The sequence below is a fragment of the Campylobacter showae genome (assembly GCF_004803815.1).
Classification (GTDB): Bacteria; Campylobacterota; Campylobacteria; order Campylobacterales; family Campylobacteraceae; genus Campylobacter_A; species Campylobacter_A showae.
In genome coordinates this window covers 1897424-2012766 of the sequence record NZ_CP012544.1, presented here as the reverse complement: position 1 = coordinate 2012766, position 115343 = coordinate 1897424, and the positions used below count along the sequence as shown (strand labels likewise).

The 115343-nt window shown below is 47.1% G+C and carries 107 protein-coding genes, 3 tRNA genes and 3 rRNA genes (2 of these 113 running past the window's edge); 65 read left to right on the top strand and 48 right to left on the bottom strand.

Going from position 1 to position 115343, the window contains the following annotated elements:
- The 16 genes from CSHOW_RS09825 to CSHOW_RS09750 all read left to right on the top strand — a co-directional run.
- Window positions 1-683: the 3' portion of a DNA-directed RNA polymerase subunit alpha gene (locus tag CSHOW_RS09825; protein WP_039895110.1), read on the top strand. Its footprint begins 331 nt before the window's first position; the window shows 683 of its 1014 coding nt (coding positions 332-1014); its start codon lies beyond the left edge, outside the window; the stop codon is at window positions 681-683.
- A gap of 11 nt (window positions 684-694) precedes the next feature.
- Window positions 695-1051 carry a 50S ribosomal protein L17 gene (gene rplQ / locus CSHOW_RS09820; RefSeq protein ID WP_002947086.1) on the top strand — a complete coding sequence of 119 codons (357 nt, stop codon included), beginning with the start codon at window positions 695-697 and terminating at the stop codon, window positions 1049-1051.
- 499 nt (window positions 1052-1550) lie between these two features.
- Window positions 1551-1820 (top strand): NifU family protein, encoded by a 270-nt coding sequence (locus CSHOW_RS09815; protein ID WP_002947081.1) that lies wholly within the window; start codon window positions 1551-1553, stop codon window positions 1818-1820.
- The gene (locus CSHOW_RS09810) at window positions 1813-2358 is read left to right on the top strand and encodes a hypothetical protein (protein WP_002947079.1); all 546 of its coding nucleotides are present in this window, start codon (window positions 1813-1815) and stop codon (window positions 2356-2358) included. The genes CSHOW_RS09815 and CSHOW_RS09810 overlap by 8 nt, the downstream gene beginning before the upstream one ends.
- Complete coding sequence (locus CSHOW_RS09805; RefSeq protein WP_002947077.1) at window positions 2342-3634, top strand: UDP-N-acetylmuramoyl-L-alanyl-D-glutamate--2,6-diaminopimelate ligase; 1293 nt, start codon at window positions 2342-2344, stop codon at window positions 3632-3634. Before CSHOW_RS09810 ends, CSHOW_RS09805 begins: the two co-directional genes overlap by 17 nt.
- 235 nt (window positions 3635-3869) lie before the next feature.
- The gene (gene panD, locus CSHOW_RS09800; RefSeq protein ID WP_002947073.1) at window positions 3870-4217 is read left to right on the top strand and encodes an aspartate 1-decarboxylase; all 348 of its coding nucleotides are present in this window, start codon (window positions 3870-3872) and stop codon (window positions 4215-4217) included.
- Window positions 4218-4462: 245 nt separating this feature from the next.
- On the top strand, window positions 4463-5239 hold the full coding sequence (locus CSHOW_RS09795) for an EFR1 family ferrodoxin (RefSeq protein WP_039895116.1): 777 nt from the start codon (window positions 4463-4465) through the stop codon (window positions 5237-5239).
- Between the two features lie 436 nt (window positions 5240-5675).
- On the top strand, window positions 5676-5993 hold the full coding sequence (locus CSHOW_RS09790) for a YbaB/EbfC family nucleoid-associated protein (RefSeq protein ID WP_002947064.1): 318 nt from the start codon (window positions 5676-5678) through the stop codon (window positions 5991-5993).
- A complete protein-coding gene (locus CSHOW_RS09785; protein ID WP_002947057.1) occupies window positions 5990-7213 on the top strand; it encodes a DUF7488 domain-containing protein in 1224 nt (407 codons plus the stop codon). The genes CSHOW_RS09790 and CSHOW_RS09785 overlap by 4 nt, the downstream gene beginning before the upstream one ends.
- 416 nt (window positions 7214-7629) lie before the next feature.
- A complete protein-coding gene (locus CSHOW_RS09780; RefSeq protein ID WP_039895115.1) occupies window positions 7630-8469 on the top strand; it encodes a polyprenyl synthetase family protein in 840 nt (279 codons plus the stop codon).
- 207 nt (window positions 8470-8676) lie between these two features.
- Window positions 8677-9927, top strand: a complete 1251-nt coding sequence (locus tag CSHOW_RS09775; RefSeq protein ID WP_039895109.1) for a hypothetical protein — start codon at window positions 8677-8679, stop codon at window positions 9925-9927.
- Window positions 9928-10109: 182 nt separating this feature from the next.
- Entirely contained in the window at window positions 10110-11381 is a 1272-nt protein-coding gene (locus CSHOW_RS09770; RefSeq protein ID WP_050770746.1) for a hypothetical protein, read from the top strand.
- 119 nt (window positions 11382-11500) lie between these two features.
- Window positions 11501-12379, top strand: a complete 879-nt coding sequence (locus CSHOW_RS09765; protein WP_002947052.1) for a hypothetical protein — start codon at window positions 11501-11503, stop codon at window positions 12377-12379.
- Window positions 12380-12427: 48 nt separating this feature from the next.
- Complete coding sequence (gene tkt / locus CSHOW_RS09760) at window positions 12428-14341, top strand: transketolase (RefSeq protein ID WP_002947051.1); 1914 nt, start codon at window positions 12428-12430, stop codon at window positions 14339-14341.
- Between the two features lie 130 nt (window positions 14342-14471).
- Window positions 14472-14648 carry a hypothetical protein gene (locus tag CSHOW_RS09755; RefSeq protein ID WP_232501991.1) on the top strand — a complete coding sequence of 59 codons (177 nt, stop codon included), beginning with the start codon at window positions 14472-14474 and terminating at the stop codon, window positions 14646-14648.
- On the top strand, window positions 14648-15442 hold the full coding sequence (locus CSHOW_RS09750; RefSeq protein WP_002947048.1) for an undecaprenyl-diphosphate phosphatase: 795 nt from the start codon (window positions 14648-14650) through the stop codon (window positions 15440-15442). Before CSHOW_RS09755 ends, CSHOW_RS09750 begins: the two co-directional genes overlap by 1 nt.
- Before the next feature lie 74 nt (window positions 15443-15516).
- Here the strand turns inward: CSHOW_RS09750 and CSHOW_RS09745 are convergent, their stop codons facing one another.
- The 4 genes from CSHOW_RS09745 to CSHOW_RS09730 form a co-directional block, all read right to left on the bottom strand.
- Window positions 15517-16179, bottom strand: a complete 663-nt coding sequence (locus tag CSHOW_RS09745) for a metallophosphoesterase family protein (RefSeq protein ID WP_002947044.1) — start codon at window positions 16177-16179, stop codon at window positions 15517-15519.
- A 2-nt stretch (window positions 16180-16181) separates the two neighbouring features.
- The gene (locus tag CSHOW_RS09740) at window positions 16182-16865 is read right to left on the bottom strand and encodes a metallophosphoesterase (protein WP_002947042.1); all 684 of its coding nucleotides are present in this window, start codon (window positions 16863-16865) and stop codon (window positions 16182-16184) included.
- A gap of 56 nt (window positions 16866-16921) precedes the next feature.
- Window positions 16922-17009 (bottom strand) — tRNA-Ser (locus CSHOW_RS09735).
- A 174-nt stretch (window positions 17010-17183) separates the two neighbouring features.
- The gene (locus CSHOW_RS09730; protein WP_002947038.1) at window positions 17184-18014 is read right to left on the bottom strand and encodes a class I SAM-dependent methyltransferase; all 831 of its coding nucleotides are present in this window, start codon (window positions 18012-18014) and stop codon (window positions 17184-17186) included.
- A 142-nt stretch (window positions 18015-18156) separates the two neighbouring features.
- On the opposite strand from CSHOW_RS09730, the gene CSHOW_RS09725 reads away from it, so the two are divergent.
- Both CSHOW_RS09725 and CSHOW_RS09720 read left to right on the top strand, forming a co-directional pair.
- Window positions 18157-18894, top strand: coding sequence for a hydroxymethylpyrimidine/phosphomethylpyrimidine kinase (locus tag CSHOW_RS09725; protein ID WP_002947036.1), 738 nt, complete (start codon window positions 18157-18159; stop codon window positions 18892-18894).
- Between the two features lie 208 nt (window positions 18895-19102).
- Entirely contained in the window at window positions 19103-19264 is a 162-nt protein-coding gene (locus CSHOW_RS09720; protein WP_002947034.1) for a hypothetical protein, read from the top strand.
- Between the two features lie 12 nt (window positions 19265-19276).
- Here the strand turns inward: CSHOW_RS09720 and CSHOW_RS09715 are convergent, their stop codons facing one another.
- The 8 genes from CSHOW_RS09715 to CSHOW_RS09680 all read right to left on the bottom strand — a co-directional run bounded on the left by CSHOW_RS09715 (window position 19277) and on the right by CSHOW_RS09680 (window position 26106).
- Entirely contained in the window at window positions 19277-20821 is a 1545-nt protein-coding gene (locus tag CSHOW_RS09715; protein ID WP_002947032.1) for a type IV secretory system conjugative DNA transfer family protein, read from the bottom strand.
- Between the two features lie 227 nt (window positions 20822-21048).
- Window positions 21049-21471: an RDD family protein gene (locus CSHOW_RS09710; RefSeq protein ID WP_039895108.1), complete on the bottom strand. Its 423-nt coding sequence runs from the start codon at window positions 21469-21471 to the stop codon at window positions 21049-21051.
- Between the two features lie 704 nt (window positions 21472-22175).
- Window positions 22176-22787, bottom strand: coding sequence for an orotate phosphoribosyltransferase (pyrE, locus tag CSHOW_RS09705; protein ID WP_039895107.1), 612 nt, complete (start codon window positions 22785-22787; stop codon window positions 22176-22178).
- Between the two features lie 312 nt (window positions 22788-23099).
- Window positions 23100-23657 (bottom strand): ribosome recycling factor, encoded by a 558-nt coding sequence (gene frr, locus CSHOW_RS09700; RefSeq protein ID WP_002947023.1) that lies wholly within the window; start codon window positions 23655-23657, stop codon window positions 23100-23102.
- Window positions 23647-24609: a polysaccharide deacetylase family protein gene (locus tag CSHOW_RS09695; RefSeq protein WP_171992823.1), complete on the bottom strand. Its 963-nt coding sequence runs from the start codon at window positions 24607-24609 to the stop codon at window positions 23647-23649. Before CSHOW_RS09695 ends, frr begins: the two co-directional genes overlap by 11 nt.
- 9 nt (window positions 24610-24618) lie before the next feature.
- Complete coding sequence (secG, locus tag CSHOW_RS09690; RefSeq protein WP_002947021.1) at window positions 24619-24966, bottom strand: preprotein translocase subunit SecG; 348 nt, start codon at window positions 24964-24966, stop codon at window positions 24619-24621.
- A gap of 62 nt (window positions 24967-25028) precedes the next feature.
- A complete protein-coding gene (locus CSHOW_RS09685; RefSeq protein WP_002947020.1) occupies window positions 25029-25412 on the bottom strand; it encodes a hypothetical protein in 384 nt (127 codons plus the stop codon).
- Window positions 25405-26106 (bottom strand): Bax inhibitor-1/YccA family protein, encoded by a 702-nt coding sequence (locus CSHOW_RS09680; RefSeq protein ID WP_039895106.1) that lies wholly within the window; start codon window positions 26104-26106, stop codon window positions 25405-25407. The genes CSHOW_RS09685 and CSHOW_RS09680 overlap by 8 nt, the downstream gene beginning before the upstream one ends.
- A gap of 163 nt (window positions 26107-26269) precedes the next feature.
- Here CSHOW_RS09680 and CSHOW_RS09675 point away from each other — a divergent pair, with 163 nt between their 5' ends.
- The 3 genes from CSHOW_RS09675 to CSHOW_RS09665 are packed head-to-tail and all read left to right on the top strand — an operon-like array spanning window position 26270 to window position 28909.
- The gene (locus CSHOW_RS09675; RefSeq protein WP_002947018.1) at window positions 26270-26899 is read left to right on the top strand and encodes a carbonic anhydrase; all 630 of its coding nucleotides are present in this window, start codon (window positions 26270-26272) and stop codon (window positions 26897-26899) included.
- The gene (locus CSHOW_RS09670; protein ID WP_002947017.1) at window positions 26896-28743 is read left to right on the top strand and encodes a mechanosensitive ion channel domain-containing protein; all 1848 of its coding nucleotides are present in this window, start codon (window positions 26896-26898) and stop codon (window positions 28741-28743) included. The genes CSHOW_RS09675 and CSHOW_RS09670 overlap by 4 nt, the downstream gene beginning before the upstream one ends.
- 16 nt (window positions 28744-28759) lie before the next feature.
- The gene (locus CSHOW_RS09665; RefSeq protein WP_002947016.1) at window positions 28760-28909 is read left to right on the top strand and encodes a hypothetical protein; all 150 of its coding nucleotides are present in this window, start codon (window positions 28760-28762) and stop codon (window positions 28907-28909) included.
- Between the two features lie 179 nt (window positions 28910-29088).
- On the opposite strand, the gene CSHOW_RS09660 is transcribed toward CSHOW_RS09665, so the two are convergent.
- From CSHOW_RS09660 to CSHOW_RS09640, 5 genes are all read right to left on the bottom strand, one after another.
- Window positions 29089-30237, bottom strand: coding sequence for a hypothetical protein (locus CSHOW_RS09660; RefSeq protein WP_002947015.1), 1149 nt, complete (start codon window positions 30235-30237; stop codon window positions 29089-29091).
- Between the two features lie 176 nt (window positions 30238-30413).
- Window positions 30414-31679, bottom strand: coding sequence for a sensor domain-containing diguanylate cyclase (locus CSHOW_RS09655; RefSeq protein WP_002947014.1), 1266 nt, complete (start codon window positions 31677-31679; stop codon window positions 30414-30416).
- Between the two features lie 132 nt (window positions 31680-31811).
- Window positions 31812-33095, bottom strand: a complete 1284-nt coding sequence (locus CSHOW_RS09650) for a TRAP transporter large permease (protein WP_002947013.1) — start codon at window positions 33093-33095, stop codon at window positions 31812-31814.
- Window positions 33096-33104: 9 nt separating this feature from the next.
- The gene (locus CSHOW_RS09645; RefSeq protein WP_002947012.1) at window positions 33105-33647 is read right to left on the bottom strand and encodes a TRAP transporter small permease; all 543 of its coding nucleotides are present in this window, start codon (window positions 33645-33647) and stop codon (window positions 33105-33107) included.
- A 6-nt stretch (window positions 33648-33653) separates the two neighbouring features.
- On the bottom strand, window positions 33654-34652 hold the full coding sequence (locus CSHOW_RS09640; protein WP_002947011.1) for a DctP family TRAP transporter solute-binding subunit: 999 nt from the start codon (window positions 34650-34652) through the stop codon (window positions 33654-33656).
- Window positions 34653-35007: 355 nt separating this feature from the next.
- On the opposite strand from CSHOW_RS09640, the gene sodB reads away from it, so the two are divergent.
- From sodB to CSHOW_RS09625, 3 genes are all read left to right on the top strand, one after another.
- Window positions 35008-35658, top strand: coding sequence for a superoxide dismutase [Fe] (gene sodB, locus CSHOW_RS09635; protein ID WP_002947009.1), 651 nt, complete (start codon window positions 35008-35010; stop codon window positions 35656-35658).
- A 187-nt stretch (window positions 35659-35845) separates the two neighbouring features.
- The gene (locus CSHOW_RS09630) at window positions 35846-36211 is read left to right on the top strand and encodes a hypothetical protein (protein ID WP_002947008.1); all 366 of its coding nucleotides are present in this window, start codon (window positions 35846-35848) and stop codon (window positions 36209-36211) included.
- A 333-nt stretch (window positions 36212-36544) separates the two neighbouring features.
- Window positions 36545-38650 carry a ribonucleoside triphosphate reductase gene (locus tag CSHOW_RS09625; protein ID WP_002947007.1) on the top strand — a complete coding sequence of 702 codons (2106 nt, stop codon included), beginning with the start codon at window positions 36545-36547 and terminating at the stop codon, window positions 38648-38650.
- Window positions 38651-38773: 123 nt separating this feature from the next.
- Here the strand turns inward: CSHOW_RS09625 and CSHOW_RS09620 are convergent, their stop codons facing one another.
- From CSHOW_RS09620 to CSHOW_RS09605, 5 genes are all read right to left on the bottom strand, one after another.
- Window positions 38774-38959: a hypothetical protein gene (locus tag CSHOW_RS09620; RefSeq protein WP_002947006.1), complete on the bottom strand. Its 186-nt coding sequence runs from the start codon at window positions 38957-38959 to the stop codon at window positions 38774-38776.
- A gap of 146 nt (window positions 38960-39105) precedes the next feature.
- Entirely contained in the window at window positions 39106-40569 is a 1464-nt protein-coding gene (locus CSHOW_RS09615; RefSeq protein WP_002947005.1) for a UvrD-helicase domain-containing protein, read from the bottom strand.
- Window positions 40570-40595: 26 nt separating this feature from the next.
- Window positions 40596-40889: an NERD domain-containing protein gene (locus CSHOW_RS10320; protein WP_198400663.1), complete on the bottom strand. Its 294-nt coding sequence runs from the start codon at window positions 40887-40889 to the stop codon at window positions 40596-40598.
- 396 nt (window positions 40890-41285) lie between these two features.
- On the bottom strand, window positions 41286-41411 hold the full coding sequence (locus CSHOW_RS10575; RefSeq protein ID WP_002947004.1) for a helix-turn-helix domain-containing protein: 126 nt from the start codon (window positions 41409-41411) through the stop codon (window positions 41286-41288).
- Between the two features lie 233 nt (window positions 41412-41644).
- On the bottom strand, window positions 41645-42271 hold the full coding sequence (locus CSHOW_RS09605) for a GNAT family N-acetyltransferase (protein ID WP_002947003.1): 627 nt from the start codon (window positions 42269-42271) through the stop codon (window positions 41645-41647).
- A 188-nt stretch (window positions 42272-42459) separates the two neighbouring features.
- Here CSHOW_RS09605 and murI point away from each other — a divergent pair, with 188 nt between their 5' ends.
- Window positions 42460-43401: a glutamate racemase gene (murI, locus tag CSHOW_RS09600; protein ID WP_081451798.1), complete on the top strand. Its 942-nt coding sequence runs from the start codon at window positions 42460-42462 to the stop codon at window positions 43399-43401.
- Between the two features lie 340 nt (window positions 43402-43741).
- On the opposite strand, the gene CSHOW_RS09595 is transcribed toward murI, so the two are convergent.
- From CSHOW_RS09595 to CSHOW_RS09585, 3 genes are all read right to left on the bottom strand, one after another.
- On the bottom strand, window positions 43742-44551 hold the full coding sequence (locus tag CSHOW_RS09595; protein ID WP_002947001.1) for a M48 family metallopeptidase: 810 nt from the start codon (window positions 44549-44551) through the stop codon (window positions 43742-43744).
- A 228-nt stretch (window positions 44552-44779) separates the two neighbouring features.
- Window positions 44780-44920, bottom strand: a complete 141-nt coding sequence (locus CSHOW_RS09590; RefSeq protein ID WP_002947000.1) for a hypothetical protein — start codon at window positions 44918-44920, stop codon at window positions 44780-44782.
- 8 nt (window positions 44921-44928) lie between these two features.
- Window positions 44929-46002: a putative transporter gene (locus CSHOW_RS09585; RefSeq protein ID WP_002946998.1), complete on the bottom strand. Its 1074-nt coding sequence runs from the start codon at window positions 46000-46002 to the stop codon at window positions 44929-44931.
- 124 nt (window positions 46003-46126) lie between these two features.
- On the opposite strand from CSHOW_RS09585, the gene CSHOW_RS09580 reads away from it, so the two are divergent.
- The 5 genes from CSHOW_RS09580 (at window position 46127) to CSHOW_RS09560 (ending at window position 50523) form a co-directional block, all read left to right on the top strand.
- The gene (locus CSHOW_RS09580; protein WP_002946996.1) at window positions 46127-46582 is read left to right on the top strand and encodes a DUF411 domain-containing protein; all 456 of its coding nucleotides are present in this window, start codon (window positions 46127-46129) and stop codon (window positions 46580-46582) included.
- 191 nt (window positions 46583-46773) lie between these two features.
- The gene (locus tag CSHOW_RS09575; protein WP_039895105.1) at window positions 46774-46986 is read left to right on the top strand and encodes a hypothetical protein; all 213 of its coding nucleotides are present in this window, start codon (window positions 46774-46776) and stop codon (window positions 46984-46986) included.
- A gap of 382 nt (window positions 46987-47368) precedes the next feature.
- On the top strand, window positions 47369-48700 hold the full coding sequence (locus CSHOW_RS09570) for a hemolysin family protein (protein WP_002946986.1): 1332 nt from the start codon (window positions 47369-47371) through the stop codon (window positions 48698-48700).
- Between the two features lie 407 nt (window positions 48701-49107).
- On the top strand, window positions 49108-49953 hold the full coding sequence (locus CSHOW_RS09565) for a fumarate hydratase (protein WP_002946981.1): 846 nt from the start codon (window positions 49108-49110) through the stop codon (window positions 49951-49953).
- A gap of 9 nt (window positions 49954-49962) precedes the next feature.
- A complete protein-coding gene (locus CSHOW_RS09560) occupies window positions 49963-50523 on the top strand; it encodes a Fe-S-containing hydro-lyase (protein ID WP_002946978.1) in 561 nt (186 codons plus the stop codon).
- A gap of 462 nt (window positions 50524-50985) precedes the next feature.
- On the opposite strand, the gene CSHOW_RS09555 is transcribed toward CSHOW_RS09560, so the two are convergent.
- The 3 genes from CSHOW_RS09555 to cheQ all read right to left on the bottom strand — a co-directional run bounded on the left by CSHOW_RS09555 (window position 50986) and on the right by cheQ (window position 53093).
- A complete protein-coding gene (locus tag CSHOW_RS09555) occupies window positions 50986-51153 on the bottom strand; it encodes a hypothetical protein (protein ID WP_002946975.1) in 168 nt (55 codons plus the stop codon).
- A 189-nt stretch (window positions 51154-51342) separates the two neighbouring features.
- Window positions 51343-52395, bottom strand: coding sequence for a TRAP transporter substrate-binding protein (locus CSHOW_RS09550; RefSeq protein ID WP_002946972.1), 1053 nt, complete (start codon window positions 52393-52395; stop codon window positions 51343-51345).
- A gap of 224 nt (window positions 52396-52619) precedes the next feature.
- Window positions 52620-53093 (bottom strand): cheVAW transcriptional regulator CheQ, encoded by a 474-nt coding sequence (gene cheQ / locus CSHOW_RS09545; protein WP_002946970.1) that lies wholly within the window; start codon window positions 53091-53093, stop codon window positions 52620-52622.
- A gap of 94 nt (window positions 53094-53187) precedes the next feature.
- Between cheQ and CSHOW_RS09540 the strand changes: the two genes are divergently transcribed.
- The 10 genes from CSHOW_RS09540 (at window position 53188) to CSHOW_RS09495 (ending at window position 63738) form a co-directional block, all read left to right on the top strand.
- A complete protein-coding gene (locus CSHOW_RS09540) occupies window positions 53188-53565 on the top strand; it encodes a RidA family protein (RefSeq protein ID WP_039895103.1) in 378 nt (125 codons plus the stop codon).
- 22 nt (window positions 53566-53587) lie between these two features.
- Window positions 53588-54970, top strand: a complete 1383-nt coding sequence (locus CSHOW_RS09535; protein WP_002946968.1) for a DUF945 family protein — start codon at window positions 53588-53590, stop codon at window positions 54968-54970.
- Window positions 54971-55490: 520 nt separating this feature from the next.
- Window positions 55491-57001, top strand: a 16S ribosomal RNA gene (locus CSHOW_RS09530).
- Window positions 57002-57214: 213 nt separating this feature from the next.
- Window positions 57215-57291, top strand: a tRNA-Ile gene (locus CSHOW_RS09525).
- Window positions 57292-57303: 12 nt separating this feature from the next.
- A tRNA-Ala gene (locus CSHOW_RS09520) sits at window positions 57304-57379 on the top strand.
- A gap of 488 nt (window positions 57380-57867) precedes the next feature.
- Window positions 57868-60773, top strand: a 23S ribosomal RNA gene (locus tag CSHOW_RS09515).
- A 169-nt stretch (window positions 60774-60942) separates the two neighbouring features.
- A 5S ribosomal RNA gene (rrf, locus tag CSHOW_RS09510) occupies window positions 60943-61061 on the top strand.
- The 16S, 23S and 5S rRNA genes sit together here with 2 tRNA genes alongside, the layout of an rRNA operon.
- A 451-nt stretch (window positions 61062-61512) precedes the next feature.
- Complete coding sequence (locus tag CSHOW_RS09505) at window positions 61513-62109, top strand: CDP-alcohol phosphatidyltransferase family protein (protein ID WP_002946274.1); 597 nt, start codon at window positions 61513-61515, stop codon at window positions 62107-62109.
- A gap of 652 nt (window positions 62110-62761) precedes the next feature.
- Window positions 62762-63388, top strand: coding sequence for a tetratricopeptide repeat protein (locus CSHOW_RS09500; RefSeq protein WP_002946281.1), 627 nt, complete (start codon window positions 62762-62764; stop codon window positions 63386-63388).
- Window positions 63389-63450: 62 nt separating this feature from the next.
- Window positions 63451-63738, top strand: coding sequence for a hypothetical protein (locus CSHOW_RS09495; RefSeq protein ID WP_039894990.1), 288 nt, complete (start codon window positions 63451-63453; stop codon window positions 63736-63738).
- 72 nt (window positions 63739-63810) lie between these two features.
- On the opposite strand, the gene hcp is transcribed toward CSHOW_RS09495, so the two are convergent.
- Window positions 63811-65139 (bottom strand): hydroxylamine reductase, encoded by a 1329-nt coding sequence (gene hcp / locus CSHOW_RS09490; RefSeq protein ID WP_004321007.1) that lies wholly within the window; start codon window positions 65137-65139, stop codon window positions 63811-63813.
- Window positions 65140-65884: 745 nt separating this feature from the next.
- Between hcp and CSHOW_RS09485 the strand changes: the two genes are divergently transcribed.
- The 7 genes from CSHOW_RS09485 (at window position 65885) to CSHOW_RS09455 (ending at window position 73065) form a co-directional block, all read left to right on the top strand.
- Entirely contained in the window at window positions 65885-66523 is a 639-nt protein-coding gene (locus CSHOW_RS09485) for a lysophospholipid acyltransferase family protein (protein ID WP_004321012.1), read from the top strand.
- Window positions 66504-66848: a hypothetical protein gene (locus tag CSHOW_RS09480; protein ID WP_039894996.1), complete on the top strand. Its 345-nt coding sequence runs from the start codon at window positions 66504-66506 to the stop codon at window positions 66846-66848. Before CSHOW_RS09485 ends, CSHOW_RS09480 begins: the two co-directional genes overlap by 20 nt.
- Window positions 66845-67774, top strand: a complete 930-nt coding sequence (locus tag CSHOW_RS09475) for a phosphatidate cytidylyltransferase (RefSeq protein ID WP_004321016.1) — start codon at window positions 66845-66847, stop codon at window positions 67772-67774. Before CSHOW_RS09480 ends, CSHOW_RS09475 begins: the two co-directional genes overlap by 4 nt.
- A 7-nt stretch (window positions 67775-67781) precedes the next feature.
- Complete coding sequence (locus CSHOW_RS09470) at window positions 67782-68336, top strand: DUF1287 domain-containing protein (RefSeq protein ID WP_004321019.1); 555 nt, start codon at window positions 67782-67784, stop codon at window positions 68334-68336.
- Window positions 68337-68375: 39 nt separating this feature from the next.
- The gene (locus tag CSHOW_RS09465; protein ID WP_004321020.1) at window positions 68376-70400 is read left to right on the top strand and encodes a bifunctional alpha/beta hydrolase/class I SAM-dependent methyltransferase; all 2025 of its coding nucleotides are present in this window, start codon (window positions 68376-68378) and stop codon (window positions 70398-70400) included.
- Between the two features lie 513 nt (window positions 70401-70913).
- Window positions 70914-72431, top strand: coding sequence for a dual specificity protein phosphatase family protein (locus CSHOW_RS09460; protein ID WP_004321026.1), 1518 nt, complete (start codon window positions 70914-70916; stop codon window positions 72429-72431).
- Between the two features lie 181 nt (window positions 72432-72612).
- Window positions 72613-73065 carry a hypothetical protein gene (locus CSHOW_RS09455; protein ID WP_004321027.1) on the top strand — a complete coding sequence of 151 codons (453 nt, stop codon included), beginning with the start codon at window positions 72613-72615 and terminating at the stop codon, window positions 73063-73065.
- Between the two features lie 406 nt (window positions 73066-73471).
- Here CSHOW_RS09455 and CSHOW_RS09450 read toward each other — a convergent pair whose 3' ends face one another.
- From CSHOW_RS09450 to CSHOW_RS09425, 6 genes are all read right to left on the bottom strand, one after another.
- A complete protein-coding gene (locus CSHOW_RS09450) occupies window positions 73472-74125 on the bottom strand; it encodes a hypothetical protein (protein WP_004321031.1) in 654 nt (217 codons plus the stop codon).
- A gap of 2 nt (window positions 74126-74127) precedes the next feature.
- On the bottom strand, window positions 74128-74463 hold the full coding sequence (locus CSHOW_RS09445) for a barstar family protein (protein WP_004321033.1): 336 nt from the start codon (window positions 74461-74463) through the stop codon (window positions 74128-74130).
- Between the two features lie 911 nt (window positions 74464-75374).
- Window positions 75375-75746 carry a DUF805 domain-containing protein gene (locus tag CSHOW_RS09440; protein WP_039894997.1) on the bottom strand — a complete coding sequence of 124 codons (372 nt, stop codon included), beginning with the start codon at window positions 75744-75746 and terminating at the stop codon, window positions 75375-75377.
- A gap of 175 nt (window positions 75747-75921) precedes the next feature.
- Window positions 75922-76707 carry a UDP-N-acetylmuramate dehydrogenase gene (locus CSHOW_RS09435; protein ID WP_004321042.1) on the bottom strand — a complete coding sequence of 262 codons (786 nt, stop codon included), beginning with the start codon at window positions 76705-76707 and terminating at the stop codon, window positions 75922-75924.
- Window positions 76704-76970 (bottom strand): flagellar biosynthesis protein FliQ, encoded by a 267-nt coding sequence (fliQ, locus tag CSHOW_RS09430; protein ID WP_002953589.1) that lies wholly within the window; start codon window positions 76968-76970, stop codon window positions 76704-76706. The genes CSHOW_RS09435 and fliQ overlap by 4 nt, the downstream gene beginning before the upstream one ends.
- Complete coding sequence (locus CSHOW_RS09425; protein WP_171992845.1) at window positions 76970-77836, bottom strand: menaquinone biosynthesis family protein; 867 nt, start codon at window positions 77834-77836, stop codon at window positions 76970-76972. The genes fliQ and CSHOW_RS09425 overlap by 1 nt, the downstream gene beginning before the upstream one ends.
- A 114-nt stretch (window positions 77837-77950) precedes the next feature.
- On the opposite strand from CSHOW_RS09425, the gene CSHOW_RS09420 reads away from it, so the two are divergent.
- From CSHOW_RS09420 to CSHOW_RS10480, 7 genes are all read left to right on the top strand, one after another.
- The gene (locus tag CSHOW_RS09420; protein ID WP_039895003.1) at window positions 77951-79045 is read left to right on the top strand and encodes a DNA adenine methylase; all 1095 of its coding nucleotides are present in this window, start codon (window positions 77951-77953) and stop codon (window positions 79043-79045) included.
- 112 nt (window positions 79046-79157) lie between these two features.
- Complete coding sequence (recA, locus tag CSHOW_RS09415) at window positions 79158-80258, top strand: recombinase RecA (protein WP_004321046.1); 1101 nt, start codon at window positions 79158-79160, stop codon at window positions 80256-80258.
- Between the two features lie 4 nt (window positions 80259-80262).
- Window positions 80263-81513 carry a phosphopyruvate hydratase gene (gene eno / locus CSHOW_RS09410; protein ID WP_004321047.1) on the top strand — a complete coding sequence of 417 codons (1251 nt, stop codon included), beginning with the start codon at window positions 80263-80265 and terminating at the stop codon, window positions 81511-81513.
- Entirely contained in the window at window positions 81510-81779 is a 270-nt protein-coding gene (locus tag CSHOW_RS09405; RefSeq protein ID WP_002953583.1) for an FtsB family cell division protein, read from the top strand. The genes eno and CSHOW_RS09405 overlap by 4 nt, the downstream gene beginning before the upstream one ends.
- Before the next feature lie 31 nt (window positions 81780-81810).
- Window positions 81811-82554 (top strand): AMIN domain-containing protein, encoded by a 744-nt coding sequence (locus tag CSHOW_RS09400; RefSeq protein ID WP_004321050.1) that lies wholly within the window; start codon window positions 81811-81813, stop codon window positions 82552-82554.
- 230 nt (window positions 82555-82784) lie between these two features.
- On the top strand, window positions 82785-83252 hold the full coding sequence (locus tag CSHOW_RS10485) for an ankyrin repeat domain-containing protein (protein WP_236844699.1): 468 nt from the start codon (window positions 82785-82787) through the stop codon (window positions 83250-83252).
- A gap of 205 nt (window positions 83253-83457) precedes the next feature.
- Window positions 83458-84084 (top strand): hypothetical protein, encoded by a 627-nt coding sequence (locus tag CSHOW_RS10480; protein ID WP_236844698.1) that lies wholly within the window; start codon window positions 83458-83460, stop codon window positions 84082-84084.
- 317 nt (window positions 84085-84401) lie between these two features.
- On the opposite strand, the gene CSHOW_RS09390 is transcribed toward CSHOW_RS10480, so the two are convergent.
- Window positions 84402-84899 carry a DUF7832 domain-containing protein gene (locus CSHOW_RS09390; RefSeq protein ID WP_004321517.1) on the bottom strand — a complete coding sequence of 166 codons (498 nt, stop codon included), beginning with the start codon at window positions 84897-84899 and terminating at the stop codon, window positions 84402-84404.
- 139 nt (window positions 84900-85038) lie between these two features.
- Between CSHOW_RS09390 and CSHOW_RS09385 the strand changes: the two genes are divergently transcribed.
- The gene (locus CSHOW_RS09385) at window positions 85039-85296 is read left to right on the top strand and encodes a SemiSWEET family transporter (protein WP_002951935.1); all 258 of its coding nucleotides are present in this window, start codon (window positions 85039-85041) and stop codon (window positions 85294-85296) included.
- A 573-nt stretch (window positions 85297-85869) separates the two neighbouring features.
- Here the strand turns inward: CSHOW_RS09385 and leuC are convergent.
- Window positions 85870-87144 carry a 3-isopropylmalate dehydratase large subunit gene (gene leuC, locus CSHOW_RS09380; protein WP_004321513.1) on the bottom strand — a complete coding sequence of 425 codons (1275 nt, stop codon included), beginning with the start codon at window positions 87142-87144 and terminating at the stop codon, window positions 85870-85872.
- Window positions 87145-87517: 373 nt separating this feature from the next.
- Window positions 87518-89653: a TonB-dependent siderophore receptor gene (locus tag CSHOW_RS09375; protein WP_004321510.1), complete on the bottom strand. Its 2136-nt coding sequence runs from the start codon at window positions 89651-89653 to the stop codon at window positions 87518-87520.
- An 86-nt stretch (window positions 89654-89739) separates the two neighbouring features.
- Here CSHOW_RS09375 and CSHOW_RS09370 point away from each other — a divergent pair, with 86 nt between their 5' ends.
- From CSHOW_RS09370 to tsaD, 10 genes are all read left to right on the top strand, one after another.
- Entirely contained in the window at window positions 89740-91059 is a 1320-nt protein-coding gene (locus CSHOW_RS09370) for an NFACT RNA binding domain-containing protein (RefSeq protein ID WP_004321506.1), read from the top strand.
- Between the two features lie 14 nt (window positions 91060-91073).
- Window positions 91074-91436, top strand: coding sequence for a hypothetical protein (locus CSHOW_RS09365; RefSeq protein WP_004321505.1), 363 nt, complete (start codon window positions 91074-91076; stop codon window positions 91434-91436).
- Between the two features lie 332 nt (window positions 91437-91768).
- Window positions 91769-92500, top strand: a complete 732-nt coding sequence (locus CSHOW_RS09360; protein ID WP_004321501.1) for a phosphatidate cytidylyltransferase — start codon at window positions 91769-91771, stop codon at window positions 92498-92500.
- Complete coding sequence (gene dxr, locus CSHOW_RS09355) at window positions 92494-93597, top strand: 1-deoxy-D-xylulose-5-phosphate reductoisomerase (RefSeq protein WP_039895304.1); 1104 nt, start codon at window positions 92494-92496, stop codon at window positions 93595-93597. The genes CSHOW_RS09360 and dxr overlap by 7 nt, the downstream gene beginning before the upstream one ends.
- Before the next feature lie 657 nt (window positions 93598-94254).
- A complete protein-coding gene (locus CSHOW_RS09350; RefSeq protein WP_004321480.1) occupies window positions 94255-95496 on the top strand; it encodes a uracil-xanthine permease family protein in 1242 nt (413 codons plus the stop codon).
- Between the two features lie 182 nt (window positions 95497-95678).
- Window positions 95679-96719, top strand: a complete 1041-nt coding sequence (locus tag CSHOW_RS09345) for a DKNYY domain-containing protein (RefSeq protein ID WP_004321478.1) — start codon at window positions 95679-95681, stop codon at window positions 96717-96719.
- Between the two features lie 41 nt (window positions 96720-96760).
- Complete coding sequence (locus tag CSHOW_RS09340; protein WP_004321477.1) at window positions 96761-97108, top strand: hypothetical protein; 348 nt, start codon at window positions 96761-96763, stop codon at window positions 97106-97108.
- A 98-nt stretch (window positions 97109-97206) separates the two neighbouring features.
- On the top strand, window positions 97207-98535 hold the full coding sequence (gene creD, locus CSHOW_RS09335) for a cell envelope integrity protein CreD (RefSeq protein WP_004321475.1): 1329 nt from the start codon (window positions 97207-97209) through the stop codon (window positions 98533-98535).
- 467 nt (window positions 98536-99002) lie between these two features.
- Window positions 99003-99806, top strand: coding sequence for a toxin-antitoxin system YwqK family antitoxin (locus tag CSHOW_RS09330; RefSeq protein WP_004321472.1), 804 nt, complete (start codon window positions 99003-99005; stop codon window positions 99804-99806).
- A 605-nt stretch (window positions 99807-100411) separates the two neighbouring features.
- Window positions 100412-101410, top strand: coding sequence for a tRNA (adenosine(37)-N6)-threonylcarbamoyltransferase complex transferase subunit TsaD (tsaD, locus tag CSHOW_RS09325; protein WP_039895312.1), 999 nt, complete (start codon window positions 100412-100414; stop codon window positions 101408-101410).
- Between the two features lie 167 nt (window positions 101411-101577).
- On the opposite strand, the gene CSHOW_RS09320 is transcribed toward tsaD, so the two are convergent.
- The 10 genes from CSHOW_RS09320 to CSHOW_RS09275 form a co-directional block, all read right to left on the bottom strand.
- Window positions 101578-102108 (bottom strand): hypothetical protein, encoded by a 531-nt coding sequence (locus tag CSHOW_RS09320; RefSeq protein ID WP_004321467.1) that lies wholly within the window; start codon window positions 102106-102108, stop codon window positions 101578-101580.
- A 169-nt stretch (window positions 102109-102277) separates the two neighbouring features.
- The gene (locus tag CSHOW_RS09315; protein WP_004321466.1) at window positions 102278-103150 is read right to left on the bottom strand and encodes a 3'(2'),5'-bisphosphate nucleotidase CysQ family protein; all 873 of its coding nucleotides are present in this window, start codon (window positions 103148-103150) and stop codon (window positions 102278-102280) included.
- 344 nt (window positions 103151-103494) lie between these two features.
- The gene (locus tag CSHOW_RS09310) at window positions 103495-104769 is read right to left on the bottom strand and encodes a citrate synthase (protein ID WP_004321465.1); all 1275 of its coding nucleotides are present in this window, start codon (window positions 104767-104769) and stop codon (window positions 103495-103497) included.
- On the bottom strand, window positions 104766-105938 hold the full coding sequence (locus CSHOW_RS09305; protein ID WP_004321464.1) for a cation:proton antiporter: 1173 nt from the start codon (window positions 105936-105938) through the stop codon (window positions 104766-104768). Before CSHOW_RS09305 ends, CSHOW_RS09310 begins: the two co-directional genes overlap by 4 nt.
- Window positions 105939-106520: 582 nt before the next feature.
- The gene (gene crcB / locus CSHOW_RS09300; RefSeq protein ID WP_004321460.1) at window positions 106521-106868 is read right to left on the bottom strand and encodes a fluoride efflux transporter CrcB; all 348 of its coding nucleotides are present in this window, start codon (window positions 106866-106868) and stop codon (window positions 106521-106523) included.
- Window positions 106868-107707, bottom strand: a complete 840-nt coding sequence (locus tag CSHOW_RS09295; RefSeq protein ID WP_004321459.1) for a biotin synthase — start codon at window positions 107705-107707, stop codon at window positions 106868-106870. Before CSHOW_RS09295 ends, crcB begins: the two co-directional genes overlap by 1 nt.
- Before the next feature lie 408 nt (window positions 107708-108115).
- Window positions 108116-110224 (bottom strand): type I DNA topoisomerase, encoded by a 2109-nt coding sequence (gene topA / locus CSHOW_RS09290; protein WP_004321457.1) that lies wholly within the window; start codon window positions 110222-110224, stop codon window positions 108116-108118.
- Between the two features lie 271 nt (window positions 110225-110495).
- Entirely contained in the window at window positions 110496-111998 is a 1503-nt protein-coding gene (locus tag CSHOW_RS09285; RefSeq protein WP_004321454.1) for a flagellin B, read from the bottom strand.
- Window positions 111999-112338: 340 nt separating this feature from the next.
- Window positions 112339-114981, bottom strand: a complete 2643-nt coding sequence (locus CSHOW_RS09280) for a DUF4214 domain-containing protein (protein WP_004321452.1) — start codon at window positions 114979-114981, stop codon at window positions 112339-112341.
- A gap of 168 nt (window positions 114982-115149) precedes the next feature.
- On the bottom strand, window positions 115150-115343 hold the final stretch of the coding sequence (locus CSHOW_RS09275; protein ID WP_004321449.1) for a DUF4214 domain-containing protein. The gene runs 2512 nt beyond the window's last position; the window shows 194 of its 2706 coding nt (coding positions 2513-2706); its start codon lies beyond the right edge, outside the window — the gene reads right to left on this strand; it ends in the stop codon at window positions 115150-115152.

Below are 115343 nucleotides of genomic sequence, written 5' to 3'. Positions count from 1 at the left end.
TAAAAGCCGGTGATCTAAAAAGCGATGTCGTAGATATCGTAAATCTGGACGCCTATCTTGCGACCATAAACGAGGACGCGGAGCTTAAATTTTCCGTAATCATCCAAAAAGGTATCGGATACGTCCCAAGCGAAGAGATAAGAGACAATACCGAAGAGGGTTATATAGCCCTCGACGCTTTCTTTACGCCTGTTAAAAAAGCCGTTTATGAGCTAGTAAACGTTCTAGTCGAGGATAACCCTGACTACGAGAAGATTATTTTCACGGTTACGACGGATGGACAAGTGGGCGCGATCGAGGCGTTTAAACATGCGATCGAGGCGATGTATCAGCAGATGTCGGTGTTTAAAGGCGTTTTAAATATCGACGTTTCTGCAGGCTTAAACGCTCAAACTTCAGGCAGCGAGCATGCGAAACTACTTCAAAGCGTAGAAGAGCTAAATTTGAGCGCTAGAAGCTTTAACTGCCTTGATAAAGCCGAGATTAGATTTATCGGCGAGCTTGCTTTGATGGATGAAAACGAGCTAAAAGAGCTTAAAAATTTAGGCAAAAAATCTCTCGACGAGATCAAAGCCGTTATGCAAGAGATCGGATATCCGGTCGGCGGCGACCTAGGCGGCGGCAAAGAGCAACTCAAGAAAAAAATCGCCGACCTAAAATCACAAATGAGTGCAAAAGAGTAAAAGGAAGATAAATGAGACACGGTCACGGATACAGAAAACTAGGTAGGACGTCGGCTCACCGTTCGGCTCTACTTAAAAATTTAGCTATCGCTATCATCAAAAGCGAAAAGATAGAGACGACCTTGCCTAAGGCAAAAGAGTTGAGAAGCTATATCGAAAAGCTAATCACTAGAGCTAAAAAAGGCGACAGCAACGCTCACAGAGCAGTTTTTGCCAGCTTGCAAGATAAAGAAACTACGAATAAACTAGTAACTGAGCTTGCTCCAAAATTCGTAGGCAAAAACGGCGGATATACGCGCATCGTTAAGACTCGCGTTCGCCGAGGCGATGCTGCTGAGATGGCTTATATCGAGCTAATCAAAGAATAATTTTTAGAGAGCTTCGGCTCTCTTTTCTTTTTAAATTGACATATTTTAGTTACCTCAAACTCCCTTTAGTATTCACATCAATTAAATTTATTTGTTCATCTATTGCATTGTTTGCAATTTTGTATTTAGTTAGAAAGTAACAAAATTTGTAGCTAGTTTTACCCTGGTTTCTGTCGTAGTTTGAAGTGCAAATTTGCTTTCAAAAGATTTGCTTGTACGATAGACGCTTGCCATATCAAATTTATGCATCTCTGCAAACAACATTTGGAATATTAAGCACAGGTATTTCGAGTTTTGAATTACGGATTACGCCCTTGCTACTACCGCACGTTTTCATCCTTAAAGAGCTGCTAGTATCTTTTATATTTGACTTATCAACATATAGAATCGCTTAAAATTCCAAATTTATCCAAGTCAAAAATAGCGGCCAAAACGCCAAACTCATAGCGTATTTAAAATTTTATCTGCTATAATATCTCAAAAATTTAAAAGGTTAAAAATGATCCCATTTACCGATGAAGAGCTTTTAAAGCCCGTAAAAGCCAGCCTGCAAAAGGTTTTGCCTATGCTTGAAAACGACGGCGGAGGCATGGAGCTATTAGGCATCAAAAACGGCAAAATTTACGTCCGTCTAACCGGCCACTGCCACGGTTGCGCAGCTAGCTCGACCACGCTAAAATACGGCATCGAGCGCCAGCTCCGCATGGATATCCACCCCGAGCTAGAGGTCGTAAACATCCCTATCGGCGAGGAAGTTAAATTTGATTGATTATAAAAAGATGGGCCTAAAAGCATTTAATAAGGGCGAATTTAACGCCGCCGCGAGCTATTTTTCACTCGCCTACGACAAAAAACCGGACAAAAAGCTGCTTTTTCTCATCATGCTTTGCTCGCTTGCCAAGACTCGCCGCGACGAGGCGATGACGCTTTTTGAGATATTTAAGCTAAAAGATAAGCTCGGCATGAGTCCGGACGAGCTAGAGGAAATTTTGGGCGCGCTTGAGGCAAAATTTAGCGACGATGAGAGCCTTGAGGAGCAAAACGCCATCAGCTACGCCGATTTTATGGATGCGGTTAGGCGCGGCGGATTTAAAAGCACCTTTGAGGACATCATGTTTTCCACGCGCGTGATGATCGACAACCGCGACGATTTTCTCGAGTTTTTGCAAAATCTTATCAAAAACGACTTCATCGAAATGGGGCTAAACTACATCGAGACCGCGGCCGTGATGTTTGCCGGCGACGAGCGACTAAGCGCCCTGGCTCGCGAAATCAACGAAAAGGCCGAAAGTGAAAATTTACGTTAAAGAAGGCTTCGTCACCGACAACTCGAACGAATGCGAAGCGGGTTGCTGTTTCGTAAAAACGGCGACGAACGCCAAATTTGAAGCCGCCGCCGAAGCAAAGGGCGCAAAAATCATAAATTTGGCCGAGTGCAAGCGACTACTAGGCATCGACGAGAATATCAAAATCATCGGCATCACGGGCACCAACGGCAAGACCACGACCGCAGCGCTTATCTGCGCTACGCTATTAAATTTAGGCTACGGATGCGGCCTGTGCGGCACTCGCGGCGCTTTTATAAACGGTGAACGCATAGATGATAAGGCGCTAACGACGAGCGAAATTTTACGCACGCTTAGCTACCTTAAAGCCGCTAGCGAGCGCGGTTGCGAGTACTTCGTGATGGAGGCCAGCTCACACGCCATCGCTCAAAAACGCATCGAGAGCTTGGATTTTGCGATGAAAATCTTTACGAATTTGACCCAGGACCACCTCGACTACCACGGTACGTTCGAAGAGTACGCGCGCGTAAAGAGCGAGTTTTTCGCGGATGACGCGCCAAAGCTCATAAACATAGACGACCGCGGCGGGATCAAATTTAATCCCGCAAACGCCCTAACTTACGCGCTTCATGCGAACGCGGACTTTGCGCCCGGCGAGTATTCGCTAGAGGGCGGCATTCACTGCGCGCTAAAGACTCCGCGCGGGCAGATGGCGCTAAGCTCAAATTTGCACGGCGAATTTAACCTCTACAACCTCATAGCAGCCGCCTCTTGCGTTGCGACGCTAACGGATAGGCCGCTAGAGCAGATCGCGCTTGCGGCTTCTAAATTTGATGGCGTCGAGGGGCGCATGGAGGTCGTAAGTCGCGAACCGCTCGTGATCGTGGACTTTGCGCACACGCCAGACGGCATCGAAAAGGTGCTAAACGCGCTGCGTCATCGTAAAATCGTCGCAGTTTTTGGTGCCGGCGGCGATAGAGACCGCACTAAACGCCCTAAAATGGGCGCAATAGCGCAAAAATACGCGCACAGACTCGTCGTTACCAGCGACAACCCTCGCAGCGAGGAGCCTGAAACCATCATCGCCGAAATTTGCGGCGGCCTAGAGATGAACGAGCGAGTAAAATGTATCGCAAACCGCAAAGAGGCGATAAAATACGCGCTTGAAAGCCTCGCACAGGACGAAATTTTAGTAATTTTGGGTAAGGGCGACGAGACCTATCAAGAGATCAAGGGCGTAAAGTACCCCTTTAGCGATAAGCAGGTCGTGCGCGAACTTTTGGACGCGCGCGCCTAAATTTACGGATAAAACGGCGACGAAACAAAGGCAAATTTGAGTAAAATCGCCTTTGTTTGCACCAAAAATCTGCTTATTTGCTGAGCGCCGTCAAATTTGCCGCTCAACTAAACGCTGCTAATTTCAAATTTAATCACAAATTTAACCCCGAATTTTATCGCAGCAAACAAGCAAAAATGAATCGCCGCGGCTAAATTTATAGTATAATTTTCTCAAAAAACACAAAGGACGACCGATGAAAATCGAAATTTTATCAAGCAAAATCCACCGCGCACGCGTGACGGACGCCAACCTAAACTACGTGGGCTCGGTCACGATCGGACCCGAGCTCATCGAGGCTGCCGGGCTTTGCGAATACCAAAAAGTCGAAATCCTAAACGTCAATAACGGCGAGCGCTTCGCCACATACGTGATCCGCGGCGAGAAAAAGGGCGAGATCTGCCTAAACGGCGCAGCCGCGCGCAAAGTCTGCATCGGCGACGTCGTCATTATCGTTGCTTATGCGCTTCTTAGCGCCAAAAAAGCAAGAGATTTCGAACCAAAAATCGTGCAGGTAAACGAGCAAAACGAGATCGTAAAATAATTTATGCCCAAATTTGTCGTTTCTGCGGCGGGGCATTTAAATTTACGTTTTATGGCGATGAGTCAAATTTGCGGTAAAATTTAGGCTAGTGCGGGGCGACGGTCATTTGCAAACAGGTGAAGGGCGAACGCGCCAAATATTAATTTATTTAAATTTGCCGCCGCTTGGCGTTAAATTTGATGCGGTCGGCAAAATTTGACGAAAATGGGCAAAATTTTGCGCCTAAATTTAAAAGGATTCGCAAAATGATAGCGATTTATTTCAGCTCCACGGGCAACACGAAACATTGCGTAAAGAGATTTATAGAGCGTCTGGGCGGCGATATCCCCGCGGTTTCGATCGAAGACGAGGCCTGTGCTGAGCTGTTAAAATCTCACGACGACATCATCCTTGCCTATCCAGTTTACTTTAGCGACCTGCCGCAGATCGTGCGCGAGTTTATTTGCGAAAACAGCGCGAATTTTCACGGCAAAAACGTCTTTATCATCGCTACGATGGAGATTTTTAGCGGCGACGGAGCGGGCTGCGCGGCTAGGATTTTGAGGCGGGCGGGCGCGAAGATAACGGGCGGCGCGCACGTTAGAATGCCGGCATTTATCCTTGACGTGGCGATTTTTAGCTATTCGGCGCAGAAAAACGAGCGCCTGATTAAGGAGGCAAACGCCAAGCTAGAGCGCGCCTCGGAGGCATTTGCCGCGGGCAAGCCGCCGCAAGAAGGGCTAGGCATGCTATGCCGTATCGCGGGGCTTTTAGGACAGCGGCTCTGGATGAAAATTTGGAACAAAACGCCGTTTGCTAGGCGCAAACCGACCCTCGATGCGGCGCGCTGCAACGGGTGCGGCGAGTGCGCGAAGTCCTGCCCGATGCAAAATATAAAAATCACGCACGGTAAGGCGAGATTTGGCGAGCGCTGCACGATTTGCTACAGATGTGTGAATAAGTGCAGGCAAAAGGCGATAACGATCCTTGGCAAGGCGGTAAATCTGGAAAAATCGGTCGCGGCTGAGTTTAAAGATATCTGACCTGCGCTCGTTTGCACGGGCTCCGACCTCGCGATAGTTTATTTTATCGCGTTTTATGTGTGGTTTTTAAATTTGATGAAATGACCAAAATTTAGCGCCCGCCGCACCCGCGCTACCTTAAATGCTCTTTTAGCTCTGCGATTTGCCGCTTAACTTCGTCTATTATCTATGGCAAATTTCTCAAATTTACAAAAAATTCCACGCTAGAAAACTACGTAGGCACGCTTGCAGTAAATCAAAACAGATCAAAACACGCGCAGGCTATTAAAATAAAATTTTACCCTCAAATTTGACGGCTTTTCGGACTTAAATTTATACGTCAGCGCCCGTATCCGCCGCAAATTCCAAGGCGGGAACGAAACTTGCATTGCAGGCTTTAAATAAAGTAAATTTAGCTTAAATTGGCTAAAATAACGCGAAATTTGAAAGGATGTTTATGTTTGAGGGGATTGATTTTTCAAAAATGGGACAGATGCTCGAGGAGGCGCAAAAAAAAGCGCAGGAGATCGAGCAGGAGAGTCAAAAGCGCGAATTTAGCGTAAAAAGCGGCGGTGGGCTCATCAGCGTCAGAGCAAACGGCAAGGGCGAGGTGCTCGATATCAGCATCGACGACAGCTTGCTAGAGGACAAGGAGAGCTTGCAGATCTTGCTCATCAGCGCCGTAAACGACGTGCTAAAGATGATCGAGGACGACCGCAAAAATGCCGCGTCAAGGATGCTAGGCGGCTTTGCCGGCATGGGGCTAGGGCAATGAAACGCGCAGCTTTTTCGCACCGTTTGGACGCGGTTTCGGGGCTCGCGCGGTTAAATTTTAGCGGGTCACGGGGCGATACGGCGGTAAATTTAAGCGCAAATTTGAACTCAAATTTAGCTCGCAAATTTTGCTCTCCACTTTTTGCGATTTTTATGATTTGCGCATTTGCCGCGTCGCTTAGAGCCGAGCCGCGCCCGACGCAGGATGATTTTAACGCTTGCTTTGAGAAAAACCTGCCCGCTATGGTAAACGTCGCGGGTAATGGCGGCATCGCGATCACGCCAAATCTAATCGCCGTGCCAAAAGGCGAAACTCCCGTGAAAAACTACGTCAAATTTGACCCGTATCTTGGCCTCTATCTGGTCGCTTCGGACGCCAAACTCGAGCCTGTAAAGATGGCTGACGATAACGCGACGAAAAAAAGCGACTGGGTCAGCGTTACGCACGATCTAAACGCGACCGTCTACGGCCACGTAAAGGCGCAGGCACAGGCGCTAGGCGAGCTGGACGTGCTCACGTTTGACGTAAACGGCACGGGCGCCGTGCTAAGTCCGTGCTGCAAGCTGCGCGGTATCGCCGTGGGCGGGGATAAATTTGTCCCGAGCCGCTACCTACGGCACTTTGCGGCGTATAAAGACGTTTACTACGGCGACGTCGGCGCGGTTTTCGAGGAAAAAGACGGCAAATTCTACGTAAAGAGCGTCGATCCGCTCGGACGCGGCGCGGCGCTGATGGTAGGGGATGAAATTTTGAGCGTAAACGGCGAGAAATTTGAGAGTTTGCGCGAGCTAAACGAGAGGATTTTGTTTGCTAAAAAGGGCGAGCGGCTCAAATTTGAGATCAAGCGCGGCGATGAGGTTTTGAGATTTGGCGTAGCAGTCTCGGACGACGCGGCCAAAAAAGAGCAAAAAGCGCCGACGAAAACGGATAAAAAAGCCCCCGCTAGCGACGCAAAATCGCAGTCCATGCCTCAAAGCAGCGATGCCGCAAGCGTGCAAAAGCTCTACGGCATAACCTTTGACGAGAAGCTAATAGTAAAAAGCGTAGACGCAAGCTCGGGCGCGGCGAAATTTGGCGTCAGAGTCGGCGACAAGCTGATACAAGTGGGGCAAAAAACGGTCTCAAGCCGCAAGGAAGCGCTCGGCCTGCTCGCTAAAGGCGGCGGTCAAAATTTGCTATTTAGACGCAACGGCTTTGACTTTTTTTACAATGCGCGTTAAGCTCGGGCGACAAATTTGACGCCTTTGCAGGCTAAATTTGAGAAATTTAGCCCGCACCCGGCCAGTCGGCAAAATAAAACGGAGAATAGATGCAAAATCAAAATTTAGCGGTAAAATCAAAATCTACTAGCAATGGTCAAATTTGCGTTCAAAATGCGGCGAAAGCGTCAAATTTGAGCGAGTCGCAGGCGCTGCCGAAGGATCAAATTTTAGCTCATAGTTCGTGCGCGAGCTCGTCTCAAAATAGGTCTCAAATTTTAAACGCGACCAAAGCTAGAATAAACTCCGAAAATCCGACTCAAGGCCCGAAAAATAGAGCAAATTTGATCTCGCTAAACGCAGCAAAAGATTCGTGCTTTACCTCCGGCTCAAATTTGCAACAAACAGCGCCCAGCGCTGCCGATCAGGACGCGCTTTTGGCTGAGTTTAAGGCGTTTTTGAACGCGCACTTGCCAAGCAGCCCTAGCTTTCATCCGTGCTTTGACGAGGCGCTTTCCTACACGCTAAAGTCGGGCGGCAAGCATTTTCGCGCGATGCTAGTCGCTGGCGTCGTAGCGGCGGTGCGTCCCGAGCGCAAAGAGGCGGCGTTTCACGTCGCGCTGGCATTTGAGACGATGCACAGCTACTCGCTCATCCACGACGATCTGCCTGCAATGGACGACTCGGATCTGCGCCGCGGACAGCCTAGTTTGCATGTCAAATTTGACGAAGTGACGGCGATCCTGGCTGGCGACGCGCTAAACACCCACGCTTTTTATCAGATAGCAAAAGCCCCGCTAGATGCGGACGTGCGCATAAAATGCGTCGAGATCCTAAGCCGCAACGCAGGCATCTACGGCATGGCGCTTGGGCAGGCGGTGGACTGTTATTTCGAGAATCAAAAACTAGGGCTTGAGGAGCTAAAATTTCTGCACATCCACAAGACCGCGCGCCTCATCGCGGCGAGCTTGCAAGCAGGCTGCGTCGTGGCGGGGCTAGACGAGGCGGAGGCTGCGCGCATCTACGATATCGGGCTTGATCTGGGGCTGGCGTTTCAGATCGCAGACGACATCATCGACGCGACGCAAAGCGCCGAAACGGCGGGCAAGCCGACGCATAACGACGGCGCGAAAAACTCCTTTACCAACCTTCTTGGCGTGGAGGGCGCGGTGCAGGCTAAAAACGAGCTCATCGCAAAGATAGAGCGCGAGCTAGGCGGCGTGCATGCAGGCATCCGCGCTATCGTGACGGGCCTCATAGACAAGCATTTGCGGTAAATTCGGCTTCAATTTGCGTTTATGACGGTCAAATTTAAGCTGCTAAATTTGATGGTAAATTTTGCCGAATTTATATTTAACTACAAAATGCTATCTGCGCGTTATAAATAAACTATCTCGCAAACCGTGCCGATCCCGCCGCAAAATCGGCAAAATTCGGTGTCCTTTTTATGCTATAATCTTTTAAATTTATCAAAAGGAGAGATAATGAAAAAATTAGCCTTATCGCTTGCGCTTTTGTGTGCGGCGGCGTTTGCCAAAGAGTACGACTACATGCTAGCTAGCACCGCGCAAAAGACTTTTGAGGAGCCGACTTCTAGCTACGAGACCAAGCAAAGCTACGACGCCAAGGCTTGCCGCCTAGAGCTAGTTAGCACCTCTGAGCTCGCAGATGGGCTAAAGGGCAAACACAAAGAGATCAGCTACTATAACAAAGACGGCAAGATGACGAAATATGAAGCCTTTAGCTATGATTTTACCGCGAAAAAATGGATCAAAGTAACCGAATACAAAGCCGATTATAAAAAAGGCGTCCTCACGCAGGAGTCTAGCTCGTTTATCCGCGGTATGCCGGAAAATGCTAGCAAAACTATCATAAAGTACCTAAAAAACGCTAGCGAGGAGATCAGATACGAGCTGGTAAAAGGTAAATGGCGAAAAACCGCGCTAACCAAAACCGTCGAGAACGCATACGGCGAGAACGAACTCATCGTGCTTAGCGTCTGGGACGGCAAAAGATGGCAGCCTAAATCAAAAACGCAGCTGCTCTACGGCACGGACGGACAGACGCGCGGCTATGAGAGTTGGGATTACGAAAACGGCGCATGGCAAAACCGCGAAAGAGGCACGGTTGCGGGTGACGTGAAAGGCAAATACGAGCAGGTAAGAAGCGTATTTGAAAACGGCGCGTGGCGCTACGCCGAGATGTCCAAGCATGACTACGACGCCTCTAGCGGCAAAGACGTGACGATAAATCTCATCTGGAATGCCGAACAAAACGCATGGGAAAACAACAGCAAAAACGTCTCGGTCGTAGAGGGCGCGGACTTTGAGACGGCGGCGTTTTTGTGGGATAAAGAGCGCAAAGAGTGGAAGCAGGAGTACTCCAACCGCAGCATCTACGACAAGAGCGGCGAGCGTCTGCTAACGCAGCGATACGACACGATGGACGGCAGCGAGAAGTTCGTCTACGGCTACAACGAGCGCGGCGATAACGTGAGCGTGGATGTCTACGAGCTATCTAGCGACGAAAACGGCAAAAGATGGGTGCAAAATAAGCGCCTGGAGACGACCTTTGATCCGCATATACTAGCCGACGACGTCGGACACGGCGGCTCGCTGATGTCCTTTGAGATGCCTAGCAGATACGCGGTGAAGAGCTTTAAACAGTTCGTTGCGGCGGACGGTAAATTTAAACTCGCTTCAGAGCAGACGTGGAAGTATAAAAAGGTCAAATGATATTTTGTTAGCGACCGCGAGCGGCCTAACTGCGGTAAATTTGACGCGGCTGGGCGATCTGAATTTTGGTTTACGCCGTTAAATTTGACGGGTGCCCGAACGTAAATTTAGCTCGTCAAATTTGACGCCGTTTGGCGGCTAAATTTACGCACTGCTCGCGGTCAAATTTAAAAGGAGCGGCTATGAGGCGTTTTTGGACGGTAGCGATTTTTGCGGCGATTTGGACGGTGCCGTTATCTGCGGCGGGCGAAATTTGCCTAAAAAAGACGAGCTATAAAACGCAGGGCGGCGCCGTACCGCGCTACGAATACGAATTTAGTCAAATTTACGATGCGAAGACTAGCGTACTAGAAAAAATCTACGACGAAATCAACGACGACGGCAGGCGCAGGACGAAAAGCGCGGTTAAATTTGACGAAAGAGGCGAACGAGAAATCGGCAGAACCGAATACGAGTGGGACTTTAGCGCCGACAAATGGCGCAAAGTAGGACTCTCAAGAATTGAAAGAACAAAAGACGGCGCGTTTGTTTACGTCAGTGTCCAGGGTCAAAACGGCAAACTAAACCAAGGTCAAAAAATCGTCGAAAAGCGAACGGGCGCGACCGAAATCTCTCAAAATTTCACCCTAAAAAACGGCAAATGGACGCCGAATTATCTAACCAAAAGACTTTATGACGAAAACCACAAAACCACGCTCATAACAACCTTTGAGTGGAGCGCCAAAGCCAAAAAATGGACGCCGTACGAAAAATCGATATATCGCTATAACGGCGACGTTTATGCTAGCTCCGAGGGTTATAAATGGCGCGGCAAATGGGTGCCGCAGACGAAGCACGCGGCCTTTACGGCTGCGGACGGAGCGCGTACCGAGATAAATTTTACGTGGAGCAAGGACGCGTGGCAGCCGCAGGAGAGGACGGTGCAGAAAATAGAGCCCGAGTTTAGGCGCTTTACCGATCTTAGATGCCGCTGGGACGCTGCAAGGAGCGAGTGGAACGGCTGCTACAAAAACGTGCGCGAGGAGACCGAGCAAGGTCGGCAAAAATACTCCGCTTCGTCGTTTTGGCGCAAGGAGTCGCAACGCTGGGAGATAGTGTTTGAAAATGAGCTTAGCTACGACGCGCGCGGTAATTTGATAAAAAATCGCGAGACGTCAGACGGCGAGCGGCGCGAGTACGTCTACGCCTACGACGAGGCGGGAAATAACGTATCTTCGGCGCTTCGCGAGCCTGATGAGAGCGGCAAATGGCGCGAAACGCAAAAGACGGTAAACGTCTTTGAGCCAGACATCTTGGCGCGCGACGTCATGGATCGCGGATTCATCGGCGACTACGTAGCCGCGGGCGAAAACGCGATCAAAAGCAGCAAGCAGTATTTTTTAGACGGCGATGAGTTTAAGCTAAACGAGATGCTCGAGTGGTTTTACGAAAAGTGCGAGCAGTCTCGTGAATGAGCCCTATATCGTTCAAATTTCGCGCGATGATGCGATGACGTTTGGCTGTGAGGTGGATTTTGGCGTCTAAATTTGACGAGCGGCGGAGTATGGTTTTTAAATAAAATTTAGGAGAAAACGTGAAAAGTTTGGACGAAATTTTACTCTCTTTCGACGAAAGTACACAAAATGTTTTATTTCTAAACGGCAATGGCGCTAAACACCCGATTTGGGACGATGCGGACGAGGTTTTCGCAAAGGCGGTGGAGCAAATTTTAGATAAAAGCCTAGGGCTGCAAAAGGGCGTGGACTATAGCAAAACGCCTAAATTTTATGGTGCCCGGCCGGTTGCTTTTATCGGTGTACATGCACAGATGATCGGGCGAAAAAGCATAGGGTTTTTGCTCACGAGTCGTCATCTTTTGGTTAAATTTGACGCGTCGGCCGTAAATGTCGATGAGGTAGCGGCGGCGTTTAGGCTCGGCAAGTATTTGCAAAACGAGCTGGAAAATATCGCTTGGCAAGAGCTGGAAAAATGCGAATTTGAAATCGACAGCGAGATGAAAGCAGCGATGAAAAGGACGCTAAAAGCCGTTTTAAATGCTATTTTCGAGAGCGGCGTTCAAAATGACGAGGCGAAAATTTCGGATAAACTTTTAGAGCTAGGTCTTGGCGAAGCGCTAAAAACGCCGCTTGACGAGAGTAAGTTATTATCCAAATCGCTCGGCGTTTTTAAGCCTAGCTCGCCGATTTTTCATAGCTTAGATAGCGCGCTTTTTGGACTCAGTAAACCTTTTGGCGTGATTTTGGACGAGTGCGGGCTCATTAGCCGTGACCTTATGGAAGAGCCCGTTTTTAGCTCGTGGGATGAGATCGCAGACGCGTCCATAACGGTAAAAGAGGGGGAAGAAGACGTCATAATAATCGGCGAAAAAGAGCACCAGATACCTCTTGAGCTAAAAGAGAAAAAGGAAAATTTCGCCGAATTTTTAAAATTTACGGCGGCGCTAAAAGCGTAAAATTTAAGCCGAATTTTCGTATAATCGCATAAAAACTAAGGAGAAAAAATGCTAAAAAAGATGGCTGATATGATAAGGTTTTTGTGCGCTGATATGGTGCAGCAGGCAAACAGCGGGCATCCGGGCGCGCCGATGGGACTAGCGGACGTCATGGTCGTGCTGGCTAAATTTCTAAATCACAATCCTAAAAATCCAAACTGGCTAAACCGCGACAGGCTCGTATTTAGCGGCGGTCACGCAAGCTCGCTCGTGTATAGCTTTTTGCATCTTAGCGGCTATGATCTTAGCCTTGATGATCTAAAAAACTTCCGTCAGCTAGGCTCCAAAACCCCAGGCCACCCGGAGATCCACACCAAAGGCGTCGAGGTTGCGACCGGACCGCTAGGGCAGGGCGTAGCAAACGCGGTTGGCTTTGCTATGGCGGCAAAATACGCGGCTAATCTGCTAAACGAGCCTGAAAACACCATCATCGACCATAAAATTTACTGCCTCTGCGGCGACGGAGACTTGCAGGAGGGCATCAGCTACGAGGCCTGTGCGGTTGCCGGCAACCTACATCTAGACAACCTCGTGCTGATCTACGACTCCAACAACATCACGATCGAGGGCGATACGAGCATCGCTTGGAGCGAGGACGTGAAGGCTAGATTTGAGGCGCAGGGCTGGGACGTCGCGCGCATCGACGGCCACGACTACGATCAGATCGAGTTTGCGCTCGAGCAAGCCGCCGAGAAGGAGCGCCCGTATCTCATCATCGCAAACACCCGCATCGCAAAGGGCGCGGGCGAGCTAGAGGGCAGCCATCATAGCCACGGCGCGCCGCTTGGTGAGGAGATCATAAAAGCCGCTAAAATCGCAGCTGGCTTTGATCCGGAGCGCAAATTTGCCATCGACGAGGACGTTCTTATTCGCTTCCGCGCCGCGCTAGAAAAGGGCGACCTAGCCGAAGCTCAGTGGAACAAAAAGGTAGAAAATCTAAGCAGCGAGAGCAAAAATATGCTAAACGCGCTGCTAAATCCTGATTTTAGCAAGATAAATTTCCCTGATTTTAGCGGCAAAAAGCTAGCCACGCGCGACAGCAACGGCGTCATAATGAACGAGATAGCGCGCGCGATACCCGGCTTTATCGGCGGTAGCGCGGATCTGGCGCCGTCAAACAAAACCGAGCTAAAGGGCATGGGCGACTTTCCTAACGGCCGCAACATCCACTACGGTATCCGCGAGCACGCCATGGCCGCGATAAACAACGCGGTCGCTAGATACGGGCTTTTCTTGCCGTTTAGCGCGACGTTTTTTATCTTTAGCGACTACCTAAAGCCGTCCGCGCGTATCGCTGCACTGATGAGCATCAGGCACTTTTTTATCTTTACGCACGACAGCATCGGCGTTGGCGAGGACGGCCCGACGCATCAGCCTATCGAGCAGCTTAGCACATTGCGCGCGATGCCGAATTTCTACACATTCCGTCCAGCCGACGGCAACGAAAATGCGCTTTGCTGGAAAGCTGCGCTAAATTTACGCGCTCCAAGCGCCTTTGTGCTTAGCCGCCAAGGCCTCGCTCCGCTTGAAAAGGGCGAATTTGGCGGCGTAGAAAATGGCGCTTATCTACTAAAACGCGCGCAAAACGCCAAAATCACGCTAATAGCCAGCGGCAGCGAAGTCGAGCTTTGCGTTAAAGCGGCTGAAATTTTAGCCGCTCGCGGTATCGGCGCGAACGTCGTCTCTGCTCCGTGCTTCGACCTGCTTTGCGAGCAGCCGCGCGAGTACGTAGATCAGATCATAGATCCAGCGACCAAGGTCATCGCCGTCGAAGCCGCAAGCGCGCTGGAGTGGTATAAATTTGCTGACGAGATCTACTCGATGAAGAGCTTTGGCGAGAGCGGCAAGGCGGGCGCATTGTTCGAATACTTCGGCTTCACGCCTGAAAAGATCGCGGAATTTGCGCAAGAGTTGGCGAAGTAAAATCTAGCTTTAAATTTGACGGTTTTAGCTTGAGCTGGAGGCGTCAAATTTGAGAACTCATGCCGGGCGAGACCCGCATCAAATTTATGCGGCTTGCTCGCGGAAAAATCAAAATTTAAAAAGGGAAATATTGCAAATATATAGGCAAAAAACAGGGCGATTCGCCGACGAAAATTTCATCATAAATTTAGCTCGCGGCGCAGGTAATTTTGACGCGCAAAAAGACGAAAATGATCAAATTTGCGCTCAAGATAAAATCAAATTTAGCGCACAAAATTCGTTTAAATTTAACCAAAAGGCCGCGTGATGGAGCTTTCGCATATTATAGTTTTGGCCCTAGTTCAGGGCATTAGTGAGTTTTTGCCGATCTCTAGCTCGGCTCACCTCGTACTCGTGCCTAAGCTACTTGGATGGGCGGATCAGGGGCTTGCCTTTGACGTGGCCGTTCACGTAGGCACGCTAGTGGCGATACTTTTTTATTTTAAGGACAGGCTTGCTGGGCTCGTGCGAGATTTTTTCGCGTCTATCGCGCGGCGCGAGAAGGTCGGCGACAGCACGCTCGTGTGGTCGGTCGGCTTTGCGACCGTGCCGGTGGGGCTTTTTGGCCTAGCGTTTAACGACGCCATCGAGCAGTACGCTAGAAGCGGGCTTGTGATCGCGGCGATGACGATAATCTTTGGTATCGCGCTCTACTTTGCAGACAAAAAATCGGGCCTAAAAACCGAATACGAAATGACGATCAAGCTCGCTCTCATCGTGGGGCTAGCACAGGCGATCGCGCTGATACCGGGCGTTTCGCGCTCGGGCGTGACGATGACGGCGGCGCTGATGCTTGGCTTTAGCCACAGCGCAAGCGCAAATTTCTCGTTTTTGCTCTCGATCCCGGTTATCGTGCTAGCAGGCGGCCTTGAGGCGGTAAAGCTGATAAAAACCCCGGACGCGCTGCCTTGGAGCGACCTTGCTATCGGCGCAGCGGTTAGCGGCCTTAGCGCGTATCTTTGCGTGCGGCTGTTTATGGCGCTGATCGCGCGCGTGAGCATGCTACCGTTCGTGATTTACCGCATGATTTTGGGCGTGTTTTTGTTTGTGATGTTTTTATGAAAATAGCTAAATTTGGGCTCAAATTTAAGATTTGAAGCCCAAATTCGCTTTGTAAATCCAAGGCGCAAATTTGACTAAGGCCAGTCAAAATTTAGCTTTTCTAAAACCTCTCTTATCCTTACGCTTCTACTCTCTACGCTATCTTCTTCGCTAAACATCCTATGTTTGCTATATTCAAAAGGCGGCAGGTCTTTAACGAAATCATAAATTTCCTCAAAGCTCAAAATCTTGCCGTGCAGATCGTAGCCGACGTTTAGCGCCTTGCCTTTTACGCTTGCGATATTTGCGTGGATGTGGCCGTAGAGCTGGATCGCGCCGTGGTGGCCTGCATTCCACTCGGATATCGGATAGTGAAAGAGCACGAGGTGAAATTTATCCTGCCCGTGCTGCACCGTTATCTCTTTGTATTCGTAAATTTCCTCAAACAGCGCGTTGCCGTCTTGCTTTTTCATAGCTAGCAGCTCGTCTTTATGCTTTTTTATCGCCTCGTCGTGATTGCCTAGCACTAGGACGTGCTTGCCGTTTAGCTTGCTAAATATGGATATATTGGTCCCCATATCCTTGTGAAAGCTAATATCACCTATGTTATAGACCGTGTCGCAGGGATTTACCCTCTCGTTCCAATGGCGAATAAGCGCCCTATCCATCGCCTCCACGCTAGAAAAAGGCCTAAAGCACGGATGAAATCTCATGATATTGCTATGTCCGAAATGCAAATCGGAGGTAAAATAAATCATTTTTACTCCCTTAAACTCACTTCAAATTTCTCGCCGCTTCTTATCTCCATTATCTCTAGCCTTTTAAAAAACACGGCACCCACGTCCATCGAAAAGACGTTATTTTCGCGCCTGGTTATCCTATTTTCTTCGCTAGCTACGTGCCCGTGAAATATCCTCTTGCCCGTATTGTTACTCTCCCAAAAGGGCTCTATACTCCATAGTACGTAGTCCTCCTCCTGCTCCTCTTCGCTTTTATCGCCGTCAAAGGCCGCGTGGACGAATATACTTTGCTCCGAGCTCACGATGTGCGGCATATCGCCGATAAAATCCTTTAGCCACGAGAGCGCGAAACTATTTAAATTTCGCTTGTAAATCGATCTTTTTGTTTTGTCGCCACCGTTTCTGAGCCAAATTTGATGATCTAGCGTATCGCCGCTAAAATACCCGTCCATCATCATTTTCTCGTGATTTCCTAGCACGTGGATCAGCGCGTATCCGTTTCTAACGAGCTCGGCGTATCTTTTGTATAGTCCGATCGTATCCTCGCCGCGGTCGCAGCTGTCGCCTAAAATAATAACCAAATCCTTTTTGGTCAAATTTATCTCTTTAATCATCAGATTAAAAAGCCCGAGGCAGCCGTGCATATCGCCGAATACGAAAATCCGCGCGTAATCATCTTCGTTTATGTGTTTTATCTTTATCATTTTTGGTTCTTGCGTTAAATTTGTGGAAAATTTTTGGGTTAAGTTTTATAAGATTATGGCAGATGGGAAGGGATTCGAACCCTCGAAAGCTTGCACTTTACACGCGTTCCAGGCGTGCTCCTTCAACCGCTCGGACACCCATCTATGAAGCCTGGATTATAGCTAAAATTTAATAAGCGCAAACTTATATTTGAGTTTGAGCGCGTTTTATGGCGGCGTCAAATTTGAGCGCGTATAAGGTTTTAGCGTCATAAAGATGCAGGTTAGGTCGCACAACAGTCAAATTTGCCGTCAAATTTAGCTTAAATTTGCTCAAATTTACCCGCGCTTGCCCAGAGCGAAAACAAACATCCTGCACGCCTCGCGAAACGGCTTTATATAACTCAGCATGCGCGCGACAAACCCCCAGCGATCCTTGTACATATCTGTCATTGTGCCGATTTCCAGGCATTTTATGCGATCTTTATTCCACGCTTCGACCTCGTCCGCGCCCTCTACGCTCATCTTAAATTTAACGTCTCCTTTCATAAATTTGAGCACGTCGTGCTTGCGCGCGTTTGACCTTGCGGCAAATTTATTTATCAAATCTGTTAGTAAAAGCCCCTCGAACCGCTCGCTCAAATTTAGCACAAACTCGCGAAATACCGCCTTTTCAAAATACATCGCCACGCCCTCTAACACGAAAACGAACTTCGCGCCCGCGTGTTTTCTGGCTAACTCGTCCATCCACGCGGTTTCTAGCATCGAGCACGCTAGGCTGTAGTTTTGCGGCGCTTTTGGCACGAGCTTATCGCGAAGCGCGATGACGTCAGGCAAATCAAGGTCGTAAAAGATTGCCTCGGAGCAAACGGGAGCTAGCCTAAGAGGCCTGGTATCAAGCCCAGCACCTACTTGAACGATGACGGCGGCCGGGTGCTCGCGCGTAAATTTAAGTATGCAGTCATCAAAAAACCTCGCGCGTATCACCGTGCCGACCCTGCTTAGCGTTGAGCGGTCAAATTTGGCGAAATCGTAATCGATCCTGCTCGCGACGTCGCCTAAAAATTCGTCTTTTAGTATGGGCTTGGCCTCCTCATTTTCCTTACTTCTAAAGTATAAATTTATAAGTAGCGTTTCGGAGACGATATCCGCAAATGCGATCTTTTCCATCTCGTTTTTCCTTTTTATTTTGATAATCTTTATAGAAATTGTAGTGCAAACGGCTTTAAAAAATTATAAAATTTAGCGTTTAACTCGCCGTTAATGCAATGTCGTTTATAATACGGCTTTTAAAAGCGAAAAAAGGCAAAAAATGAAAAAAATCCTCATCATCGCAGGCTCGTGTAGCAACGGCGGCGCGGGACTGCAAGCTGATATCAAGGCGTGCGCGCACTTTGGCTGCTATAGCGCGACGGCGGTCACGGCACTAACTGCCGAAAACACGGACAAGATCAAAAATATCGTTTCGCTAGATCCCTCGTTCATCGCCGATCAGCTCGAGATGCTCGCGGCAGAGTTCAGCTTCGATGGCGTTAAAATCGGCATGCTCTTTAACGAGCCCATCATGGACGTCGTGCAGGGTTTTTTAGAAAAAAACTCCGCTCCGGTTGTGCTAGATCCCGTCTGCGTCTCGAAAATGGGGCATAAACTCATCAAAGATAGCGCCATTGAGAGGTTAAAAGAGCTGATGAAATTTGCCGCTGTCACGACGCCAAATTTGCGCGAAGCCGACGTGCTTTTCGGCGATGATTTTACGAATTTGCCGTGCGACGTGATCGTGAAAAAGCACATCGTCGCTGGCAAAAGCATCGACACGCTCTACCGCAAGGACGGCAGCGTGCAAAACTTTGAGACGCCGCTGGCTGATCCGCTAGTTATCATCGGCGCTGGCTGCACGTTTTCTAGCTCGCTAGCCTGCCTGCTCGCTCGCGGCGAGAGCCTAGAAAGCGCCATCCAGCAAGGCAAAGAGTACATCTACAACGCCATAATCACGGGCATCGACACGAATCTAGGCGTGAGAAAACTGCTAAATCACGGGGTTAAATTTTGAATTTATCTCAAGCGGTTTTGGTTGATTGGGTAAAATTTGAGTCTGGGCGGACGGATCAAATTTGATCTAAATTTGGGTTGCGTCGGCGTGTGAATTCAGTCAAATTTGACGGTAGATAGCGCGCCGAGGTTTGGCTCAAATTTGACCGCTAAACTTGCTTGTTAAATTTGGGTAAATTTGCGAATCGTTTTGTTAAATTTGACTACCGATGAGCGGGTTTTTCTTGGCTTGCTCGTTAAATTTGGATACAGATAACAGCGGCAAATTTAACCTATATCGTTCAAATTTACGCCGTCTTCCAAATTTGACCCAAATTTACGCTCAAATTTGCTCGCTAGCTCAGCCAAATTTAACCCACACTCCCGTTTAGTCGCTGTCAAATTTACCTAAAGCTTATCTGTGCGTCGTCCGTGCCGTCTTCGAGCGAGATATTGTAGCCGCCGGTATTTGGCGGGCGTTTATAGATATCTTGCGGGCGGATATCCAGCACCTCGTCGCTGAAAAACACGCATTCGCGCTCGCCCGTATCCACATCGCGCACCCAGATTTTGCCGTCATCCACGAGCTCCTCGTCAAACTCTATCACGCGGTTTTCGTAGATTTTGCCCAGCAGTCGCTCGTGCAGACGGTTCTTGCGCTCAAACTCCAGCTGCGCTTGCAGACACTCCGCTTCGTCTATGAAAATCGGCTCCAGCGCGATCTTGTCTCCCTCTAGCACGCACTCGAATTTCTCCAGCGTAGAGCAGTCCACCTCGCTGCCGCCCAGCCTCACGACGTCTTTGTTGCGCATAAAGTAGCGGTTGGTAAGGTTGCCCATCAGCGCCTCGTACGCCGTGCCGCCGATCGCACGCTTGAGCAAAAACTCGTTTTGAAACGCCAGCACCAGCTCCACCTCGCACTCGCGCAGGATCTCTTCGTTTAGCTCGGTGTTCTCGCTTAGTAGCTTCGCCGACTCGTCGAGAAATAGGCTAATGGGCCTTTTTTGCTTCATCGTTACGCGCTTTAAAAGCTCGGGTAAGAAGCTGTTTAACAGGAAACTTAGCGCGCTTTTGTCGCAGCTTGCGGCGTTAAATATCACGATCTTGCCGCTATTTAGTAGCCCTGCGATACTCGCGTCGCCCGCAGCGCCCTCGCCGTCGCCGTTTAGCGAGTCGTCGTTCATGAGGCCAAGAAACGGCGACATCATCATCGAGTAGTTGCGAAAATCATCTCTCGTGCGCTCGTCGCCGATATCCTTGTAGCGGCTCGTCGCGTCCAAAAACTCGTCCGTGGTGGCCAAAAACGCGCGGTTTATCATTATCGTCTCGCGGGTAAAATTTAGCGTCGAGGAGTCGAGATTGTCGCAGATCAGGCTCAGCGCGTCTTTAAACTCGAGCATCTTTTCTAGATCTTGCGAGAGGCGCAGTATCGTAGCGACGTCAAAGGTAAAATCCCGCGCGAGCGTACGCACGTCGGCGTAAAAGGCGTCCGTGTAGCAATCGCTTAGCGGCGTGATTTTTTTAGCGAAAATTTTAAGCGCCTTTAGCACCTTAAAAAACTCCGTCGCGATGCTCGAGCCAAACTCCTCCCAAAATTTCTCCCTCGACTCCATCGGCTTTTTTACGCAGTTTTTAAAGTCCCGCGGCTTCATCGAGGCGATGAGATTTATCGGCGCGTCCAGCCTCGCGCCTACGCTCACGACGTCTTTTAGGCGGCCGGCTCTGCGCGCTAGAGCCTTGATTTTGGCGCTCTCACCGCCTTTATAATCCACGGCAAACACCGCGTAGCCTTTTTGCATGCGGTCAAGTAAATTCGGATATATCATCGCCGTCGTCTTGCCGCTGCCAGTCTCTCCGATGATGGCTGCGTGCGTGAAGTCGCTAGGTATCAGCGCGCCTTTTTTCTCCGCATTTTCCCGCGTTCTCGTAAATCCCATTATTTTTTGCATATTTTTCCTTATCGGGGGCGATTGTAACGAAATTTGGTTTAAAGATTTAAATTTGACGCAGCGGTGAGTAGGTCAAATTTACCGCGGGGACAGGATGAGAATCTAGCCTGCAAAACCCGCACCGCAAAAACGCTAGATCAAATTTGAGCTTTAGCGGAGCAGGGCGGGTTGCACCGAAATAATTGTCGTCAATTTTGGGCTCAAATTTGCCAAAAGGCGAGCTAAATTTACTCGGCTTTTTTGCAGACGGCGGCCGAGTGCGTGAGCAGATCGTGTAGATTTAGCGCGTCCTTGCGAAAAAAGCAGAGGCAAAGTCCGACCACGCTAACTCCTGAGAGCAAAAAACAGATGTAACGGAGTAAAACGCGTGCGAAGCCGAGTTTGCGGCCGCTGCGTAGGTCGATGAGGTAGATATTTTGCGAACGGTAGCCGGGCGTCTGGGCTTTGATCGCAAAAAAGGCGCAGCAGATGAGAGCGACTGCGAGATTTGCCCCGAATATCGCGGTTTGGTTGTGTAAAAAGTCGTCTTTGCCGCCTAAGAAAACATAGGTCGTGAGGTAATATATCGGCATCCCGATCAAAAAAAGATCGGTGATAAAGGCCTTTACTCGCGCGCCGATACCGGCTAGTTGCGCTTTTTGTTTTGCCAAATTTACTCCTTTTGTTTTTATTTTCGGGCGCATGTTTTGGATTTGAGCGCCAAATTTGATCGCGATTGCCCAAATTTACGTGCTTCTACTTTGTTGCGGCAAATTTACGTCTGCTTGTGCCGCCGCTTCGGTACGGTAAATTTACGGCTCGTTTCCGGGTGTCGCTTGACGCCGTTTTATCTGGGCAACCTTACTGCGTTCGTAAACGGTGCTTTGTTTGCCGCTGGATTATGCGTTTTGCCTGGCGTAATCTTTACGATATTGCCGTCTTTGTTTGTTTTTATCTGAACGCCCGTTTACGACGATTAATAATTTTTGCCCCGCGCATTTTTTCATCAAGCCTGCTTACGCTTGATTTATCGCAGCTCCGTAAAATTTATCAAGTGCTGGTTTCAAATTTACGGCGTTCATCTCGCGCCAAATTTTAAATTCATAAATTTTAGGACACTCTTTTGCGGGCGTAAATTTACCTAAATTTGACGGTTGTCACCAAATACGCAAAAAAACGGCAACGCAAATTTAATCCCGCTCTGATCGCAACCTATAAAACGCAACGACGGGCTTCTTTTATTGTCAAATTTATCGCCTAAAATACTGCACAACCTAGTCAAATTTGATCCATGCTTGGTTTGCTTTGGTTGGCACCTGCAAAATCCATCCAAATTTCCACGGCTATATCAAGCTGAGCCGCGAAATTTACAAATTTAGTTACCTCTGCTGCCGGGCTTTATCGCCTTGCTTCCATCGGCGCAGAGTGGACAGTTTGCGGGCTCGTAAATCTCAAACTCAAAGTTGCCCAGCGCAAAAAACGGCTTGTCGGTAGGTAGTTTGGCGCTATGTTTTGCGACGCTGCCCGCTAAATTTGCGACCTTACAAAAGCCGCGATTAGCAAGTGCGGCAAATGCCACGACCTTGCCGCCCAGGCTTTCGATCACGCGCGCTGCCTCTAGCGCCGAGCCGCCCGTGGTTATGATGTCCTCGCAAACGATAAATCGTTCGCCCTCTCTCACCTCAAAGCCGCGTCGTAGGCTCATTACACGCTCGACTCGTTCGGTAAAGATAAAGCGTTTTTTTGCTGCGCGAGCTAGCTCGTAGCCGGCCAAAATGCCGCCTAGAGCGGGTGAACAGACACTGTCAAACTCTACGCCCGATTTTTCGATTACGGCGGCTAGCTCGTCTGCTAGAGCGCCGGCCAACTGAGGATCCTCGAGTACTTTGGCGCTTTGCAGATAAAACTGCGAGTGGTTGCCGCTACTAAGCAAAAAATGACCCTGCAAATACGCGCCCGCGTCCTTGTAAATTTTCTCTAAATCCATCGTTTTTCCTTTGTAAAATTTGAGCGAATTTTACCCTAAGCGCGCTTAAGCTACTATTTTTTGAGCTTTTGACGGCTTGCGATTTTGCGTTATTATAAGCCTCTACCGAGCAAAAAACGGCTAGCAATTTTAAATTTGGATATAAATTTTGGTAAAAGCGAGTATGGCGTGATAAATTTAAAATTTGGGCGAAATAAATAAACGCGCTTTGGGGTGTAGCAAAAGCGGACTAAAATTTATGCTAAATGCGAAATAGCGGAAGGTTTTTATGAAAGAAACGGCTCGTCAAATTTAACGAGCCGTACGTAAAATTTAAACTTTTAAAAGCTCGTTCTCTTTTTCTTTTACAAGCGAGTCGATCTTTGACGTGTAGCTGTCGGTGATCTTTTGGACTTCGTCTTGCCCTTTTTTGCTCTCGTCCTCGGTGATTGTTTTATCTTTTTCTAGCTTTTTTACCTCGTCGTTAGCGTCTTTTCTGATGTTTCTGATGCTAACTTTCGCCTTTTCGCCAAATGCTTTGGCGTGCTTGGCGTTTTCTTGGCGTTGCTCGACCGTCATCGGAGGGAAAAATAGCTTCACGCTCTCGCCGTCGTTGTTCGGATTTACGCCGATATTTGCCGCAGAGATCGCTGCGGTGATAGTTTTTAGCATCGGTTTTTCCCACGGCGTAATGCTTATAGTGCTAGCATCGCTCGTTAGCACGGTGGCGACTTGGTTTAGCGGGGTCTGGCTACCGTAATAATCCACGTAAATATTATCGACTATGCTTATATTTACCTTGCCCGTGCGAAGCGTGGTAAAGTCGCGTTTTAGGCCCTCGATGCATTTGTCGCTATGCTCTTTTTGTTTTTTGTAAATTTCATTCAGCATTTATATCCTTTACTAAAATTTTGGTCGTCGTTTTTCCGTTTACTTTGAGGCTCATTCTCACTTTATAGCGGTCGATCGGCTTGTTAAATTTAAGCGTCATCTGTCCGTTTTCAAGCTTTACTTTTTTTGTTTTTTGTCCCGTCATTGAGAAGTAGCCGTGCGTCGCGTTCTCATCGGTTTTGATGATAAGTTCGCTAATCTTATTATCTTTCGGATAGTCTTGCGGAAGTATCCATTCGGCTTTTAGAAATTTACTAGCAAGCGCGGACGGCAGGTGTGTGCCGTTCATCGCAGGGATCCTATCTAGTTCGTGCAGATCGCTGTTTGCCGCGACCGCGCCGGAGTTTTGGCTCAGTATCACCTCGATACCGTGCTCTATCGCGACGTCGCGTACCCTGTCGTTATATTCGCCGAAAGGATAAGCAAAATAGCGCGGCTTGTAGCCCATATTTTTTTCAAATTTGCTTATGCCGTCCTCAAAGTCGTTTTTTAATTTTTCCTCGTTAAGACCGACCATGTGTAAGTGACCGTAGGAGTGATAGCCGACTTCGCCGTATTTTTCGATCTCTTTGATCTGCTCGAAGGTCATAAAGTCGCCGTATTTTCGTGCGGTGGCCTCGACGTAGATCATTAGTGCAAACGGATATCCGTACTCTAAAAATATCGGCAAGCCTTTTTCGTAAAAGCTCTTGTAGCCGTCGTCTACGGTTAAAACAACCCAGTTGTCAGATACCGGTTCGCCGTTTTTGATAGCGTCCACGAGCTTTGAAAGCGGGATGACCTCGTAGCCTTTTTCTTTAAAATAATCAAACTGCTCGCGTAAATTTTTAATAGAGACGTTAGTGCTCGGGTGTCTGTCGTCGTCAAATCTGTGATAGTTAAAGATATGCGCGTCTGCAAACGCAAACTGCGTCGCCGCAAACAATGCAAGCGCGGAAACTAATTTTTTCATTGACGCTCCTTATTTTTGCTCGCTTGTCGGAGCCGCAGGAGCTGCTGGAGCATTAGGGGCTTGCGGAACGACTGCCTCAGGAGCTGCAGGTAGCGACGAAGTATCGACGCTATCTATGAGAGATTTGCTGCTTTGCATGTTGTAAACGTAGCTTAACGCTAGGGTATTCAGAATAAATAAAACGCCCACGACGAAGGTAAATTTAGCCAAGAATCCGGCCGGTCCTTTTGCACCAAATAGGCTTTCGTTGCTGCCGCTATACGCGCCTAGGCCGATAGAGGAACTCTTCTGAAGCAAAACGGCGATCGTCAAAACTACCGCGAAAATAAACTGCAATACTAAAAAAAGCGAATCCATAAAAAATCCTTTTAAATTTTCAAAATTAGTCGCGATTATACTAAAAAAGTTTTGAATTTGGGTTAAATTTCTTTTTCTATCTCATAAAGTTCGTAGCGCACGGTCTTAAAAATCTCTGAAATTTTAACGTCGATGAGCTTAAAACACTCCTCTAAAACCCTTGCGCTTTCTTGCGCTCGTTTGATGTTGGCGGTTTGCAAATCGTCCAAATTTAGGCGAATTTGCTCCTCTTTTAGGCTTGGTTTTAGCACGTCGTTTGCTGCGTCGCGAAATTTTAAGAATTCTTTTTGCGGGATTTTTGCCTTGTGGCGGAGAGTTTTTATTTTTTTAGCGAGGGCTAGGTCGTCAAAACCGTAACGTCTGACGTCCTCGACGACTCTAAGCCCTTCTTTTAAGCGATTTAAATTTGCGTCTATTACGCGGTAGAGCCGCTCTTCGCTAGTCATCGCTATTAAAAAATCCTAAAATTCTAAGCAATGAAACGAATAAATTTAAGAAATCAAGGTAAAGATCAACTGCGCCCTCGATCGGAGTTTCGTAGTTGCCGTGGATGATATTTTGCGTATCGTAAAGGATATACGCGCTAAATAAAACCGCGCCTACGCTAGCGATGCCGAGCTGTAAAACCGGGCTGTGGAAAAATATATTTATGATCGCAGCCACGAGCAAAACGATAAGCGTGATGAAAAGCATCTTGCCCCACGCGGTAAAGTCGCGCTTGGTGTTCATCGCAAATACGCTAAGTCCGCCGAACGCTACCGTCGTAAGCGTAAAGGCTTGAGCTACTATCGCAGCGCCTCCGGGCATCGCAAAAGTGCGTCCCAAAATAGGCGTAAGCGTAAGTCCGCTAACGAAAGTAAAGGCAAAAAGTAGGATCAAATTTAAGCCCGCTTTGCGTTTGGCAAACATTAAACCGACCAAAAGTCCTAGCTCAAGTATCACAAATAGCCAGTAGTTGCCCGCTACCGTCGCTCCCAGCGAGCTATAAAGCCCGACGTAAGCTCCGACGCTGGCTGCTAAAAGCGAAGCCGCGAAAAGCTGATAGGTTTGCTTGATAAACGTGCTAAGCGCGCTTTGCGAATATTCGCTCGCAACCTCGTGCTCTCTTGAGTTTGCATAGTTTCTGTCATATAAACTCATTTTTTCTCCTTTTTTAAATTTTGACGCAAATTTAGCCAAAAATAGGTAAATAAAATATAAAAGATCACTGAATTTGACGCGCGAAAAGCATTTTAAAAAATTTTAACGAACTTTGAAACGTTTTTGATATAATATTTTATAATTTTTTTATACGGGAAAGCAGATGCAAGGTATCTTAGACGGCGCAGTAAAATTTATGGAAGAGGATTTTTTGGAGCATAAGGAGCTTTTTGAAAGCCTAGGCGAGAAACAGACGCCGCACACTCTTTTTGTCGGCTGTATCGATTCGCGCGTGGTGCCTAGCCTTATAACAAACACGGTTCCTGGCGACCTAGTAGTTGTGCGAAATATCGCAAACATCGTGCCCCCATACCGCAAAAGCGAGGAGTTTTTGGCTACAACGTCGGCGATCGAGTACGCCTTGCAATCGCTAAACGTAAAAAACGTCATCATCTGCGGGCACAGCAACTGCGGTGGCTGCGCGGCTTTGTGGATGGACGAGGCTAAATTTAGCAAAACGCCAAACGTTAAGCGCTGGTTAGATTTGCTAGAACCCGTAAAAAAGCGCGTGCAAAAGCTTTTCGGCGATAATATCGCAAAAAGAGAGTGGCTAACCGAGCGCTTAAGCCTCGTAAATTCGTTTGAAAATTTACTGAGCTATCCAGACGTCAAGGCTAAATTTAAAGACGAGGAGCTAAAAATTTATGCCTGGCACTACATAATAGAAACGGGCGAAATCTACAACTATAACTTCGTAACAAAGAGCTTTAAGCTGCTAGGAGTCGAGAAATGAGAAAAATTTTAGCCACCGTTTTTGCGCTGTGCTTTGGCTTAAATTTACTCGCAGATACCAAAATCGACGACCTAAACGCGACAGACATCCTAAGCGTCATAAATCAAATCAACGAAGCAAACGCTCAAATCGCCGTTATCAAGGCCCAATCCGCCGAAAATAACGAAACCGCCGATAAAAACGTGCTTTTTAAAACCGTCTCGGAGAAAAAAGAAAAGCTAATCGAGCAAATCCCCTACCTCATCATGCAAATCGAAATCGACGAGGAGCAGGTGCAGAAATTTAAGCGCGAAATGCAAAATTTGGAATCAAAAATCAAACGGCTAAAAAACTCGGACAATCAAAATTTATACGTAAAAGACAAGCTGGAGTTTGAGCGCATGCGGCTTGACGGGCTGTTTTACTCCTCGCTTTTAAATTTGGAAAATATCTTCAAAGAGGGCGGCAAAGCCGTGGACGTAAGGCTCGCCGTCGAGGAGACGCTGCTTAGCTTTCAGACGGAGTTTTACGCGCAGTTTAAGGAGTTTAAGGATAGTCTAAACGAGGAAGCGCTCGCTGCGCACAAAAGCGAACTAGAGGCTCTAGAAGCGCACAAAAAGACGCTTGAAGAGATACTCCACTACCTACGCGATAACGCCGAGCTGCTCACGTCAAACTACATCATTTCGGAGCTAAATTTAAAAACGGCGATCGATTTTATCAACGAAAAGGCTTCGTTTACGAGCAAATTTAACGTCGGCAAGGCGGCAATCATATTCGTCGTATTTTTATTTTTCGTCTCGTTTACGACGCTACTTAGCAGGCTCACGCTGTGGGCGCTAATGAAATTTTTCGTCAAGCACGACTCAGACAGGCAGACGAAAGGGCGCATCGTAGAAATCATCAAACGTCCGATGCTGCTCACCCTTATCGCATACGCGATAGATATTTGCGTATCGATCGCGTATTATCCCGCTCCGATGCCGATAAAATTCGCAAATTTCCTAGCGATCACTTTCGTTATCGCCGTTACCTGGCTCATACTTAGCGTACTAAACGGCTACGGCATGGTGCTCATCAACGAGCTAACTAAAAAAAGCGGGCGCAAAGAGGTGATAAATTTGATCCTAAAGATCATCTATTTCATCATCTTCGTTATCGCGCTGCTTATCGTGCTTAGCAAGCTCGGATTTAATGTTAGCGCCATCATCGCCTCTCTTGGTATCGGCGGCCTTGCGGTGGCTCTTGCGACTAAGGATATTTTGGCGAATTTCTTTGCTTCCGTCATGCTGCTCTTTGATAACTCGTTTTCTCAGGGCGACTGGATCGTGTGCGGCGACATCGAGGGAACGGTCGTGGAGATCGGACTTAGGAAAACGACCGTGCGAACCTTTGACAACGCCCTTATATTTGTGCCAAACTCAAAGCTAGCTAGCGATCCGATCCGAAACTGGAGCAGGCGAAAGATGGGACGACGCATCAGGATGCTAATCGGATTAGAATACAGCGCCACGACCGAGCAGATCAAAAAGTGCGTCGAAGAAATCAAACAGATGCTAATCGATCATCCGGACATAGCAAAGGGCGACGATATGGGCTCTAAAAAGGCTAGTCGCTACGACCGCGGTATCGTCTCGATCGACGATTTGGCCGGTTATAAGTCAAATTTATTCGTCGTCGTGGACGAGTTTGCCGATAGTTCGATAAATATCCTCGTGTACTGCTTTTCAAAGACGATAGTTTGGGGCGAGTTTTTGGCCGTCAAAGAGGACGTGATGCTAAAAATCATGAATATCGTAGAGGCCAACGGGCTTGGATTTGCCTTCCCTAGCCAGAGCCTATACGTCGAAGAAGTGAAAAAATAATTTTAAAGGAGAGAAAATGAGCGAAGAATTTGACTACGAAGAGGAAGATTTGGAGGAAGAATACTCCGAATTTGACGACGAAAGATCCGAGAAATACAGCTATAACTACGACGAGAACGACTACGAATACGGCGACGAAGACGAAGAGGACAGCTACGAGATATGATTTACGCACTCAAATTCGGCTTTGCGGGGTAAATTTGCCGACGGGCCGAATGTGGAGCGTTTAAATTTAGCTTTTACGGGTAAATCCGGCGTGTAGTTTCAGCTGATTTTTGAGCTAAATTTGGACTAATATACGAATTTGTCTTTTTTTAATGATCCCAGCAACCGCTACCTTCAAATTTAGGCATTTATATCTAGCTTTCGGATTTTATTTAGAGCTTCTAAAAGTTTCGTTACGTCCGTTCCTTTTTCTTGTTCGGCTTTGATAAATTTCTCGAAAAACTCGCGCTTTATATCCTTATAAATATAGGTTTGACTTTTGCTAGTAGCGTGGATAGGTTTAAATTTCTTTTCTTTTGCGGCGTCTGCTTGCGCTTCCTCTTTGGCTGTTTTATCAAAGTCGCCTTTTTTTAGTGCGATTTTTTGTAGCGCGTCTCCGATACTCTCGCCGTTTTTAAATACGTCTTTTAGAAATTTAAAAAACTCTTTTTTGCTCGCTTCGTCCGCGTAGCTCACGCGATCTTCTATATCTTGTCCCAGAAGCGTAATGCGCTCTTTTGCGGGCGTTTGGTCGAAATTTAGCGCGCCGTCCTTGAGCGAAATCTTGACGTTTGCGTATTCACCTAGGATTTTATTTGCCGCGTACTCGAGCCACTTGTCTTTAAACTCCTCCTCGCTCATATCCGAATCCAGTAGCTTTGAGGCATGGGCGTCCATTATCAGGCCGCTGCCACTACGCATGCCAAGCCCCGGGCCAAACCCGCCCAGATCCACGTTAAATTTACTCAAAAACTTATCCACGCTAAAGACGTCCTGTCTAAATATATCAGACGGATCGCCCGCGTGCGCGATCAGGGCTTGCGTGCTATCTACGAAGCTTTTTAGCTCGGCGGCTTTTTCTTTGTCTATACTCGGATCAAGCCCGTTCATCTTGCCCCAAATGCTGAGTTTGTCGTCTCTCGTGTAGCCGCTTAGAGAAAATATCCTCCTAGCAAATATGGGTTCGCCAGGCTTTAGTCCGAGCTCCTTACGCCAGTCATCCACTACCTTTTCAAACCCCATTTTGACGGCGAGCCACATGCTTAAATCCTTACCGGCTAGCTTTTCCGGATCAACCTTGTCCGCCCAGATTTTGAGCTCATTTCGGTCTAGTTTATCCGGATCAAGAGCGTCATAATCGACCCGTGCCGTTAAATTCGGCTGTGCCAAGCTTAAATTTGAGGCCGAATCGGCAGCTTCTTTTTCCTCGCGCGCTTTTAAATTTTGCCCGTGAGCGCTACTAAAATCATAATTTACGTTTGCGTTAAATCCGTTTACGCCGCTTATCATCTAAAATCCTTTTAAAATTTAGCTTTCTAACGATATCGGCAAATTTTGAATAAAATTTAGGGTAAAAGATAAGAAGCGATATCAAATTTACGGTCGGCCGTCAAGGCGCATAGATGCTGACGAGTCGCCGTAAATTTGCGCCGAATCGCTACCGGCCGGCAAACGCTTGCGTAAATTTATTTTTGCTCAAAGTCTTCCCAGGGATTTATGCAGTAGGTGCCGCGACCTGCGTGTTTAGCCCTATAAAGAGCATCGTCGGCGCGCTGAAGTAGCAGGTCAAACGAGCCGTGCCCGATCTGTCCTTCTGCGATGCCCGCGCTTACGGATAGTCCGTTAAATAGTGGATTTTCTTGACAAATTTTAAAAAATCGGTCAATCAAAATTTGCACGCGAGGCGCTATGCTTTGCATATTCGCGCCGTCGGTAAATATCGAGATAAACTCGTCTCCGCCGATGCGTACGTTCATAGCGTCGTTAAAAATTTCCTTTATCAGCTCCGAGATCGCGACTAGAGCCTTATCGCCAGCCTGGTGCCCGTGCTCGTCGTTTACCTGCTTGAAGCGATCTAAATCCATATAAAGTATGCTCATATGCGTGGTTTTTAGCTTGTCTAAAAATGCATCCAGCTGGTTGCGGTTAGCTAGCCCCGTGAGCTGGTCGTAGTGGGCTAGATGTTCGATGTTTTGCAGATATTCGTACTCTTTCGTCACGTCGCGAGCGATGCCTACGGTACCGATGATCGTCTCGCCGTCAAATATCGGCGTTTTATACGTTTTTAGCTTGCTTAGGTTGCCGTCTGCTTTCATCACTTCTTCGTCCAGCAGGCAGGTTTTGCGCGCGGCTACGACGTCGTCCTCGGTCTGAACGCAGACATAGCCCGTTTGCTCGTATATCTCTTTTGGGATATTCCAGATATAGTAGTGATCTTTACCGCGAACGTCGTCTTTTTGCTTATCTACGACCTCGCAAAAGGCGTCGTTTACCTCTAAGTGCAGCCCGTCCATATCTTTAAACCAGATCATATCCGGAGACGAGTTTATCGTCGTCTGCAACCACGTTTTTTGTAGCCACGCCTCTTTGCGCTCGGCGATCAAATTTAGCGCTTTTTCAAAGTAAAAGTCGTCTAAATTTGCGCTTTCAAGCCAAATTTCGTCGGCGATTTGTTTTTGTTCGCCGGTTATCTTGCTTGCATCTCTCGCGTAAATCGCCAAAAAGCCGTTTTTGCCGATACGGTTTTTTAGCTCGGGTAAATTTAGTCCGCAGTTCTCGCTTGCGATGATGAGATATTGATTTTCATCGGGTATGGGCGCAAGGATATCGCTTGAGCTTTTTATAGTGCTAAATTCATGCGTAAAGCGCGGTCTTGGCTGGATTTTTTCTAAAATTTCAAGCTTGTTTTTTAAATCCTCGCTTAAGCAAATATGCAGTTTGACGCTATACATAATCTCCCCTTTTTTATTTGAGAAAATTATACGACACTTTGGCTTTATTTGGGCTTTTGAGGTAAATTTAGCGCGGCATAATTTAAGGCGAGCAAGGCTTTAGCTAAGCCCGCTCGCAAAATTTAAAGTCGGTTAGTTTTTGTACATAAGATTAGGCAACCAAAGCGAAATCTCCGGGATATACGTCACCAAAATAAGCCCGATAAATAGCGTCAAAGTCCACGGCAAGCATGAGACGATGACGTCTTTTAGATTCATGCCGGTTAGGCCGCTAGCGACGAATAAATTCAGTCCGACCGGCGGCGTGATCATGCCGATTTCCATATTCACGATTAGCAGGATACCAAAGTGCACCGGATCCACGCCTAGCGCAGTCGCGATCGGTAGCAGTAGCGGCACCATAATCATCACGACAGATGAGGGCTCCATAAACTGTCCCATGATGAAAAGCAGGATGTTTACGATAATTAAAAAGCCGATCTTGCCGATATTTGCGGCTAGGATGCTGTCTGCTATCGTTTGCGGGATGTTTTCGCTAGTTAGCAGATACGCAAACACGACCGCGTTTGCGATGATGAAAAATATCATCGCCGTCGTGATAGCAGACTCTAGGCAGATGTCCCACAGGTCTTTAAATTTGATATCTTTATAAACAAATAGCGAAATAATTAGCGCATAAATCGCGCTCGCCGCCGCAGCCTCGGTCGGGGTGAAAATGCCGCCGTAGATACCGCCGATAACGACTACTACGATTAGCAGCGCCCAAAAAGCTCTGAAGAATTTTTTTATCCGCTCGCTCCAAGGCTCGGGCGTAGTAGCTTTAAATCCAAGCCTTTTCGCTCCGATATAAGTCTGCGCTATCATCATGCCGCCTAGCATCAGTCCAGGCACCACGCCCGCCATAAATAGCTGCGCGATACTGACCTCGGCCGTAACGCCGTAAACGATCATAACGACCGAAGGCGGGATCAAAATGCCTAGAGAGCCCGCGGTTGTGATGCCGCCCACGGCGTACTCTTTCGGATAACCCGCTTCTTTAATCGCGACAAACATGATAGATCCTATCGCTACGACCGTAGCTGGCGAGCTGCCGGAAACCGCGGCAAATATAACGCACGCAAATATCGCGCTCATCGGCAGGCCGCCGGGTAGGTGTCCGACCATGGATTTAGCAAAATCTATAATGCGTCTAGCAGAACCGCCCTTGCTCAGTAAATTTCCGGCTAGGATAAACATCGGTATCGCCATGAGGGCAAATTTGTTGATACCGTCAAAGATAAGCTGAGGTATCGTCGCGACGTCAAGATCCGTAAAAAGAAGCATCGTGATAACCGTACTAGCTCCAAGCGAAACGGCGACGGGAACGCCTATGAGCATAAGGCCAAACAGCGAGATAAATAAAAATGCGATGGTCATAGGCTCTCCTTAGCTTTTCTTGACCGAGTCGTGTATCATCTCGGCTTCGTTATTTACGATGACTTTATCCGAAGGCGTCATAGCGATCTGGAAAATTTTCTCTCCGGCGCGGTAGCTGGCTCCTAAAAAAGCGATCGGAAGCACCAGCATAGGTATCCACTGCGGCACGCCTAGATCCACGCTCATGAAATCAAGCTCGATCATCACCTGCAGATACTGCACGCTATAAACTACGATAAACATCAAAAATACCGTCGTTAGTATATTTGCAAAGATGAGATAGGCCTTTGCGACGATGGGCGGAAATCTCTCGATCAAAATCGTAACCGAGATATGTATGCCTTTTCTAAAGCCGTATGCTGCGGCAAAAAACGCCGACCAGATAAAAAGATAGTTGGTTAGCTCGCCCGCCCAGGACCAGCCCGTGTTAAAGCAGTATCTCATCACTACGTTAACAAAGGCTAGCAGCGTGCCTGCGGCGATGCCTAGCACCGCTACGGTTTTGTTTACCGAGGCGATGCCGACATCTAAAATCTCAAAAAACTTACCCATAAAAGCCTACTTCGTATTTATCGTTTTTTCTATCAAATCTTGACCGATCACGTTGTAGAAGTTCGGATAAATCGGCTTCATAGCTTCCGCCCATTTGCCCTTTTGATCGGCGTTTAGCTCGATGATTTCAAGCTTTTTACTTTCGCTTGCGAATTTTTTAAGCTCGCTTAAAATATGCTCTTCTTCTTTAGCCGTCTCTTCGCGCTCGAACGCCGTAGCCTCTTTTAGAGCTTGCGTTACGTGAGCCTTCATATCATCAGGCAAGCCTTTCCAAAACTTCTCGCTCATAACGACTAAATATCCCAAATATCCGTGGCCTGATAGCGTTAAAGAGCTTTGCGCCTCGTAAAATTTGGAGTTATAGAAATTTGAAAGCGGGTTTTCCGTCGCATCGACTACGCCTTGTTGAAGGGCCGGATAAACCTCTGAAAACGGCAATACTTGCGGGTTGCCGCCGACTACTTTGATCTGCTCTTCAAGCACTTTTGAGCTTTGGATGCGGAATTTTTGTCCCTTAGCGTCCGCAGGCTCTACGATAGGCTTTTTGCTAGAGCTAAAGTGCTTAAATCCTGCGTCCCAAAAATCAAGCGCGATGAAGCCTTTTTTAGCGATCATATCTTTTAGAGCTTGTCCGACTTCGCCGTCTTGAACAGTGTAAAGATGGGCGTTATCTCTAAAGATAAACGGCAGGTCAAAAAGCTGAAACTGCGGCACTATCGGCGTAAATTTAGAAAAACTAGGCGCCGCCATCTGTACGTTACCCAGCTTTAGCGCGGCAAAAACCCTATCGTCGTCCATTAGTGATGCGGCAGGATATACCTCGACCTTGATCGCTCCGCCGCTAAGCTCGCCGACTCTTTTTGCAAAAAAATCGGCAGCCTTGCCTTTTGGCGTAGAGGCGGCCACGACGTGGGCGAATTTGATCGTGTATGTTTTGCCTGCGGCAAACGCGCTGCCAGCAAGCGCGCAAGAAAGAAGCAGTGCGGAAAGTAACTTAATTTTCATCTGTGATCCTTTTTAAAAGATTAGCTAATTCAGCTAGGTGCAATTATAATTCATAAAAAAGCGGCTGCGTGAAAATGTTTCGACTTTTTGCAATAAATTTCAAATTTATGTGTATATAAGTAACAATATCTCAAATTTGACCGTCAAATTTGAGTGCAAGCCAAAGCGAAATGTAATACCAAAAAGACTAAATGTTACGAAAATACACATTATTTTATCAAATTTGATCTTTTCGTGCGGCGAGACCAATCAAATTTGATAAAACGGAAACATCGGCGGCTTTGTTTGCGCGTTAATAAATTAATTACTATTTTATTGCTATAATACGGATAAATTTTATTACAAAGGAAAAATTATGTTTGAACTTAGAAAACTGCCTTTCGATCCGAAAGCAAACGCCGTCGTAAGCGAGGAAACCTGTAGCTACCACCACGGCAAACACCACCAAACCTATGTCAATAACCTAAATAATTTGATAAAAGGTACGGAGTTTGAGGGCGCTAGCCTCTTTGATATCTTGGTAAAAAGCTCCGGCGGCGTGTTTAACAACGCGGCTCAGGTTTATAACCACGACTTTTACTGGGATTGCATCGCGAAAAAAAGCCAAATGAGCGACGAGCTAAAAGCTCGCTTGGAAAAAGATATTCCAAATTTTAAAGAGGAGTTTTTAAAGGCAGCGACTACGCTTTTTGGCTCCGGCTGGGCGTGGCTAGTTTACAATCCAAAAGAGGACAAACTACAAATCGTACAAACAAGTAACGCGCAAACTCCGGTAACTGACGGCCTAGTACCGCTTCTAGTCGCGGACGTTTGGGAGCACGCATACTACGTCGATCACAGAAACGCGCGCCCGGCGTATTTGGAGAAGTTGTTTGAAAATATCAACTGGGATTTCGTCTCGAGTGCTTACGAATGGGCGCCAAAAGAGGGGCTAAATTCGGTTAAATTTTACGTTTCCGAGCTTCACGGCGGCGCGAAATCTTGCTGCGGTTGCGGCTGCCATTAATGCCGAAAATTCGCCGATTTCGCGACTTTTTAGGAGCGGCGATAAATTTGCGGCGGCTTATTTTCTAAATAAGCGTAAGCCCGCGAGTAAACTTAGCCTTGAACGAGGACTCCTTCTTGGCTAAGTTTACTTTATATAAACTATTTTGAAGTAATATTCGAGTCTCATTTCACAAAAAAGGACGAAAATGAAGAAGTTTTTAGTTTCATCTTTGGCGGCTTTTGCTGCAGTTGCTATGCTTAGCGGTTGCCACGCACACAAAAGCGAGAGCGCAAACAAAGCTCAGATCACCAAATCAGAAGCTGAAGTTATTAAATTTACGGGCGTAAACGATCCGAAATACGTCGTTAGACTAAGCTCTACCGATAAATTTAACACAGCCGTGCTAGAAGACAGCAAAGGTCACAAAATCAACCTTAAAAACGCAGTCACAGCAAGCGGCGTAAGACTAGCGAACGACGATATCGGTACAGAGATAACGTTTAAACGCGGCGAAGGTATCCTAAACCTTGCAAAAGGCGGCGAGGATATTTTCTTGAGATACGACGAATAAAAACTTTCCCGCCAAATTTTACGGCGGGACTTTCTCTCCCTCAAATTTACCAAATTTAACTCCCGCAAAATCTCGTCAAATTTGAACTTTCGCTTGTTTTTCATCCTTCTTTTAAAATTGCTCTAATTGAATATCTATTATCAAAAATAGCTTTGTCTTAAAATTTAATAGCCCTTTATAAGATGCCCAAATATACGTGCTTTAAAAGCGATTTTAAACTTAAAAATGACATTTTTAACTCAAATTTCGTCGCTAATTCTTAAGCCAATTTTCTTAAATTATTGGATATACTGCAAGGATTTTTATTTAAAAGTACTATAGGAGTTGGTAGGTATGAAATTTATTTTAAAAAGAGATGGAACAAAACAGGAATACCTACCTTATAAAATACAAGACGCGATCAAAAAAGCCTTTGAAAGCGAGTCAAAAGAGTACGACGACAAGGTCTTTTTAGACGTGATGGGGCATGTGTTTGACAGCGAAGTTTTGAGCGTGGAGGACGTGCAAGACTACATCGAAAAGGCGCTTTTTAACGCGGGACACTTCGACGTGATGAAGAGCTTTATGCTCTACCGCCACACGCACAAGCTTCAGCGCGAGCAAATTTTAGGACTAAACGAAGACACCACCTACATCAACTCCACTCAAACCATCAGCGAGTACATCAACGGTACCGACTGGCGAATTCTCGCCAACTCAAACACCAGCTACTCAAACGCCGGCCTCATCAACAACACCGCGGGCAAGGTCATCGCCAACTACTGGCTAGATAAGGTGTATAGCAAAGAAGAGGGCCTCGCGCACCGAAACGGCGACTATCATATCCACGATCTTGACTGCCTTACCGGCTACTGCGCGGGCTGGAGTCTAAGAGCGCTTTTAAACGAGGGGTTTAACGGCGTGCGCGGCAGGGTCGAGAGCAAGGCGCCCAAGCACTTTAGAGAGGCGCTGTATCAGATGGCTAATTTCTTAGGAATTTTACAAAGCGAGTGGGCGGGCGCGCAGGCGTTTAGTAGCTTTGACACTTATCTAGCGCCTTATGTTTTCCGCGACAAGCTAAGCGATAAAGAGATCAAAAAGGCGATAACGAGCTTTATCTTTAACCTAAATGTGCCGGCTCGCTGGGGCCAGAGTCCGTTTACCAACGTAACGATCGACATCACCTGCCCGTCCGATCTGCGCGATCAGATCCCGACGCGCGAGGATCGGCATATATTTAGCGACCTTGAGGATGAGCAGCTTGCTAAAGAGGCGCAAAAACGCGGCTTTGGTAAGCTAACGGATATGACCTACCGCGCCTTTGAGCCCGAGATGAACCGCATCGACAAGGCGTTTTACGAGATCATGACCGAGGGCGACAAGTGCTCTCAGCCCTTTACTTTCCCGATCCCTACCGTAAATATCACCGAGGACTTCGACTGGGACAGCGAGGTGGCGAAGGTGCTTTTTGAAAACACCGCGAAAATGGGTTCGAGCTATTTTCAAAATTTCGTCGGCAGCCAGTACACGATCGATGAAAACGGCAACCGCGTCGCAAACGACAAGGCCTATAAGCCGGGCCACGTGCGCTCGATGTGCTGCCGCTTGCAGCTAGATTTACGCGAGCTGCTAAAGCGCGGCGGAGGGCTGTTCGGTAGTGCGGAGATGACCGGTAGTATCGGCGTCGTGACGCTAAATTTAGCTCGCCTGGGCTACCTATATAAAGGCGATAAAAAGGGACTCTACACGCGCCTTGAGTATCTGCTAAATTTAGCCAAATCCACGCTCGAAAAAAAGCGCAAATTTATACAGGATATGTACGAACGCGGCCTGTATCCGTATACCGCGCGCTATCTAAAACACTTTAATAACCACTTTAGCACCATCGGCATCAACGGCATGAACGAGCTTTTGAGAAATTTCACGAACGACAAGGAAAATATTGCGACTGATTTCGGGCGAGAGTTTGCGATCGAGATGATAGAGTTTTTACGCGGTAAAATTCGCGAATTTCAAGAGAGCACCGGCAACCTTTACAACCTCGAAGCCACGCCTGCCGAGGGCACGACGTATCGCTTTGCTAAAGAGGACAAAAAGCGCTATCCGGATATCATCCAGGCCGGTTTTGGCGAAAATATCTACTACACCAACTCCACGCAGCTGCCGGCAAATTTCACCGACGACGCGTTCGAGGCGCTCGATCTACAAGACGAACTGCAAAGTTCCTACACGGGCGGGACGGTGCTGCACCTATATATGAAGGAGCGCATCAGTTCGGCTGCGGCTTGCAAGGACCTCGTGCGCGGCGTGATAAACAACTACAAGTTGCCGTATATCACGATAACGCCGGTCTTTAGCGTCTGCGCCAAGCACGGCTACATCAGCGGCGAGCACGAATACTGCCCGAAATGCGACGAGGAACTTTTGGCTAAATTTAAGGCTGAAAATAGCGTAAAGTAGGCTAAATTTGAGTGGCGAAGCTGGGTTTTGCCGCTTTTTAAATTTAACTGCGTATTTATGTATAAAATCAAAATTTAACTAAATTTGACCCCGCCCGAGTCAAAATAAGCGGGGCAAATTTGATTATTTCTCGCCAAGCGGCCAGTAAACGATCGGTTTGTCTCCAAGCCTTGCTTCGCCGTGATACATGCCGAGCTTATCTTTCGTCCACGCAAAGCCCGTGTGTCCGTGCTTGTCGATCGAGATGATGCCGCCGCTACCGCCTAGAGCTTTGACCTGGCTTACCGCTTCTTCGGCGGCCTTTTGCACGTCGGAGGTTTTAGGCGGCGGCGGCGGGGCTCAATACATGCAATTTAACTAAATTTGTCAGTAACGTGAGGTTTTTGATGCGGTTTGGATATAGAGAAACTCCTTGGAATTTTAACTGTGTTTTTTTGAGAAATATGATTAAACTTTCAATAAAAATTCTTTGCTGAGCATTTTTTACTAAAAAAATTAGAAAGTTCAGTATTCCCTAAATTAATAATTACAATATTCTGTCTAGCTCTGGTTATTCCCGTATACACTAACTCAAATGTAGATTTTTTATCAATTAATAGAAATAATGTATGAATTTCCCATCCTTTAAAACTATGCACTGTGGATAGTTTAATCATTCCCGCATTTAACCAAAAGCCTACTTTTTTAGCTCGTCTGATCTGATCAATATTGTCTTTTGTTAATAGCCCGTTTTTCTCCAGCTCCTTATATTCTTCCTTCATTTCAAAAGTTGTTATGGTTTCTTCTTGGTATTTAGATCTAATTTCAAAATCAAGCTCTCTCAATATTCCTATATTATCACCTAAAATAGCTACATCATTAGAATGAATGTTATGCAATTCTATCAATTTAAAAACCATGTCATTGATTTCTGATAAATTACCGATTTCATGGTACTCAATCACAGATGGTTCAAAATCAAACTCTTGTTGAGCTATCAACATTTCATCTAATATATACTTATTGTCAAGAAATTCTTTTTGAAATTCGATAGCCAAGCGTCCAATATCATGGTTAAGCCTGAAAGATTTTTTCAGACTTTTATTCCATCGCCCAACAATCCCAGTCGTTATAATTTCTTTATTTTCATCCAATTCTCTATCGTAAATATTTTGCTTTTCATCCCCAAATACAACTATTTCAGTGTCTGGTTTAGAAAAATAGACTACAATCAAATTAAGCCATTCTTGTTTATAATCTTGAATTTCGTCAATAAAAATAGCATCAAATTTTTTAATACTATTCTGCCTTGATGAAAAGAATTCTTTATTATCAAAATCTTCATGCCCAGTTATTTTTAACCCATATTGATCTGCAAATTCACGAAAGAAACTATGATAATTGGTTATGTAAAAATTCTTCCAAGCAAAACTTTCTCTTACTTTACTTATTTGATCATGTATATAATTTACTAGTGAAATATTAAATGTTAGCACTAGCACTCTTCTATGAGTCCTAATATGCGCATTTACTGCTCTTTTAGCTAGAACTAAGGTTTTTCCTGAACCAGCAACGCCTTTGATTTTTTGTCGTTTCCCTATTCTGCTTTTAGTCAATTCCTCCTGTTCTTTAGTGTAAATAACCTCTTGATTTATTTCTAATTGATGAAAAGTTGGTTTTAAGTATCTTTTTATACTTTTATATAGTTCATCATTGAAATATTTACTGACTCTTCCAATATATGTTGAATTTAATAAGCTATTAAAAAATGAGCTATTTAAACTATCTCTTCCTATGATTTGGACATATCGATTAATATTCTGGCCTTTTAAAAAACATAGAACACTTTCCCTGCTCTCACAATGGAAATAAACTGCTGTTCTTATAACGCCGTATATATTTTTATTAAAAAAATTTTCATATAAGAATCGATAGTTCATATTCTGCAGTTTATTTTTATAAATCTCTACTTGATGAAATGAGAAGTAATATATGCATTATTTTCTCTTAATCGCCAATCACCAGAATTATCAATATAATAGTGTGTTAAATTCCAGTCTTTTACTTCAATGATCAGGACGCCGCCGCCTTTTCGCATTAAAACAATATCTGGGTTTTTGCCGTTGAGATAGGGTTGGTAATAAATTTCATACTCGTTATTTAGTGTGATTTCTAGAAAGTTTAATATTGCCATCTCGCCGTTTGTAGGTAAAACTTTTTGTTGCTCAATTATTTTTCTTTCAGGAATAAGAATTGCCATGTAACCTGCCTATACGCTAATAATTTTTTAAATAAACGGTCCAGTCATCTATCACGTGTCGACTTTTCTTCGCCAACTCTGGCTGGTAAATCTCTACCATTGGGCATATTTTACAGCGTTTGCCGTAGTTGGGTGGCGAGATTTTGCCGCTGTTTTTTGAGGCGAGTTTTGTATTTTATTTGACTATTTTGCTTTTAAAATTTATAAATTTGCCCATTTCCCTTGACTAAATTCGACGTTTAAAGCTTAACGACTGTTATGTTGTCGGCTTGAGGAGCATATTACGGCCTAAACGCAAAATAAGCCGATTTTCCGCAAGCTTCTAGCTTTGCGAAAAAAATTTTTAACTCAAGCGTCCTAGATTGGCGTGTCGATCATATTTGACGTCCGCCGAATTTACGATACCGAGTAATAGCACCTCTTCGGCGAGCTTATTATACTCTCGTCTTTTAGGGCTTTTAGCACTTTTTCAACCTCTTTTTTGTCTGCGTTTAGCGCTTGGGCGATCTCGCCGACCTTCATCGGCTACGAGTTTGCCAGTAGTTTTAGGATTTGCTCTTTCATTTTTTCTCCTTTTGGGTTGAATTTGCAACTATATTGTAGCAAATGCGGCTTTAAAAATACGCGTACCGCCGGGAAACGTCAATTTTATGCCGCCAGAGCAAAAATAGCGCTCAAATTTGACCGCACGGCGCTGCTAAAATTTAAAATTCGGCTAAAATCCAGCGTCTATTTTTCGCGCCGAATTTTAAAATTTACCCCAGCTTTTTGCCCAGTATCGTTAGACTCTCGATTTTGCTGCCCATATCGCAGACCTCGGGCAGTTCGCCCCAGCGCGTAAAGCCGAATTTCGCAAACAAATTTAGGCTAGCGGCGTTGCTGGAAAATATCAGCGCGACGACGTTTTTGATGCCAAATTTGGGCGCGAGTTTAAGCATAAAATTTACTAGCCGTCCGCCAAGCCCCTTGCCGCGAGCGTCCGGCGCGACGTAGACGCTGATCTCGGCGGTGATGCGGTAGCCCTCGCGCGGATGATAGTCGCTGAGGCTGCCCCAGGCTAAGATTTCGCTTTTTGGGTTTGTGACGCTCGGCTTTTGCTCGCCCAAATTTTCGCCGTCTGAGTCAAATTTTCTCTCGCAATCAGCTTTGCTGTCTTTGTTCGTCAAATTTGCTTCATAAACCTCGCGTAACACGTATATCGGGCGATTTGCAGCCTCGTGCGCGTCAAACCACGCTTCGCGCTCCTCTATGCCCACGGGGTGCAGCGTGGCCGTGGCGTTTTGCTCTAAAACGCTCGTGTTATAAATGCGCGTGATAGCGGCAAGATCGGCCTTAACGGCGCGCGAGATTTCGTATTTTGCGGCGGCGAGATTTTTTTGCATTTTGAATCCTTTTTAAATTTAACCGATTTTACGCCAAATTTGATTAAAAACAGCAACAAAAAGGTCAAATTTGAACGTCGGTAAAGGCGCGGTTCTAGCCGCCGTAAAAAGGCAAATTTGCGTTCAAATGCGAAATCGCCGTAAATTTGAGTTATAATCTCTTTTTAAATTTAACCTTGGATAAAGATTTGAAAATAGCGTTTTTTGACTCGGGTATCGGCGGACTAAGCGTGCTAGCTGAGGCTCTGCGGCGGTTTAGCGGGGCGGAGTTTTTGTATTTTGCCGACGAGGATCACGTCCCCTACGGCACTAAAAGTAGGGCGGAGATCGTGCGGCTAAGCCTCGATGCGGTGGGGTTTTTGGTCTCGCGCGGCGCGGACGGGGTCGTCGTTGCTTGCAACACCGCCACGAGCGCGGCTATTTCGGAGCTTCGCGGCGCATTTAGCGTGCCCGTCATCGGCATGGAGCCCGCCGTCAAGCTCGCCGCGGACAGCTTCGGCGCGCGCCCGACACTGCTTATCGCCACGCCGCTAACGATCGCGGGTGAAAAGCTCGCGCGCCTCGTAGGGCGGCTGGAGTGCGAGACGTGGAGCCTGCCGCTGCCTCGCCTCGTGGAGTTCGCGCAGGATTTGGAGTTTGACTCGCCTGCGGTTCGGGCGTATCTGCGGGAGGAACTAGCTAAATTTGAGCTTGAGCGCCTCGGTTCGCTCGTGCTTGGTTGCACGCATTTTAACTATTTTAAGGACGTTTTGCGCGAAATTTTGCCGTCTCACGTACGCATCATCGACGGCATAGACGGCACGCTAAATCGCCTAGCTAGCGAGCTGGGCGAAGGGCTAAAGTTTGCGCGCGGCTATGATTTGCCCTCGCGGGCGGCTAAATTTGACGCAGACGGCGGCGTGGAATTTGGTGCGAATTCATCGGCGCAAGTCGGTAAATTTGAGGCACAAGGGCGAGGCGCAGACAGCAGACAGAACGCAAGAGGGCACAGCAAGGACGGCGGTAAAATTTACTATCCAAACGGCAACAGCGTGAAGTATTTTTACTCGGGCAGAGCGCTAGATGCGGCGCAGCTGCGCAAGGTGGAACTGTTTTTAAAGCGGCTCGACGCGATGCGGGAGATTAACTAACGCCGTGCCGACCGCTTATATAAGTAAAGCGCGATAAAAAAGCAGGCTTGCGCGCAAATTTAATGCTGGCGGCGAAGTAAATTGGCATCAAGAACTACTCAAATTTACGACAAAAAACAGCTAACCCAAAATCTATAAAAACCAAATGCAGTTAAATTTGCCGCTTTTAAATCAAATCAAAAAGTCGCCGTTTGAGCGGCAAATTTAAAATAATCGTTCAAATTTAGCGTGCGGCAGATTTACGGCTCGTCTATCCGCCTTACAAATATCCTTAAACGCCCGCGACCACCTAAAACTAGCAACCCAAAGCGTTTAAAAGAGCCGGCACGCAAGCTAAATTTTACTTTTTGGCTTGCTGATACACCGGCTCGAGCTTGGCCGCGACCTCGCGCAGATCGGCGATACGGCTTTGGCTAGACGGGTGGGTGCTTAGTATCTCAGGCACGCTGCCGCCGCTTTTTTGCGACATTTTGACCCATACGTTTACCGCCTCTTTAGGATCGTAGCCTGCCCGCGCCATCAGCTCCGTGCCGATGTGGTCGGCCTCGCGCTCGTGCGAGCGAGAAAAGGGCAACGAGATGGTGTACTGAGCGGCCATATTCATAGCGCCGGTAGCTAGATCTCCCAGCCCCGCAGCCTGCGAAACGGCGAAAATACCGACGTTTTTGAGCATATCCGTGCTGGCCTGCTCGCGGCTATGCTCGCGCAGAGCGTGCGCGATCTCGTGCCCCATGACGGCGGCTAGCTCGCCGTTTGTGAGCGAGAGATTTTTGATGATGCCGCTATAAACGACGATGCGGCCGCCAGGCATACACCACGCGTTTATCGTGTTTTCGTCGATCACGTTTACTTCCCATTTCCACTTGAGCGCGTCCTCTCTAAATGCTCCGACCTGCGCGATGAGCCGCTTGGCGACGTCTTGCACTCTTTTTGTCATCACGGGATCGATGTTTAGCGCGCCTTTTTTGCGCGCGCCGCTAAGCGTCTCTACGTAGGCTTTGGCCGCGGCCTCGTTCATCTCCTGTTCGCTGACTAAAAACATCTGGCGTCTGTTTTCGCCTAGCGCGCCGCCGCTAGTCGAGCTAGTGAAGCAGCCCGTCAGCATCGTCGCGGTAAATACGGCGAGTAAAATAATTTTTCTTATCGTCATCTTTCATCCTTTGCGAGATTTTGGCGATTATACCTCTAAAACAGCTATAAATTCGTAAATAGGCGTTTAAATTTGGCTTAACGGCGTCAAATTCGTAAAGAAACGGCGGGTAAATTTGCGTTTTTGAAATTTGACGGCGTAAATTTGAGCTCCGTTTGGGTGGGTTTAAACGGGTTCGCGTTTTGCGTATTCGGCTTAATTCGGCAAATTTTAGCGGCTCGGACGCAGCTATGCAAGCTCAAATTTAACCGCTGCTTGCAAGCCGTCAAATTTAAAAAACCGCGAGTTCGTTAAATTTGCCGAATTTACAGCCAAGCTAACCGTCAAATTTACGTCCGAAACGATAAATTTGAGCTGACGACGAAACATGACGGTTTTTACACGCTAAATTCCATTAGCTTTAAATATATCGCAAAGGCTGCGATCGTGATCGCCCAATAGGCGAATATATCAAGCCCCAGCCCCTCGTTATTCTCGTTTTTCGTGCCCTTGTAGCCGATGTTGGTTTCAAATTCTTTCAAACGCTTATGTATGGAGCGTAGCTCGGTGATGGTCGTCCAGTTTCTTATAAATATCGACAAGCTAGCGCGCACCTGAGAAAAGGCATTTACGACTTGCATCATCACGCCTAGGGTTATCGCGCCCGTCAGCACGCTAGGGCCTAGGGCTATGAGCGGAACGATGATCATGGCTTGGCTAAAGCTGTATTTCCAAACGTCGAAATATCCGTAGTGTAAAAAGAGCCTGCCGAAGTTAAATCTTATCTTTTGAAAAAGCTCTTCTAGCTTGCGCGTATCGCCGTAGTTTTGCTTGTCGTCCTCGGCATAGACGAGCTCTTTTCTAAATGCGGCTTCGACTTTTTGGTTGTTGTACTCAAGGCCGGGCAGCTTTATGCCCACAAACCACGAGATGATGAGGCCGCCTGCGCTTGTAGCCACCGCGATCCATACGAGCGAGCCGGCTACGTCCTCCATAAACGGCACTTTTACCTTCGCGCTAAGCACCCAAAGGATGGGCACGAAGGCCACTAGCGTCATAACCGCATCAACCACCGTGGTACCCAGATCCTCGACGATCTTAGCAAAACGGTAGATGTCCTCTTGGATACGTTGCGAGCTACCTTCGATATCTTTTGGCGTCTTTTTCCAATAGTCGATGTAGCTAAAGGTCATCGCCTCTCGCCACCGAAGCGTCCAAACCCGCGTAAAATACGATATAGCCGTACCTAGTAGCACGAAAGGAAACGCTAGCGCGGCAAAAATCTCGATCTCCGTCCAAAAGTCCCCCACCGTGTGGTTTTTGACGTCTTGCAATATGTCGTAAAAGCCCTTGTACCACTCGTTTATCGCTACCGTTAGCTGCACCTGCGCGTAGGTAAGAGCTAGTATCAATATCACGCCCAGGTGCGCCCACTGCACCCATTTTTTGCTCGCGAAAAACGACGAAAACATCTATTTGCCTTTAAATTTGAGATTTAGTCGCAAAGTATAGCAAAACCAGGCTAAATTTATACGCGTTAGATTACTGTTATGCGTATTACGTTAAAATCCGGCGAATTTTTTACAAAGGATGAAAATGAAAAAGACTATTTTGGGATTTGCGCTACTTACGGCGCTTGCGTCGGCGGCGCTAGGCGGCGAGACGATCGAAGTTTATAAAAGCCCGGACTGCGGTTGTTGCGGAAAATGGGGCGAGATAATGAAAAAAAACGGCTTTGAAATCGTAGAGCACAAAACGAACGCGATAATCGAAACGAAAAACAAATACGGCGTTCCGCTGGAGCTATCTAGTTGCCACACCGGTATAGTCGGAGGTTACGCTATCGAGGGGCACGTACCGGCCGAAGAAATAAAAGCCCTTTTGGCCGCTAAACCGGCTGACGTCGTAGGTATCTCGGTGCCGGGCATGCCGCTGGGAAGCCCCGGCATGGAGCAGGGCGGCATCGTCGAGGACTATGATGTGATCGCGTTTAAAAAGGACGGTACGAGCGAAGTTTTTGCAAGCTATAAAAACGGCAAGAAGGTAAAATAATTTAAAGTAGTCGGCGTAAATTTGCCGACTTTTCTCGGTTTTATTCGCTTGTATAAATACGGATTTTGCCAAATCTATCATGAGGCTATTTTTAAAATTTGAGCACCGCACCTCGTCAAATTTAGCGCAAAATCAAGCTAAATTTAACCCCGGCCGCTGTATCATTAAAATAAATTTGCAAAGGAGCGGGCGTGGCGAGACTAATTTTTATCCTGTTTATTTTGGGTTTTCTTGTGTGGCTTTATATGGGCGGCACGACCAAAACGGTGGCTGACTACAAAGGCATGAGTCAAGAGGAGCTTGAGACGTTGTGCCTTGAGAAAAAGGACAAAAAGGCCTGCCAAAAAATAGCGATCGACTTCGTAAACGGCGCGAAGGCAAACGGCGGTAAACCGCAGTTTTAGGATTTTTGCATTTATAAATTCGGCGGGCAAATTTGACGGCGTAAACTTGGTTTAAATTTTATAAATTTAACCGCTAGCATTTTTGCGGTGCGGGTCTAGGCGCGTCAAATTTGGACTCAAATTTAAATAATTTTCGCAAATTTGAGCCAAAGCTCGCATAAAATAAGCAATATTTGTATTACAAGTTTAGCGCGGAGGTTAAATTTGCGCTCAAATTTAAGCCGCAAGCAAGGCACGCACGCAACTAAAAGCACCAAAACGCGGCAAAATAGCCCCGCGGCGCTCACTTGCGCTAGAGGCGGCAAAAATGCGCTTTCAGTTTAAAATTCCAGATTTTCTGCTATAATCGCCGCATTTCATTTTAATTTTTTAAGGATTTTAATTGCACCCCAGTAGCGCCGACTCGCTTTTTATGATCGCTCTCGCGATTTTTTTCGTATTTCTAAACGCTTTTTTCGTCTTATCAGAATTTTCCATCGTCAAAGTCCGCAAGACCCGCCTAGAGGAGCTTGTGAAGGACAAAGTGCCAAACGCGAAAACCGCGCTTGATATGTCAAACAACCTCGACACATACCTCTCCGCCACGCAGCTAGGCATCACGCTAAGCTCGCTGGCTCTTGGCTGGATCGGCGAACCTGCGGTCGCTAGACTGATCGAGGAGCCGCTAAAAACATACTTTAATCTAAGCGATATATTAGTCCACACCGTCTCGTTTGCGATCGCGTTTACGCTGATCACGCTCATGCACGTGGTGCTAGGCGAGCTAGTGCCAAAGTCAGTCGCCATCGCAAAATCTGAAAAAGCAGTCCTAGCCATCGCGCGTCCATTGCACATATTTTGGGTTGTTTTCTCACCGCTTATCAAGACTTTTGATTTTCTAGCGGGCGTTTCTCTTAAAATTTTAGGCATCAAGCCCGCCAAAGATAGCGAGTTAGCCCACTCCGAAGAGGAGATAAAAATCATCGTGGGCGAGAGCCTAAAAGGCGGCGTTTTAGATAGCTTTGAGACCGAGATCATCAAAAATGCGGTTGATTTTTCCGACACGGTCGCCAAAGAGATCATGACTCCGCGCCGCGATATGGTCTGCATAAATAAGCAAAAAAGCTACGAAGAAAATATCAAAGTGATCTTTGACTCCAAATACACGCGCTATCCGTACATCGACGGCAGCAAGGACGCGATACTGGGTATGATCCATATTAGAGATATCTTGCAGATTGATACAGTTAACAAAAAGCGCGAATTTGACAGCATCGTACGTAAATTCGTCATCGTGCCCGAAAACCTCTCGATATCTAAAATCCTCGTTATGATGAATAAGCAGCAAATCTCCGCCGCCCTAGTCGTGGATGAATACGGCGGCACGGCGGGGCTTCTTACGATGGAAGACATCATGGAAGAAATTTTGGGCGACTTTAACGACGAGCACGACGACGCCGACCCGCACTACAAAAAGATCAACGAAAATATCTACGAGTTTCAGGGGCGTTTTGACTTAGAGAGCGTCGAGGAGCTGATGGGGATTAGCTTTGCCGATGAGACCGAGGAGCTAACGATCGGCGGATATGTCTTTAATCTCATCGGACGCTTGCCGGTCGTAGGCGACAAGATCGAGGATGAGAACTGCTACTACGAGGTGCGAAAGATGGATGGCGCGAGCATCTCAAGCGTCAAGGTGCGCAGAAAAATCGAAGAAAAAGAGGACGAGGACTGAGTAAATTTGCGCCTTGCTTTTGCGAGCGGGGCGTAAATTTGATCATAAATTTGAGGGCGGATTTGGCTTTGAAAATTTTAGGCGCGCAAATGGCTTCTCAAATTTAAACCGATCTAAATTTGAAAGACTCTACTTCGTTCATAAATCAGCTCAAATTTAAGCCGTTTCGTCAAATTTGAGCTTGCCGCATTGCTTTAAATTTGCCGCCGTTTGGTCAAGCCTTGCAGGATTGGCGTTAAATTTGCCTCGCTAAATTTACGCCGATTTTTCTGCTTTATCCTCTCAAAACCCGTAAATTTAATCTAACTTTTTAGCTTATTTTGATAAACTTCGCTAAAATTAACAAGAGATAAAAATTAAATTTTATATTTTGAAATTTATAAAACAAATTTAACACAGGAGGACAGATGAGAGTAGTTCAAGCGGAATTAATCTCCAAAACCGTCAGCGAGCTTTGCAAAGAGGCCTGTTACGTCGTGACGCCCGATATGAGAGCGGCTTTTGAAAAAGCTAGAGAAAACGAGAGCTCGCCGATAGGCAAAGACATCCTAGGCAAGGTACTCCAAAATGCCGATCTAGCCCAGAAGCGCGTTGCGCCGATCTGCCAAGACACGGGCATGGCGGTCGTATTCGTCGATATCGGACAGGACGTGCACATCGAGGGCGGATTTTTAGAGGACGCGATAAACGAGGGCGTAAAAGACGGCTACGTGGGAGGCTACCTGCGCAAATCCGTCGTAAACGACCCGATATTTGAGCGCAAAAATACGACAAACAACACCCCTGCCGTCATAAACGTAAGGATAGTAAGAGGCGATAAAATCCATATAAAAGTGGCTCCAAAGGGCTTTGGTAGCGAGAACAAATCGGCTCTAAAGATGCTAGTGCCCGCAGACGGCCTAGAGGGCGTGAAAAAGGTATTTTTAGACACTGTTAAACTAGCTGGTCCAAACGCCTGCCCTCCGATGGTGATCGGCGTAGGTATAGGCGGCACGATGGATAAGGCCGCGCTAATGGCAAAATACGCAGCCGCTCGCGCCGCAGACAGTAAAAATCCAGATCCAAGATACGCCAAACTAGAGGAGGAGCTGCTAGAGCTCGCCTGTAAAACGGGCGTCGGACCGCAAGGACTAGGCGGCGACACGACCGCGGTAAAAGTAAACATCGAGTGGTATCCGACCCACATCGCGGGCCTACCGGTCGCTATCAACATCAACTGCCACGCCGCTCGCCACGCCGAAGCTGAAATTTAAGGAGAAAAGATGTCAGAAGTAAAAAAGATAACCGCGCCGTTTGATAAAGATGTCGTAAAAAGCCTAAAAGCGGGCGACAATGTGCTAATAAGCGGCACCATCATCGCGGCTCGCGACGCCGCACACAAGGCGCTAACCGAGACTTTGGCTCGCGGCGAGGCATTGCCCGTAAATTTAGCCGGCGAGACGATCTACTACCTTGGACCAAGCCCCGCAAAACCGGGCGACGTCATAGGCGCTGCGGGACCGACTACTAGCGGACGCATGGACAAATACACACCGACGATGATAAACGAAGTGGGCATCAACGGTATGATAGGCAAGGGCTACCGCTCTGAAGCCGTCGTCGAAGCGATGAAAAAATCAGGCTGCGTATACATGGTCGCTATCGGGGGTGCTGGCGCGCTGATTAGCCAAAGTATCAAAAAGTACGAAGTGCTAGCCTATCCAGAGCTAGGCCCTGAGGCGATCGCGAGGCTTACGGTCGAGGATTTCCCGGCTATCGTAGCGATAGATAGCGAGGGTAATAACTTCTACGAAGCAGGACAGGCTCCGTATAAAAAAATATAAATTTATCGGCGCGAGTTATCGCTAGCTCGCGCCTCGATCCACTCGCCGCTCTTGGTTTGCGTGCCGTTTGAAAGCAGGCAAATTTGAAACCAAACGGCGCGTTAAACTCTCAAATTTTACGCTCACTCTTTAAAAATTTTGCCGTAGTTACTCGGATACGCTTTTTCAAAGATTTTTTGATCTTAGCCTTTAGCGAGCCTGCGTCGCTAAGCTTTACGTCGCCAAATAGGCAATCTTTATCGCAAATTAGGCGCAAAGCTATATCGCGTTTTTCGCCAAATAGCTCAAATTTTACTCGCACTTCGTTCTCTGAAACTGCTTTTGCGCTAAAGTTTTTGAGCTCCTCAATCTCGTGCGAGCCTATAAAAGGGTCGAGAAGATCCGACGATACGTGCTCTACGCCGCTCAGACGTCCGAGCGCGGAGCCGAACTGATCGTAAATGAGCCCGTCAAGCTCTGGAGTCAGCCACTCCGAGGCGCTAGGCTGTATCTAGCATCGCCGTAGTTTGTTTGGTAAAAATCGATTACCGTTTTTTCCATTAGCTCGGCTTTCGTCGTTTGCGCGCTTAGATTTGCGCCGCCAAGACTACAAAAAATCACCGCCAAAAGGCAAAATTTAGATACTTTCATGGCCTTCCTTTTAAATTTGGCGGTTGCGTGATTTTGGCGTTATTGGGTTAAAATTTACTCCTCTTTTCGAGACTAGGTTTGGCGTAATAAGTTGCGAGTCAAATTTGAGCGAACCGGCGTTAATCTCAAATTTGCACTAGCCTTCGAACCGTCAAATTTACTCGGACGGCTCGTTAAATTTGGCGGCGATCACTCTGCAGTACTGTTTATGTAGCTGTTTTCGGAGATCTGCGTCCAGACTCTAGCTTTTTTCATAAAGGCTTTTTGCGAGTCTAAAATTTCCTTAAACGTCGCGTCTTTGGCTGAGAGCTCGTCTAGGATCTCGTCCGTGGCTTTGCGTAGCGCAGCAATGACCTCGGGCGGGAACGAGGCTATTTTTACGTCCGGATGCTCGCTTTTGATTTTATCAAGAACCAGCGAGTTTTGATAGACCGCCGACTCGTAGACGTCTGCTGCTACAGCCTTGGTTGCGGTTTCTACGATAGCTTGGAGGTCGGCCGGTAGCTTGTCCCAGAGCTTTTTGTTGATGTAAAATTCATTTTCGCTAGCGGGCTCCTGCCAGCCTGTGTAGTAAAATTTAGCCACCTTTTGAAAGCCGAAATTTATATCGATCGCAGGGCAGACCCACTCGACGGCGTCGATCGTGTTCATCTCCATCGCCATGTATAGCTCGCCGATCGGGATCGTGTTGATGTTTACGCCCAGCTTTGCCATTATCTCGCCGCCAAGCCCGGTCATGCGTAGTTTTAGCCCCTTTAGATCGTCCGTACTCTTGATCTCTTTTTTAAACCAGCCGCCCATTTGCATGCCGAAATTTCCGCCGTGAAATGTCACGATGCCGTACTCGTTAAAGACTTTTTGCGCGAGTTCCTTGCCGCCGCCGTACGCGTACCATGCGTCCTGCTCGGCCTTATTCATGCCAAAAGGCACGGTCGTAAAGAGCATAAGCTTAGCGTCCTTGCCCTTATAAAAGTAGCTAGCGGTGAAAGCCGCGTCGTACTGGGCGCTTTTGACCATATCAAGCAGCGCAAACGCCGCCTTGTGCTTGGACGGATAGTCGACGCGCACCTCGATACGGCCGTCGCTCATCTTTTCCACGAGCTCTTTAAATTTCTTTGGGGCGTCGCCTAGTACGGGTACGTTGCTCTCGTAGGTGGAGGCGAGCTTGATTTTGTATTTTTCCGCTGCCTGCGCGCTGATCATCATCGCCGTGCATAGAGCCAGAGCTGAAAATAGTTTCATTTTTTCTCCTTTCGGTTTTAAATTTACCGATTATAGAGTTTTGTATTATATTTTTTTATTAATTTTAAAATTTAAGCTATAAAAATTTATGGCAAATGAGTAAAAACGTAAATAAATTTCTAAAATGTTACGAAAATTAATTTTTATGTTGCGGCGATTAAATTTGTAGTCCGAATTTACTATAGCGTTTTGAGAGTTAAATTTGAGCGGATTTTTCGGCTAGACTAATAATACCCAAGACACATCGTCTCGGTTAGCTTTATGCGCTTTTCAAGCGGTGCAGGCGAGAAAAACGAGCACTTTTCAATGTAAATTCTGTAGTCGTAATCAAGTCTGAAGTCATCGTAAAATTTCTTTAAATTTATAAATTTGATCCCGCAAATTTCGCGTAGATCAAAAAGCGGGTACAGCTTGGAGCCGTTTTTAGCGACGAGGTGCGAGGGCGCTAGCGTCGTAAACGAGCAAAACGCCGACGTGAGCACGAGTCCGGCTAGGTCGCTGCAGCGTGCGGCCGCCTCGCGAAATCGCGCGGGAATGCATTTTTTATGCAGAAAAACAATGCGCGAGTTTTCAAATTTAGCGCAGATCGCGCCGCTCCAAAATAGATACGCATTGCCCGAAATTTCAGCATTTCGCGCAAATTCGCAGCCAAGAACGTAATCATCTAAAAATTCGTTTGGCGCAAGGGTGATTTTCATATTTTTCGTGCCTTTCTTGCGGGAAATTATAGCGAAATTTGCTTTTTTGGCTGTAAATTGGGTAATATTCGCCCAAATTTTACAAAGGACGAAAATGAAAAAGGTTATCTCTACAAAAGACGCTCCGCAAGCGATCGGGCCGTATTCGCAGGCGATCGAGGCAAACGGATTTTTGTTTATTTCGGGGCAGCTGGGCGTTACACCGGAGGGCAAATTTGCGGGCGAGGATGTGAGGGCTCAAGCCGAGCAATCGATGCTAAATTTAAAAGCGATTTTGGCGCAGGCGGGGCTTAGCTTTGAAAATGCGGTAAAAACGACGATTTTTCTAACCAACATCGAGGATTTTGCGGCAGTAAACGAAATTTACGCTAAATTTTTTAGCGAACCCTATCCTGCTAGAAGTACGATCGCCGTTAAAACGCTGCCAAAAGGCGGTCTAGTCGAGATCGAGCTCATCGCGGCGACGAAGTAAAATTTAAAATCAAGGAAAAAAAATGAAAAAGATTATATTTGCGCTTGCAGTCGTTTTGATCGCGGCTTTTGGAGCCGCGTTTTACGGCTCTTCTAAGGCCAAAGAGTCCTACGATAGAGGCGTGGCGAGGCTAACTAGCGAGACTTTGAAGCTTGGATTTTTTAATATAAAAGCAAACGCGGTAGAAAACGACTACGATAAAGGCTTATTTAGTTCGCACGCGGTGATAAAACTCGAGCTCACCGACGGTAAAGATCCGGTCAAATTTGAAGCTAAAACGACGCTAAAACACGGATTTGCCGAGCTGTTTAGCGGCTTTAAGGCTCATAGCGACGTCAAAGCGCTAACGCCCGAAGCCGTGCTCTATCTAAAGACAATTTTCGGCACGGACGAGTTTTTAAGTATCGATGCGCTGATAAAATTTGATAAAACCCGCGACGTGACCTTAAATTTGGCCGATATCAAAACAAATGAAGATGACTCTAGCTTCGTAATCTCAAAGCCTTTTGCAAAGGCACAAATCAAAGAAAATAAGATAAAATCCCTAGAAATCGGCGTCGGTAAAATCGGCGGCGGCGATACGGACGGCGTGGATAAGGTCGATATAGAAAACGCCTCCGCGCTCATCGAGCTTAACGACTTTAAGGGCTTTGACGATCTAATCTCGTTTATAAACATACAAACCGCCTACGAAAATATAGCTAAAATCGGAGTAAAGGCCGATAAAATGAGCTTTAACAGCGCTAAGGGTTATGATTTTCCAAAATCGGTCGGCATCACGGGCATGTCGTTTTTAGCGCAGATAAAGCAAAACGCGGACGCAAATCTCCTCGATACGATTACCGACGCTAGTCTAGGGGCGCTTGACGTGGACGGCAAAAAGATTCTTACGCAGCTAAATTTGAGCCTAAACGAGAAAAACGTAAACAAAGAAGCGATGGCGATGTACGTTAGCGATCCTCAAGAGGCGACCCTTTATAAGATTTTGATGAGTAAAAACTACGTGATGGAGGTTAAAAATTTTAGCTTTAAAAACCCAAACGGCAAGGAGCTAAAATTTAACGCGGTAGCCGATGCATCGGGCCTTGGCTCGGAAAGCAAAACGCTGCATGACGACGTAGATATCCAAACGGCGCTAAAAGCGGTCAAATTTGACGGCGAGATAAAGGTGCAAGCCGCGTCTATAACGGAGTTTTTAAGCGCGTATAAGGGGTTAATGGCTGATAGCGACTTTAACCAAATGATGGACGGTATCAAGCCTTTTGAAGAGCGCGTGAATTCGCTTTTTGCTAAAGAGGGCGAGTATATGAGTGCGAAATTTAAACACGACGTCGGTAGCGACGATCTGCTAGTAAACGATAAAATTTCGCTCAAAGAATTTATAATGAGCCTGATGGCGAACTAAATTTGCTTTATTTTTAGCGGACGATAGTGTGAAATTTACTGTTTCGTCCGCTAAATGAATTTTATTTATGCCTATATATTAAGGTAAATTTCTGCAAAATAAAATTTTGAAAAAACCCCACAACAAAAAATCTCTAAAATTTTTTACACCCCTCCTTTTCTTCAGCTTCTTTTAAGCATATTGCTTGTATAATTCCAGCTCACGAATTGAGAAACCACCTTTAACTTTCACGTTAATAAAGCCTTTTCTTTTAATATCGTAAGTTTTAATTTTGAGTTAAATAAACAACTCTCTAATTTTTGAGAGTTTTTGAAACTAGCTCTTAAATTATGTTTTTTAAATTAACACTGTTAAACTAATTAGTCAATCTTTGAAATCTAAACAAGTGATCGATTGAGCCAATCTTTTATCAGGCTTTCCTTGGAAAGTAGATAAGAGATAAAACTAATTAATAAAATTAAAGTTTTTTGATTAAAACTTCATAATAAAATCCTAATATCTTTAATGATTTAGGTAATTTAATATGGAGAGTTTGATCCTGGCTCAGAGTGAACGCTGGCGGCGTGCCTAATACATGCAAGTCGAACGGAGATTAAGTAGCTTGCTATTTAATCTTAGTGGCGCACGGGTGAGTAATATATAGCTAACTTGCCCATTACTAAGGGACAACAGTTGGAAACGACTGCTAATACCTTATACTCCGTATCTATATAAGTAGATACGGGAAAGTTTTTCGGTAATGGATAGGGCTATATCGTATCAGCTAGTTGGTAAGGTAATGGCTTACCAAGGCTATGACGCGTAACTGGTCTGAGAGGATGATCAGTCACACTGGAACTGAGACACGGTCCAGACTCCTACGGGAGGCAGCAGTAGGGAATATTGCTCAATGGGGGAAACCCTGAAGCAGCAACGCCGCGTGGAGGATGACACTTTTCGGAGCGTAAACTCCTTTTCTTGGGAAAGAATTATGACGGTACCCAAGGAATAAGCACCGGCTAACTCCGTGCCAGCAGCCGCGGTAATACGGAGGGTGCAAGCGTTACTCGGAATCACTGGGCGTAAAGGACGCGTAGGCGGATTATCAAGTCTCTTGTGAAATCTAACGGCTTAACCGTTAAACTGCTTGGGAAACTGATAATCTAGAGTAAGGGAGAGGCAGATGGAATTCTTGGTGTAGGGGTAAAATCCGTAGAGATCAAGAAGAATACCCATTGCGAAAGCGATCTGCTGGAACTTAACTGACGCTAATGCGTGAAAGCGTGGGGAGCAAACAGGATTAGATACCCTGGTAGTCCACGCCCTAAACGATGTATACTAGTTGTTGCTTCGCTAGTCGAGGCAGTAATGCACCTAACGGATTAAGTATACCGCCTGGGGAGTACGGTCGCAAGATTAAAACTCAAAGGAATAGACGGGGACCCGCACAAGCGGTGGAGCATGTGGTTTAATTCGAAGATACGCGAAGAACCTTACCCGGACTTGATATCTAACAAATCATCCAGAGATGGAAGAGTGTCTGCTTGCAGAAATGTTAAGACAGGTGCTGCACGGCTGTCGTCAGCTCGTGTCGTGAGATGTTGGGTTAAGTCCCGCAACGAGCGCAACCCACGTCATTAGTTGCTAACGGTTCGGCCGAGCACTCTAATGAGACTGCCTTCGCAAGGAGGAGGAAGGTGTGGACGACGTCAAGTCATCATGGCCCTTATGTCCGGGGCGACACACGTGCTACAATGGCATATACAATGAGACGCAATATCGCGAGATGGAGCAAATCTATAAAATATGTCCCAGTTCGGATTGGAGTCTGCAACTCGACTCCATGAAGCCGGAATCGCTAGTAATCGTAGATCAGCCATGCTACGGTGAATACGTTCCCGGGTCTTGTACTCACCGCCCGTCACACCATGGGAGTTGATTTCACTCGAAGCCCAAATACCAAACCGGTTATGGTCCACAGTGGAATCAGCGACTGGGGTGAAGTCGTAACAAGGTAACCGTAGGAGAACCTGCGGTTGGATCACCTCCTTTCTAGAGTACAACGAATATTCTCTCACAAGATATTCGTCAAAGGAAAATTTGGATATACAATACTAGATGCTAAATAAGATTGCGAAGCAATCGTTTTAGCTGTAACTTTAGTATTGCTTCTTAGTAGCGACTTGTCGCTACGCTAAAGAAGATTAAAAGTATATCTACTCAATCGACCTTGTTTAGTTTTGAAAGATTGACGCAAACCTATAGGGGCCTATAGCTCAGCTGGTTAGAGTGCACCCCTGATAAGGGTGAGGTCACAAGTTCAAGTCTTGTTAGGCCCACCAGAGAATTTAATTGGGGAATTAGCTCAGCTGGGAGAGCGCCTGCTTTGCACGCAGGAGGTCAGCGGTTCGATCCCGCTATTCTCCACCATGATTAGTTTAACATAATAGATAAAGTTTAATTAGAGGACTTTTTACTCAAGCTTTCTAATTAGACTTTAGGAAACGACTATTCTTCTAAATTTACGAAATTGCGTAAGCAATTTTGTGCTTTAGGTGGGTCAAGGGAGCGAAGCTCCTTGTCGCAAGCTTGGCTTTACCAAGCTGAGAAGTCTAAACGTTATTTAGTTTATCATTGTTAAAAGTCACAATCAAGTTTTAATAAATAAAACAATTTTACAGGACTTGTTAAAGATTTAAAGATCTTGCTTATTTGCTTAATGCAGAAGTTTGACGTCACAAGATATCATAGGATTTAAAACTTACCTAGGTATTAGTCAATGCTTTCCGTCTTAAAAGCCAGAGATTTAAATTTCGTAATAGATATTGGGTTTGAGACTTCGTTTTTGAAATCTTAAATTTACAAGTTACCTTTAACAAGGAAGTGATGCGAATTAGAATATATTATATACTAATAAAAGGTAAGCTACTAAGAGTAAGTGGTGGATGCCTTGGCTAGTAGAGGCGATGAAAGACGTGCCAGGCTGCGATAAGTCTCGGGGAGCCGTCAAGGGGCTTTGATCCGGGAATTTCTGAATGGGGCAACCCAGTTAAGCGCGAGCTTAACTACCTATTATGGAGCGAACGAGGGGAATTGAAACATCTTAGTACCCTCAGGAAAAGAAATCAAAAGAGATTACGCTAGTAGCGGCGAGCGAACGCGTAAGAGGGCAAACCGTTAGTTTACTAACGGGGTTGTAGGACTGCGATATAGACTAAACTTAGCTAATAGAATAATCTGGAAAGATTAAGCACAGAGGGTGATACTCCCGTATATGAAAGCTTTGTTTTGCTTAGCAGTATCCTGAGTAGGGCGGAACACGTGATATTCTGTCTGAAGCTGGGTCGACCACGATCCAACCCTAAATACTACTACTAGACCGATAGTGCACAAGTACCGTGAGGGAAAGGTGAAAAGAACTGAGGTGATCAGAGTGAAATAGAACCTGAAACCATTTACTTACAATCATTCAGAGCACGATTCTTTATGACGTGTGATGGACTGCCTTTTGCATAATGAGCCTGCGAGTTGTGGTGTCTGGCGAGGTTAAGGAAACCCGGAGCCGTAGCGAAAGCGAGTCTTAATAGGGCGTTTAGTCAGATGCTGCAGACCCGAAACGATGTGATCTATCCATGAGCAGGTTGAAGCCGGTGTAAGAGCCGGTGGAGGACCCAACCCGCTGGCGTTGAAAAGCCATGGGATGACTTGTGGATAGGGGTGAAAGGTCAATCAAACATCGTGATAGCTGGTTCTCTCCGAAATATATTTAGGTATAGCGTCATGTAGTAACACTGGGGGGTAGAGCACTGAATGGGCTAGGGCATACACCAATGTACCAAACCCTATCAAACTCCGAATACCTAGTGTGTAATCATGGCAGTCAGGCGGCGAGTGATAAAATCCGTCGTCGAGAGGGGAACAACCCAGACTAACAGCTAAGGTCCCTAAATCTCATTTAAGTGGAAAACGATGTGGAGTTACTTAAACAACCAGGAGGTTGGCTTAGAAGCAGCCATCCTTTAAAGAAAGCGTAATAGCTCACTGGTCTAGTGATTCTGCGCGGAAAATATAACGGGGCTAAAATGAGTACCGAAGCTTTAGACTTAGTTTTACTAAGTGGTAGGAGAGCGTTGCATTCAGCGTCGAAGGTGTACCGGTAAGGAGCGCTGGAGCGAATGCAAGTGAGCATGCAGGCATGAGTAGCGATAATTGGGGTGAGAATCCCCAACGCCGTAAACCCAAGGTTTCCTACGCGATGCTCGTCATCGTAGGGTTAGCCGGGTCCTAAGCAAAGTCCGAAAGGGGTATGCGATGGAAAATTGGTTAATATTCCAATGCCAACTATAATGTGCGATGGAAGGACGCTTAGAGTTAAGCAAGCTAGCGGATGGTAGTGCTAGTCGAAAGGTGTAGGTTAAGATCCAGGCAAATCCGGATCTTTTTAAGCCGAGACCCCACAGGCGTTTGAAGTTCTTCGGAATGGATAGCGAATTGCTGATACTGTCGAGCCAAGAAAAGTTTCTAAGTTTAGTTATAGTTGCCCGTACCGTAAACCGACACAGGTGGGTGGGATGAGTATTCTAAGGCGCGTGGAAGAACTCTCTTCAAGGAACTCTGCAAAATAGCACCGTATCTTCGGTATAAGGTGTGCCTAACTTTGTGAAGGATTTACTCCGTAAGCATTGAAGGTTACAACAAAGAGTCCCTCCCGACTGTTTACCAAAAACACAGCACTCTGCTAACTCGTAAGAGGATGTATAGGGTGTGACGCCTGCCCGGTGCTCGAAGGTTAATTGATGACGTTAGCTCTGCGAAGCGTTTGATCGAAGCCCGAGTAAACGGCGGCCGTAACTATAACGGTCCTAAGGTAGCGAAATTCCTTGTCGATTAAATATCGACCTGCATGAATGGCGTAACGAGATGGGAGCTGTCTCGAAGAGGGATCCAGTGAAATTGTAGTGGAGGTGAAAATTCCTCCTACCCGCGGCAAGACGGAAAGACCCCGTGGACCTTTACTACAGCTTGACACTGCTATTGGGATAAAAATGTGCAGGATAGGTGGGAGGCTTTGATCCATAGACGCCAGTTTATGGTGAGCCGTTGTTGAGATACCACTCTTTTTTATTCTGATAGCTAACTAGCTTGAGTTATCCTCAAGTAGGACAATGTCTGGTGGGTAGTTTGACTGGGGCGGTCGCCTCCCAAAATGTAACGGAGGCTTACAAAGGTTGGCTCAGAACGGTTGGAAATCGTTCGCAGAGTATAAAGGCAAAAGCCAGCTTAACTGCAAGACATACACGTCAAGCAGGGACGAAAGTCGGTCTTAGTGATCCGGTGGTTCTGTGTGGAAGGGCCATCGCTCAAAGGATAAAAGGTACCCCGGGGATAACAGGCTGATCTCCCCCAAGAGCTCACATCGACGGGGAGGTTTGGCACCTCGATGTCGGCTCATCGCATCCTGGGGCTGGAGCAGGTCCCAAGGGTATGGCTGTTCGCCATTTAAAGCGGTACGCGAGCTGGGTTCAGAACGTCGTGAGACAGTTCGGTCCCTATCTGCCGTGGGCGCAAGAAGATTGAGGAGAGTTGACCCTAGTACGAGAGGACCGGGTTGAACCGACCACTGGTGTACCAGTTATCCTGCCAAGGGTAGCGCTGGGTAGCTATGTCGGGATGTGATAACCGCTGAAAGCATCTAAGCAGGAAGCCAACTCCAAGATGAATCTTCTTTTAAGAGCTCTTATAGACTATAAGTTTGATAGGCTGGGTGTGTAATGGATGAAAGTCCTTTAGCTGACCAGTACTAATAGCTCGTCTGCTTATCTTTTAATAAGCATCACTTCCTTGTTAAGGGTAATTTTATTTCCAAAATTAGAAATAAAATATCTAATCTATACCTTATCAAGATCTTGTTTTAGTTAAAATGAAATTTGACTTTTAACAATTAAATAGCAGTGTTAAAGAAGTAAATTAATATAGTTTATTTCTTTAACACTGCCCGTGACTATACAGACGAGGAAACGCCTTGCTCCATCTCGAACCAAGAAGCTAAGCTCGTCCTGGCTGATGATACTCTCCCTTACTGGGATGTCGGGAAAGTAGGTCGTTGCGGGCTTTGTTTTTTATGCTTTTATACTATTTACTCTCTTATTTTATATTCTGTATTCTTTGCTTTAGTTCTCTTGTAATCTGTTGTATATTTTTATAAATTTGTTTTTAGTTTTTTTGTTTTAACTGGTTTTTTGTATCTCTATCTTGGCTTTATAATTTGTTTTTGGATATTTGTTTTTGACTTTTTAAATTTATATCTTATTCCTTACGTTATGTCTTTCGAATTGCTTTAATCATATTCTTTTTTGAATTGTTTTAGGGTATGTATCACATTAGTCTGTTTTTAGTTTGATATCTTGTGGTATATAGTTGTGTTTGGTGAGTTTGCATTGTCTGGGATTGATTTAAGCGAGTATTTGTGGTAACTCTAGGTCTTAAAATATTCTCAAGCTATAATTAAACTTTATTCAAGTATTTTTAGGGGAAAATACCAAATTAAAATTATTTGGAGCATCATGAGTATTTACGAGTTAAAACCCAAATTTCAAAACCTACTTCGTCCGTTAGTAAAGCGTCTTTATAATGCCGGCATTACGGCAAATCAAGTCACATTAGCGGCCTGCATTTTGTCTATTTTATTAGGCGCGCTACTCGTCAAATTTTCCGACGTCTCTACTCTATTTTTTCTGTTGCCCATCTGGATGTTTGTGCGTATGGCTTTGAATGCTATCGACGGCATGCTGGCCCGCGAATTTAATCAAAAAACGCCGCTTGGAGGCTATTTAAACGAAGCTACTGACGTTATTTCAGACACCGCGCTTTATTTACCGTTTGCTTTTGTGGCACCATTTGAATGGGGCATTATCGCGCTCGTTATCTTTTTAGCCTTTATGAGCGAATTTTTAGGCGTTCTAGGGCAGATACACGGCAGCGGCAGGTGTTATGACGGCCCTATGGGTAAGAGCGATCGCGCATTCGTATTCGGGCTTGTGGGCACTATATATGCGGTATTTAGTCAGCTGCCCTCATGGTTTAGTTGGGCGCTTTACGCGGTGGCGCTTTTGCTTGTGCTTACCTGCATAAATCGCGTTAGAATGGGTTTAAAAAGATAGTCCAATAAAATGCTCGGCATAAATTTGATGGGGAATGTACTAAAAAATAGGATAATACATTTATGCAAATTTACACCTATACGCTCATAAATCAAACGATATAAATCCCAAAACAATATTCCAGTGCAATGCTATAACATTTGGTGTAGTTTACGGTTGCGGTCAAATTTGGGTTAAAAGTTTTACAAAACGACATTATAAGTTTGGCCGTTAAGCAATAAATTTCAATCCGTACTCAGATAAATTCTTTAAAAATAGCCGAAAAGTATAGCATGGTCGTGGGAAAACTTCATCAAAAAGATAGCCAAATTTATAGACGATGCAAGCTAGTCAAATTTAAAACAAGAGCTTGCGATAGCCGTACAAAAAACTAAATTTGGCGAGCATGTCAAATTTGTAAATTCTGTTTTTACTAAAGTTATCTTATTGCTAAGGCGAACGGGTTTATAAAATTTACGTCAAACGGCAAGCTGGGTGCCTAAGAGTCTTAAATAAGCGATATTTTGTTTAAATTTTGGCGCTTATTAAAAGAGAGATGGCTCGCTTCTATAATTCTTTAAAAATATGGAATACGTATAAAATTATCTACACTAAATGACAATATTTGACAGTAAAAAATGAGATGATACGGAAAATATTTAAGGAGGAAGAAGTGAAAAAAATCGTTTTAGCTTTGGCTTTTTTATGCTCTTTTATGCTTGTCGCGGAGGCAAAAGAACCAACGATTGAGGAGCTTATAAGTGAGGTGGAAAAAATATGCGAAAGCGGCAAAGATTTCACCAATAAAAATGGAACCATGAAGTATGTGGAAGCTTGCAGCTATCTCGGCGCAGTATATGAAGGTATTCCAGAGGTCGGCAATTTGGGCATAAAGAAAGATTTGGCAAAAGCTTTTAAGTTTCATAAAAAAGCGTGTGGCGGCGGTTATGCTCTTAGCTGCTTTGGACTGGCAGGATTTTATCTTGAAGGAAAAGCAGTAGAAAAAGATAACAAAAAAGCCCTCGAGTTTTTTCAAAAGGCGTGCAATGCGGGGTATAAAGAGGGCTGCACTATAGCGGCTACTATGAGCGGCAATGATGCGGATATGGCAAAGGTGTCAGCGCAACAGAAAAAGATTGCGATAATAACGATGATATGTTTGCTTGCGGGGTGTTTGCTATGTTTATGGAAGGAAAGGATAATAAAGAGGCGGCAAAATACTATAAAAAAGCCTGCGAACCCGGCAAAAAGAAGTCAGATCCCGTATTTCAAAACAACACTATATTTAACGAACAACTAAAGCAAATTTGCAGCAAATCCAACGAGCTTGAAGCGCAAAATTTAAAATCTACGCAAAACGTAATGAAGGCTGGAATCGCTGAGGATTATAAGGCGGCCTGCGATTCTTCGGGAAACTGGGTAGCTTGTGCGATATACGCCGCTTATATAGAGGATAGTGACCAAAAACATCAGCAAAATACTACGAGAAGGCATGCAATCTGGGTAAAAAGGGCGCAAACGATGGCGCTAATAAGATATTGTAAAAATCATGCGACAAATCCTCTCGCTGAAAATATTTTAAATTCTTCAAAATTCCCACAACCGGAAATGGACTGCAGAGATGCAGTAAATTTTATGCAGTCCATTTAATGCTTACCGGTTGGCGGCAAATTTATTGCAGCCAACTTAGCGTGCCGTCTCGCCGCCGCGCGCCCGAAAAGATTATTCGCCCAGGAAGTATTTCAGATCCGCCTGCGCGTCGCCGCTGATTAGGCGAAGGCCGAAATTTTGCACCAAAAAGCCCAAAATTTCGTCGTTGAAAAACTCAGGCACGGTAGGTCCTACGTTGATGTTCTTGACGCCTAGGCTAAACAGCGCAAGTAGGATGATGACCGCCTTTTGCTCCATCCACATCAGCACGATCGAGACCGGCAGATCGTTTACCGCGATGCCCGTAGCCTCGCTAAGTGCCAAGGCGATCTTGACCGCGCCGTTGCTGTCGTTGCACTGGCCTAGATCGATATAGCGCGGAAGCTCGGTGCCGGGCACGTTTCCGAAATCCACGTCGTTGAAGCGGAATTTGCCGCAGCTGGAGGTCAAAATCACGCAATCTTTCGGCAGGCTAAGTGCTAGCTCGCGGTAATACTCGCGTCCTTTGCCAGGCGCGTCGCAGCCTGCGATGACGAAAAAGCGGCGGATTTTGCCAGATTTGATCGCGTCTAAAATTTGCGGCGCGAGGCTCAAAATCGTCTTGTAGTGTCCGCCCGTCACCAAGCTCTCGTCGCTGTCCATACTCACGTCGCCGCATGCAAGCGCACACTCGATGAGCGGCGCAAAATCGTCGTTTTGGATATGTTTGATCCCGTCTGTGCCCGCGATAGAGTAGCCAAAGAGCCTGTCCGCGTAGCTACAGGATGAGCGAAGCGGCACGATGCAGTTGGTGGTCATCAAAATCGCGCCCTTAAATTCGTTAAAAAGCTTGGTCTGATCAAACCACGCCTTGCCGACGTTGCCCTTTAGGTGCGGATACTTGCGAAGCTGCGGATAGCCGTGCGCAGGAAGCATCTCGGAGTGGGTGTAGATGTTGATGCCCTTGCCCTCGGTCGCCTTTAGCAGCGCCTCAAGCGCGTGCAGGTTGTGGCCGCTAACCAAAATAGCTTTGCCCTCGACCTTGTTTTGGCTTACTTTAACCGGGGTCGGTACGCCGAATTTTGCGGTATGCGCCTCGCTTAAAATATCCATCATCGCCACACCCGCGCTTCCGACGGCCATCAGCTGCGCGATATGCTCGTCAAAGTTAAAATTTGAGTTCGTCAGCGTAAAATACAGCGTGTCCGCCATAACGGTATCGACCGCGCTAGTATCGGCGCCGAGCTCGTGCGCGTGGTGGCGGTAGGCGCTAAGGCCCTTAAGTCCGAAAACCATAGTGTCTTGAAGTAACGCCAGCGTCGAGGTTTTGCCGCAGGTGCCGCGGTCTTGTCCTTTGGCGCCGCAGCCCTCGGGTACGCTCATTTGACACTGATGACAGAACATCTCTTGATTGTAACTCATAGAAAATCCTTTATAAAAAATTAGTTAAAAATTTTAAGATTTTTATTTATAATAACGACTTGATCGCCATCAAGAAATGGCTAAATTTTATCAAATTTATTTACAAAATGAGAATTTAAATTTTACGAGCCAAATTTGAGTTCTTGCAGCGGCTGGGGCGTTATGCTAATTTGGGTCAAATTTTAAAATTCTAACGACAAAATCGTGGGCGGCGCACTATGCTCGGGTAGTAAAATCGCTCAGTAAACGAGCCAATGCTATGGCGCGACTAACAATCTTGACGGCTCTACTAAATCCGGGTGGTGCGACGGATTGGCGGGCTGTGGATCCAAACTCGCTAGCGCGCAAAACGATCAATAAACATAGGCCGGCAAATTTAAGGGTATTTCTCCATGCCTAGCAGTCGGCAGGGGCAACGAGGCAATTGCTTGCTTCGCTTAAAGAATGCGAATTTTAGGTATAATACTGCAAAAATACAAAACAGTCGAAGCGATATTTCTATAAAAGAAATTTATCATATTTTTAAAATCGATAAGGGTTTTGTAGACGGCAAGTTAGAATCGCAGCCAAGATCCGCACAAGTTGCGCTAAGTCTAATCATTTGGAGTATCATGAGCGTTTACGAGTTAAAATCCCGAGTTTTAAAACCCGCTTCGTTTGCCGGCAAGCGTTACGGCAAATTCCAGCTACTCGTCAAATTTGACGCGCAAACAGGGCAAATTTAATAAAATAAAAGGACGAAAATATGAAAGAGTTTTTAGCTGCAGCGCTTGATTTTATCCTTTGCCGCATCACGATATTTATCACGGGCGTACGGCCGCCGCAGGAGCTTTTAAATATCGGCGAGGGTACTAAAATTTACTACGCCAACCATGCTAGCCACGGCGATTTTTTGCTGATTTTCGTCTCGCTGCCGTATCGCGTGAGAAAGCGCGTGCGCCCCGTCGCGGCGGCGGAGTACTGGGAGAGCGGGCCCGTGCGCAGATTTCTTGCTAAAAACGTATTTAACATGGTGCTAATAAGTCGCCGCAAAGATCCGCTAGAAGCGCTAGCGCAAATGAGCGACGCGCTGCAGACGCACTCTCTCATCATTTTTCCGGAAGGCACGCGCAAGATGAACGACGACCTAGCACTTCAGCCGTTTAAAAGCGGGGTGTTTCGTTTGGCGCAGGAGTGCCCCTCCGTGCCTTTGGTGCCGATTTGGATCAAAAACGCGCGCAACGTCCTGCCTAAGGGCTTTATGATACCTATCCCGCTGCTTTGCGAGCTGATCGTAGGTGAGGAGATATCGTACGGAGGCGAAGGCAAGGGCGAGTTTTTACAAAAGGCGCAAGACGCGCTACTAGCGATGAGCGATACGCAAAATGACAGAACGAAAGCCTAGTTTGGCGACTTTAGCGATGGCGGTAAATTTGAGCTCTGTAAATCCGCCACGCAAGAGATTTGCGACCGATCTTTACGGCAAATTTGACGACGAGCCTTCTAAAATGACGGCTAAAAGCGTCAAATTTAAACGCGAAACCCAGGCTAAAACGCCAGCCTTGCCGCAAATCAAATTTGACCCAAACGCAAATTTGAACCGCGTAAAAAATTTAACCGATCAAGCCGTCCGCGCGGCAAACCAAACGCTCGCAAATTTGACTCGCTCGGTAGCATGCAAAACAAGCGTCAAATTTAGCTTCAAATTTAACCCAAAGGCCCCAAAATGAACCCGCAAAATCATATCTTAAATCTATTTTTAGGACTCATCGCGGTGCTTGTCGTCTCTAGCGCCATTGCCTTTATCCTAAAGGCGAAATTCGGCGCCGAGAACAAAACCGTCTCAAATTTGACCTCGCGCATAAACGCCTGGTGGGCGATGATTTTGGTCATTTTTGCGTTTACGTATATGGGCAAAAACGCCGTGATATTTTTATTTTTGCTAGTTTCGTTTGCCGCATTGCGCGAGTTTTTATCGCTCATCTACATCCGCAGGGGCGATCACATCGCGCTCGTGGCGTGCTTTTACGTGATTTTGCCCATGCAGTATATTTTTATCTACGCTGATTGGTACGCGATGGCGATGATATTTATCCCGGTTTACGGATTTTTATTTTTGCCGATTTTGGCGGCTATTTGCGGCGATGCGGCCTATTTTTTAGAGCGCTCGACGAAGATCCAGTGGGCGCTGATGATCTGCGTGTTTTGTATCTCGCACATCCCCGCGCTTCTTTTACTAGACCTTGAGAGTGGCAGCAGCATGGAGCTGATGTTGTTTTTGATCATAGTCGTGCAATCTAGCGACGTGCTGCAGTACATCTGGGGCAAGCTTTTTGGCAAACGCAAGATCGCTCCTAGCATCAGTCCGTCTAAGACGGTGGTCGGCTTTGCGGGCGGGGTACTTAGCGCTAGCGCGCTGGCTGCGTGCCTGCATCATCTCACGCCTTTTGGCGCGGCGGGGGCGTTTTTCATCGGGCTTGCCGTTTGTATGATGGGATTTTTAGGAGGGCTTGTTATGTCGGCGATCAAGCGCGATCTGGGCGTCAAGGACTGGGGCTACATGATCAGCGGGCATGGCGGGATGCTTGACCGTATGGACTCGCTGTGCTTTGCGGCGCCGATATTTTTTCACATAGTTAGATATTTTTACGCGTGAGGTTTTGATGAAAATTTGGAGCAAAATTTTACTTTTAGCGCTCGCGGCAAATTTAGCCTTTGCTTTTTCGGCCGACAAGCTCGTGCAAGACGCTAGAGCGCAGGTCGGACGGACGCTGTTTTACGATCCTTCGTACGAGAGGCTAGCCTATCCGATGGGCGATGTGGATATAATAAAGGGCGTTTGCACCGACGTCGTGGTAAGGGCGCTGCGCGGGCAGGACATCGATCTGCAGCGGCTCATCCACGAGGATATGAGCGTAAATTTTAGCTCCTATCCAAAAAACTGGGGTGCGAAAAAGACCGACAAAAACATCGATCATCGCCGAGTACCAAACATCGCGACCTATCTAAAACGCAAGGGTTACGAGGCAAAGGGCGAGTTTAAGGCAGGCGATATCGTGACGTGGCGGCTGGACAACGGCAGGCCGCATATCGGCATAGTTTCGGATAAATTTTCCGGCAGCAAAACCCCGCTCGTGATCCATAACATCGGGCTTGGCGCGCAGGAAGAGGACGTGCTAAATGTTTACGAGATAACAGGGCATTTTAGGATAAAATAAGCGCAAAAAACAGATAAATTTAAGTAAGAAAGGCGAAAAATGGAGTTTAAAGAGAGCTACTTTATAACGAGCGACGGGGCGAGGATATTTTACAGATACCGCCTGGCTGCGGACGTGGCGTGCGAAAACCCGGGCGCAGACGAAGTAAATTTGAGCGAGGATGGCAAATTTGACGGATCAAAATTAGGCGTCCAAACTACAAACGAAACGTCAAATTTGACTAGCGAGCAAGCAGGTGGCGCGGATGAAAATGCGGAGCCGGGTTTTGGCGGCGAAGGTAAATCGGACGAGCAAAATTTACAAAACAACGGCGAAAACTCGGACTCAAATTTAAACGAAACTAGCAAATGCAGCGCGTCAAATTTGAGCGAAAACGCCGAGCAAAATCTCAAATTTAAAGCCGCGCCGAATGCCAAAGCCGTAGCGATATTTCACCGCGGGCACGAGCACTCGGGCAGGACGACGCATGTAGCAGACGGGCTAGCGGACGAGAATTTGAGTTATTTTGCCTGGGATCAGCGCGGACACGGTAGGAGCGAGGGCGAGCGGGGCGACGCGCCAAGTATCGGCCGTCTCATCGCCGACGTGGACGAGTTTGTGGCGCATATCGAGCAGAGATTTGGCTTTGAGACGCAAAATCTAGCCGTGATAGCTCAGAGCGTGGGCGCCGTGCTGGTCTCGGCGTGGCTGCACGATTACGCTCCGCGCGTTCGCTGCGCGGTGCTAGCTAGTCCCGCGTTTAGCGTGAAGCTTTACGTGCCGTTTGCTAGGGCGGGGCTAAAGGCGCTCTACTCCTCGCGCGGAAATTTTTTCGTAAACAGCTACGTCAAAGCGCACTATCTCACGCACGACAAGGAGCGCCAGGCCAGCTACGACGCCGACTCACTCATCACTCGCGCGATCTCGGTGCGCATACTGCTTGGGCTTTACGAGGCGGCAGAGCGCGTGGTTTCGGACGCCGCCGCGATCACGACGCCTACGCTGCTGCTGATCTCGGGCGATGACTGGGTCGTGGAGCACGCCCCGCAGCACGAATTTTACAACGCTCTTGGCGCGCGCGTAAAAAGGCGCGAGATTTTAGAGGGATTTTACCACGATACGCTGGGTGAGAGCGAGCGGGAAAGGGCGTTTGAGATCATTCGCGAGTTCGTCGGCGAGAGGTTTAGCGCACCTTTTAGCGAGGTGGACTGCACGCACGCGGACGAATACGGCTTTAGCCGCGAGGAGGCCGATAGGCTAGCTACGCCGCTGCCGAGATTTAGCCCGAAAAATTTGCAGTTTAAATTCCAGCGGATATTTATGCAGGCGGTTTCGCCGTGGGTCGGCGGGCTAAAGATCGGCGAAAACACCGGCTACGATAGCGGCAGTACGCTTGATTACGTCTACCGAAACGAACCGCAAGGGGCGAATAAATTTTTTAAATTTATCGACAAATTTTACCTAAACGCTATCGGCTGGCGCGGTATCAGAGAGCGCAAGCGAAATATCAAGCTAGCTATCGATCAAGCCGTAGCAAAACTGCAGGAGCGAGGCGAGCCGCTACGACTGCTAGACATCGCCTCTGGGCATGGCAGATACATACTAGACGCCGCGCAAGGGTATAAATTTGAGCGCATAACGCTACGCGACTACAGCGACATAAACGTAAAAGCCGGCAGCGAAATGATAAAGGAGCGCGGGCTGCAGGACGTCGCGAGCTTTACGCAGGTAAACGCCTTTGACGCCGCTAGCTACGAGGGCTTGCGGGACGCATATACGCTTGGCGTCGTGTCGGGACTGTTTGAGCTCTTCCCGGATAACTCGGTCGTGCGCACCGCGCTGCAAGGCTTTTCAAGCAGCGTAAAAAGCGGCGGCTGCCTAATCTACACCAATCAGCCGTGGCACCCGCAGCTTGAGATGATCGCGCGCGCTCTATCCAGCCACAGGCAGGGCGCTGCGTGGATCATGCGTCGCCGCAGCCAGGCCGAGATGGATCAGCTCGTGGAAAAGGCGGGATTTAAAAAGGTGCGTGAATGGATAGATGGGGATGGGATATTTAGCGTGAGTTTGGCTGTTAAAATTTAATAGCGGCTTGTCTCGCGAGCGCTTTTCCGAGATTTTGCAAAATTTTCGCTCCGCAGGCTATATGCCTAGCGCACGCTCAATTTTGCTTCAAAACTCGAAAAATCATCTCGCGATACTTCGCCTTAACTTGTTACGTTCAAATTTGAAGTCAAATTTGCTAATTTGAGCCACCGAGACCTGCACCTTGAAAACATCAAATTTGATTCAAATTTACTACGCGCAAGCGTCAAATTTAACCTGCGCATAGTGCAGCAACCTCTCACGTCGTAGGGGTTGGGGGATTGTTAAGGGGGAAGGGAGCGACTTCGTAATTCAAGCTCCTTCCCCCTTAACAAGAAAGGCTGATTTGCGCAAAAAGCTAATGCACAACACCAAATTTAACAAAACCAAATTTAGCGCCTTAAAGATACAGGTCTCGGCGGGTAAAATTTACAAATTTATGTCAAGCGAGCTTATAGGTCACCAGAAGCGCAAATCCGATAAAATTTGATAGAATTAGCAAAAAAGGTAAAAATGAAAACGAAATTGTTTTTATCGCAGCTGGCTGTGCTAGTCGTAGTTGCCGCGATATTTTACGCTAGCTACGGCGCTACAAACGCCCTCGCGAGCGCTCGCGCAAACGTACCCGAGATCTATTTTGCATGGGAGCGCGCGGTGCCGTTTTGGGCGTGGAGCATCGTGCCGTACTGGTCGCTAAATTTGCTCTACGCGCTTGGATTTTTCCTATGCCGTGACGGCCGTGAGCTCGCGCGCTACGTCACGCAGCTGCTCGCCGCGCAGGTTATCGCGACGCTGTTTTTTATCGCTTTTCCTCTGCAAATGTCGTGGGAAAAGCCCGCAGTTTCGGGCTTTAGCGGCTTTTTGTTCTCGAGCCTCGCCGCCTTTGACCTCCCGTTTAATCAAGCCCCATCGCTGCACATCATACTTTGCGTCGTCGTGGGCGCATTTTACCTTCGCAAGGCGCGCGCGATTTGGCTTAAAGCGGCGCTCGTAGCGTGGTTTGTGCTCATCGGCTTTAGCGTGCTGACCACGTATCAGCACCATTTTATCGACATTCCGACGGGATTAGCCGCGGGATATTTTGTGCTGCTCGTTCGTCCGATGGATGGTGAGCCGCTTAGGTTTGCCATGACTGTGGAGACTACGCGCTACAAATGGGCGGCGCTATATCTGGTGCTTGCGTTTTTGACGCTTTTTGCGGCGATTGCGGGGGCTAAAATTTGGAGCTCGTGGGCGTTGTGGCTGTCATGGGCGAGCCTTAGTTTCGCGCTGGTCGCCTGCGGTTACGCGTTTTTGGGTGCGGGAGTTTTTGCTAAAAACGGGCAAGGCCGTCACGCCGCCGCGGCTAAAGCCTTGCTCCTTCCCTATCTTTGCGTCGCGCGGCTAAATGCGCTCTTTTGGCTGCGCGGACGCCGGCTTGCGGATGAAATTTTGCCGGGGCTCTATCTAGGCTCGGTTAAGGAGGCTGGCAAATTTGACGCCGTGCTTGACTGCGCGGCCGAGTTTGAGAGTCCTAACGGTGCGCAAATTTACGCGAGCCTACCTATGCTAGATATGATAATGCCGAGCGCAGACGAGTTAAAACTAGGCACAGACGAGCTTGAGCGGATAGTAAAAACGACTCTTTGCGGCGGCGAAAATTTACCGCAAACGACGGTTGAGCTAGGATTAAATTTTAGCGCCGAGGTGGGCTACGCGCACGGGCGAAATTTGAAATTTGACGAGCAAGCGAACGCGCGGGCAAATTTGCAAACGCGCGGCGCGGCAAACGAGAGTAAGATCGCCGAGGCGGGACAAATTTTCGCTAACTCAAACGAACGAGCCGCTGAGAACGGCAAAAAGGTGCTAGTGTGCTGCGCGCTGGGCTACGGCAGGAGCGCGTCGGTACTGCTCGCTTGGCTTGTGATTTACGCGGGACTAGGATTTGACGACGCGCTAAATTTGCTAAGATCGCGCCGCGAAAAGATCGCAGTCTCTAGCCTGCTACGGGAGCGGATAATGCAGCTAGCAGACGGCACCCGCGAAATTTGAAAGCGAAGTAAAGAAGCGGCAAATTTAAGCGCGAAATAGGCGCATGCTAAATTTGATCAAGTCCGGTTTAAGGGATCAAATTTAAAAAATCTGCAGGCTAGAAACAAGCGGCATTGCAAAATTCTCGGCGAAAACGAACGGGAATTTAACCAAAGGCGAACACCCAAAATGAGGAGGGAAAATGACGAATGTGGAGCAAAACGAAAAAGCGGCGCAAGACGGGGAGCGGGAACGCCGCCAAAGGACGGACGATAGGGCTTTAGCGCTGGTTACGGCTAGATTTTTAGCGACGCATAGGCCATTTTTCTTGTTAAATTTACTTCAGCTAGCTGTCTGCCTTAGTATTTTTGCAAATTTTGTTGTCGTTGCGGGCTTTTTGGCGGCTTTTGCGGTTTTGTTTTATCTGCATATTAGGTTGCATTTTGACTCGCTTATCTTTAAGGATTTTGCGGATGAGAGGCTGGGTTGCGGCAAATTTGACGCGGCGCTTTTAGAGCTAAATTTAACTAGCAAACCGCCTAAAATCCGCGATATGAAAAGTCGCTGCGCTGGAGCTTTGCGGCTGTATAAACTAACTGCCGCGCTTAGTTCGGCGCTCATTTTAGCGGCCTTAGCGATGCGTTATTTGGGCTAAATTTACGGCGGAGAAATAGGTTTTATCGGCGGTTAGACGCAAGTTCGCAAACGACCGGTCGGATAAGGCCAAGACAAAACGCCGCCTGGCAAATGAAACGCCAAGCGCGATAAACCTCGCGTTAAGACGCAACTGCAAATTCGGATAAATGCGCTCAAGCAAGCGATGAATGCGCGCCCGGGTTTTTGATGCTCCGCTAAAGAGCCAAAAGCCGCGCCGATACGTTTATTTGGCAAATACGCAAAGACGAGCCCGACGCCCTAAATTTAACCGCCTGGCAAACGCAAAACCGGACAATCGAGCGAAATTCGGCTATGGGCGCGAAAATTCAAAGCCTGATTTAAGCAAAGGCAAATTTGCGCAAAAAAGCCGAGCGGTCACCAAACTCCGAAGCAAGCCGATAAATTTAAGCTAAAACGAAAGCGTCATGCAGGCTAAATCCGCTTATTTGCTCCGATAAAAACGCGTCCAAAATATCGCGAGAGAAAAATAGCCCCATGCCGTTTATATGAAACGCCTTATCTTCTATTTTTTGCGATAGCGATATTTTTCTGGGGACGATTTGCGTCATTAAGTCGCCATATTCGTCTGGGGCGTTAATGCTTCTTACGATATCGATAAATTTTCCTTGCTCTTTATCGCAATCTTGATATACGAAAATAGACTCGGGAAAATTTACGATATTAACGCTGTATTTAGGGAAACTAACCGTAAAATATTTACCGCTCCAGCCGTCAATTTCGACGGGTACTTTTATCAGATTATTAATCTTAAAGGATTTGATGACGTCTGCTGCTTTTTGCGAAATCAAAAAATCCAAATCAAAAATACCCGAGTCGCAAGAAACGATATCGGTTTGTTTTGCTCGTTTTAGCGCAAACGCTTTAACGCATTCGTCTTTAAATGCGGATAAATTTAGCGGATTCGTAAAAACGTCCGCAAATTTGTCTTTGACGTCTTTAGAGGGAAAGGATCTGGCGTCTATAAACTCCGTCTGATATAGGCCGTTTCTAACGCCGATTACCGCCGGTTCGCAGCTGGTTCTTACTTCTTGCAGCAAGTCTATCCTTTGCTCGTTAAATTTACTAATATCGTAGGCGTCTTACCCGCCGATAAGCGCGTATTTACGGCTTCTAGGGCTAATAAAAATTTGCGTCTCAAATCGTTTGATGCTTTAGATAAATTTCTAACGTTTAATAAAAGGCATTCGTCATCGTTTAAAGAGTAGCGAGTCATGGGCTCTTCGTCCCCAAATGTTCTTAAATCAGATAAGCAATCTATCAAAGCGGCGAGATTTTTGCCGTAAAAGTCTGGAAAACCGAAAATTTCCGCCATTTTTAGGTGAAAATTTTTAGAATAAATATCTAAAAAATCTATATCTACGCTAATAAATTTCATCGTTAAATGCCTTTAAATTTATTTTAGCAAACAAGCCGTATCCACGCCTAAATAAAAAAAGAATTTTTCCGTAAATTCTAAACCGTTGATGTAAATTTCATCCTCTACGTTAAATAAATACGCATCTAGCCCGCCTAAATGCCTTAACTTTCTTTCCATCGTTTTTTTGTTTGCCGCAGACAAATCATCTAACTCTAGTTTTTCGTTTGCTTTTTGGATTTTTGTCTTTAAATCTTTTATAAATATATAATTAGAAAAGTCGGGCGGAAGGATGTTTGATATATCGCAATTTATAAATTTAAAAAACGAGATTTTGCAGGCGGATAGATTTAAATTTGGCTCGTCAAGCTTGCCTAATCTTTGGTTATCGCTGATAAATTGGACTTCGGATATTTTCCCGATAATCGTATTTTTCTAAAAATTATTTACTAAAAATTTTTGGTCGGTTATTTTGCATTTATCAAATAAACACGAGAAATATTTCGTCGATAAGTCGTCTAATCTCGTTCCGCGAAAATCGCAACCGATAAATTTGCAATTATCGTAAACCGCATTTACTTGTCCGACGCTACGGAAATCTACCTTTTGAAAAACGGTATTTTCAAAACTAACGTTTTTTCGTAGGCCTATTCTCGCATTTGAAAAATCGCACTGAATAAATTTCGCATCCCTAACCGACAAATCGTCAAAAATCGCTCCGCCCAGGTTCTCGCCGCATACCGAAATATCGCGCAATTCGTTATTTATAAAAAGATTTTTCATTTTGTATTTGCTTTCCGTGCGTAAAATTTCATAGCGGCACTAAGCTTTGGCGTAAACGTTTATAAACCGCAAAAAACCAGCACCGCCCGTGCAAATAAAATAACTCGTCTTTTCCTTTGCGCCGCCTTTTGCGGATATTTTTAGCCTCTTTAAACCGCCGCTAACGGGTCTTCGTCGAAGATATTTGCGCCTACCGTGCCGCGCGTAGCAAACCATACGATTAAAACGACCGGGCCGATGATCGGAATAAAAAAGAGCAGCACCCACCAGCCGCTCTTGTTTAGGTCGTGAAGTCTTCTGACGCAGACTGCGAGGTTGGGTGACAAAAGGGCTAAACCCGCAAGCGTAGAGACAAGCTCTGATTTTTCGTATATGTTTGATGCACTTAAGTCTATGCAAACCGCAACTACGTTTACTATAAAAATAAAGACTAAAAACCACCAGTACTCCGACCTAGGCACTCTGCCGTCAAACTTTACGTAGCCGTTAAGGCAACTTTTTATGGATTCGCCAAAAGTCACTGTTTATCCTTTGTTTTAAAATATTTTTTTATTTTTATAAAAATAAATAGAAATATTTACTTAAGAATAGACATTTTGCGGGCTTAAATGAAGTAAAAATTTAGGCGTACTTAACTTAATCAAAAATCGTTTTTAGTTAAATGATATTTTTTGTGTTATTATAGTAAGCTTAGGTCTAAAGTATTACCACTTCGGTTTTTAGCTCTATGCCGAATTGCTCCAAAACGCGCTCGCGGGCTAAATTTATGAGCCCGGTTACGTCCGCGAAGGTCGCGGCGTTAAAATTTACGATGAAATTCGCGTGCTGCTCGCTAAATTTAGCCCCGCCTATCGCGTAGCCCTTTAGCCCGACTTCCTCGATCAGTCTGCCTGCGTAGTCGCCCGGCGGATTTACAAAACAGCTGCCAAAGCTAGCGCCCTTTGGCTGATTTGCGCGTTTAGCGGCAAAATCGGCGGCGAGCGCTGCGTCAAATTTGCGCGAAATTTTAAACTCGGCGCCCAAAATCGGCTCATCGATCCCGCTTTTTCGGTAGCTAAAGCTTATCCTCTCGCGCTCTACCCAGCCGCGACCTAGTCGCACGGCTAGCAGGCTATCGCTGATACTAACGCCGCAAAGCCCCGCGTTCATTTTAACAAGACCCCCGAGCGTACCTGGGATATTTTGCAAAAACTCAAACCCGCCGATATTGTGTTTTTTGGCGAAGTTGTAAATTTTGCCCGACTTCGTCGCAGCTCCGATACTAAGCACGTCGCCGCTTAAATTTATATAATCAAACACGCCGCCTAGCATCATCATCGCGGGCGGGTTTGGCGAGACTAGCAGGTTGTTCGCGCCGCCTATCATCACGCGCCCGGCAAATTCCGGCTTTAGAGCGTCCTCAATGCTCTCTAGCACCGCCACCTCGTGCACGCCGCCTACTCGCACCGAGCTAAATTTGGAAAAATCTATAAGCTGCGTCATTGCACGAAATTCGGGATAAACTCTATCATACGCGTCGTGAAATCGACCATCATCGAGACCATCCACGGCATCAAAAATATAATCACGACGACGACGAGGATGATTTTGGGCACGAAGCTTAGCGTCATCTCGTTTATCTGCGTCGTAGCCTGAAATATACTGATGATAAGGCCCGCCGATAGGCCAGCGAGCAGCATAGGGAAGCTCAGATAAAGCGCGATTTTAAAGGTTTCGATACCGAGTTCTATGAGCGTTGATTGCATTAGCTAAACCTTATATTGTTGTACTCGGCGGGCACGAGATAGTTTTCGGCCTTGATCGGTAGCGGATAAAATCCCCTCTCATAACCAAGCGCAAAGAGCCTATTTACCGCCTTTAGCTTTGTTTCGTTCATTGAGACAGAACTGTCGTTTGCGTAGAGATTTAGATAGGTTTTTAGCTTTTCTTTATCGACGCGGATCAAATTTCGCTCCATTAGCATATGCGACAAAAAGGGCTTATGCGCGGTGGCGATGCGTACGCCCTCCGTTAGCACGCGCTCGCACTCGGTAGCGTCCGTTATCGGCAGGCTGCGGCGAACCGCCATGCCTCCTAGCGGCAGCGGCAGATTTTCACCCGCTAGCTCGCTCCAGATATCCCAGATCTCGCGCTCCACGCAAAGCTCGTCCGAAAAATCCAAAATGCTCTCGTGTATCAGCACGCCTGCATCCACCTCCCCGCTTAAAACCGCACCCTCGATTTCTAGGAAATTTTTATAAACTATGCGCGCCTGCGGGTAGGCCATGCGAAAAAGCAGGGCATTGGTCGTGTGTTTGCCGCTGAGCGCGACTTTGAAATTTCGCTTTAAAACCGCGCCTTTTTTCTTAACTAGCTTTGGGCCGTAACCCTCGCCGAAACTCACTGCCGTACGCAAAAGCGCGTACTCCTCGCAGATGAGTGGATATAGCGCGAAACTAATCGCCGTGGCCTCATAGGTGCCTTTTAGCGCCTCGTCGTTTAGCGTCTGGATATCAAGCGCGGTGGCGCTAAATTTTAGATTTTTCGAGCTTACCCAGCCAAAATCAATCGCCTTATACATAAAAATATCGTCTGCGTCGGGTGAGTGAGCGACGTTTATATGCTTAAAAATCTTCAAATTTTATCCTTTTTGCTCCGCTTTAAATTTCGCGCGCGGCTAGATTGCGAAATTATAGTAAATTTTTGCTACAATCGCCATAAAAATGCGGAATTTATAAAGAAAAATATGGAAAATCAGGCGTATTTAAAAGAGCAAATTTTAACTTATCTAGGCAACAAACGCTCGCTTTTAGGTTTTATCGAACAAGGCGTAAATATCGCAAAACACGCACTTGGTAAAGAAAAACTAAGCTGCTGCGACCTTTTTAGCGGTAGCGGCATCGTGTCGCGGTTTTTAAAATCCCACGCAAATTTCATCGTCGCAAACGACCTGGAGCTTTATAGCCGCGTAACAAACGAGTGCTACCTCGCAAACGCGGACGCGGAGTTTAAAAAAGAGCTTGATTTTTGGCATGAAAAACTAACGCGCGAAATCGGCGCAAATTTGCGCGAGGGCTTTATCTGCGAGCTTTACGCGCCAAAAGACGAGGCAAATATTTTGGCGACTGACCGCGTCTTTTACACGAGAAAAAACGCCGCCTACATAGACACCGCGCGCCAGATTATCGAGGCGCTAGTGCCGCAGGAGCTGCGCGTTTTTTTTGTCGCTCCGTTGTTGTATTCAGCTAGCGTGCACGCCAACACCAGCGGTATTTTCAAGGGTTTTCATAAAAACAAGGACGGCCTTGGGCAGTTTGGCGGACGCGGCAAACACGCGCTATCTCGCATCACGGCCGACATCAGCCTGCTTAAGCCCGTTTTTTCAAATTTTAACGTCGAATTTGAAGTGCAAAGACGAGACGCCCAGGAGCTTGCCGCCGAGCTTCCGCCGTTTGATCTGGTCTATCTTGATCCGCCTTATAACCAGCACCCCTACGGCTCGAACTACTTTATGCTAAATTTGATCGCTAGCTACGAGCGTCCGAGCGAAATCTCGCGGGTTTCGGGCATCGCTCGGGGCTGGAACCGCTCAGTTTTTAATCAAAAATCAGCCGCCGCGCCCGCATTTTTCGAGCTAATCTCAAAGCTAAAAGCTAAATTCGTGCTCATCTCGTTTAACTCCGAGGGCTTCATCGCGCGCGAAGAATTTAGCCAAAATTTAGCCGGGCTTGGCGAAGTGCAAATTTTGGAGCAAAAATACAACGCTTTTCGCGGTAGTAGAAATCTAGCCAGTCGCCCGACGCACGTTAGCGAGCTGCTTTACGTTTTAAAAAAGGCGTAAATTTAGGCTAAATTTGACCACGCCCAAACCCGTCTCAAATTTGCGCGAATAATCAAAAATTCATCTCAAATTTGATAAAATCAGCCCGATTATTTTAAATTTAAGGAAGCCGATGGCAAAAGAAAAAGAAGAGAAAAAGATAGTCCCGCCGACAAACGATTCGGACAAGAAAAAGGCCTTAGACGCGGCTTTAAAGCAGATAGATAAAGCATTTGGCAAGGGTACGCTAATCCGCCTGGGCGACAAGCAAGTCGAGGCGATAGACAGCATCTCGACCGGCTCGCTAGGACTTGACCTAGCCCTTGGTATCGGCGGTATCCCAAAGGGCCGTATCATCGAGGTTTACGGACCTGAGAGCTCGGGTAAAACGACTCTGACGCTACACATCATCGCTGAAGCGCAAAAAGCCGGAGCCACGTGCGCCTTTATCGACGCCGAGCACGCTCTAGACGTGAAATATGCGGCAAATTTGGGCGTAGATACCGAAAATCTCTACGTCAGCCAGCCTGACTTTGGCGAGCAGGCGCTAGAGATCGTAGAAAACCTAGCTAGAAGTGGAGCGGTCGAGCTGATCGTCGTTGATAGCGTCGCGGCGCTAACGCCAAAAAGCGAGATCGAGGGCGATATGGGCGATCAACACGTAGGCTTGCAAGCGCGTCTAATGAGCCAAGCGCTACGCAAACTCGCAGGCGTCGTGCACAAGATGAACACGACCGTGATCTTTATCAACCAAATTCGTATGAAAATCGGCGCTATGGGTTACGGTACGCCCGAAACTACTACGGGCGGTAACGCGCTTAAATTTTACGCATCCGTGCGCCTAGACGTGCGCAAGATCGCCACGCTAAAACAAAACGAAGAGCCTATCGGCAACCGCACGAAGGTAAAAGTCGTGAAAAACAAGGTCGCGCCTCCGTTTAAAACGGCGGAATTTGACATAATGTTCGGCGAGGGTATCAGCCGCGACGGCGAGATCATCGACTACGGCGTGAAGCTCGATATCATCGATAAAAGCGGCGCGTGGTTTAGTTACAAAGCCGCTAAAATCGGCCAAGGCCGCGAAAACGCAAAAGCCTATCTCAAAGAGCACCCCGAGATATCAGACGAGATCGTAGCTACGATAAAAAGCTCGATCGGCCTAGATAAGCTAATAAGCGGCGCGGGCGGCAAAGATAGCGACGACGAAAGCATAGAAGAAAATACGGAGGAATAAAACAATGGTATTTATAGAAGACGTAACTGCGATAGAAGTACTAGACAGCCGCGGCAACCCGACCGTGAAGGCAACCGTAGCTCTAAGCGACGGCACCGTGGCAAGCGCGATAGTCCCAAGCGGCGCAAGCACGGGCAAACGCGAGGCGCTGGAGCTTCGCGACGGGGGCGATAGATACTGCGGCAAGGGCGTGCTAAAGGCGGTAGAAAACGTAAATTCGCAGATCGCCGAAGCCGTGATCGGGCTGGATGCCTTCGATCAAAAGGCGCTTGACGATGAGATGAGAGAGCTTGACGGCACCGATAACTACTCAAATTTAGGCGCGAACGCCGTACTTGGCGTATCTATGGCAGTAGCGCGCGCGGCAGCAAAGAGCCTTGACGTGCCTTTGTATCGCTACCTAGGCGGCGCGAACGCTAGCGTACTGCCGGTGCCGATGTTTAATATCATTAACGGCGGCGCGCACGCGAATAACAGCGTGGATTTTCAAGAATTTATGATTATGCCGTTTGGATTTGATAAATTTAGCGACGCGCTGCGAGCGGCGAGCGAAATTTACCACACGCTAAAAGGCCTTCTAAACGCAGCCGGTCACAGCACGGCCGTCGGCGACGAGGGCGGATTTGCGCCAAATTTAAACGACAATGAAGAGCCGATCAAACTCATCATGCAAGCCATCGAAAAAGCAGGCTACAAGGCGGGCGAGCAGATCAAACTGGCCCTCGACGTCGCAGCTAGCGAGCTGTACGAAAACGGCAAATATAAGCTAGAGGGCAAGGAATTTAGCAGCGAAGAGCTGATAGAGCGATACGCGCAGCTTTGCGAGAAGTATCCGATATTTTCGATCGAAGACGGCCTAAGCGAAGACGACTGGGCGGGCTGGGCGAAGCTAACGAGCAAGCTTGGCTCTAAAGTGCAGCTCGTGGGCGATGACCTTTTCGTAACGAACGAGAAAATTTTGCGCGAAGGCATCGCCAAAGGCGTAGGCAACGCGATTTTAATAAAACCAAATCAAATCGGCACCGTCAGCCAAACTATGCAGACGATCCGCCTAGCGCAGCGCAAAGGCTACCGCTGCGTGATGAGCCACAGAAGCGGCGAGAGCGAGGATAGCTTTATTGCGGACTTCGCCGTCGCGATGAATACGGGCCAAATCAAAACGGGCGCGACCTCAAGAAGCGAACGCAACGCCAAATACAACCGCCTGCTTGAGATCGAGCGCGAAACGGACGAGTTTTTGGGAAATCAAATTTGAGCGAAGTCCTAGACGAATACGTCGAGAAAAAGCCGTTTGATTTCAGGCTTTTTCTCAGATTTACGCTTATAGCGTTTTGCGTGATATGTTTTGGTATCTACGTGGGCAACATAATCTTTGGCAAGCGCTCGCTAGACGTGATGCTAAGCCTGCAAGAGCAAAAAACGCAACTAGAACGCGACGTCGAAACGCTAAAAAAACAAAACGCCCAGCTGCAAAAGGCGTATTTCGAGCTAAAAGAGCTTGAGCCAAGTAGCGGCGGCTGATTAGTCGGAAAATTTAAAAAACGGGGGAGTTATGAAAATCGGTAAAATTTGGCTTTTGGCGCTAGCCTGCGGGCTAGCTTTGGGCAGAGAAAATCCTTTTGCGCCCTCGGGCGATGTAAACGCGAGCATGGCTAGCAGCAACGTCGTGGAAAATTTGCCGCCTTTTGAGAAGCAAAATTTCAAATTTCCCGCCGACGCTAGAAACTTTATCTCCGTCACGCTAAAATACAAAAGCCTCGACGGCAGTATCAAGGAAAAAACCGTCGATATAAACAAAAGCATCTCGTGGCAGGACGAGTTTTTGCTAAGCAAGATCGCAGTGCCCGTCGTTGTAGAAAAGCCCGACGTCTCGGTCACTAAAGAGGAGCCAAAAGCGGCCACGATAGACGTCGCGCCAAAGCCTACCGAGCGCAACATGACAACGCAAGAGCCTCTAAAAGACGTCGTCATAAAACCGCTTGAAAAGCCGCAACCGCAAAAGCAGATCGTCTATAAGCAGACGAAATTTGAGATCTATCCGATGCAGATAAAAATCCTCACGACCGACGAGAAGCTAAAGGACTACTCTATCAGCAAAGGCACCAAGGTCGTGATCGACTTCGCCTCGCAAACGGACGTAAATACCAGAAAAGACGAGCTTGACTGCGGCGCGTTTAAAACGGCGCTTTTTGGCTCGCACGGCAAATTTTACCGCGTAGTTTTTGATCTGGACGGCAGCTATAAGCACGAGATCGAAAAGACTCAGGACGGATATCTACTAAAGCTTTCTAGATAAATTTGATTTTTGCGCTCCGAGCTTTCGGCGTGTAAATTTATAGCGATAAATTTCTCGTGGCAAAGGTTAAATTTTAGCCTTTGCCGCTCTTTTTTAAATTCGGCTTTTAAATTTAGTCAAATTTGCCCTGATTTAATTTTTCCGCATTTTCCAAATCCCCCGTCCCCAAATTCACTCAAATTTAACCGCCCTTTGGCTAAGATTTCGCAAATTTGACTTAAGGGATAAATTTGAACAAACTCGCACTTAGCCTCGCCGCTCTTTTCCTCATCGTTTTCGTAAATTTTATTTACGAAAAGCTATCCGGCCCCACCCGCTTCGTAGTTACCGCCGATACTAAAATAATCCCGGGTTCCGAGCTAAGCAAATACGTAACGCAAGAGGAGATAGACGATTTTGCTTTTAGATACTGGGATATAGATAAGCAGATAAAAGACGACGCATTTGCTGAAAATTTCCGCAAACTTTTAAAATCAAAGCAAACGGATCAAATTTTAAAATTTATGCAAGACAACAACATCAGCGTAGAGCACAAGCTCATCTACGGTACTACGCCGATAATGTATTCAAGCTTTTTTGACGATGAAAACACCACAAAAGAGTTTATAAAACTAGGAGCAAATATCAGACAAAAGGATAATTTCGGTCTCTCGCCCCTGGCCTACGCCATAGAAAATAACTCTACAAAGACCCGCTAAGCTGCTACTTGATAGCGGGGTTAAATTTGATGAAGTAAAGACGGTGCAATACTAAATATATCCTCCGTTTTATAACAACATCGAAAAGCTTATCATAGACGGAGACGACGTAAAGATAGTATTTCGAGATAATTACCAAGTCAATAAAGAATCCAAAGACGCAAATAACCCCATGAGGTATATAGTATGGCATAACTATGTCGAAATGGCTGATATAGTCCTTGCTAGCGGATATAGACCAAAACTTAAAGAAACGCCGTCTTTATTTGCCGGCATAAGGGATGAAAATTCAACCTTTCTACGCTCTTTATACGTGGCGCTGCAAAACTACCCAAACTACGAACCCATGCTAGAGCTTCTTTTAAAGCATGGCGTCGTAGGGCAACCTACTAAAGAGGAGCTAAAGAAGGCGTATGAGGAGTGCTATAAAAAGCGCAAGGGATTGATTGATTATAAAGAAAACTATATCTATAAAATGAATAAAGGTATAGACGAAGAAGGCGAAGCGAAGTTACGCAAAAACAAGAAATATGAGCACTTATGTACCGAGTGCTTATATCATGAAGGTCTTTTACAATACAAACCACAGCCGATAGACCCGAAACGAATAAAAAGATTTGACAATCAAATAAATTTTCATTCACATTTTTGCCCCGACGAAAATGCTACGTTTAAAGATATTAGGGCTTTCATAAAATGGGCAAACGAAATGGAAAAGCAAGATGGGATCAATAGCGCTATAGGTAGAGCCGAAAGCGGCATGGCTCAGGTGATTTACGTAGATAACAACCGAAGCAAATCAGACTCAAACTCAAATTTACAAAGCAAATAGATAAAAGGAGATAAAATGTCAGGGGAAAAATTTGATAGAGCGGAGCTTGCCTAAAGCGGCGGAGGTCGCCGCTGGGCGCGGGAGATTTGACTCCGCGGTTTAAGTAGCAAAGGGCGCCAACCGGAGGCGGCTTGCCGTCAAATTTAGCTTAACGGCCTAAGTTTTAGCCTTGCTACGAGGCGCGGCTAAATCCGCAAATGCCGCAACTGATCTAAAATTTACGATCTGCGCTAGGGTAAATGCTAGGATCGCTTAAGTTCCTGCGCGCGCAAATTTGAACCTCGCCTTTTAAAACTGCGCTCGGCGCAAATTTTGGTTTATTTATCCGCGCTTTTGCTAGCTTTTTTGGTTTCTAAAAACTCCTCGTAGCGGCGGTCGATGATCTCTTTGATCTCGGCGTAATTTTGCGGCGAATTTTCTATGTAAAAATAGGCGTTGTCGAAGTTTTTATCGCCGAATTTTCGCGCGACGAAATCGTCGTAATCTTGCAAATACCAGCCGTGCGTTTTGGCAAATTTCGTGCGGTCCGTGGTGTAGTAGGCCTTCGCAAAGGCCTTGCCCGCGGTGTTTAGCTCCTCGCTGCTCAGCACGCCATCCATGGCGCCCAAAAAATACTGACGATAATCAAAGCTATCGTCCATCCGCGCTATATCGCTCGCGAAATCTGCCGCAAAGTCCTTGGAGTAGAGCTTGCGCTCCATGCACCAGCGGAAGAAAAACGCGATGTGCGTCGCGCCGTTTTCATGCGGGATGTCGGTCGGCGCATTTTTCGCGCCCCAGTGCCATTTTGCCTTGTCGTAGGTTACGTAAGCCATTTTGATCTCCTTTAAATTAGGCTACATTTTACTAAATCTGACCTAGCTCGGCGATTAAAACGCGGCGGCAGCCAAGATAAAATTTCGCGTCGTCATACTAAAAGTAGTATAATGCGGATTTTATTTTAAAGGAGAAAAAATGAGCGAGAAAAACTTGCAAATTTTAGGCTGGATAGGTACGTGCCTGTCGGTTATCATGTATATTTCTTATATCCCGCAGATAATGGGCAACCTTGAGGGCAACAAAACGCCTTTTATCCAGCCTCTAGCCGCAGCGATAAACTGTACGATCTGGACTAGCTACGGTCTGCTAAAAGCCAAAAGAGACTATCCGCTAGCGGCTGCGAATTTGCCCGGCATCATCTTTGGTCTTTTGGCGACGATAACGGCGTTTTAAAGGATAAAAACCGCTAAATTTACCGATACGGCGAAGTTAAATTTGATATTTTTTGACGCGAGTTTCGGCGGCTCAAATTTGAATGCAAATTTTCTGCACTACTTTACTGTATTTTTAATATCTTGATTTTCTTGTTAAGGGGGAAGGGGCTTGAATTACGCTCTGCTTTGCAGTTGCGAAGCGTAGCTGAAGAAAAAGAGCTCCCTTTTCCTTTTCTTTGGGACAGGAAGGGGGGGCTACTTAAGAAGCGTCGCCCCTTTCTCTCCCAAGCCCTCTCTAACCCCACTGTACGTTATAAGTTGCTACGCTATGCGCAGGTTTAAATTTGCATTTTTCAAGATGCGGGTCTCGGTGGGTAAAATTTGAAGCTGAAATTTGCAAATTTAGCTTCAAATTTGAACGCAACAATGATAAGGCGAAGTATTTTGAGATGATTTTTGGGGTTGCGCAGGTAAAATTTAGCGTAGGCTAGACCTCTGCTTGCAGTTGCGAGCAAAGCGAAGCAAAGATAGTCTGCCGAGCTAAATTTTAGCCAGCTCCGCAAAAAGCGCTCAAAAGACAAGCCGCCAAATTTTAAAGATCGCGAGGATCGGCGATCTTGCCCATTACCGCACTAGCCGCCGCCACTGCCGAGTTTGCCAGATACACCTCGCTTGTGCGATCTCCCATGCGGCCGACGAAGTTTCTATTTGTCGTGCTTACGCAGCGTTCCCCAACGCCCAAAATCCCCATATATCCGCCCAGGCACGCGCCGCAGGTCGGGTTGCTCACGACTGCGCCGGCCTCGGCAAATATATCCATCAGCCCCTCTTTTTGCGCTTGCAGGGCGATTTTTTGCGTCGCAGGCGTGATGATGAGGCGAGTTTTACGCGCTACTTTGCGGCCTTTTAGGATTTCAGCCGCGATGCGCAGGTCGCTTAGGCGGCCGTTCGTGCAGCTGCCGATAAAGGCCTGATCAATGGCGATGTCGTCTCTCACGGCCTCGCGCACGCTCTTGCCGTTGCTAGGTAGAAAAGGATAGGCGATCACGGGGTCGAGCTTGCTAACGTCGATCTCTAAAATTTGCTCGTAGTTCGCGCCCTCGTCGGAGTAGTGCAGCTTCGGTTCGGCGCGTAAATTTTTACCTTTTAAAAACTCTTTCGTGGTTTCATCGACCGCGATGATACCGCTTTTGCCGCCTGCTTCGATCGCCATGTTACACATGCTAAAGCGCCCGTCCATATCGAGGTTCTCTATCGTCTCGCCCGTAAACTCCAGCGCCTTATACAGCGCGCCGTCCACGCCGATGCGGCGGATGATCTCTAGGATGAGGTCCTTGCCGTAGACGTGGCGGTCTAACTTGCCGCGAAAGATCACTTTGATAGTCGGCGGCACCTTAAACCAGTTTTTACCCGTTATCATCGCGTAGGCTAGATCGGTGCTGCCCATACCCGTAGCAAAGGCTCCCAGCGCGCCGTGCGTACAGGTGTGGCTATCGGCGCCGATGATGACGTCGCCCGGCACTACGAGGCCTTTTTCCGGCAAAAGCGCGTGCTCGATGCCCATATCCTTCTCGTCGAAATAATTTTTCAAATCGTGCTTATACGCAAAATCGCGGCTGATTTTAGCTTGGTTGGCGCTTAGGATGTCTTTTGCCGGGATGTAGTGGTCCATCACGACGCTAAAGCCGTCCGGATTAGCAAGCTTCGTCGCGCCGCTTCGCTCAAACTGCTTGATGGAGATCGGAGTCGTGATGTCGTTGCCGATGACCATGTCGATGTCGCTTTCGATGATCTCGCCCGCGAAAACCTCGCGACCTACGTGCTCGCTGAAAATCTTTTCGGTGATGGTTTGCTTTTTGTTTTGCATAAATTTTCCTTTTTTGCGGATGCCGCACGTTTTTAAAATTTAGCGATTTTAGCGAAAAATGGATAAAAAGAGATTGAGATTAAAATTTAAGCGCCGCAAATACGAACCCGGTGCGGTTAAATAGCGCAATACGCCGCGGATTTAAAACCGAATTCGGCGTTTTCAAGTGCGGGTTTGGGCGAGTCGATTTGAAGTCAAATTTGTAAATTTGATTGAATTTGACTTCAAATTCGAGCGCAAAACGATAAGGCGAAGTATTTTTGCGTTTAGACGAGGCAGATTTAAATTTTACGACGGGAGCTACCTAGTCGGTAGTGACCGAGTAAAATTTAAATCCAACGCCGTATAGCGAGAAAAGACGAACCGCTAAATTTTAAAATTTAACGCTAGCAGTCAGCATAAACTGCCTCGCATACCCCGGCTGTATCGGTATGATATTAGCCTGCGTACCGGTCGATGAGGACGTATAATAAAGCTTGTCGGTCAAGTTTTTGACGTTAAAGGCGAAATTCGTCTCGTAGCCTGCAATCTTAGTGTCATAGCTGATAAATGCGTCGTAAACGACCGCGTCGTCCATCTTAAAGCCCGTTCCCGCAGGCACGGCCGGTAGATTCGTCCTCATGTAGTAGGTGTACCATGAGCCAAAGTACCTCGCCCCGCCGCCGATCCTTAGGCCTTTTGCGCCTAGGTGACTAAAGTCGTAGTTGGTAAAGAGGCTGGCTTGGTGCTTAGGCGTGGCTTCTAGCGGTTTGCCCACTAGCACGGCAAACGCGCCGCTATCCTTGCGCACCTGGGTCTTTGTGTATGCGTAGCTAGCGCCCACGCTTAGCCCTTGCGTTACCCGGCCGTTAAAGTCAAACTCAAATCCTCTAGAGCGCGCCTCGCCCACGGGCGTATTTACGCTATTTACGGTGCGCATGATGTTTTTCTTGTCGATGTTAAAGACCGCCGCGCTAGCCGTTATGCTATCGTTTTGAAATTTAGTTCCCAGTTCTACGCTTTTGCCTTCTTCGGGCTTTATGTCGCCGATGTCGTCGCCGCTGATCGCCATTTGCGGGCTAAAGCTTTGCGCGTAGTTGGCGTAAACCGACCACTCCGGCGTTAGCAGGTATAAAAGCCCCGTCTGCCACGTAAATTTGCCGTCTTGCTGATCGGTGGTGTTTGGTCCGCTAGTCGTGCCGCGCGCGACTTGGTTGTAGTATTCGTATCTGACGCCCAAAGAATAGATCAAATTTTCGGTCAAATTTATACTATCTTGCGCGTAAAATCCGATCGTTCTTAGCTTTTGATACTGGATACCGGAGGCTCGGTCGGACGGATAGGGGACCGTGCCGTAGACTGGACTGTAGATATTTATCGGGAAGTTTCTGTGCGTAGTGCCTGAGCTGTAGCTGTTTAGCGCGCCGGGTCTATAGCGGTAGTACTCCTTTGCATCGATACCAAATAGCAAGTTATGCTCTATCTCGCCTGTTTGCACGTAACCGTTTAAATTTAACGATCCGGCGTGCGTGCGGTGGATAAATCCTTCATACGCCTCGTTTCGTCTAGCCGCAACGCCCGTGTTTAAATTTACGTTCATTAGCCTGATGTGACCGTACTCGTGCTTTGAGCGGGAAAACGCGTAAGCGCCGCGCAGTAGCCAGTCCTCGCCGATATTTTTTTCAAAATTTACGTCCACGGTGTCGAGTCTGGTTTTTAGTTTATTAAACGGCTCGTCAAGGCGTCTTTTCTTATCTATCGGAAGTAGCTTGCCCGTGCTTGGCACCAGATACATACCGCGGTCGATCGGATCGGTCGAGCGCGTGTGCGTATAGGCTAAATTTATGCGGTAATCATCGCCTTTATAAGAAAGAGAGGGCGCAAAGAGGACGTTTTTATATTCGCCAAACTCCCTCCAGTAGTCTTTTTGCATCATATCAAATATAAATCTATACGCAAAGCCGCTATCAGCGATCGGTCCCGTGGCGTCAAAGCCCGCGTTCCAGTAGTTATGGTTGCCTATACCGACCCAAATTTCATTTGAGAAGTCGTATTTTGGTTTTTTAGTGACCATATTTATGATGCCGCCGGGCTCTTGCGCGCCGTAGAGCAGGCTAGCTGGGCCTTTTAGCACCTCAACGCTTTCTACGGTTTTGTTAAAGCTATGCATGACGCTAGCCGGTACGCCGTTTCGCATGATCGAGCCGTCGCGTCCGCCGCCAAAGCCTCGCTTAATGATCGAGTCAAAGATACCGCCCGTGGTGTTTCCGTAGCTAACTCCGCTCACGTTTTGAAGGCTTTCGGCTAGAGTTTCGGGTTTTTTATCCTTTAGTTGCTGCTGGGTTACGACGTTTACCGTCTGCGGGATCTCTAAAATAGGCGTATTCGTTTTGCCTACTTCGCTGGTTTTGGCTCGGTATCCATCATCCGCGCTCTCGCTAATCTCGACGCCTTGCAGCGCTACGTCGGCGGCGAAAATTTGAGTTAAAAGCAGCGACGAGGCCGCTAAACTTAGGCTAAATTTGTTCATTTATTTTTTCTCCGTTTTAAAATACATTATCATTATATTATTCTTACGCTTAAAATTCGGCCCGATTTTAGGCTATAATTTCGGCTATGAAATACGCAAATTTAAAACAAATACAATCTTTTCTAGGCAAATTTAAAAAAATAACCGCAATCAGACGCTCGGGCGATATGGCTATATTTATAGAATTTGACGGCGAGCTCGGGCTATTTTTTGATCTTAGCAAGTCTGACTCCGCGATCTACGCAAATCCAGATTTTTTAAACGTAAAAGAGTACAAAGCGCCCTTTGACGTCGCGCTTAAAAAGAGGTTCTGGGGGGCGAAAATTTTAAATTTGAGCGTACCCGAAGGAAATAGAATTTTAAAGCTGGAGTGCGAATTTCAAGGCTCGTATAAGAGCCTTGCCTCGAGCCTGTTTTTGGAGTTTACGGGGCGATTTACCAACGCGATCATCACGGATGAAAAAGGCGTCATCGTCGAGGCTTTGCGCCATATAGATAATAATTTTCGCGTGATAAAACCGGGGCGCGAACTACTCGAGCTACCGCCTGCAACGATAAAAGAGCGCCAAACGCCGCCGATAACCGATTTTGCGCGGTATTTTAGCGAGGAATTTAAGCGCGTAAATAACGCAAAGCTAGAAAATCTGCGCACCGTAAAATCGGCCGCGATAGAGCGCAAAATGCAAAATTTAAGCGAGATTTTGTCAGGTCTTGAAAACGAAGCGGATCTAAATGCGCAAAGCGAAATTTTAAGCAAAAACGCAGGGCTGATCCTCTCAAATTTACACGCGTTAAGGGACTACGAGCGCGAGGTAACGCTAAATGATTTCGAGCGAGGCGAGGTGCGGCTAGTGCTAGATGATAGCCCAAAAATCGCCGCAAACGCGATGTTTGCCAAAGCAAAAAGGCTAAAGCAAAAGGCGGCCGGGCTGGTTATAGAGCGGCAAAATTTGACCGAAAAGCTGGAGTTTTTATCAAATTTACAAACGCTCGTAAATGAAGCAAAAAGCGTCGAAGAGCTAGAAATCCTAGCGCCTAAAAAAGCTCGCGCCGCAAAGCAAAAAGAGCAAAATCAAAATGTCGAGGATTTTTATGTCGAGGGCTATAAAATCAGCATCGGGCGCAACGAAAAAGGCAACGTCTGGCTGCTAAAAAACTCGAAAAAAGACGACGTCTGGATGCACCTAAAAGACCTGCCGTCCGCACACGTCATAATCAAAACCGCAAAAAGCGCTCCGAGCGAGGAAATTTTGAGATTTGCGGCGAAAATTTGCGTAAATTTTAGCGTCAAAGGTGGCGGGACGTACGAGGTTGATTTTACCAAACGTAACAACGTCAAAATTACGAGCGGCGCAAATGTAAACTATATTAATTTTAAGACGATATTAGTAACAAAGCATGACTAAAACAGGAGGCGAAAATGGCTGTAACACCCCTTGGCAACACGATTTTTATCAATCAAAACGTAAATATGGTCTCAAACAAGGTCGCCGACGTCCAAAATAGATTTGACCTGCAAAATATCGCCGCCGCATCGCTGGCAAGCGACGAGAAACAAGAGGTCTCCGAGGTGCGACCGACCGAGGAAACCTACAAAATCGACCCCCAAAACGAGCACGAAAAGCAAAAAGGCAGGCAGGAGCAGGGCAAGCTCGCCTCGGAGCAAAACGGCGAAAACGCAGACTCCGAGAACGAGGACGAAGAAAACTCCGAGGAGCACGTCGCGGCTAACGATTTCCCGCAGGCGTCGCCCGTATTTCAGCATCTTGATCTTAAAATTTAAGCTTTCTCGTTCAAATTTGGCTGGGCTTTTTGCTGCGCGGCGGTCAAATTTGGCTCGATTTAGATCAAATTTGAGCTTTTATTCGCTAAATTTAAGCAGCTGTTTTTAGCGAGAGTAAATTTCATCACAGATCGTCAAATTTGCACTAAAGCTACAAGCCTCGCTCGGTAAAATTTAACCCAAATCTGTCAAATTTACCGCCCGTTTCAAGCAAAAATAAATTATCAAATTTAACCGCCGTCTAAAGCGAGCGAGCAAGCGCAAATTCGCCTCAAATTTCGGCGCTTTTAAGCGAAAATTTTATACAATCGTTACTCAAAAAAGGAAAAATCATGAAAACGCGTATAATCACCGGCGTCGCGCTATTTGCGGCGGTTTTGCTCATCTTTTTCGTCGATAGTTATCTGTTAAATTTCGCCATATTAGGCTTTGTGCTTTACACGGCCTTTGGCGAAGCGCAAAAGCTCTACGGCCTGCAAGGCGGCTCTCTTGCTCTCATAGCGGTTATTTTTTACCTACTCACGCCCTTTTCAAACCCCGTATTTATCGCTATTTTAGCGGTCTTGCTCGTGGTTAGTTTTCTCGCGCATTTTAAGAGCGAAAATCTAACGCCCGCGCTACCGTTTTTGTATCCGATGACACCGATTTTTCTCATCTGGATGCTTTATTCGCAGTACGGCGTGGGCTACTTGGCGTGGCTGATTTTAACGGTCGTGGCGTGCGATAGCGGGGCGTTTTTCGTCGGCAAATTTTGCGGCAAACACGCCTTTAGCGAGACTTCGCCGAACAAAACTTGGGAGGGTGTGGCTGGCGGTATCGCCGTGGCTACGGTCTTTGGCGCGGGCTTTGGCTGGGTGCTAACCGATAGCTTTTGGCATAGCCTCATTACGGCGTTTTTGGTTGCGACTTTCGGCGTTTGGGGCGATCTTTTCGAGAGCTACTTAAAACGCCGAGCGGGCGTCAAAGATAGTGGCACGCTACTGCCGGGCCACGGCGGGATGCTTGACCGCGTCGACGGCTATCTGTTTGGCGTCGCGGCGATGCTCTGGACGCTATCGTGGTAGTGCTGGGCTCGACGGGCTCGATCGGGACGAACACCCTAAATCTAGCCCGCAAATTCGGCCTTAGCGTCGAGGCGCTGAGTTGCGCGTCAAACTACGAGCTTTTAAACGAGCAAATCGCCGAATTTAAGCCCAAATTCGTCTGTATCGCCGAACCAAAATTTGCTAAATTGGTAAAACACAAACACGTTTTTGCCGGCGCGCAGGGCATCTGCGATATGCTAAAAGAGTGCGAGAGCGAGCGCGTCGTAAACTCTCTAGTGGGCTTTGCGGGGCTTGCTCCGAGCCTAACCGCGCAAAAGCTGGGCAAAAAGCTGGCGCTTGCTAATAAAGAAAGCCTCGTCGCGGGCGGCAAATTTTTAGACAGGGGCGCGATAAATCCGATAGATAGCGAGCATTTCGGGCTTAAATTCTTGCTCGCGAACAAAACCCCGGTCGCTAGGCTGGTCATCACGGCCTCGGGCGGCGCCTTTTACAAAACCCCGCTAAAAGCCCTAAAAGACGCTCGCGCCGCAGACGCGCTAAAGCATCCCAACTGGAGCATGGGCGCAAAAATCACGATCGACAGCGCAACGATGGCGAACAAGCTTTTTGAGGTGCTGGAGGCTTTTTGGCTCTACGGCGTGCGGGATATCGAGGCACTCATCGAGCGCACGTCCACGGTGCACGCGCTGGTGGAGTTTGCAGACGGCTCGACTACGGCGCACCTATCCAAAACCGATATGATTTTAGCTATCGCGCACGCGATTTTGGGCGAGGACGGAGTGCTAAATTTGAACGCCGCCGATGTGCAAATCGTGCCGAATTTGGATCTAAAAACTCTAAAAAACATAAAATTCGGCGAGATAAATTTGAAAAAATATCCTATCTTTTCGCTAAAAGATCAAGCTTTGCAAAACCCAGATCTCGGCGTTGCGATAAATGCAGCAAACGAAGTGGCCGTGTATAAATTTTTGCGCGGCGAGTGCGGATTTTTGGACATCTCGCGAACGGTTTTGGCCGCTGCAAAGAGGTTTGAAAACGAGAAGATTGAGAGCGAGGGTAAGATATTTGAAGTGGATTTAGAAGTGAGAGCGTGGGCGGAAAAGCTACTTAAATAGCGGCTTGTCTTTTTGCTCTATACTTCGTTGGATTTAAATTTTACTAGGTCACTACCGACGAGATAGCTCCCGTCGTAAAATTTAAATCCGCCTCGCCTAGAACAAAAACACTTCGCCTTGACTCTTTACGCTCAAATTTGAAGTCAAATTTACAAATTTATAAATTTAACTCCATCAAAATTTACAAAACTCGCGACGCTTTGCGTCAGCGAAGCTATGTCGCCACCCTTAACTTCACTTCGCTCGTTACAAGACGGCAACAAGTTGCCTCTACGAAGAAAAGTGTCGTAGGGGGAGGGGGGGGGGATTAAAGGGGGTGGGGAGCGACTTCGCCATTCAAGCCCCCACCCCCTTTACAACAAAGTAAAAAAACAACCTCAAACGGTTGTTTTTTTACTCAAAGAACACAATCTGCAACGCTAAATTTAACCAAGCTAAATTTGGCATCTTAAAGGTGCGGATCTGGGCGCGTAAATTTAAAATTTGCTCGAAAAATTTGCCTAAAACGGCGCATTTTCGTCGCCGTAATCGTCGCCGATATGTTATAATTTCACGAATTTTAAAATCGCGCCGAGTTTAAATTTGGCCGCAAAAACAAGACAAATGCTGCAAATTTCAAGAGTCAAAAAATAAGTCGCAAAATAAAAAGAGGAAAATATGGAAAAATACGAAGGCTACAATCTAAGGTTTAAAGACGCTCTGGTTGGCGTACAGTTTCTATTTGTCGCGTTTGGCGCGCTAGTACTCGTGCCGATATTAACGGGGCTTGATACGTCCGTGGCGCTGTTTACGGCGGGCATCGGCACGCTGCTGTTTCAGCTAATCACGCGCAAAAACGTCCCGCCGATCTTTCTCGCGTCCAGTTTCGCGTTCATCGCGCCGCTTAGCTTTGGCGTGAAAGAGTGGGGCATTGCCGCAACGATGAGCGGGGTGATCGCGGCGGGGCTTTTTTACGTGGTTCTGAGCCTGCTCATTAGGCTTAAAGGCGAGGGGTTTTTGCATAAAATTTTACCGCCCGTGGTCGTCGGCCCCGTGATCATGACGATCGGCCTCATCCTCTCGCCCGCGGCCGTAAATATGGTCATGGGCAAGGGCAAAGAGGCGCTCTATACGCAGGGGCAGTCGCTTACTATCGCGCTTATCTCGCTCTCGGCGGTTATCGTCGTGATGATGTTTGGCCGCGGTATGCTGCGCCTCGTGCCGATCCTGTGCGGCATCGCGGCGGGATATTGCGCGTCGCTGTTTGTCGGGATCGTGGATTTTACGCCGATTTTGTCCGCGCCGTGGTTTGCGCTGCCAAATTTCACCGCGCCGGTTTTTAAGCTCGAAGCCGTGATCTACATGGTGCCTATCGCTATCGCGCCCGCGATCGAGCACATCGGCGATATGCTTGCGATCAGCAACGTCACGAAGGAAAATTTCCTAAAAAATCCGGGGCTTAAAAGCACGCTGCTGGGCGATGGGCTCGCGACGTCGTTAGCTGGCTGCTTTGGCGGACCGCCGAACACCACTTACTCAGAGGTTACGGGTGCGGTCAGCATCACCAAGGCCTACAATCCCGCCATCATGACCTTTGCCGCGCTTGCGGCGATACTGCTAGCTTTCGTGGGCAAGCTTGGCGCCGCGCTCTCCACGATCCCCGCTCCCGTCATCGGCGGCATCATGTTGCTGCTTTTTGGTATCATCGCGAGCGTGGGCATGGAGACTCTGATCAAAAACGGCGTGGATCTGGCCGAGCCGCGCAATATGATCATCGTCGCGCTCATCTTCGTCTGCGCGATCGGCGGCATGGTGCTGGATTTTGGCGCGATGAGTTTTAGCGGCGTGGGACTTGGCGCGATTATTGGTATCACGCTAAATTTGGTGCTACCGAAGACCAAGCATTTTGACGGATACTAAGTTAAATTTGCGCGAAGCTTGCGTCGTTTCGCGCAAATGCGGGTAAATTTGAGCTTTGGCTTGCCGTCAAATTTACCCGCCGCTTTTGGGCGTCAAATTTACCGCAGCCTAAATTTTAAAATTTCCCTGCAAACGCTTTTAAATTTCCAACATTTTAAACTAGCAAGATATATAATTGCCTTATGAAAAAGGCGAATAATTTAAGTAAATTTGATAAAAAGGCGCTAAAGCTGCTCTTTGCGGTACTTTTCGTGCCGCTCTTCGTCTCGCTCGTTTTCATCTATGAGCTATCGGTGTATGACCGCTCGCGCGAGCTGCCCGCGGACGCGCAAAAGATCGGGGGTTACTACAATATCGGCGGCAAAATTTACCTACGCTCTTGGAATCTCGCTCCCTACGAGCTAGAGGGCGGTGCGGACGCGGCGAGCTTTCGCGCGCTTGATACCGGCAGATACTCCTACACAAACGTCGGCATGGACGCTAGTAGCGTATTTTGCGGCGCTCGCAAGATGTCGGGGCTAGATCCCGCCCGCACGCAAAAGATCGGCTCTCGCTACTACAGCGACGGGCGCGTGAGCTACTTCTGCTCGGACGTCACGCAGCGCACGGGCGGCGCGATAAGCTACATTTACAAGGTATTTTTCCACGCCTTTGGGCTCTCAAAGTGGCCGCAGGAGTATAACTATCCATACGCTAGGCTGGATACTAGCGCGCCCATCTCGCCACTGACCGAGAGTCCTTATGTCGCAACCGACGGCGAGCGGGTATTTTACGAGGGTAAAATTTTAGCGGGCGCGGACGCAAAAAATCTAAAGCAGATAAGGCGAAAAATCATATACGAAGACGGCCCCGAGCTGCCCGCGCACTTTCGCCTGATCGATAATTGGCTGAGCGACGGACGCAGCGTTTATAAGGGCGGCGAGAGGCTAAATTTCACGCCTAGCGAGCAGATGTATCTCGTGGAGCCAAACGCCGGTATAGAGTTTCTTTACGATCCCGCCGCGGGCGCGGTGTTCATGGACGGCGAGAGGTTTGAGGCTGCAAACGAGCCCTATACGCCGCTAAATTTTCGCTCCGGCCACCAAGAATACATGCTGTTTGCGAGCAAAAACGGTATATTTTATCTAAGCAAGGATAAAATTTTAAATCGTCCGCGCGGCAGCGGCGCCGAAGGTCGGTTTGGTACGTTTATTATAAATTTGGCGGGGAGGGCGGTAAGCTAAGCGCGCTAAAAAGGGCGGGCGACAATCCATTTAAAGGCACCGTGCGGCAGATCTCGGAAAAGCTTTTTAGGGACGACGCGGGATTTTACTATCTAAATTTTTACTCGCATAGCGTTTACGTCACGGGTCGTAGCGGCAGGCATCTGGATAAGCGGACAAATTTTATCGAGCTGCGAAAGATCACGCTAGACGTGCATGATGATGAGGTGATGGCGCAGATCGTGGACGAGGCGGCGCGAAACCCAGAAATGTCGCAGCTGATCTTTACCGCGCAGGACGTGGAGTATGGAAACGGCGCGGCTTTTTATATGTATTGCCTCGGGGCGGTTTTATTGCTTGGCGCTTGGATTTATAGTTACTTTAGAAAGCGCAGCTTGCGGCGCGGCTAAATTTGCCGTCAAATTTGCTCTAAATTTACAACCTTTCTTACCGATTTATTACGATTTCAGGCTAAAATCGCAGTGAAAAAAAATTAAAAGGAAATCCAATGGAAAACAAAATCATGGATAGCGTGAGGGGCGGATTTTGGACGAAGCCCGTCATCATTTTCGTCCTGCTTTTGCTGCTGCTTATCCCGCTAGGTTTCATCAGCTCGATGATCTCTGACCGCGCCTACGTCAAGCAAAGCGCCGAGGAGTCTATCATGCAGCCGGTTGGCGGCCCGCTTAGGATCGAGGGCGTTTTGATCTCGGTGCCGTATAAAAAGCAAGCGGCGATCTACAACGAAAACGGCGTAGCGGCGGTATCTCAGACAACCGAGCAGATCATGATAGTGCCGCAGTCATACGAGCTATCGACCCAGCTAAATCCACAGTATCTAAAACGCGGTATCTTTAGCGTGCCCGTTTTTAACGGCGACGTCGCGCTAAAAGCAAAATTTGCGCCGCTAAATTTCGAGCAGCTAAATATCGCGGAAAGCGACGTTTTGCTAGGCGAGGCGACGCTGATTTTAGGCGTGGGCAGTAAAAAGACCTTTACCGCGTTTCCCGCGCTAAAAGCAAACGGGCAGGATCTCGCGCAGTCTTTTGCGCCGCCTAAATACTCGCCCTTTGCCCAAAGCGTCCACTACAAACTACCTGCAAATTTAGCAAGCGGCGGGTTTGAGCTAGCGGGCGCGCTATCTATGCAGGGCGGGCAGAGCGCGAGCTTCGTTCCCGTCGGGCAGGATAATAAATTTGACGTAAAATCCTCGTGGAGCTCGCCGTCTTTTAGCGGTGGCTGGCTACCTAAATCGCGTGAAGTTACTAGCAGCGGCTTTAACGCGCAGTGGGAGATCTCGGGCCTTAGCACCGGCGTTCCGCAGGCGTGGATCATGGACGGCAGGCGCGAGATGGGATTTGAGGGCGTCGAGGCTAGCTTCATCAGCCCCGTAAACAACTACTCGCTCATCGCGCGCTGCGTGACTTACGCGATCTTGTTTTTAGCGGTGCCGTTTTTGGCGATATTTTTGTGCGAAATTTACAGCCGCGTCCGCATCCATCCGATCCAGTACCTGCTCATCGGAACCGCCGACGTGCTGTTTTACCTGCTCGTGCTCTCGTTTTCCGAGCATATCAGCTTCCTAGCCAGCTATCTCATCGCGGCCGCAGCCGTGTGCGCGACGATACTTTTTTACGGCTCGGCGATCTTTCGGGCGCGCAAATGGGGCGTATTTATCGCGCTCGTACACGGGGTTAGCTACTGCTTGCTCTACGGTATCTTGCAGTCCGAAGACTACGCGCTTTTGATGGGCAGCGTTATGATATTTGCGGTGATAGCGCTTGTTATGTATCTAACTAGAAAGATAGACTGGTACGAAAACGGGCTGAAAATTTAGCTTTTTGCGGCTTGTCTTTTTGGTTTATACGTCGTTGGAAACTCGGTCGGCTTCGGTCACGGACGACTAGTCCGCTCCCTCGCCTCCGTCGTTTCCGCCTTGTCTAAACGCAAAAATACTTCGCCTTGTCGTTTCATGTTCAAATTTGCAAATTTGGCTCGCCGAAACCCGCACCGCAAAAACGCAAATTTAAAAAACGTGCGGCGCGTAAGCGCTATCGCACCCTTGAACGTGCAGTGGGGTTGGTGGGGGTTTGGGGGCGGAAGGGGCGACGCTTCGTAAGTAGAAACCCCTTCCGCCTCCCAAGAAAAAAGAAAAACTAAAAATTTTTAGAGAACACCAAATTTAATCAACCCAAATTTAGCATCTTAAAGGTGCGGGTCTCGGCGAGTGAAATTTAAAAATTTATCCAAATTTAACGCTATAATCACGCTCGTTTTAAAAACGCACAAATTTAAAGGATAAAAATGAAAAATTTTCTCGTGCTATTTTTGGTGCTTAGCTTTGCCGCTTCGTCGCAGGCATTTGGCGGCGAAAAACCGAGCTCGGCGAAGCAAAACGCTCAAATTTTACCCCCGAGCGAGCTAAAATTTACCCCGCGTCCCAAGCTAAAAGGCAAGCAAACGGGCGAGCTGGAGATGAGGTTTAGCTACGACGTAGAAAGGACGGGCGAGTACGATCCGGAAAGCCGCCTAGAGCTAAACAACGTCTATGAGCGCATCTATACGCCAGAGGGCGAGACGCTATTTTACGGCAGGCTATACGGCTACATCAAGCCGCCCCTGCATCACCCGCAAAAGCAGATCGTCAAATTTATCAAAAGCGGCCAAGAGCGCTGGATCGAGATAGATTTTTATCATGCGGACGGCATGCATAGCGGCACGTTGCAGCTGTGCTTGTGGGACGACATAAACGTCGAAGTCAAAGAGGCCTTTGATGAAGGCAACGTCGCTGGGCTATACAAATCGAGCAATAAATTCGACGTGATGTTGGGTATCTTTTCGGACAATAATAACTTCTCCTACTCTAGCGACGGCAAACCCCGCCAAAAACACTTTATCACGGTGCGCTCAGGGCCTAAAGAGGACTACTACGAAAACTACGACGAAAACGGCGCGATCGAAAACACGAGCTACCAAAAGGACACGGTATTTATCTGGGTAAAGACGTTTTATCCAGACGGCCGACTAAAGTCGGTTAACGACTACGAAAATAGGACCGAGCGGGAGTATGATGAGAGGGGGAAGATAATAAGAGAGGAGAAATTTTGAGGTTTAGGCTTGTCTTTTGAGCGTCTTTGAATGAGTTTGAAATTTTAAGTCTGCGGCAGACTACTTGTCTAGCCTTGACTTAAAATTTCTGCACAACATTCAAATCCATCTCAAAATACTTCGCCTTATCGCTTTACGCTCAAATTTGAAGTCAAATTTACAAATTTCACTCACCGAGACCCGTACCCCAAAATTGATAAATTCAAATTTGCGACGCTTTGCGTCAGCAAAGCTGTGTCGCCACCTTAAAAGCGTCGTAGGGGGAGGGGGATTAAAGGGGGTGGGGAGCGACTTCGTAATTCAAGCCCCCACCCCCTTTACAACAAAGTAAAAAACAACCTCAAACGGTTGTTTTTTACGCAAAGAACCTAACCTACAATAACAAATTTGACAAAACCAAATTTAGCACCTTAAAGGTGCAGGTCTCGGTGGGTCAAATTCGGTTTCGTTGCAAATTTACGGCAAGCGATTGGCACGCGTATTTTACCGCCTTTGCCAGGAAGCCGGCCGAATTTATAACCGCGAAAGCAAAAAGCGGTAAAATGCGCTAAAAAAGGAAAATTTAAAAAATGAGCGAAAAATTACAACATGGCAGTGCGGGCGGGCTGATTTTAGGTATAGAAAGCAGCTGCGACGACAGCTCGGCGGCACTGCTCGACATAGAAACGCTGGAGTTAAAATTTCACAAAAAAATCTCGCAAGACGCCGAACACTGCGCATTCGGCGGAGTGGTACCGGAGCTAGCTGCGCGCTTGCATACGGCTGCGCTACCTAAAATTTTAGAGCAAATCAAGCCCGAGCTACCCCGCGTAAAAGCCGTTGCCGTCACGAACGAGCCGGGGCTATCCGTGAGTCTAGTTGGTGGCGTCGCGATGGCAAAGGCGCTCGCCTCGTCGCTGCGCGTGCCGCTTATCGCGGTAAATCACCTCGCGGGGCACGTGTATTCGCTATTTTTATCGCAGGAGGCGCGGCTGCCTGCGGGCGTGCTACTAGTTAGCGGCGGGCACACGATGGTGCTAGATATCGGCGCGGAGGGGGCCGTGAGCGTGCTGGCTGCCACGATGGACGATAGCTTTGGCGAGAGCTTTGACAAGGTCGCAAAGATGCTGGGACTGGGGTATCCGGGCGGCGTAGCGGTCGAAAAGGCGGCAAAGAGCGGGTGCGAGAGGTTTAAATTTACCGTGCCGCTGCTGGGCGATGCGCGCACGGCGTATAGCTTCTCGGGGCTAAAAAATCAGGTCCGCGTCGAAACCGAAAAGCTCGCCGAAAGCGGAAATCTGGGCGCGCAGGAGATCGCCGATATCTGCTTTGCCTTTGAAAATACGGCTTGCAAGCATATCTTAAACAAGCTGGAAAAGGTATTTGCCCAGCGTAAATTTGAGCGTTTCGGCGTCGTGGGCGGGGCGAGCGCGAACCTAAATTTGCGCTCCAGCCTAAAGGCTCTATGCGATAAATACGGCTGCGAGCTCATCTGCGCGCCGCTAGAGTTTTGCTCCGATAACGCCGCTATGATCGCGCGCGCGGGACGCGAAAAGTACCTGCGCGGCGAGTTTGCGGGGCTTGATTTGCAGGCGAGCCCTAGAAGCGAGCTAACGAGGATTTAGATTTGGCTTTTGGCTGAAATTTGCTTTTTAGCTCAAATTTGGCGATTATTACCCCAAATTTAGCTTTTTGTGGCGCTGTTGCGAGCAGGCGAGTATAAAGCACGGCAAATCTAAATTTGGCGCGATGAGTTAAAAGCGCCAAATTTATAGAATCTAAAATCGTTTCGCTAAAAAAATACCGCGACAATCGCCGCAAACGCTAAGACTGAATAAATTAAGATTTTGACTATGCTTGTTTTTGCGCCGGCTTTTCGCTCGTAAAATACGCTTAATTTGTATTCTGAGCTCTTAAGCGTGCGCCATGCCGCAAAAATCGCCATCACCAAAAGTAACGAGCAAAATTCTCGCGACGGCAAGCCTCTAAAATCCTCCAAAAATAAAATAGTCGCAAGAAGCGTCGCCAAGCAAAACAGCATAAAAAATATCCAGCTCAAAGCGAAGAAAAATACGGCGTCCATTTTGCAATCTATGCCGTGATTTTTATATGCTGCGACCCTAAAGCCGATATAAACGGCAAGCAATGCGCAAGATAGTATCGTGAGCGGGTTAAATAGCGTAGAAAGCGTCATTTGGCTCATCTCCGCGCCCAAGATAGACGCCATGGGCGCAAAAGTAACGAAGGCGCAAAAGTAAAAAAGGATAAATAAAATTCTAGCCTGGAAAATGACGCTAAGAACTGATTTTATGATTTTTAACAATTGTTTCCTTTAAACATTTGGCGACTTAGGGCTTGAAATTTGACTACGATTTTAGCTAAATTTTAAATGAAATTTATCGACTCTCGTCTAGCAGGTCTTAAATTCGGCGTTGCTATAATGTATTTACTTGAGCCGTTTAAATTTGAAATGCAGCGGGTCGCCTTTTGGTTTATAAATTTATCTGCTTTATCGCTCGTAAAATTTCATCCTCGCGGTCTAAAAAATCCTTTGAGATGACGATAAATTCGTTATTTTTTAGCAATGTTGCGTCATAGATCGGCGCTTTTAGCGTCGCTAGATCGATCATCTTTGCTCCCGCTCCCGCAGCGATCATCTCACCAGCGGCGTTGTCCCAGATAGAGCTTGGCGAGTAGCGCATGTAAGCGCCCGCAAGGTTTTCGGCGATGCGGCAGTATTTGATCGCCGAGCTTAGCCGCGCGATGTCAAAATTTAGAGCGGTCGCAAGCTTGCCGGCCGTTACGTTTTTGCCGCGTTTGCCGCTGATTATCGTTTGCGGCGCGCATTTGCTTGCGGCTAGAGTTTGCGGTATAAATGAGCCGTTTTCGTAAAGCTCGTTTTGCGTTGGCTCGCCCTTTGCCGCGCTATAAATTTCGCCGGTAACGGGCACGTAGATAACGCCAAGAACCGGGCGACCGTCCTCTATGAGCGCGATACAGACGCAAAACTCGCCGCTACCCTCGATAAAATCCTTCGTGCCGTCTAGCGGATCGATGAGCCAAAACGTCCGCGCGGACTCGCCTAAAATCTTTTCCTCCGAGCAAATTTGGATCTGTGAGCTTTTTAGCGTTTCAAATATCGCGGCGTTTGCAGCAAGGTCGGCTGAGGTCACGGGCGAATGATCGGTTTTTAAATTTACCTCGAAATCTCGGCGGTTTTGGCTGCATACGCTTTCGCTCAAGGTCGAACGAGCCGCTAAAATCTCGTCGTCAAAGCCCTTGTGGGCGTAAAATTTCATTATCTCGTCGCCTGCTTTGATGGCTGCAAGCCTGGCTAGGTTTAATAATTCGTTTAAATTTTGCATTTTGGTTTCTTTTTGCTGTATTTTTAATATTTTGATTTTTCTTGTTAAGGGGGAAGGGGCTTGAATTACGAAGTCGCTCCCTTCCCCCTTAACAATCCCCCAACCCCTGCGACGTGAGAGGTGGCGACACTGCTTTGTCCTGCGTACAAAGCGTCGCGAGTTTCGTAAATTTTGATGGAGTTAAATTTATAAATTTGAGCTCAAATTTGAACGCAAATTGATAAGCGACAGTATTTTGCGATGAATTTAAATGTTGCGACGGAAATTTTGAGCAAGACTAGACAAATAGTCTGTCGCAGCTCAAAATTTTCTAGCTCATTTAAAGGCGCGCAAAAGACGACGCGTCACTTCGGCGTCCTGTTCGTCTCTCCAACGTACAGTTGTCTTGGACGGACTATCTTGATACTCTCCTGTTCTTTTAGCTCTATCCACTGGCTGATCCAGCCCGGGATCCTGCCGATGACGAAAATAACCGCAAACATATCGTTTGGTATGCTAAGAGCTTTTAAAATCAGTCCCGAGTAAAAATCGACGTTCGGGTAGAGGTTGCGCGAGATGAAATATTCGTCGTTTAGCGCAATCTCCTCGATCTTTTTGGCAATTTTTAGAAGCTCGGTGTTTATGCCGATCTCGTCAAACAGCTGGTCGCACATAGATTTTAGTACCTTCGCGCGCGGATCGAAGTTTTTATACACGCGGTGACCAAAGCCCATCAGCCTAAACGGATCGTTTTTGTCTTTGGCGCGGGCGATGTATTTGTCGACGTTTTCGACCGAGCCGATCTGCTCTAGCTGGCGGATGACGCCTTCGTTTGCGCCACCGTGAGCCCAGCCCCATAGCGCTCCGATACCTGCGGCGATACACGCGTACGGGTGCGCGTGCGTCGAGCCTACCGTGCGTACGGTCGTCGTGGAGGCGTTTTGCTCGTGATCGGCGTGCAGCATAAAGACTGTATCAAGCGCCTTGACCTCGATCTGGCGCAAATTTACGTGCTCGTACGGGTAGCTCCTCATCATGTATAGGAAATTTTCCGTAAAGCCGCGGTCTAAATTTGGATAAATGATCGGCAATCCGCGCGAAAATCTATAAGAAAACGCCGCGATGGTCGGGATTTTGGCGATTATTCGCATCGCCATCTCGTGGTACTCCTCCGGCTTGTCCATATTTAGGTGATCGGAGTAAAAGGCCGAGAGCGCCGCTACTGCCGCCTGCAGGATCGCCATCGGGTGCGCCTTATCCGGAAAGGCGTCAAAGAGCTTCATCATGCCCTCGTGGATGAAACTGCGCTTTTTGAGCTCGAGTTTAAATTCGTCGTATTGCTTTTTGTTCGGTAGCTCTTTATTTAGCAGCAGATACGCCACGTCGATGAAGGTTTTGTTTTCCGCTAGATACGCGATATCGTAGCCGCGGTACATCAGCTCGCCTTTTAGCCCGTCGATATAAGTGATGCTAGAGCGGCACATCGCCGTCGAGGTATATCCGCGGTCAAACGTAAACATCCCCGTATCGCTAAAAAAGGTCGAGATATCGATGACGTCGGGCCCCATCGTACCGTGCAGTATCGGAAAGTCGTAGCTTTTGCCGTTTCTGTTGTCTGTTAACGTAACCGTATCGCTCATTTTGGCTCCTTTTGCAAATTTTTATTTTCGTAGCTCATTAGAATTTTGATACAAATCGTTACTATTATAGCCTGAGTTAGGCTCGCTAGTATGAAAGAGAAGTAAAAATTTTCATTTATACCACCTGATTTGTAGGCTATGGTAGCAACCGCGATAAGAAGCGTTAGCGGCATCGAGTGTGATAGCGCAAAAAGGACGGTATTTTTTAGCCCTAGGATGTTTAAAAACACCGTGCTAGCCGCTAGCCTAAAGCCTATCATGACGCCAGTTATCAGCGCCGCGTCGCGCACGACTCCGTCTATCATAAAGGCGTTAAGCTTAAACGTCGAGCCGATATGCACGAAAAATGTCGGCACCAAAAAGCCAAAGCCAAAGCTAGCAAGCTTGTGCGGAAGGTCTTTTTTGTGATCGAAAAATGTCGCGATAAAGGTCCCCGCCACAAACGCGCCGAAAGCTATCTCTAAATTTAAATAAAGCATAAGCGCGATGATGCCAAAAAACAGCGCCATACACAGGCGGATGTCTTTTTCGGAGTTGTCGTAGTGGGGCATTAAGATGATGCGTAGCTGCGGATACCACCAAAACAGCACGTTTAGCGTCTTGTACCCGATCACCGCCGTGGCTAAAAATCCGCTCAAATATATGATCGAAAACGCCAGCTCGCTACCCGCGCCAAATTTCATATACGCGCCGACGAAGGTTAGTAGCGTGATGCTCACGACCTCGCCGATCGAGCCGATGAGCATGCCGATATTTAGCCACGCCTCGTTTTTGCCGTACTCCTTAAACAGCGTAAATATCATACCCACGGCCATCAGTGGCATGATGAGGATAAAAAGGCGGTTTAGATCAAACGAAAACGTCAGCAGCGCCGAGAGTAGGTAGAGTATCGCCAGATAGACGACGCCCGTTTTTAGGATCTTTTTATCTATCGTGAAAAATAGCTTGAGATCGACCTCCGTGCCCGCTAAAAACATGAGGTAGAAAAAGCCGACTTCGCTCACGATTTTAAACATCTCGTTGTGCCCGATAAAGCCCAAATACCCGGCTACCGAACCCAAAATAATCTCCACCGGCGCGATAGGGATGCGTAAAATTTTAGAAAAATACGGCGACGTAAAGATGATAAAAGCTAGCGCGATGAGAATATTTAGCCCGTTTGCCTGCAAGAAAGTCCTTTGTAAATGGGGGATTATAACCTAAGGTTTTTTATTCTTTGATAAATTTGACTCTCTGGGGCTTGTCTCGCGAGCGCTTTTTGCGGATTTCGTTAAAATTTGACTCGATAGGCTATATGCCTTATCTTCGTCAAATTTTAACTTCAAAACCCCAAAAATCATCTCACGATACTTCGCCTTATCGTTTTACGTTCAAATTTGAAGTCAAATTTTACTCGCCAAGACCCGCACCGCAAAATCGATAAATTTAAATTTGCGACGCTTTGCGTCAGCAAAGCAGTGTCGCCACACCTCTCACGTGCAGTGGGGTTGGTGGGGTTTCTGCGTCGCTGCGCTAGCAGCTGCAAGCAGACGGGGGCGGGTCTGCCTTCGGCAGTTGCGAGTGCGTAGCACGACGCAAAGGAAAAGGGCGCTCTATTTCGCTTCGCTCGTAGCTGCAAGCAGACCGTAAGTAGAAAGCCCTTCCGCCACCCAAGAAAAAGAAAAACTAAAAAAATTTGGAGAATCTTAAATTTAACAAAACCAAATTTAGCACTTTAAAGGTGCTGAGCTAGGTGCATAAAATTTAGATTTTCAGCGAATAACGGTGCCTAGATAACAAAACCCGAGGCAAACAGAAACGCTAAAAAACGCGTTTAAAAATGCGGCTAAATTTTGTCCCGAGCTAAAAAGGCGCACCGTCTCATAGCTAAACGTCGAAAACGTCGTAAAACCGCCGAGCGCGCCGACGACTAGAAATAGCCTTAAATTTTCGCTCAAATTTAATGAGAGTAGTACGCCGATCAAAAAGCTACCAAGAGCATTGACGCAAAGAGTAGCAAGCGGAAAATCGGGGCAAAATTTAGCGACCGCGCCGCTTAAAACAGCTCTACAAACCGACCCCAAAAATCCGCCGCACCCGATTAAGAGCAAATTTTGCATCAGTGGCAAAGCGTCGCGAAGCTAAATCCGCGCGCTTTAAACTCGGCGATATCGCGGCTGGCGACCTCGCCCTTGGTCGTGAGGTAGTCGCCGATGACGACGGCGGATACGCCGTGATCAAAGATTTCGTATTGACGTTCGCCTAAAATTTTCTCGCGACCGCCTGCTATCATAACGCGAGCGTTAGGCAGTGCGCGGACGGTGTCGTCGATGATCCGTAGGGCTTCGTCCGCTCCCATAGGCGGCCGTTTGACGCGTAGCGCGTCATTTTGGATAAAGAAATTTATCGGGCTAGAAAACGGATCAAGCTTCGCAAGGCTAGCTTGCAAGCTCGCGCGGTCGGCCTCGCTCTCGCCAAGCCCGTAAATGCCGCCCGTGCAAAGCATTAGCCCCGCTTCTTTGGCGTCGATGTTGGTCTGCCAGCGCTCGTCCCAGCTATGCGTCGAGCAAATTTGCGGGAAAAACTCGCGCGAGGTCTCAAGGTTGTGATTGTAGCTAAACACGCCCGCGCTTTTTAGCTCTTTTAGCTGCGGCAGCGTCGCCATGCCGTTGCAAGCGATCAGCATGAGGTTTGGGACTTCTTTATTTACGGCGCGCGCGAGGCGGGCGATCTCCTCGGTCTTTTTGTCCGTGAGCCTTGCGCCGCTAGTGACGAGGCAAAAGCCTAGCGCATGGTTGGCTGCCGCGATCTTGGCCTCGGCGACGACTTGCTGGGCGGATTTGATTTTGTATTTTTCGATATCGGCGTTTATGCCCGCACTTTGCGTACAGTAGCCGCAGTCCTCGGGGCAGTTGCCAGAACTCACCGAACAAATAGCACACAACATAATAGTTTTCATTAGATTATTCCTTTTTTAGCGGCTTGTCTTTTTGCCCTACACTTCGTTGGATTTCGCTGCGGGCTACAGTTACGTATTATATATACACTCCTTTGCCCTTGCTCATCCGCCTCGTCTATGACAAAAATACTTCGCCTTGACTATTTTTGTTTCAAATTTGAAGTCAAATTTGCAAATTTTACTCACCGAGACCTGCACCGCGAAAATGCTAAATTTGGCTTAGTTAAATTTGGAATCAAATTTTGTTTCCAAATGTGCGGCGCAATAGCGTGTTTTAAATTTGTAAGGCGACGTATTTTTGCGTTTAGACGAGGCGGAAATGAGCCGAGCGAGGGCGCATACAAGTAGTATGTAACCGAGCTTCGGCGAAATTTCTAACGAAGTATAAACCAAAAAGACAAGCCGCCGTTATTGCTCCACGATTTGCACCTTTTTCTTGCACTTCGTACACTCGTGAAACGTCCCTTTTTTTAGCTCTTTTTTGATCATATCGCCGCCGCATTCGTCGCATTTTTGCGCGACCGGCTCGTAGTTTGAGACGAAGTCGCATTTTGGATAGTTTGCGCAGCCGTAAAATTTACCCCTGCGGCTGATGCGCTCGACGATATCGCCGCCGCATTTTGGACACGGCACGTCGATCTTTTTGAGCTCTTTTTTCGGTTTTGTGGCTGCTTCGCCTTCCTGCGTGCCTTGCCCTTCCTTTGCGATATTGCGCGAGTATTTGCATTTTGGGAAATTTCCGCACGCGATAAACTCGCCGTAGCGTCCCTTTCGCAGTAGTAGCTCGCCGCCGCACTCAGGGCACTTTTCGCCGATCGGAGTGGCGACCTTTTGGCTTTTTATGCCTGTTTTGCCAGCTGAGATTTTATCCATAAACGGATGATAAAAATCGCTCAAAAGCTTCTGCCAGTCGGCTTTATCTTCGGCGACATGGTCGAGCTTTTCTTCCATATTTGACGTAAATTCGCTATCTACGATATCGCTAAAATGCTCCTCTAAAACGCCCATCATCGTAAAAGCGATCTCGTTTGGCACGATCTGTTTTTTCTCGACCTTGACGTAGTCGCGAGAGGTTAGTAGCGAGATGGTCGGCGCGTAGGTGCTAGGTCTGCCGATGCCTAGGCTTTCTAGCTTTTTAACGAGTCCGGCCTCCGAGTAGCGAGACGGCGGCTCGGTGAAGTGCTGCGAGCTTTTGATGCTTTGCAGGCTCATCTCGTCGCCGATTTTTAGGTCGGGCAAAATTTTATCCTTATCCATATCGCCGTAAACGCGGTAAAAGCCGTCAAATAGCACCTTGCGGCCGCTGATTTTAAACTCGCCCTTTGCGCCCGCGACGAATACGTTTTGCGTTTGGCTCACGCTAGCGCTCATCTGGCAGGCTAAAAAGCGGTTGTAGATGAGCGTGTAGAGGCGTAGCGCGTCTTTTTCGAGATACTGCGCGGCGATAGCGGGCGTGAAGCTAAGATTTGTCGGGCGGATAGCCTCATGCGCTTCTTGCGCACCTTTGCTTTTGGTTGCGTAAATTTTAGCCTTCGCCGGCAGGTAGCGTTCGCCATACTCTTTCTCGATCATCTCGCGCGCGGCTGCGACGGCTTCTTTGGCGAGATTTAGGCTGTCCGTTCTCATGTAGGTTATCGCGCCCATAAAGCCCTGATGCGTCTGCACGCCCTCGTATAAATTTTGCGCGATCATCATCGTTTTTTTCGGGCTAAAGCCTAGGCGGTTGCTCGCGCTTTGCTGCAGCGTCGAGGTCATAAAAGGCGGTGCGGGCTCGGTTTTGCGCTCTTTGGCTTCGATATCGCGGATGCTAAATTTGTCGTTTTTTAAATTTTCTACGATAAATTTGGCTCTATCGCCGTTTGTTATCGTTAGCTTTTCTATCTTTTGCTCTTCAAATTTAACCAGCTCGGCGTCGAGGTCTTTTTTGAAAACCGCGTCGATACTGTGGTACTCGACCGGTTTAAAGTCGCGTATCTCGCGTTCGCGGTCTACGATGATTTTTAGCGCGGCGCTTTGTACGCGTCCGGCGCTTAGACCCTTTTGTATTTTTAAATTTAGTAGCGGGCTTAGTTTGTAGCCCACGATGCGATCTAGCAGACGGCGTGCTTGCTGCGCGTTTACGCTATCCATATTTATCGTGCGCGGGTTTTTTAAAGCGGCTTCGATGGCGCTTTTGGTGATCTCGTGAAACACGATACGAGGCAGGCTTTCGGGCTTTTTGCCGATGGCTGCGGCGATGTGGTAGGCGATGGCCTCTCCTTCGCGGTCCTCATCGGTTGCGAGGTAGATTTGGTCGGCGTTTTTGGCTAGTTCTTTGATCTCTTTTACGATCGCGGAGTGATCGGCGCTTATTTTGTACTCGGGTGTAAATTTTTCACCTTCTATCTTGATGCCAAATGCCGTCTTTGGCAGATCTCTTATGTGGCCTTTTGATGCGATGACATCGTAGTCGCTTCCGAGGAAATTTTTTATCGTTTTGGCTTTCGCGGGAGATTCCACGATGATTAAGCTTTTCATTAATATAGCCTTTTTAATTTTTTGCGGTAATTGTAGCAAAAAATTTAAACTAATGGCATTAATTTATCGTTTGAATTTAAATTTGACTTGGAAAAGTGGGATAAAATTTGGAGCAAAAAGTCGAGCGGGTAAAACTCGACTTTAAAATTCACTTCTAAAGAGCAGGCGTCAAATTTGGCGCCTACATTAACCATTATTTTTGGAGATGTCTTAACTATTGGTGTTTGGGTTTTTGAAATTTAAGACCGCCGAAGCGGCCTTAAAGTGTTAACTACTGAAGTAGTCTTAAAACGTTTTGCTGAACAGAGTTAGCTTGGCTCATAGCATAACTTCCTGACTGAGCAAGGATGTTAAACTTAGAGAAGTTTGCTGACTCGGCAGCGAAATCAACGTCTCTGATTTGAGATTCGGCTGATTTTACGTTTACTTGAGTAACTGTGATGTTGTTTACGGTTGCAACAAGTTGATTTTGAACAGAACCTAGGTCTGAGCGGATCTGGTCAAGTGTTTTTTGAGCAGACTCAGCGATATCCATAACAGCCATCGCACCGCGTAGAGTCATAACGCCTGCTGATTGAGCAGAAGTCATTACGCCGTTACTCATTCTTTGGAAGCCCATAGCAGCTGCTAGGTCTGGATCTAGCTGGCCTCTGATATCTCTTAGAGCTACTGACTGCTGGTTGCCGCCCTGGCTGTTAGCGGTTTTACTAAATGCTACAGATAGGTCTCCGGTACCTGCACCTGTTGAAACCTTGATATCGCGACCGTCTAGGCGAACTAGGTTTAGGCGTCCGATGAACATAGATGTTCCTCTTTTACCGCCTAGGCCGGCACTTACTTTGTCGCCTGAGATTTTTATAGCTCTACCGTCGCGGCTAGTTAGTACCATTTTACCTTCGGTGTTTACAGATGCTTCTACGCCTGTTTGATCTTTAACTTTGTTGATAGCATTTACCAAAGCGCCGTTTTTATCGCCCGCTTTTACTTCTAGGTCGCCGATTTTTACGCCGTTGATGACAAGGCTTAGGATCTGACCGCCGCTGATAGCTTTACTAGATACCCATGTAGTATCAAACGTAGCTCTAACGCCTGTTTTATCGGTTACTTTATTGATGTTTTCAGCTAGTGCGCCTACGCCTTTACCTAGACCGGTTGAAATTGTAGCCGCAGCTACTTTTACGTTGTTTATACCGTCTACGTTTAGGAAAGTAAGGCTAACTACGCCTGCAAATGTCAATAGCTTAGAGCTCTCAAATCTTGTTAAACCGATCTTATCTGACGTAGTAGCGCCGATAGATGCTTTAACTGTTTGGTTTGAGTAAGCGCCGATTTGGAACTCTTTGTTGGAGAATGTTCCGTTTAGTAACTGCTGGCCGTTGAAAGACGTAGAGTTACCGATGTTGTCTAGCTCTTCCATTAGGCGAACGATGTCGGCTTGTAGCGCTTGACGAGAATCGCTTGTTTGACCGTCTTGAGCTGATTGAGTAGCTTTTACTTTGATAGTATCAAGGATTTTTAGCTGCTCGTCCATAGCCTTATCCGCTACTTGGATGATACCGATAGCGTCGTTACCGTTTGCGATAGCTTGACCAAGCGCGCTAGCTTGAGAGCGAAGGCTATCAGCGATAGCAAGACCAGAAGCGTCATCTGCTGCAGTTTGTATTCTCAAACCTGAGCTAAGTTTACCCAAAGAAAGAGAAAGGTTGCGGTTGTTACCGACTGCGTTTGCGTGTGTGTTTAGAGCGTTGATGTTCGTGTTAATACGAAAACTCATTGTAAATCCTTTTAAAGTTTAATTACGACTTCTTGTCGTTCAAAAACTATATCGGACGAAATCAAAAAAACTTTAGGGGTAGAGGTAAAATTTTTTTGATTTTTTCAAATTTGATTGAGAAGGACGAATTTTAGGGCTTTACGGCCGGTGCAAATTTGATTATTTTAAATTTGATGCGGCGAAATTTAGATTTTTGCCGTCAAATTTACGTGCGGCGGATTAAATTTGAGCGCAAATTTGGTCCATCGTTAAATTTGAGTCGTTAGGTAAAATTTGAAAGAGAGAAAATTTGAGAGTTTAAAGAGGATAAACCCCGAAAGGTCGGGGTTTATCGCGGAGATTAGAGGGTTAGCTGCAGGTTTGTACCAGCATCGGCAAGCGTAGCATTGGCTAGATCTACTATGCCGTTTAGTTTTACTACATAGTCGTCAGCGCTTATGCCAGCGGTAGCGTCTGATCTTACTAGATAGGTGTCTGTTGCATTGCTATCAGGATCGGTGTAGGTAAAGTAAGCTAGTTTGTTGCCTGCAGCATTTGCGACGTCTAGGGCTCTAGATAGGTTGTTTGCAAAGTCTAGCGATTTTGTTGAATCGTATCTTGCAATATTTTGATCAATGGTTGCTCCTAAATTTGCGCCTATTTTGAGTTTGTCGCCTTTAGAGAAGTCCGTGATAGTAGCCGTTTTTGATGCAGGGAATGCCGCCGGGTCAGCGCCCACCTTTGTTACCGTAAACGTATCGTCGCCCGCTCCGCCCGTTACGGTTACGCCTGATCTGCTGCCGAAGGTTATCGTATCGTCGCCTGCTCCGCTTTTGATTACTGATTTTTCATCAAGGTGACCGCTAGCGTCAAATGTAAATTTTCCTTTAAGAGTGCTTGCATCTACGGTTTTTACCTTTTTGAAATTGGCGTCTAGAGTTAGTATTGTTGAGTTTGCATCGCCTTTTACTACTATGTTAGCTAGAGTGCCTTTGTCGGCGCCAGCTTTTAGATTTACGGTATTTTCAGCTGTAGCTATCTTTTTTTCGTCCAATTTTGACACTATATCGATGTTTTCTATATTGTCTACTTGAAATTGACCTTTTACCTTTCCATTTGTGATGTCTTTTGGATCTAGTACCAAATTTAACTTATCGGCAGTGCCGGTATCTGCGTCTTTAATCTCTACTTTAAGGTCGTTTGATAAATCATTTTTTTCTACCGTTATAGTAGAGTTGTTTAAGACATTTGTAAGACTTTTGACTGCACTTGCGCCTTGGGCTAGGGTGATATTATTAAAGCCTTCCCATTTTGACATATCTATATCATTTGCAACAGCATTATTAATTCTTATACCTTCGAAATTTTTAAGCGTTACCTTATCCGCTCCAGCGCCTGCAATTGTTGTAGATATAGATATTAGATCCGTTCCCGCTCCGCCGTTGATCGTTTGTTCGGCAGCTGTATCATCTATGTCTACTACGTCGTTTCCTGAGCCTAAAAGCACTTGCGAGCCGGCGATGTTTTTGACCTTTAGTTCAGCGAAATTTCCGGTAAAGGATGCTGCGTTTACGTCTTTTAGCGCAGTTTCTAGTTGTAGGTTGATTTTTAGATCTTTTGCGTTTCCGTCAAAGGTTACTTTCTCTAACTTGTTGTGATTAGGAGAGGCAGAAACAAACTCGATAGTAGACTCTTTTTCGCCGTTAGCGTGGATGGTTAGCTGAGTGGCATTGTCTGCTTGTAGCTTGGCCGTGCCTTTTTCCGTGTAGTTTGTGGTTAGATCCACTTTTTCTTCGTTGGTTGCGATTTGGGCACCGTTAAAGTCGACGTCTTTTACGTTAATTTTAACTAGTTTAGCCGCGGTGAGCGCTGCCGCTAGTTTTAAGTTTGCTAGGCTTAAATCCTCGACTTTATCTAGTCCGTTTGCGCCTACGGTTAGGACTTTTGTGTTGGTACCTAGATTTATGCTAGCTTTTGTAGCCTCTTTTGCAGATATAGCGCTATCATCTCCGCCTTTTACGGATATCTCTTTTGCTTTATCCGCAGTTAGAGTGGCGATTTTATTCGTATCTATAGTTACTTTTTCTTTGGTATCGGTTTCTAGCTTTATGTCCCCAGGGGATGTAATGCTTAGATTATCAAGACCTTTGTTTAGTTTACTCATCAAGGCCGGTGCTGTTGGAGCCTTTATTGTTACCTCTGATCTTATCTCTAAATTTTCTATGTTGGTTACGCCTCTCATGGCATTATCGATATTGTCTAGATCAAGCTCCGAATTTGAGCCGTTTTTTAGTACGGTTACTTTTAGCGTATCTTTACCGCCTAAGCCGTCTAGAGTGTCTAGAGAGGACAAAGTAGAAGTCTTATCGCCGTCACCAGAATAGTAAACAGCGCTAAAAGTATCGTCGCCTTCGGTACCCTTAAGCGTATCGACTCCGGTAGTGAAAATTTTACTTCCCGGTTTTGCAGCGTCTGCTAGCTGGTCTATTTTAGCTTTTTGCTCCTCTAGGTTGGTGCTGTTTGTGGTCTCGATAATCTGCTGGAACGGAGCATAGTTAAAGTTACCAGATCCGTCGCTTTCTATGTCGGTTATCTTTTCAGCCATATATGCCGCGATAGCGGTTTTGTTTGCAAATACCGCCGCTGCCGTAGGGTCTGCCGCGATAGCCTCAGGCGATCTTGCTACTTGGAAAAGAGTAACTAGAGTCTCGCCTCTTGTGTGTCCTAGCTCTAGGTGGCGTACCCAAGCGTTGATGCCGTCTGGATCTTGAGAGTAGTCTTTGCCTAGGATATTTTTATAGATATTTTCTACATATCCTCTGTTTGTATCTATTCTGCCGTTAAAATATGCTGCGATAGCAGGGCTTTGTAGCATAGCGTCTGCGGTTTGCGCTTGATCTCTAAAAACGCCTGCCGAAACCCATGCGTTTAAACCAGCGCCTTCGGGTGCTCTGTTAAATAATGCCACATAAAGTTGGGCTACTTGTGCTTTTGTTACTGCCATAAAAGGCCTCCTTTGGGTAAATTGGGATTTTTGTTTAATTCCATGGCGATTATAGCATTAAATTCCTGATTGTCGATAAATCGTAGATAAAAAAAATGAAAATCTGGGCGGCAGAACCGCACTGTATCGGCCTGCCGCTGTGAAGGATAAAAATGAATTTAGGCGAAACTATAAGACGATATTGTGATCGCTATCTACTCTCGCGCCGCTTAGATCTACCGTGCCGGCTAGCTTGGTCACGTAGTCGTCCTGTCCTACGCCTTGCACGCCGTCGGACGTAACGATGTAGGTGTTTGACTGATAGGTGAAATACGCACTCTTTGACGCGTGCTGAGCGGCCACCTTTTCGGCTTCGCGTAAGT

What these genes read in the sequence shown, in the direction of transcription:
- CSHOW_RS09615 (WP_002947005.1), bottom strand. Translation starts at nt 40,569, where the DNA reads ATGAACTATCGATTCTTATATGAAAATTTTTTTAATAAAAATATATAC.
- CSHOW_RS09435 (WP_004321042.1), bottom strand. Translation starts at nt 76,707, where the DNA reads ATGACGCAGCTTATAGATTTTTCCAAATTTAGCTCGGTGCGAGTAGGC.
- CSHOW_RS09565 (WP_002946981.1), top strand. Translation starts at nt 49,108, where the DNA reads ATGAGAGTAGTTCAAGCGGAATTAATCTCCAAAACCGTCAGCGAGCTT.
- CSHOW_RS10575 (WP_002947004.1), bottom strand. Translation starts at nt 41,411, where the DNA reads ATGAAGGTCGGCGAGATCGCCCAAGCGCTAAACGCAGACAAAAAAGAG.
- CSHOW_RS09605 (WP_002947003.1), bottom strand. Translation starts at nt 42,271, where the DNA reads ATGCAAAAAAATCTCGCCGCCGCAAAATACGAAATCTCGCGCGCCGTT.
- secG (WP_002947021.1), bottom strand. Translation starts at nt 24,966, where the DNA reads ATGGATTCGCTTTTTTTAGTATTGCAGTTTATTTTCGCGGTAGTTTTG.
- CSHOW_RS09590 (WP_002947000.1), bottom strand. Translation starts at nt 44,920, where the DNA reads ATGTTTCGTCGTCAGCTCAAATTTATCGTTTCGGACGTAAATTTGACG.
- CSHOW_RS09715 (WP_002947032.1), bottom strand. Translation starts at nt 20,821, where the DNA reads ATGCAAAAAATAATGGGATTTACGAGAACGCGGGAAAATGCGGAGAAA.
- CSHOW_RS09535 (WP_002946968.1), top strand. Translation starts at nt 53,588, where the DNA reads ATGAAAAAGATTATATTTGCGCTTGCAGTCGTTTTGATCGCGGCTTTT.
- cheQ (WP_002946970.1), bottom strand. Translation starts at nt 53,093, where the DNA reads ATGAAAATCACCCTTGCGCCAAACGAATTTTTAGATGATTACGTTCTT.
- CSHOW_RS09495 (WP_039894990.1), top strand. Translation starts at nt 63,451, where the DNA reads ATGAAGGCTGGAATCGCTGAGGATTATAAGGCGGCCTGCGATTCTTCG.
- CSHOW_RS09310 (WP_004321465.1), bottom strand. Translation starts at nt 104,769, where the DNA reads ATGAGCGATACGGTTACGTTAACAGACAACAGAAACGGCAAAAGCTAC.
- CSHOW_RS09815 (WP_002947081.1), top strand. Translation starts at nt 1,551, where the DNA reads ATGATCCCATTTACCGATGAAGAGCTTTTAAAGCCCGTAAAAGCCAGC.
- hcp (WP_004321007.1), bottom strand. Translation starts at nt 65,139, where the DNA reads ATGAGTTACAATCAAGAGATGTTCTGTCATCAGTGTCAAATGAGCGTA.
- CSHOW_RS09675 (WP_002947018.1), top strand. Translation starts at nt 26,270, where the DNA reads ATGCAAGGTATCTTAGACGGCGCAGTAAAATTTATGGAAGAGGATTTT.
- CSHOW_RS09370 (WP_004321506.1), top strand. Translation starts at nt 89,740, where the DNA reads ATGAAATACGCAAATTTAAAACAAATACAATCTTTTCTAGGCAAATTT.
- CSHOW_RS09420 (WP_039895003.1), top strand. Translation starts at nt 77,951, where the DNA reads ATGGAAAATCAGGCGTATTTAAAAGAGCAAATTTTAACTTATCTAGGC.
- eno (WP_004321047.1), top strand. Translation starts at nt 80,263, where the DNA reads ATGGTATTTATAGAAGACGTAACTGCGATAGAAGTACTAGACAGCCGC.
- CSHOW_RS09475 (WP_004321016.1), top strand. Translation starts at nt 66,845, where the DNA reads ATGAACCCGCAAAATCATATCTTAAATCTATTTTTAGGACTCATCGCG.
- CSHOW_RS09460 (WP_004321026.1), top strand. Translation starts at nt 70,914, where the DNA reads ATGAAAACGAAATTGTTTTTATCGCAGCTGGCTGTGCTAGTCGTAGTT.
- leuC (WP_004321513.1), bottom strand. Translation starts at nt 87,144, where the DNA reads ATGCAAAACAAAAAGCAAACCATCACCGAAAAGATTTTCAGCGAGCAC.
- pyrE (WP_039895107.1), bottom strand. Translation starts at nt 22,787, where the DNA reads ATGGATTTAGAGAAAATTTACAAGGACGCGGGCGCGTATTTGCAGGGT.
- CSHOW_RS09555 (WP_002946975.1), bottom strand. Translation starts at nt 51,153, where the DNA reads ATGAAAGTATCTAAATTTTGCCTTTTGGCGGTGATTTTTTGTAGTCTT.
- CSHOW_RS09295 (WP_004321459.1), bottom strand. Translation starts at nt 107,707, where the DNA reads ATGAAAACTATTATGTTGTGTGCTATTTGTTCGGTGAGTTCTGGCAAC.
- CSHOW_RS09350 (WP_004321480.1), top strand. Translation starts at nt 94,255, where the DNA reads ATGGAAAAATACGAAGGCTACAATCTAAGGTTTAAAGACGCTCTGGTT.
- CSHOW_RS09485 (WP_004321012.1), top strand. Translation starts at nt 65,885, where the DNA reads ATGAAAGAGTTTTTAGCTGCAGCGCTTGATTTTATCCTTTGCCGCATC.
- CSHOW_RS09730 (WP_002947038.1), bottom strand. Translation starts at nt 18,014, where the DNA reads ATGGAAAAGATCGCATTTGCGGATATCGTCTCCGAAACGCTACTTATA.
- CSHOW_RS09365 (WP_004321505.1), top strand. Translation starts at nt 91,074, where the DNA reads ATGGCTGTAACACCCCTTGGCAACACGATTTTTATCAATCAAAACGTA.
- CSHOW_RS09480 (WP_039894996.1), top strand. Translation starts at nt 66,504, where the DNA reads ATGACAGAACGAAAGCCTAGTTTGGCGACTTTAGCGATGGCGGTAAAT.
- CSHOW_RS09650 (WP_002947013.1), bottom strand. Translation starts at nt 33,095, where the DNA reads ATGACCATCGCATTTTTATTTATCTCGCTGTTTGGCCTTATGCTCATA.
- CSHOW_RS09720 (WP_002947034.1), top strand. Translation starts at nt 19,103, where the DNA reads ATGAGCGGGTTTTTCTTGGCTTGCTCGTTAAATTTGGATACAGATAAC.
- CSHOW_RS10480 (WP_236844698.1), top strand. Translation starts at nt 83,458, where the DNA reads ATGGCTGATATAGTCCTTGCTAGCGGATATAGACCAAAACTTAAAGAA.
- CSHOW_RS09795 (WP_039895116.1), top strand. Translation starts at nt 4,463, where the DNA reads ATGATAGCGATTTATTTCAGCTCCACGGGCAACACGAAACATTGCGTA.
- recA (WP_004321046.1), top strand. Translation starts at nt 79,158, where the DNA reads ATGGCAAAAGAAAAAGAAGAGAAAAAGATAGTCCCGCCGACAAACGAT.
- CSHOW_RS09345 (WP_004321478.1), top strand. Translation starts at nt 95,679, where the DNA reads ATGAAAAAGGCGAATAATTTAAGTAAATTTGATAAAAAGGCGCTAAAG.
- CSHOW_RS09750 (WP_002947048.1), top strand. Translation starts at nt 14,648, where the DNA reads ATGGAGCTTTCGCATATTATAGTTTTGGCCCTAGTTCAGGGCATTAGT.
- CSHOW_RS09655 (WP_002947014.1), bottom strand. Translation starts at nt 31,679, where the DNA reads ATGTATAGCGTCAAACTGCATATTTGCTTAAGCGAGGATTTAAAAAAC.
- CSHOW_RS09585 (WP_002946998.1), bottom strand. Translation starts at nt 46,002, where the DNA reads ATGTTTTCGTCGTTTTTCGCGAGCAAAAAATGGGTGCAGTGGGCGCAC.
- CSHOW_RS09580 (WP_002946996.1), top strand. Translation starts at nt 46,127, where the DNA reads ATGAAAAAGACTATTTTGGGATTTGCGCTACTTACGGCGCTTGCGTCG.
- CSHOW_RS09390 (WP_004321517.1), bottom strand. Translation starts at nt 84,899, where the DNA reads ATGGCTTACGTAACCTACGACAAGGCAAAATGGCACTGGGGCGCGAAA.
- CSHOW_RS09680 (WP_039895106.1), bottom strand. Translation starts at nt 26,106, where the DNA reads ATGAGTTTATATGACAGAAACTATGCAAACTCAAGAGAGCACGAGGTT.
- CSHOW_RS09540 (WP_039895103.1), top strand. Translation starts at nt 53,188, where the DNA reads ATGAAAAAGGTTATCTCTACAAAAGACGCTCCGCAAGCGATCGGGCCG.
- CSHOW_RS09670 (WP_002947017.1), top strand. Translation starts at nt 26,896, where the DNA reads ATGAGAAAAATTTTAGCCACCGTTTTTGCGCTGTGCTTTGGCTTAAAT.
- CSHOW_RS09645 (WP_002947012.1), bottom strand. Translation starts at nt 33,647, where the DNA reads ATGGGTAAGTTTTTTGAGATTTTAGATGTCGGCATCGCCTCGGTAAAC.
- CSHOW_RS09790 (WP_002947064.1), top strand. Translation starts at nt 5,676, where the DNA reads ATGTTTGAGGGGATTGATTTTTCAAAAATGGGACAGATGCTCGAGGAG.
- CSHOW_RS09640 (WP_002947011.1), bottom strand. Translation starts at nt 34,652, where the DNA reads ATGAAAATTAAGTTACTTTCCGCACTGCTTCTTTCTTGCGCGCTTGCT.
- CSHOW_RS09445 (WP_004321033.1), bottom strand. Translation starts at nt 74,463, where the DNA reads ATGAAATTTATTAGCGTAGATATAGATTTTTTAGATATTTATTCTAAA.
- CSHOW_RS09785 (WP_002947057.1), top strand. Translation starts at nt 5,990, where the DNA reads ATGAAACGCGCAGCTTTTTCGCACCGTTTGGACGCGGTTTCGGGGCTC.
- CSHOW_RS09330 (WP_004321472.1), top strand. Translation starts at nt 99,003, where the DNA reads ATGAAAAATTTTCTCGTGCTATTTTTGGTGCTTAGCTTTGCCGCTTCG.
- CSHOW_RS09400 (WP_004321050.1), top strand. Translation starts at nt 81,811, where the DNA reads ATGAAAATCGGTAAAATTTGGCTTTTGGCGCTAGCCTGCGGGCTAGCT.
- CSHOW_RS09775 (WP_039895109.1), top strand. Translation starts at nt 8,677, where the DNA reads ATGAAAAAATTAGCCTTATCGCTTGCGCTTTTGTGTGCGGCGGCGTTT.
- CSHOW_RS09550 (WP_002946972.1), bottom strand. Translation starts at nt 52,395, where the DNA reads ATGAAACTATTTTCAGCTCTGGCTCTATGCACGGCGATGATGATCAGC.
- CSHOW_RS09630 (WP_002947008.1), top strand. Translation starts at nt 35,846, where the DNA reads ATGAAGAAGTTTTTAGTTTCATCTTTGGCGGCTTTTGCTGCAGTTGCT.
- CSHOW_RS09315 (WP_004321466.1), bottom strand. Translation starts at nt 103,150, where the DNA reads ATGCAAAATTTAAACGAATTATTAAACCTAGCCAGGCTTGCAGCCATC.
- rplQ (WP_002947086.1), top strand. Translation starts at nt 695, where the DNA reads ATGAGACACGGTCACGGATACAGAAAACTAGGTAGGACGTCGGCTCAC.
- CSHOW_RS09740 (WP_002947042.1), bottom strand. Translation starts at nt 16,865, where the DNA reads ATGATAAAGATAAAACACATAAACGAAGATGATTACGCGCGGATTTTC.
- creD (WP_004321475.1), top strand. Translation starts at nt 97,207, where the DNA reads ATGGAAAACAAAATCATGGATAGCGTGAGGGGCGGATTTTGGACGAAG.
- CSHOW_RS09360 (WP_004321501.1), top strand. Translation starts at nt 91,769, where the DNA reads ATGAAAACGCGTATAATCACCGGCGTCGCGCTATTTGCGGCGGTTTTG.
- CSHOW_RS10320 (WP_198400663.1), bottom strand. Translation starts at nt 40,889, where the DNA reads ATGGCAATTCTTATTCCTGAAAGAAAAATAATTGAGCAACAAAAAGTT.
- CSHOW_RS09505 (WP_002946274.1), top strand. Translation starts at nt 61,513, where the DNA reads ATGAGTATTTACGAGTTAAAACCCAAATTTCAAAACCTACTTCGTCCG.
- CSHOW_RS09285 (WP_004321454.1), bottom strand. Translation starts at nt 111,998, where the DNA reads ATGAGTTTTCGTATTAACACGAACATCAACGCTCTAAACACACACGCA.
- CSHOW_RS09695 (WP_171992823.1), bottom strand. Translation starts at nt 24,609, where the DNA reads ATGAAAAAATTAGTTTCCGCGCTTGCATTGTTTGCGGCGACGCAGTTT.
- CSHOW_RS09685 (WP_002947020.1), bottom strand. Translation starts at nt 25,412, where the DNA reads ATGACTAGCGAAGAGCGGCTCTACCGCGTAATAGACGCAAATTTAAAT.
- panD (WP_002947073.1), top strand. Translation starts at nt 3,870, where the DNA reads ATGAAAATCGAAATTTTATCAAGCAAAATCCACCGCGCACGCGTGACG.
- CSHOW_RS09280 (WP_004321452.1), bottom strand. Translation starts at nt 114,981, where the DNA reads ATGGCAGTAACAAAAGCACAAGTAGCCCAACTTTATGTGGCATTATTT.
- CSHOW_RS09770 (WP_050770746.1), top strand. Translation starts at nt 10,110, where the DNA reads ATGAGGCGTTTTTGGACGGTAGCGATTTTTGCGGCGATTTGGACGGTG.
- CSHOW_RS09470 (WP_004321019.1), top strand. Translation starts at nt 67,782, where the DNA reads ATGAAAATTTGGAGCAAAATTTTACTTTTAGCGCTCGCGGCAAATTTA.
- CSHOW_RS09595 (WP_002947001.1), bottom strand. Translation starts at nt 44,551, where the DNA reads ATGACGATAAGAAAAATTATTTTACTCGCCGTATTTACCGCGACGATG.
- CSHOW_RS09660 (WP_002947015.1), bottom strand. Translation starts at nt 30,237, where the DNA reads ATGATAAGCGGCGTAAACGGATTTAACGCAAACGTAAATTATGATTTT.
- topA (WP_004321457.1), bottom strand. Translation starts at nt 110,224, where the DNA reads ATGAAAAGCTTAATCATCGTGGAATCTCCCGCGAAAGCCAAAACGATA.
- CSHOW_RS09385 (WP_002951935.1), top strand. Translation starts at nt 85,039, where the DNA reads ATGAGCGAGAAAAACTTGCAAATTTTAGGCTGGATAGGTACGTGCCTG.
- CSHOW_RS09625 (WP_002947007.1), top strand. Translation starts at nt 36,545, where the DNA reads ATGAAATTTATTTTAAAAAGAGATGGAACAAAACAGGAATACCTACCT.
- CSHOW_RS09560 (WP_002946978.1), top strand. Translation starts at nt 49,963, where the DNA reads ATGTCAGAAGTAAAAAAGATAACCGCGCCGTTTGATAAAGATGTCGTA.
- CSHOW_RS09375 (WP_004321510.1), bottom strand. Translation starts at nt 89,653, where the DNA reads ATGAACAAATTTAGCCTAAGTTTAGCGGCCTCGTCGCTGCTTTTAACT.
- fliQ (WP_002953589.1), bottom strand. Translation starts at nt 76,970, where the DNA reads ATGCAATCAACGCTCATAGAACTCGGTATCGAAACCTTTAAAATCGCG.
- tkt (WP_002947051.1), top strand. Translation starts at nt 12,428, where the DNA reads ATGCTAAAAAAGATGGCTGATATGATAAGGTTTTTGTGCGCTGATATG.
- sodB (WP_002947009.1), top strand. Translation starts at nt 35,008, where the DNA reads ATGTTTGAACTTAGAAAACTGCCTTTCGATCCGAAAGCAAACGCCGTC.
- CSHOW_RS09745 (WP_002947044.1), bottom strand. Translation starts at nt 16,179, where the DNA reads ATGATTTATTTTACCTCCGATTTGCATTTCGGACATAGCAATATCATG.
- crcB (WP_004321460.1), bottom strand. Translation starts at nt 106,868, where the DNA reads ATGCAAAATTTGCTCTTAATCGGGTGCGGCGGATTTTTGGGGTCGGTT.
- CSHOW_RS09725 (WP_002947036.1), top strand. Translation starts at nt 18,157, where the DNA reads ATGAAAAAAATCCTCATCATCGCAGGCTCGTGTAGCAACGGCGGCGCG.
- CSHOW_RS09665 (WP_002947016.1), top strand. Translation starts at nt 28,760, where the DNA reads ATGAGCGAAGAATTTGACTACGAAGAGGAAGATTTGGAGGAAGAATAC.
- CSHOW_RS09455 (WP_004321027.1), top strand. Translation starts at nt 72,613, where the DNA reads ATGACGAATGTGGAGCAAAACGAAAAAGCGGCGCAAGACGGGGAGCGG.
- CSHOW_RS09465 (WP_004321020.1), top strand. Translation starts at nt 68,376, where the DNA reads ATGGAGTTTAAAGAGAGCTACTTTATAACGAGCGACGGGGCGAGGATA.
- frr (WP_002947023.1), bottom strand. Translation starts at nt 23,657, where the DNA reads ATGCTGAATGAAATTTACAAAAAACAAAAAGAGCATAGCGACAAATGC.